Below are 115,343 nucleotides of genomic sequence, written 5' to 3'. Positions count from 1 at the left end.
CGACATCAGCACGTTCACACCACGGCCTTCTTCGCTCACGATATTCTCATAGGGCACAAAACAATCCTCGAACACCAGCTCGCAGGTGTTCGAGCCGCGCATGCCAAGCTTGTCCAGCTTTTGTGCGGTCGAGAAGCCTTTCATGCCTTTCTCAACGATGAAAGCCGTGATGCCGCGCGGGCCTGCGTCCATGTCCGTTTTGGCATAAACCATCAGGACGTCCGCATCCGGGCCGTTGGTGATCCACATCTTGTTACCATTGAGGATGAAGCCGTCGTTACGTTTTTCGGCCTTCAACCGCATGGAGACAACGTCAGAGCCCGCGCCGGGTTCGGACATCGCGAGCGCGCCAACATGCTCACCCGAAATCAGTTTCGGCAGGTATTTCGCCTTCTGTTCAGCGCTCGCATTCTTCACGAACTGGTTCACACAGAGGTTCGAATGCGCGCCGTAGCTGAGGCCCACGCTCGCTGACGCGCGGCTGATTTCCTCCATCGCGATTACATGCGCGAGGTAACCCATATCCGCGCCGCCAAATTCTTCAGGAGCTGTCAGGCCAAGGATGCCCAGCTCGCCCATTTTCTGCCAAAGGTCTGACGGGAATAGGTTTTTCTCATCAATCTCTGCGGCGCGCGGGGCGATTTCGTCGCGGGCAAAACGGGCAACCGTTTCACGCAGCATGTCGATTTCTTCGCTGTGACCAAATTTAAGGTGGGGAAACTCAAACATTCTCGGGGTCCTTCTCTGAGGTCGGATATTTTTATTCTGTATCTGCAATGGTCAGCAGCACGGCGCCGCCGGTTACCTGGTCACCCGCCTTGAGGCCAAGGCCGGTGACCTTGCCGTCCCGTGGGGCGGTGATGGTCTGTTCCATCTTCATGGCTTCCATGATCAGGAGCGGCTGGCCTTTCTCGACCATGTCACCGTCCGCGACCTTCACATCCAAAATCTTGCCGGGCATGGGCGAAAGGATGGTGCCAGGGCCGTCCGCGTCCTCGTCACCGCCGCCATCACGGGCGTGGCGGGCGAGGGTGAGGGTGGCGTCACCTTTGATCAGGGTCACATGCGCGGCGTCGACTTCCGCAAACATACGTTCACGCTTGCCGCCCATGGTGAAGGTGAGAACATCGCCGACAAAGCCGATGATTTCGGCTTCGAAATCATTGCTTTCGACTGTCGCAGAAAGCTTGCTGCCATCTTCACGCAGGTGGACCGTCAGCACGTCACCGTCCGTGCCGTCGAACCAGAGCTGCTCGCTGGCGGGCAGATTGAGGCGGAAGGCATCGAGGATTTTCCATGGGTCATCACCCTGAGCGCGCGCTTGCCGTGCCGCCACAATCGCGAAGGCAGCAAGGGCATAATCCTCGGCAGTGGGCTCCGGCTTCTTCAGCAGTACATCCTTGTGCTCTTCAATGAAGCCGGTATGCACGTCACCGTCGATAAAACCTTGTTCTGACAGGCATTTAAGGAGGAAATCCCGATTGGTGCGAAGGCCGGTGACCGGCGTTTCGCGCACGAGATTGCGAAGCGCATCGATCGCTTGCGTGCGGTCTTCGCCCCAGGCGATCAGCTTGGCGATCATCGGGTCATAGTGAATGGATACCTCGTCACCAGCGCGAACGCCCGCGTCAATGCGGCCTGTGGCACCCGCGTCCGCGAACGGGTCAAAAAGCCCGACCTTGCCGATGGACGGCAGGAAATCGTTATAGGGGTCTTCGGCATAGAGGCGCACTTCAACGGCGTGGCCGTCGGTCAGCACGTCAATCTCGTCCTGTGAGAGAGGCAGCGGTTTGCCTTCGGCAACGCCAATTTGCCATTCCACAAGATCCTGACCCGTGATCAGTTCCGTGACCGGGTGTTCCACCTGCAGGCGCGTGTTCATTTCCATGAAGTAGAAAGGCGCGCCGTCGAGGCCGTTTTCCACGTCCACAATAAACTCAACCGTACCCGCGCCCTGGTAGCCAATGGCTTCAGCCGCCTTGACCGCCGCTTCGCCCATCGCGCGGCGCATCTCTGCGCTCATGCCGGGGGCAGGGGCTTCTTCCACCACTTTCTGGTGGCGGCGCTGCAAGGAGCAGTCCCGCTCATGCAGGTGAACGGCCATGCCGTCAGCGTCACCAAACACCTGAAGCTCAATGTGACGCGGTTTCTGGATGTATTTTTCAATCAGAAGCGTGCCGTTCCCGAAGGAGTTTTCGCCTTCACGCTTGGCGCCTTCAATCGCGGACGGCAGTTCCTTGGCGTTAAACACCTTGCGCATGCCTTTGCCGCCACCACCAGCGACCGCCTTGATCAGCACGGGGAAGCCGATACGCTCAGCCTCGGCTGACAAAGTCTCGAGCGACTGGTCGTCACCGTGGTAGCCGGGCACCACGGGCACACCTGCTTCCTCCATCAGATGCTTCGCAGCACCCTTGAGGGCCATGGCACGCATGGAAGCCGCGGACGGCCCAACAAAGATGATGCCGTTTTCTTCACAAGCCTCTGCAAACTTCGGGTTTTCTGACAGGAAGCCATAACCTGGGTGTACAGCATCTGCGCCTGTCAGCTTGCAGGCGGCGATGATCTTGTCGGCCTTCAAGTAGCTTTCGGAAGCTTGCGCCGGGCCGATGTGGACGGCTTCGTCCGCCATTTCCACATGGAGGGCTTTTGCGTCAGCGTCCGAATAAACGGCGACGGTTTTTATATCAAGACGCTGGCAGGTGGACATTACCCGGCAGGCGATTTCGCCGCGGTTGGCGACCAGCAGTTTTTTGATGCGGATGCTCATGCGTCGACACTCCAGACCGGTTTACGTTTTTCAAGGAAGGCGGAAAGCCCTTCGCGGCCTTCGTCGCTTGCGCGGCGCTCAGCAATGCGGCGGGCGGTGTCGGTGCGCAGCTCGTCCGTAATCTCACGATCTATGACCGCGAAGATGAGGTCCTTGGCTTCCTTCTGCGCCTCTGGCGCTCCGCCAAGGATGTTCTTGAGGAACACATGCGCGCGGCTGAACGCTTCCTGAAGGGTAGGGGCGATTTCATGCACAAGGCCGATACGGCGGGCTTCCGCAGCGTCAAAACGTTCTGCAGTTAGGAAATAGCGCCTGGCCGCGCGGCTGCCGATGGCGGCCACAACATAGGGTGAAATGGTTGCAGGGGTCAGGCCAAGTCGCACTTCAGAGAGCGAAAACTTGGCGTCCTCAACCGCAATCACCACGTCACAGCAGGACACAAGGCCCACGCCGCCACCGAAGGTAGCGCCGTTCACAATGGCGATCGTTGGCTTGGGGCAGCTGTTCAGGGTCGAAAGCATGCCGGAAAGCGTCAGCGCGTCGCGCATGTTCTGCTCTTCCGTGTAGCTCGCGGCTTCCTTCATCCAGTTGAGGTCAGCACCCGCTGAGAAGCTTTTGCCAGCGCCCGTTAGCACAATCGCGCGCACGTCATCATTCGCACCCAGTTTGGTGAAGGCATTATTGAGTTCCCAGATCAGGTCATCATTGAAAGCGTTGTGAACGTCCGCCCGGTTTAACGTCACCGTCGCCACGCCGCGCTCATCAATGCTGGTGAGAAGTGTGTCTACCATCTGATACTCCTTACATCCGGAAGACGCCGAACTTCGTCGGCTCGGCTGGCGCGTTCATGGAGACGGAGAGGGCAAGCCCGAGCACCCGGCGCGTGTCCGCAGGGTCAATCACGCCGTCGTCCCACAGGCGGGCGCTGGCATAATAGGGGTGACCCTGTTCCTCATACATTTCGCGGATCGGCTTTTTGAAGGCGTCTTCTTCGTCCGAAGACCATTCTTCGCCGCGCGCTTCCATGCCGTCGCGTTTCACCGTGGCAAGAACACCGGCCGCCTGTTCGCCGCCCATGACTGAGATACGGGCGTTTGGCCACATCCACAGGAAACGCGGCTGGTAGGCCCGGCCACACATGCCGTAGTTGCCAGCGCCAAAGCTGCCGCCAATCAGGATGGTGAATTTGGGTACATTGGCGCAAGCCACCGCGGTGACCATCTTGGCGCCGTCGCGGGCGATGCCGCCGTTCTCATATTTCTGGCCGACCATGAAGCCGGTGATATTCTGCAGGAACACAAGCGGAATGCCGCGCTGTGCACAAAGCTCGACAAAGTGCGCACCCTTGAGTGCGCTTTCTGAGAACAGCACGCCATTGTTGGCGACAATACCAACTGGGAAGCCGTGAATGTGGGCGAAACCGCAAACCAGCGTTTCACCGTAGAGCTTCTTGAACTCGTCAAATTCGCTACCATCCACGATGCGCGCGATGATTTCGCGCACGTCGTAGGGTTGGCGCGTGTCCTTGGGGATGACGCCATAAATCTCACGCGGGTCATAAAGCGGCGCGACAGTCTCGCGGGTTTTAACCGGGATTTCCTTGCGGCGGTTAAGGTTCGCGACAATTTTTCGGGCGAGACCAAGCGCGTGATAGTCATCTTTCGCGAGGTGATCGACAACGCCAGATGTGCGGGCATGTACATCACCGCCACCAAGGTCTTCGGCGGACACCACTTCGCCGGTGGCGGCTTTAACAAGCGGCGGGCCACCAAGGAAAATGGTGCCTTGTTTCTGGACAATGATGCTTTCGTCGGCCATCGCGGGCACATAAGCGCCGCCTGCAGTACAGCTCCCCATCACCACAGCAATTTGCGGGATACCCATGGCGGACATGTTGGCCTGATTATAGAAGATGCGGCCAAAGTGGTCGCGGTCCGGGAAAACCTCATCCTGGTTCGGCAGGTTCGCGCCGCCGCTATCCACGAGATAGATGCAGGGCAGGCGGTTTTCCCGGGCGATTTCCTGTGCACGCAGGTGCTTCTTCACGGTGACCGGATAATAGGTGCCGCCTTTTACCGTCGCGTCGTTGCACACGATCATGCATTCGGTGCCTTCCACCACGCCAATGCCGGTGATCACGCCGCCTGCTGCAATATCCGCGTCATACATGCCGTAAGCCGCAAGTTGCGACAGCTCAAGGAACGGAGTGCCGGGATCCAGCAGTGTGTTCACACGCTCTCGCGGCAGCAGTTTGCCGCGCGCTGTATGTTTCTCGCGCGCGCGCTCGGGCCCGCCGAGGCTGATGGATGCGATCTTGTCGCGCAGGTCCTTAACCTGAGCGTCCATATGCGCGGCGTTGGCGTCAAATTCCGGTGTGCCGGTGCGGATGCCGGAGGTGATAACAGCCATATACTTGTCTCCTGAAAGCGCACGCTAGATGGCCCGGGGAGCGGGCTAAGTGGTTGCGTTTGACCGGAATATATGGGAAAGCGGTGTATTGGTAAAATTGAACGCAAAAATGAAAACCATAGATGGCGTCTATGATGGATTTATACCTTCTCCGTTACTTTCTGGCCGTGGTTGAAACTGGCAGTTTCACCCGGGCTGCAGACCGTGTTTTTGTAACCCAGCCAACACTTTCAGCCGGGATCAAAAAGCTTGAATCTCAGGTGGGACAGGCACTTTTTGAGCGGTCAAACCGACGGGTTTTCCTGACCGATGCCGGGACACGCTTCCTGCCGCGGGCCAAGGCTATCCTGCACGAATGTAATCTCGCCATGCAGGCGCTTGAGGAAACAGCGACTGCACCTGTTCTCAGGCTCGGCGTGCTTACCACGCTTTCGAACCGGGCCGTGGGGGAGCTTCTTGCGTCCTACAAGCGTTCAGAACCGCGAGTGACGGTGGAGGTCTATGACGGCACGGAGCAGGAACTCACGAACCGGCTTGATGACCGCAGTCTTGATTACGCGCTCTCCATCTTCCGCGGGGAGGGTAAAGAGAAGGCTTTGCCGCTTTTTGAAGAACGCTATGTGTTCATTCTGCCAAGTGGGCACCGGCTTGCGTCCCGTCCTGCCGTTGGTGCCGCGGAGCTTGCCGAAGATTATATGGTTGTGCGCAGCCGCTGTGAGGTACTATCGGAGACCAGTCGGTATTTTACCGACCAGAATGTGCGTCCGCGCCTTGTATACCGCACGCCGAACGACAGCCGAGCCATCGCTATGGTGGCTGCTGGTATTGGTGGGACCGTTGTTCCGGAAAGCCTGGTGGACGAGCGGGTAAAAGCTGTTCCGCTGCGGGGTTTTGACTACAAAAGGCGACTTGCACTGTTTCGGCCCCGGTATCAGTTGGCCGCAAGCACAACTCAACTCGCCGCCGATTTTGAACGGCACGTCGAAAATAGTTGGGGTGTAACCGGTATCACAACGTAACAATGTCGTGGCTGTAAACCATTGTTGGTCGCAGCTTCACAGCGTTGTGATCAAGTTTTCTTAATGAATCTGATTATCCCGTTGAATTATTAGGGAAAACCAAACAAGACGATTTATCGTAACCGGTGATGGCGACCATGTAACACAGAGGTTTAGCGTCGCCGCATCAGTTTAGGTACCGAGGGGTCTTTATGAACGAGGGTGGCATGAAATCTGGCCGTGTAATTTTGTTCGCGATTTTCATCGCACTGGCAGGAGCTGCTGCATGGCTTCTGATGACAGATGGTGCAAGCGATGAGCGCGGCAAATATGGTGGCCGTGCTGTCACTGTTGTATCAACACCCGTGGAAACCCGCGAGTTCTCAGACGTAGTGGAAGCGCTTGGCACCGCCCGGGCACGTGAGAGCGTGACCCTGACCGCACGGGTGTCCGATACCGTCAGTAAAGTGCAGTTCGAAGATGGCCAGGTGGTCAAGCGTGGTGACGTACTGATCAAGCTTGAGGACGATGAAGAGCGTGCGCAACTGAGCGAGGCGGAAGCCAACCTCAAGGAAGCTGAGCGCAGCTTTGAGCGTATCAAAAACCTTGTGAAACAGGGCAATGCGTCGACCGCCGCGCTTGATACCGAGCAGCGACGCCTTGATGAAGCGCGTTATCGCCTTCAGGCCGCTAAGGCCCGCCTCGATGACCAGCGTATTGTGGCGCCATTTGATGGGCTTCTGGGCCTGCGGCAGGTGAGCGAAGGCTCGCTCGTGACCTCGAACCAGCCCATCACAACGATTGACGCCATCGATACGATCAAGCTCGACTTTTCGGTGCCGGAGCGGTTCATCGCAACCCTCAAGCCGGGCCAGGCCGTTGAAGCCAAGGTTTCAGCCTATCCGGATCGTGTATTTAGCGGTAAAATCACCACCATCGACAGCCGTATTGATCCGGTTACTCGTTCGGTGATTGTGCGTGCCGAGGTGCCAAACGAGGACCGCCTGCTTCGTCCCGGTCTGCTGATGACCGTACAGGTGCTCAGCCGTTCGTGGGAGGGGCTTTCTGTGCCGGAACAGGCGATTGTGCCATCCGCGGGGCACCAATATGTCTTTGTCATGCAAGGGGACGAGGCGAAGCGCCGCGAAGTGCAGCTTGGCCTGCGCCGCCCTGGTTATGTGGAAGTGGTGGAAGGACTTGAGCTTGGCGATCGCGTGGTGGTGGAAGGCACCCTGCGTCTTGGTCGTGAAGGCATGAAGGTCCGTGACATGGCGACAGACGTTGCCTCGGGAGCTGCATCATGATCCTGTCTGATGTCTCAGTAAAAAGGCCGATTTTTGCCGTGGTGGTCAGCCTGATGCTGATCGCCTTCGGTCTGATTTCATTCCAGCAGCTTGCCGTGCGCGAACTGCCGGATGTTGACCCGCCAATCGTGGGCGTGCGCACCAACTATCCGGGTGCCAACGCTGCCGTAGTTGAAACCCGCGTGACACAGATCATCGAAAGCGCCATTGCCGGGGTTCCGGGCATCAAGACGATTGAATCGACCAGTAACGACGGCCGGTCGAGCATCAATGTGGAATTCATGCTGGACCGCGATATTGACGCAGCGGCGAACGATGTGCGCGACCGGGTGAGCCGCGTCCTCAATAACCTGCCGGAAGAGGTGGAGCCGCCTGAGATTTCCAAGGCCGATAACGACACCCGTCCTGTGCTTTGGTTCAATCTCACCAGCCCGGTGATGGATATTCTGCAACTGACCGACTATGCCGAACGCAATATCGTTGACCGCCTGTCGGTGGTGGACGGCGTATCCGGCGTACGTATTGGTGGTCAGAAACGGTATGCCATCCGCATCAACCTTGACCGTCAGGCCATGGCCGCCCGCGGCATCACAGTAACAGACGTGGAAAACGTGCTGCGGTCCGAGAACGTCGAGCTACCAGCCGGTAAAATCGAGTCCATCAACCGTGACACGATTGTGCGACTAAACCGTGAATACTCGGACCCCGCGGACTTCAATAACATGGTCATCCGTAAGGGCGCGGACGGTGGTTTTGTGCGCCTTGCCGATATTGCCACGGTCGCCAAAGCATCTGAGCGGGACGAGCGTACGTTCCGGGGTAACGGTATTCCTGTAATCGGCCTCGGTGTGGTGAAACAGTCCAAGGGCAATACACTTGCCGTAGCGCAGGCTGCAAAAGCTGAGGCGGAACGTATCCGTCAGACGCTGCCTGAAAGTATGGAGCTGACCGTCGCTTACGACACCTCGATCTTTATCGAGAAGGCAATTGACGAGGTTTATTTCACCCTGATTGTCGCCATGGGCCTTGTGGTCTTGGTGCTTTACCTGTTCCTCGGCAATCTCAAAACCGTTCTGGTGCCTGCGGTGACAGTGCCTGTGTGCATTATCGCAAGCTTCTGGGTGCTCAGTCTGTTTGACGTATCCATCAACCTGATCACGCTTCTGGGCCTTGTGATGGCTATTGGCCTTGTGGTGGACGATGCCATCGTGGTGCTTGAGAATATTTACCGCCGCGTGGAAGAGGGTGAGCCGGGCCTCCTGGCTGCCTACCGCGGTGCGCGACAAGTGGGTTTTGCGGTTATTGCGACCACGCTCGTGCTCATTGGTGTGTTTGTACCCATCATGTTCCTGACAGGGAACGTGGGACGCCTGTTCGGTGAACTTGCTATCACCATGTCTGCGGCTGTGGCTTTCTCCAGCCTTGTTGCACTGACCCTCAGCCCTATGATGTGTTCCATCCTTGTGCGTCGCCGCAACAAGAAACCGGCGTTCGCAAGCTGGCTTGACCGCGTGTTCAAGCGCATTCAGGACGGCTACACAAACATCCTCAAAATCTGTCTCGCCAACAAAGCCATCGTAACCCTTACGTTCATTACGTGCTTTGCGCTTATTGCGGGCCTTCAGAGCCGTATCCCGAGCGAACTGGCACCGATTGAAGACCGCGGCAACCTGTTCATGCGCGTGAAGGGCCCTGAGGGCGCGAGCCATGAATTCATGGTCGAGCAGGCACTCAAGATCGAAGAACAGGTCCTGCCGCTTCTCGACACTGGTGAACTGCAGCGTTTTCTGTTGCGTGTAGATGGTGGTGGGGCCTGGGGCTTCGTGATCCTGACCCCGTGGGACGAGCGTGAGCGTTCCTCGACAGAGATTCTTGAAGAACTGCGGCCAAAACTCATCAACAATGTGCCGGGTGCACAGGCAATCCCGATCGAGAGTACCGGCCTGACCCGTGGTGGTGGCTCGGAGAGCTTCCAATTCGTGATTGGCGGCTCCACCTACGATGAGCTTGGTCGTTTCAAGCAGATCATTCTTGATGAGTTGGCGGATTACCCCGGCCTGGTGAACGTCGATACCGATTATGAAGAAACGCAACCTCAGTACCGTGTGCGGATCAACCGCGAACGTGCGGCTGATATGGGCGTTTCCATTCGTGAGATTGGCCGTACGCTTGAAACCATGATGGGCGGTCGGCGCGTGACCACCTATGTGGATGACGGCGAAGAGTATGACGTAATCCTGCAGGCACAGGAAACAGATCGCCGTCAGCCGCTCGATATGGAGAATATCTACGTTGCGTCGGGCCGTACAGGCGACCTGATCCCGCTCACCAACCTTGTTGAGGTGGCGGAGGATTCCGGTGCAGGCGACCTGCGCCGCTTCAACCGTGTACGCGCGCTTACGGTGTCTGCCAACGTGGCGCCTGGCTATACCATCGGTGAAGTCACCGAATATATGGAGAACCTCGTACGTGAGGTGATCCCCGATGTGACCTCCATCGACTACAAGGGCGCGACGCGCGAATACAAGGAAGCGGGCAGTGACATCTATTTTGTCTTCGCACTGGCCCTTGTTGTGGTGTTCCTGATCCTCGCGGCACAGTTCGAAAGTTTTGTGCACCCGTTTGTCATCATGCTGACGGTACCGCTTGCGGTGCTAGGTGGCTTGCTGGGGCTCTATCTTGCAGGCAGCACGTTCAACATCTATAGCCAGATCGGCCTTATCATGCTCATCGGCCTCGCGGCGAAGAACGGTATTCTCATCGTGGAATTCGCCAATCAGTTGCGGGACGAGGGCAGGGAAATCCGTGACGCACTTCTTGAAGCTTCCGCGCTTCGCCTGCGTCCAATCATGATGACGGGCCTTTCGACCGCGATGGGCGCAGTTCCGCTGATGATTGCGACGGGGGCCGGTGCTGCGAGCCGTGTAACAATTGGCGTCACCGTGTTTGGTGGTGTGATCGTTGCGACCTTCTTCACGCTCTTTATCGTGCCGGTCTTTTACGACATGTTTGCGAAATATACCAAGTCACCCGGCTATGTGGCTGCCAAGCTGCGTGAGATTGAGGAAAAAGAAGCCAAGGGCATTCCTGCCGAGTAACTTTTTCATCAACTACCAAGCGAAAGCCGGACAAGATTTTGTCCGGCTTTTTTTTATTGTTAATGGCAGTGTGCGGAGGGCAAAAAGTCTCTAAAACCTAAGTTTATATAAAAACGTGAAACACTCTCATGATAAAATATTTTTCCAGAACGTTTTTAATAATGATTATTTAAAATTGTATAATGCTTCTCATGGCTGCTTGTTGAATTGACAAGTAGAATATTCTTGTCAAAAATCCCCGTCCAACTTGAGGAGGGGAAACTCATATGCCTAAAATCAAAAACATTGATCTGGATACGCATGACTCCGGGTCGGAAGATCATATTTTCCGCCCGGGACCAGAGCTTGTTGCACCGGAGGAATTCAACCTTGATGACTATGCAGGGCTGTCATTCCGCAACAAACAGATCTTTGATCTAGATGGCGTGATCGACCAGATCGATTCTGGTAATTCACAGCACGTCAGTGGCAATGGCCGCATTACCTATACGTTCCTGGACAAGAGCCATCTGACAGGGCTCTACAATAACCCGAACTATGGTTTCACGTCTGGTGACGGCCTCGCGCCATTCTCTGACGAGCAGCGCGATGCTGCACGCGACAGCATTGAATTGTGGGACGATCTGATTGATCCAACCTTCGTGGAATCGAATGGGATGGGCGCGGATATCCAGTTCGCGAACTCAGCTGATCCGGCGCAGGCCTATGCCTACTACCCGGAGTATGACTTTACCAACGCACAGGGCTGGAAGTTCTTCGGTGATGTGTTTGTGGCAGACCCGGAGATTAACTGGACCAACGATTGGCTCGGTTTCAATGGTTATGGTGCCACAACGCTTGTGCACGAGATTGGCCACGCAGTAGGCCTGAGCCACCCGGGTGCCTATAATGGTGCGGGTGCAACCACATACACCGACCAGGCCGAATACGCGCAGGACAGTGAGCAATACACGATTATGTCGTATTGGAGCCCGAGTGAAACCGGCGCTTCCATCATCGACTGGAGCACATTCCTTTTCGGCAACGCGCAAACGCCGATGCTGCATGATATCGTCACAATCCAGAGCAAATACGGCGCAGACCTGACAACCCGTGTGGATGACACCACATACGGCTTTAATTCAAACGCTGGTCGCGATGTGTTCGACTTCTCGCAAAACGAGTTCCCGAACGTGTCGATCTATGATGCCGGCGGCAATGACACCATCGACCTGTCGGGCTTTGAAGCAAGTGTGTTCATCGACCTGCATGATGGTGCCTTCAGTTCGGCCGCGCAGGCTGTACCGGATGCGGAGGAAATCAACGCCAACCGCGCAGACCTGACCGAGCTTTCAGGCCAGCTGTTCGCCGACATTGACCAGGCAACCGTTGATGCAGTCTCAGGTTCCCGCATGGCGCTGGCGGAAAGCCAGATTTATGCGGACACCGGCGTGGAAGGCATTTATGCCACCTCGCTCTTCAACATCAGTATCGCTTACGGCACCGTTATTGAAAACGCTGTAGGCGGGTCCGAGCGTGACCTCCTGTGGGGTAACGAAGTCAACAACGTGCTTGATGGCGGCGCTGGCGATGACGTTCTGCGCGGATTTGAAGGCGACGACACGCTGATCGGCGGTGAAGGTAGTGATACATTCACCTTTGCAGGCGGTGACGGCAACGACACTGTGGCGGACTTCGAAGACGGCCTTGACCTTCTCGATCTCAGCGCAACCGGCGCAAGCTTTGGTGATCTTGCCGTTTCTCAGTCGGGCGCGGATACGCTCATTGATTTTGGCACGGGCACCATCTTGCTCGCCGGCCTCAACGCAGGCGATATCGCAGCGGACGACTTTGTCTTCTGATCGTAGTTGCTAAATATATGAAGATCGGCGGGTGCAAATGCACTCGCCGTTTCTTTTTGAGCTAGACCGTTTTGGCGAAATCGACCTTGAAGCCGGCCTCTTCGAGCGCGTCAACAAGGCTTTGTGCGTGGTCACGGTCCTTGGCCTCGATCACCAGTTCCATCTCGGTCTGTTTGAGCGAGAGTGCACCAAATTCGCGTTGGTGGCGCATCTCTATGATATTGGTGCCAACCCGCGCCACAACGTCGGTCACTTTGGCCAGCGCGCCCGGCTGATCCATCATGGTGATACGCAGGCGGGCGAGGCGGCCGTCACGCGCCATGCCGCGCATGATGGCGCTGGCAAGCAGGCGACTGTCGATATTGCCGCCCGAAAGCACGATACCCACCTTATGGCCCTTGAAAAGCTCCGGGTGGTGCATGACGGCGGCAAGGCCGATCCCGCCCGCGCCTTCAACCACAACCTTCTCGATTTCCATGATGGTAACGATCGCGGCTTCGATATGCCGCTCAGGCACCGTTACAATGGCGTCGACGAGCGATTTGACCACATCCCGTGTACGTTCGCCGGGTTTATTGACGGCAATCCCCTCAGCGATGGAGATGTTGTTGCCCCGCAAAGCCTTGCCCTCAAACGTTTCTTTCATCGCGGGGAAAGCTTCGGTCTGAACACCAACAATGCGGATGTTCGGGTTGATGTGCTTGGCAATTGTCGCGATGCCCGAGATCAGCCCGCCGCCGCCGATTGGCACCACAAGGGTATCAAGGTCCGGCACATCCTCCAACATTTCAAGGCCGACAGTGCCTTGGCCCGCCATCACCAGCGGGTCATCGAACGGGTGAATGAAGGTCAGGTTTTCCTTGTCTGCAAGGGCGTAGGCTGCTTTGGTTGCTTCCTCAAAATTCGCACCCGTGAGCACAACACGTGCACCCAGTTCCTCGGTGCGTTTCACCTTGTTGAAGGGCGTGCCTTCCGGCATCACGATTGTGGCGGGGATACCAAGGCGCCCAGCATGATAGCTGATACCTTGTGCGTGGTTACCGGCGGACGCCGCAATCACACCGCGCGTGTTTTTGGGCAGCGACAGCAGCTTATTCAGCGCGCCGCGTTCCTTGTAGGCCGCAGTGAACTGGAAAATCTCGAACTTGAGCCAGCACTCGGCGCCGGTAATTTGCGAGAGCGTTTGTGACTTTTCCATAGGTGTGCGTTTAATCGCGCCCTTGATTGCCTTTTCAGCTTCATAAACATCTGCAGCACTTATCGGCAATAATTGTTCACTCACGGCTCACTCCACGAAATAAAAATACGGTCCGCAGCTTTGCCACAGACCGTAGGTGGTGTCTAGAAAAAGGTGGAATTTTTAGAGAAAACGGCCAATCAGGCGGTCAATCGCCGCTTGGCAGACATCCTCGCGCATCAACGGTACATGGCCAAGTCCGGGAACGGTGACCGGCTCAAGGTCCGGGTGCTCGCGCGCCATACGCTCAAGCGTCTCCGCCGACAGGATGTCTGACAACTCACCCCTCAGTACCACCATCGGCACGCTATGGAGCATGCCAAAGGCTGGCCAAAGGTCTGGTGCGGCCTGGTCGTCAGAATTCTCGAAATTCTGGCTGATGGCGGCGTCATATTGCACGGCCGGTTTGCCGTCCACATCCTCATAGAGGTTATGAGTGTACCAGCGCCAGTCTTCTTCGCTGAAGTTAGGATATACGCCATCATTCGCACGCTTGACGGCAGCATAAGCTTCTTCCCAACTGGCGGGCGGGGTGCCTTTGCCAACATAGCTTTTGATGCGGGCAATGCCTTTGGGATCAACTTCGGGCCCAATATCATTGATGATGGCTGCCTTCAGCGTGCCGGGGTGCATGGCCTGAATAAGGATGGTCATCAGCCCGCCAAGGGAGGTGCCAAGGGCAATAACCTGACTGATCCCCAAGTGTTTCAGGAGAGCCATGACGTCCGACACATAAGTGAGCGGCATATAGCGGCTCGGCTCAGGGTCATAGTCCGACTTGCCGCGGCCACGGTTGGCAATGGCAATAATGCGGCAGCGGTCAGCAAGGTGATCGGCGATGTCTGCAAAGTCTTTAGGGTTCCGGGTCAGGCCGGGCATGCACAGGACCACCGGCGCGTCGGCGCCCGCATTATTATAATCGCGGTAATGCTGCTTCAGCCCGTCAGGGTTGGTGAAGAAACAATCTTCATACTGTGCCATGGAATTTATCCCCCATAAGTTACGCGCAGTTCCCGCTTTAAAATCTTTCCGTTGGCGTTGCGGGGCAGGGCGTCGGTAAACTGTACGCCAGAGATACGCTGCTGTTTGCCGAGGAGGCTGTTGGCCCATCTGGCCAATTCATCTTCACCGATGGTGACCCCTTCCTGCTTGACTACAATGGCGAGCGGCGTTTCACCCCAGCGCTCGCTTTTCACACCAATCACCGCCACATCGTTCACCGCTTCATGCTTGATCAGCACGGCTTCGATGTCCTGCGGGTAGATATTTTGCCCGCCAGATAGGATCATGTCCTTCTTGCGGTCGACAATATAGAGATAGCCCTCATCATCGAGCTGTCCAATATCGCCGGTGCGCAGCCACGCTTTGCCAGTCTCGTCAACCCAGGTGGCTTCTGCCGTTGCGTCAGGGCGGTTCAAGTAGCCGGGCATGACGATGCGCCCGCAACCAACCACCTCACCAGACGTGCCGCGCGGCACTTCCTTGTCGTCATCGCCAATGATCTTGATATCAGTGCCGACCAGTGGTTTGCCGACGGACGCCATGCGGCCTTCTGCGTCTTCGGGGTCCAGCGTGGTGATTACACCTTCGGTGAGGCCAAAAAGCTCAATCACCACTTTAGGGCCGAGGCGGGCGAACAGGTTTGTCTTGAGATCAGCGTGCAGGGGGGAGCCACAGCTCATCACCGCTTCAATGCTCGACAGGTCAAAATCAGCCTGATCCGGCACTTCCATCAGGCGCTGGAACTGAATTGGTACCATTGCGAAATGGCTGATTTTTTCTGCCTCGATCGTGGCGAGCGCTTCACGGGCATCAAACTTTGGTGCGATGACCATGGTTCCGCCCGAGAGGAGCGTACAGAGCATGGCGACCCAACTGATGTTGGAATAAAGGCCAATAGTAAAAAGCGTGCGCGCAGCACCATGGTAGCGGAGCGCGATGGTGAGATCATACGCCCAGTCGCGCCGTCCTGCGTGCACATGAAGGATACCTTTTGGCATGCCCGTAGTGCCGGAGCTATAGATCACATTCAGCGGGTCGTCGCCCTGAATGCCAACACTGGGCAGGTCGTCGCTTGCGTCTTTGGGGAAGGCCGTCAGCTCATTATCTGACACCGCAACGACAGCCGAGTTTGCTTTCAGGTAAGGTCTTAACCGTGCGCTCTGGTCTGTCGTGGAGAAAACCGCGGCAACACCAGCATCTGAGAGCATGGCTTCAAGCGCTTCATCGCTGACCGATAGGTTGATCGGTACCGAGCAAGCGCCTGCTTTCATAATGCCAATAAGCACTTCAACCATGGCAATGCCATTGCTCATCACCACGCCAACCATCTTACCGCGGGAAATACCACGTGCGATCAGCGCATTGGCGATACGGTTGGTGGAGGCCTCAAGCTCCCGCCAGGTGACTGTGCGGCCGTCGCAGATGAGCGCTGGTTTTTTATCTTTCCACTTGCCGTGGAGGGAGAGGATTTCCGGCAACAGCGGAGCACTGGTATCAAATGCAGCCATTTGACGATCCCACAATTGAGTTGAAAGGACTGCCGCGGTTGCGGCGGGGCAGGGGCCGGACTGACCTTATAGTCCGGCCCCAACCTGGGGATTAGAACTTCACACCAACCGTCGCGGTTACGGTGCGCGGCGGGCCAAAGAAGGTGGTGATGTTATTCTCAAGGCCTAGGGTCGGGAAGTTGTAACCCGCAGTCTTGTATTCTTTGTCGGTCAGGTTTTTGCCGTGCAGGCCGATGGTATAATTCCCATCTTCCGACGTCCAGACGATGCTGGCGTTAAACAGGCTGTAGGCATCCTGATCGATTTCAGCGACTGGCGTTTCGAACTGTACGATTGAGCCTTTGTGCGACCAGTTGGCGTTAAAGCTCAAGGTGCTGCCGCTCGAGAGCGGTGCCATATACGTAAGACCCACATAGGACATGAATTCAGGCGTGTTCTGCACCGCGCGTTGGTCCGCAACGTTCACACCGTTCAGCAGCCACTCCTTGATCTCGGCATCAAGAACGTTGAGCGAGGTTTGCAGGGTCAGGTTTTCGCTCAGAAGGAACGTACCCTCAAATTCGATACCTTTGATGGTTGCTTTACCGGCGTTCGTTACCGTGCCGACAAAGCCATCGTTGGTGCCGTCGCCGTCCGTATCGATTGGCAGCGAGCCCGGTATCTGCATGTCTTTATAGTCGCTGTAGAAGAGCGCGATATTGGTGCGTGCGCGACCGTCGAACCAAGTGGATTTCAGGCCAACCTCGTAGCTGTCGAGTGTTTCGGCGTCAAAGCCTTCTTCAACTTCAGGCGAGGTGATGTTGGCACCGCGCGGGTCGAAGCTGCCCGCCTTGAAGCCACGGCTGAAGGAAGCGTAGACAAGGGCGTCGTCGGAGAGTTTGTAATCAAGCGCGATCCGTGGCGAGAAGTCCTTGAAGGTGCGTTCGCTTTCAAAGTCGCTCGAGGCACCAAGGAAGATGCTGTTCTCGAAACCGAAGAACGGCGAACCCTGACCAAGATAGTTTGCGCGGAAGATATCTGCCGAGCGCTTGTCATGGGTATAACGACCACCAAGCGAGAGCGAGAAGGCATCGCTGAACTCGTACGTGAGGTCAGCGAAAAGCGACCACGCTTTGGTGTCAACCGTGCCGCCAGTATAGGCGACAAGTTCGTCACCATAGAACAGGCGGCCAAGTTGGCCTAGTACTACGTCAAAGTCGTTCGCAGCACTGGCGTCAAGGTAATAGAAGCCGAACACGCCCGAGAGCTTGTTGCCGGTGTAAAGAAGCTGAAGCTCTTGGCTGAACTGCTCGTTATCATAGATAACCGGTGCGTCCATATCGTCGACGGCAAGGCTGTCGAAGTCGATCACGGATTCGGTATAATCCTCACGGTAGGCGGTGATGGACTTGAAGGTGAACTGCTCGTTTGCTGTCCATTCGATCGTGCCCTGAAGGCCCTTCGAGGTGACTTCGTTATTGCCGTCAATACCGCTTGTGGAGCCATTTTCGGTGGCGCCGGCATAGGTGTCATACACACTGTCAGTGACCGGCGTGCCGCTGACTGCACCTGCATACGGGCGGTAGCCCGCCACAGCGTTCGAGTCATCATCGGTATAGTCTGCAGCGATGCGGATAAAGAGACTATCGCTCGGCAGGAATTCCATGCTCGCGCGGGCAGCAAAGATCTGTTTGTTGTAGTGTTCTTCGCCGGTGGTGAGGTTTTCACCAAAGCCGTCACGGTTCAGTGAAGCGACGGTTGCACCAAAGCGAACCTTGTCTGAAAGCGGAACGGACGCCTTGCCGATAACATCAATCTGGTTGTAGCTGCCGTAGGACGCTTTGACGCCAAACTCTGGCTCGTCGCCAAGGCGCTTGGTGACATATTTGATCGCGCCACCGACAGCGTTGCGGCCATAGAGCGTGCCTTGTGGGCCGCGCAGGATTTCAACGCGTTCAACATCATAGATGTCCAAAAGCGCGCCTTGCGGGCGGGCCATGTATACGTCGTCAAGATAGAGCGCAACACCTTGCTCAAAACCGGCGAGCGGGTCCTGCTGACCAACGCCGCGGATAAAGGCGGTGAGGGTGGAGCTGGTAGCACGTGAAGGCTCGAGCGTTACGCTCGGTGCCATTTGTGCGAGCTCGGTGATGTCTGCCGCGCCGCGCATGGCGAGGTCAGAGCCGGAGAATGCCGAAACAGCGATGGGAACATCCTGGAGGCTTTCAGTCCGGCGACGCGCCGTAACCTGAATTTCCTCCAGGGCCATGACTGTGTCGCCAGTGTCCTGTGCAATTGAAGGATTAGCAACAGCAAGTGCGCTGGTGCCGACGCAGCCCAACAGGGCAACGCGAAGTGCGTTAGATACTCTCATATTTCCCTCCCCAGGGTTGTGAGTAGATTTATCGACCTTGGTCTCTATTAATTTCAACATCTGTTGAATTGTCAATATAAAAATTCAACGATCATTGAAATTGGTGCCGTTGGGGATTTACGCGACGGGCAAGGTTGGGCTAATACTGTTGCAAAGGAAGAGGGGGGAGCGTGGCTAAAACCACACAGAACCGGCGGGTTAAACGCAAGGACCGTATTCTGGATGCGGCAGAGGCACTGTTCGCGAAACATGGTTTCGACGGGGTGTCGATGCGAATGGTCGCGGACCTCGCAAAGGTTGATCTCGCGCTCGCAAGCTATCATTTTGGCAGTAAACGTGGGCTTTTTGATGCGGTGTTGCTGCGCCGTGCCGAAGTGCTGAACAAAACACGCCTTGAAGCGCTTGAGAAATGTCAGGCTGAAGCAGGCGAGGGTGGGCCGAGCGTTGAAGCGATTATCGACGCCTTCCTAAAGCCGATGCTCGCACACGGTTATCAGGAAGACGAGGGCTGGCTGCACTATTTTGAACTGATTGCCCAGATCAACAACTCGCCCGAATGGGGCGGGCAGCTTATGACCAAATATTTCGATCCGCTGGTGCGCCGCTTTATGGATGCGCTCAAAAAAGCGCTACCGGATGCCGAGCCGGAAAACCTGTATTGGAGCTATCATTTCCTCTCAGGCGCCCTCACGCTAACATTCGCGCACACGGGCAGGATCGACCATCTTTCTGACGGTATTGCAAAATCCGAAGACATGGTGGGCGCCTATGAGCGCATGGTACCTTTCATTGCGGCGGGCTTCACTAAGCTCTGCGTGCCGGGCGAAAAGCGCGAGACGTAATGCCAAACATAAAGAGGCCAACAAAAAGCGGCCTCATCAACAACAGGGTGGACATATGAACAGAAGGACAAAGTTTGCAGCCCTTATGGGAGCTGCCTCAATTTTCGCGGCAGCGGCGCATGCGGACGAATTGACCATTGAACGCCTGCTCGGTAGCCCCAGCTTGAGCGGACCCTCCGTGCAGGGCCTGAAGCTTTCGCCTGACGGAAAGCGTGTGACTTTCCTGCGCGGTAAGGAGAGCAACCAGGCGCAGCTCGACTTGTGGGAATTCAATACGGAGACCGGCGAAGCGTCGCTCCTCGTGGATTCGAACGAGCTTCTTGGCGGCAAAAAAGAAGAGCTCAGCGAGGAAGAGAAAGCCCGGCGCGAGCGTGACCGGTCGATCACAGGTAAATCCGGTATCGTGTCCTACTTCTGGTCTGAGGATAGCAGCTCACTTCTGTTCCCGCTTGGCGGCGATGTGTATGTATTGCCGCTGGGTGGCGACGTAAAGCGCCTGACCGAAACGCCGGAGTTTGAAACCGACATCAAGTTCAGTCCGAAAGGCACCTATGTGTCCTTCGTGCGCGAGCGCGAACTGTATGTGGTGAATGTCGAAAGCGGGACTGAGACGAAACTGACGTCAGGCTCCAGCGAGACGGTTGCGAACGGCATGGCCGAGTTCATCGCGCAGGAAGAGCTTGGACGTTACACCGGCTACTGGTGGTCCCCGGACGAAACCAAGGTTGCGTTTGAGCAATTTGATGAGAGCAATGTTATCGTCAAGGACCGCTACGAAGTGCAGCCTGATGGCGGTGTGGTTACCCTTAAGCAGCGTTACCCGGAAGCGGGCAGCGCGAATGTTATTGTCAAGCTTGGCGTTGCCGATGTTCAGTCTGGCGAGAGCCATTGGCTGCCGATGGGGGACGAGACGGATATTTATCTTGGCCGTGTTGGCTGGACCGCTGACAGCAGCAAGGTTGTCTTCCAGCGCCTCAACCGCGCGCAGACGGAGCTTGATATGATCGCGGCCGAACCTGCCGGCAAAAGCGCGACGCTCCTCAGCGAAAAGTCTGACGTATGGGTGAACCTGCACAACAGCCTCAAATTCCTGCCGAATGGCCAGTTTATTTGGGCGAGTGAGAAAACTGGCTTCCGTCACCTCTATCTGCATGACAAGAGCGGCAAGGTTGTTCGTGCGCTCACCAAAGGTGACTGGGTGGTCAATAGTCTTGAGAAATATGACGCCGCGAGCGGTCTCGTTTACTTCACCGGCTACAAAGACAGCCCGATCGAGCAGCACCTGTATTCTGTGCCGCTCAAGGGCGGTAAGATCACCCGTATCACCCGCGAGGCGGGCTGGCATGATGTTGACGTGGGGGACGGCATTTTTGTCGATAAATTCTCGAGCCCCGAGCAGCCGCCACAAGTGATGATCCGTTCGCTCAAGGACGGCACGACCAAGACCGCGGTGCTTGAAAACAAGCTCGATAACGAACATCCGTTCGCGCCTTATAATGACGGCACGGTCACAACCGAATTTGGCACCATCAAGGCCGAGGACGGCAGTGAGCTCTACTACCGCATTTACCGCCCGGCGACGCTTGAAGCAGGGAAAAAATATCCTGCCATTATGGCACCTTACGGTGGTCCGCACGGACAGCGCGTGAAGCGCGAATGGAAGCTTGACTTCAATAACTTCCTCGCGCGCAACGGCTATGTGGTCATGGTGCTGGATAACCGTGGTATGTGGAACCGTGGCCTGAAGTTCGAAGGTCATATTAAAAATGCCATGGGCACAGTGGAAGTTGCTGACCAGGTGGCTGGCGTGAACTTCCTCAAGGGCCGCGACTATATCGACGGCGATAACGTTGGTATCTGGGGGTGGTCCTATGGTGGCTACATGACGCTCATGTCGCTTTTCAAGGCGCCTGATGTCTTCAAGGCTGGTGTTTCCGTGGCGCCTGTAACCGATTGGCGCCTATATGATACAGGCTATACCGAACGCTATCTTGGTCACCCGGATGCGCCGGGCGATGTTTATAATAAATCGAGCGTTTTCCCATACGTGGACAATTTCAAAGGCAAGCTGTTGCTGATCCACGGCATGGCAGACGACAATGTGTTCTTCGACAATTCGGTCAAGCTGATGGCCGTGATGCAGAACAAGAACCTGCCGTTCGAGCTGATGACATACCCCGGCAAGAAGCATGGTATCAGGGGAGGGGTTCAAGTTCACCTCTACGGTCTAGCATTTGATTTCTTTGAGCGTTCGCTCAAATAAAGACCGCAAAAATTAGTTGTGAGAAGGCCGGGTTTACCCGGCCTTTTTCGTTATCCGAAGCGCAGTTTCGCAACGATAACAGAAGCGACAAGCCCGAGCGTGATGATGTTGGCGACAATGACCGGGATGTCACCAATCGCGAAGCCATATACGATCCACATGAAAACGCCGGTCAGCAGGATTGCGAACATGCTGAGCGAGACATCCTTCGTTGAACGAGTACGCCATGCCCGATTGACCTGCGGGATGAAGGCAATCGTGGTAAGGGTGCCAGCCAATAGCCCCAGCATCGTAATCATGGTCAAAGTAACGCCTCCAGCGAGATATAATCGGGGTTGCCGCAACGGACACTTGTGTCAATTGACACCGAATCTACAGAAAATCAATCAAAATTGAAATGTGTGAAGGCCGCAGAAATTCAACATTGGCAGCGCTGTCATTAAAATCTCACACTCGGATAACTTACTGAAAACCCTAATGCATTCTGCGTAGTAAAATTTTTCTGGACTAATTAGTCCACTAATGCCTTGACACCTATTGGGTGCCGACCTAAATACCCCCTCAACAGCGCGAGAGCGCACGATACGAATGCCGGATTTTGGGTGAATTTTCCCTCCCCCTTTCCCCTCATCCCGGAAGAGGGCAGGCGTATTCAGGCGAAAGCCGGGCAGGTGGCTGGCACCACTTGCCCGGCTTTCTGCATTTTAAGCCAAAGAGCTATTACGCGGCTTTCGGCAGGTCTGAGCCAAACTCTTCGTCGAGCGTGCCATTAATCGCGCCGAGAACGATGTCGATCATGGTGCGGAATTTCTCCACATGGATCATATGGTCCGCGTCGGGCACAGCTATGAAACGGCCCCGTTTGAAACTTGCTGCAACACGTTCGTTGGCGGCAACCGGTACAAAATGGTCATGTTCGCCGGTGAAAACGGTCGCGTCCACATCAGGCATCAGGCTGAGGTCAGTCTGGCCGTCACGCAGGATGCGCAGCGTGTTATGGCGGAACTGTTCCTTGATGCCGGTGGTGGAGTTGAGGAGGGCGTTCCTTAGCTTGTCCGCCGTGATGCGGCAAAGCTTGTTGGTCTCACGCAGTTCCGGATTGGTCATCAGGTTGGTGAAGCCGTTTGCGAACTCGTCCATACGGTTCCATTCCAGCTGGAACAGCAGCAGGTTGAAGTCATACACAAGCTCGTCCGGCAGTTTTTCCATCGCGGACGCCAGGATCAGCTTTTCCACGCCGAGGTATTTCTGTGCGTAGCGCATGGCGATGATGCTGCCATAGGAGCAGCCGAGCAGGTTGATCACATCCACACCAAGCTTTTTGAGGCCGAAGTGGATCGCGCGGCAGATAAAGTCGAACGAGAAGGTGTGCGGCAGAACGCCGGTATCGCCGTTACCGGGCGTATCAATCACGATCACCCAATTGTCCTTGGCGAGCGCGGAGCTAAGTTTTTCAACCTGTTTGATATTCTGGAAGGCACCACCAATGAATACGAGGGGGATGTCGGATTTCCCTTTGGAGTATTCCTGCAGGTGGATTGGGAAGCCCTCGAAAGAGAGAGCGTGGAATTGGTTTTCTTGCGTAAGAGCGTGCAGCAGAGTCATTTGGGCAGCCTCATAGTTAACGGGGTTAATACAAGTTGCCTGATGTGAAATCGCAGAAATTTGCGCCTATCGGGTATTGCCTGTACCCGTATAGTTAATGGACGGGCCAGTACATGAAGTGCTTTTAAGTTGCAAGGTAAGCTAAGGGCGATTGGCCCAAGAGGCGGGATTTTTGCGCAGGCGTGACATTTATGTGACGAATTTGATTAAAATTGTCCTTAAATTCACTTCCCTTCGTCAAAAAAAACGCTAGGGTGCGCGGCAAGATTTCACTGTTTTCGGGCGCATCAGCGTCGGATTTGGACGATTCGGAATGACACTTGCCAACCATATCGACCGGCGACGCACCTTCGCCATCATCTCTCACCCTGACGCTGGCAAGACCACGCTGACGGAAAAATTGCTGCTGTTCGGGGGTGCAATTCAGGCTGCAGGTGAAGTGAAGGCACGCGGTGAACGCCGCCGCGCCCGCTCTGACTGGATGAAGGTGGAGCAGGAGCGCGGTATTTCTGTCGCGTCGTCGGTGATGACGTTTGATTATGAAGGGCGCACCTTCAACCTTCTCGATACACCAGGCCACGAAGACTTCTCCGAGGACACCTACCGCACGCTCTCAGCTGTCGATAGCGCGGTGATGGTGCTTGATAGCGCCAAAGGTATTGAGACCCAGACACGCAAGCTTTTTGAAGTGTGCCGCATGCGCGACATGCCGATCACCACCTTCATCAACAAGCTGGACCGTGAAGCCAAGGACCCGTTTGAGCTTCTGGACGAGGTTGAGCAAACGCTTGCGCTTGATGTGTCGCCAGCCAGTTGGCCCATTGGCATGGGGCGCGACTTCAAAGGCTGTTACGACCTGATCCATGACCAACTGATCCTTTTCGACCGCGGCAAGGGTGACCAGCTTAGCGAGGGCATTGAGTGCCGCGGGCTTGATGACCCGAAGCTTGATGAGCTTCTGCCTGCCCATGCTGTCGAGAAGTTGAGGGCGGATGTCGAGATGGTGCGCGAGCTTTGCCCGGCATTTGACCGCGAGGCGTACCTTGAGGGCACGTTGACGCCGGTGTTCTTCGGCTCCGCCATCAACAATTTCGGTGTGCAAGAGCTGCTACAAGGCCTCTCTGACTTCGCGCCGAAACCGCGGGCGGGCAAATCGCTGGAGCGTTCTGTGGAGCCGACCGAAGAGAAGGTTTCCGCGTTCGTGTTCAAGATCCAGGCGAACATGGACCCTAAGCACCGGGACCGTATTGCGTTTGTGCGCCTTGTCTCTGGCCGGTTCCGCAAGGGTATCAAGATGAAGCATGTACGCAGCGGTAAAACGCTGGCGATCCATAATGCTCAGCTTTTCCTCGCGCAGGACCGTGAGGTGGCTGAAGAAGCCTATGCGGGCGACATCATCGGGATTCCGAACCACGGCAACCTGCGCATCGGTGACACGCTGACGGAAGGCGAGACCATCCATTTCACCGGCGTGCCATCTTTTGCGCCTGAGATCCTTCAAAAGGTGCGGGCGGATGATCCGATGAAAGCCAAACACCTTGGTCGCGCGCTCGAACAGCTCGCGGAAGAGGGGGCCGCACGCGTATTCAAGCCAAACTTGGGTAGTGACTGGGTCGTAGGCGTTGTCGGCCCGCTGCAATTTGACGTGCTGGCGGACCGTATTCGTACCGAATATCAAATTCCGTGTAAGTTCGAGCCGACGACCCTTATGACTGCGGAATGGATTGAGGGCGATGCCCGCGAAGTGAAACAATTCACGGACCAGAACCGTGCCTCGATGGCTGTCGATCACGCAGGCGCGCCCGTCTATCTCGCGCGTAACAACTGGCACCTGGACAAAGCCAAGGAGACTTTTCCAACTCTCCGGTTCCTCAAAACCAAGGAAGAAGTGTTCTGATAATGCTGTAAAAGGGTCGCCACTGGCGGCCCTTCGCGCTAGGCTTTGTCTTCGCATATGAGGAGACAAAGCATGAGCAAACAGGACGGCGTTATCACCGGTGTTGGTGGTATTTTCTTCAAATGCCAAGACAGGGACGCTTTGGCCAACTGGTACAAAGACAAACTTGGCTTCCCATTTGATGGCACCGGCGCGAGCTTCCTGTTTCGCGAAGACGACGACCCGGAAAAGACCGGCTATTTTGTCTGGGGACCCTTCCGCAAGGAAAGTGAATATTTCCGCCCATCAGGCCGGGATTTCATGATCAATTTGCGGGTCCGCGGCCTTGAGGCACTGCTTGAACGCCTGAAAGCTGCCGGCATCGAGCAGGTAGGTGAAATGGAAGAGTATGAGTACGGCAAATTTGCCTGGATACTCGACCCTGAGGGCACCAAGATCGAGCTTTGGGAGCAGGTTGGCGACCCACCAATGACGGGCTCTCAATAAAATTAGCAACCCTAACTAAAGCATTGGGTGCGGCTATTGACCAACACCTGGCGGCGGTGCGGTGCCAAAACTTTGCACGAGCGAACCAGCAACCAGATTCCAGCCATCCACAAGTACAAAGAAGATAAGCTTGAACGGCATGGCAATCATGACCGGCGGCAACATCATCATGCCCATGGACATCAGAATTGACGCAACGACCATGTCGATCACAACAAAAGGTACGTAGAGCAGGAAACCGATCTCAAACGCCCGCCTGATCTCTGAGATCATGAACGCGGGTATGAGCGTGGTCATCGGCACTGTTTCCGGGCTCTGTTCAGCCGGGTCATTTGCCAAGGTCATGAAGAGCTCGAGGTCTTTTTCCCGGACCTGCGACAGCATGAAGTTCCGCATGGGTACAGACGCGCGGTTGTAGGCTTCGACTTCGTCAATCTCTTCATTGATGAGCGGCTGAATGCCCTGGTCCCATGCCGCTGTAAGGGTTGGTGCCATGACATAGCCGGTAAGAAAAAGTGATAGCGAGACAATGACGATGTTTGGCGGCGACTGCTGTGTCCCAAGCGCGCTACGGAGCAGTGAAAAAACGATCACCATGCGCGTGAAGCTTGTCATCATGATGAGAATGCTGGGCGCGAGGCTGAGCACCGTCATCAAGAGGATCATTTGTACCACACGCCCGCTCAGCGAACCCGACTGGCCAAGGTCAAGACTTATGGACTGCGCGAGAGTAGGGCTAGACAGCAAAAGCGAGCACGCGAGCACAAGTGGCGCCGCAAAAATTGCGCTACGCACGATCAGTTTCCGGTGCCGTGCGACTATACCGATGTTAGATGCGCTCATGGTTTGCCCCCCTTATTCGCTTCGACCATAGCGGCGAAATCGGGTTTGTCACTGTCAATCGTGGTGACGCCATTTGGCCCGGTACCAATCAGATAGTCCGTACCGCGCCAGCGCACCACAACAAGGCGGGTGCGGGCGTCGAGGAGCTTGTTTGAGATAATTTCCAGTTCTTTGTCACCGGGCTTGATGCTGACGGTGCCGGGCAGAAGCCCGAAGCGACGCACAAGCCATGCCATAAGCGCGAGTGCGCCGAGCATGATGAATAGAACTGAAAAGACACCCAGATATTCCATGTTTCAGTAATCCGCTTCGGTCATGGGGTTGGCGACCGGCACTTCCACGCTATCGCCCATTGGTGCTGTGCGGCCCGCCTCCATACGGCGGTTTTCCGCATAGACCCTCTCGAGAATGACGGAAACCGCATGCAGGGCCTCAAACGGCACCGGGCAGTCGACACCAAAGGCATCGAGTAGTTCCACCAAATCTTTGTCCTGGCGGACCTTTACGCCTTCTGCGAAGGCGATATCAAGAATTTTCTCGGCTAGAAAACCATGCCCTTTAGCCGTAATTTTCGCGGCGCTGTCCTCGCTTTCACGGCTGATGGCAACAGCTTTAGTGTTCGGTACAGGTTTGGCGTCATGGTCTGTCATCACACTATTGAGCGACAGGCCGCGAAAAAAAGCAAGCGCATTAGCGTAGGGCAGGGCGTTGGAAAATAAGGCATGTTTGCAACTTGTTAACCTAAGCTGTGTCATGTTATAGTCGTAAAAATATTAATTCAGGCAAACTGCCCGGAGTTGACATGGACTTGACGAACATACCGATTATGGCGGCGCTGAAGCAGCGGCTTGGCTGGCTGAACCATAATCAGTCTGTTATTACCGAGAATATCTCGCAGGCTGATACACCCGGTTATCGCGCTAAAGAGCTGGATAAACAGGAGTTTTCGGGCCTCGTGGAAGAACTGTCTGGCGGCAAGACGTCATCGGTTCAGATGCGTTCGGGTAACGCTCGCCATATGGATCTTTCGGGCGGCACGGTGGGCAACTACCGTATCTCAGAGGCGAAGGGCCGTGAGGAATCGCCCAACGGTAACTCTGTAGTGCTCGAAGAGGAAATGATGACACTTGCCAATAACCAGATGGAATATGGCATGGTTATCAACCTCTACAAAAAGAACTTGGGGCTTTTGAAGAAAGCCATCGGAAAGGATAGCGGCCGCTAGAATATAGGCTGCTTCTGCTGGACCAAAGGCAAGGGACAGACAATGGATCTACAAAATGCCATGATGGCGTCGGCAGCTGGGCTACGTGCTCAGTCCGTGCGTATGCGTGTGATTTCCGAGAACATTGCGAACCAGGATTCCATCGCGATGGAGCCGGGCGCTGACCCCTATCGTCGGAAGATCGTGACCTTCCAGACCGAGCTTGACCGTGCAAGCGGTGTAACACTCGTCAAGCCGGGTGCGGTCGCATATGACGAAAAAGAGTTCGGCAAGAAATATGATCCGGGTAACCCTGCGGCTGACGAGGCTGGTTATATCAAAACCTCAAACGTCAATGGTCTCATCGAGATGATGGATATGCGCCAGGCGCAGCGGACCTACCAGTCCAACCTGAACGCGCTTGAGGCCACCCGCCGCATGGCAACCATGACCCTTGACCTGCTGCGCTAGGAATAAGCGATGAATATCAAGCAACTTGATGCAGTAAACGCCTATTCACAGGCTACGAAACAGATGCAGTCCGGCTCCCTCGGGGCCCGCGACGGTATGGATGGCATTCAAAACAACTCTGCATTTGGTGCGCTTGTTGACGATGCGATCGGCAATGTCCAGAAGGCCACTGAAACCGCTGAGATGACCAGCGCAAAGGCTCTGGTGAGCCAGGCGGATATGGTCGATGTGGTGACAGCAGTTTCCAACGCCGAGATGGTGGTGGACACCGTTATCAGCGTGCGTGACAAGGTCATTTCCGCCTACAATGATATCCTGAAGATGCCAATCTAGGCATTAAAGCCTGAAACCACGGGGGTACGATTTGTGACCGGTCCAGACGTGCTTGAGGTCGCGAGGGACGCTTTGACAGTTCTGCTGTTGACATGCGGCCCCATTCTGGCTGTCGGCCTCGTGGTTGGCTTGGCAATCGCCTTCTTCCAGACCCTAACGCAGCTTCAAGAGATGACGTTGACCTTCGTGCCGAAAATCATCGCCATCTTTTCCGTCCTTCTCATTGCGCTGCCCTATATGGGTCGCAACCTTTCCGCCTTCATGCTCAGAATCTCCGAACGTATTATCGCGGGCGGTTAGATCATGCTGGGCGAGGTATTACCTGCCGAGGCGTTTGGCTTTTTGCTTGTCACCGTGCGGCTCGCCGCCCTTGTTATGGTGATGCCGGTCCTCGGCGATACCACCATCCCGCAAAGAATGCGTGTGGCTTTCGCATTTGCGCTGTCGCTGATTGTTTATTCAAGCGTGCGCGATCTTTTGCCGCCAATGCCGCAGAATGTGTTTGCGCTGTTTGCGTTACTGCTTGGGGAGTTGCTGGTGGGGCTGATCATTGGCCTCGCCACACGTATCCTGATGTCAGCGACCCATGTGGCGGGCACCGTCATAGCGTTCCAGACAGGGCTTGGCGCTGCGCAGAGCTTTGACCCGGCCCAAGGTTCACAAAGTGCTATTGTCGCAGCCTTTATGACCTACATCGCCATTACAATGATCGTCGTACTGGACCTGCATCACCTCATGATCATGGGCATGGCCCACAGCTACCAGAAATTCCCCGTAGGTGAGCCGCTTGCCTACGCTGACCTTGCCACGTTGATCACCAATATGGTGAGCGCGTCCTTCCTGCTTGGTTTCCATATGGCCGCGCCGTTCATCGTCTACAGCATTGTCTTTAATACAAGCCTTGGTCTTATCGCGCGTATGGCGCAGGGCTTTCAGGTGTTCTTTATCGGTATGCCGGTGAATATCTTCATGGGCTTTGCGCTGATGATGATCCTGATGGGCGGTATGATGCAACTGTTCACCGACCGGATGCGTGACCTGCTACTGGATTTCATGGGGTAGGGAATGGCTGAGGAAGACGACAGTCAAAAGACCGAGGAGCCGACCCCGAAAAAGCTTGAGGAAGCTCACAAAAAGGGCGAGGTCGCGTCCAGTCAGGAGCTTAAAACCTGGTTCATGCTATTGGCAGGGACCGCAGTTGTCGCTGGTTTTGGACCATTCATCGCCCTTACAATAACCCGGAAGCTACAGGCCTATTTAACAACAGTTCATTTGCTGGACGTTGATCAAGTGGGAGCCATGAGCAATCTTGTGGTACTGCTTCGCGAAGTGTTCATCCTACTTCTCATTCCGTTCTCGGTTTTTGTGGTGACAGCATTGGCGGCAAGCTATGTGCAGCATGGCGCAACATTTTCCTTTGAGAAATTCAAGCCGGACATCACCAAATTGTCGCCGATGAAGGGCGCCAAGAAGATTTTCTCGACGAAGATATTCATCGAGTTCATCAAGCTCACATTGAAGCTCATTGGTGTCACAACAGCAGTGCTCATCGTTGTCCTGCCGGAGCGGGAACTTATTGACACGATCATGCTCCTCTCAACCATCGATATGATGGGCCTGATCTATTCGATGGTTGTGCGTTTGCTTATCGCTACACTTGTGTTCCTCACAATCGTTGCTGCAATTGACTACTCCTTTCAGAAATATCAGTTCATCAAACGCATGCGCATGACCAAGCAGGAAGTGAAAGACGAACGCAAGCAGGCGGACGGTGACCCGCAAGTAAAAGGTAAATTGCGCGCCATCCGGCGTGAACGCGCCATGCAGCGCATGATGGCCAACATCCCGAAAGCAGATGTGGTTGTCACGAACCCGACCCACTATGCCGTCGCGCTCGAGTATAAACACGGCCAGATGGATGTGCCTAAACTGATCGCTAAAGGGGTTGATTCTGTTGCGTTCAAAATCCGTGAACTAGCCGAAGAGAACGGCATTCCAATTATTGAAAACCCGCCACTTGCGCGTGCCCTACATGCCAGCGTCGATATTGATGAAGAAATACCACCTGAGCACTATAAGGCAGTCGCGGGTGTGATCAGTTACATCATGAAGCTGAAACGCGCCGGGTTTTCGTCGCGTAAGCGCTGACAGGGGTTGAATTTTTTGCCCGGCACCGGCTAGTGTTCTAGCCCAGTCGGGAAAGGGGAACCATGGAAAGTCGCCTGCCACTACCGGTTAAGGAAGCGCTCGTCGAGAGCGAGGTCAAGTCGGGGATGAAGCTGCTGAGTGTTGCGCTCGCAGCTCTCGTCGGTACCGCGGGTATATCGCTCCTCGTTTGGGTTTTATGGGGGCTATCGGTTGCGATTGCCATCTCCGGTGCACTCCTGATCGCGACGGCGCTCACGCTCCTCAGGTCGCTCGGGCAGGTCGGGCAGGCCATAAATCGTCAGGAAGTGGTGGACCGCGAACTCGTGAACGCGCTTGTCGCCCTCGAGCGCCGCGCAGTCGTTATCACCGACCTGAGCGGTGAGGTTATTGCCTCGAACGCAGCCTTTGAGCGTCTTGCGCTTGGGCATATTCGTTTCCTTCAGGACCTTTTGCGCGGCAAACGTGAGCAATCTGATCTCAGCACCCTTCTCAATAGTGTGTTGACGGCGGGCAGCGGCGGCAAAGCCTTTGACCTCAAGACTGACGACCGCACCGTCCTGAGCATATCCGGCAAACGCATTCGTCGGCATATTATGTGGAATGTCGCCAGCGATGGCGACCGCCAGCGTCTGGATCATGAACGTTCGATCATCGGCAACTGGGGTGTACCGATTTTCGAGAAACTGGGTTGTGGGGTTGTGCTTGAGGATGCTGAGGGGCGCCCGCATTATATCAATGAGGTGCTGCGCGAGTGGTTGGAACTTGAAGACGGCCAGATGCCAGTCAAAATCCAACTCAAGAATGAAGACAGCCAACTCCTTGTCGCGAACAATCGGCGTATCGATGTTGATGTGATCGACCTTCCGCTTGAAACCCGCGAGGATGACCGCGAAATCGGCCGCTACCGTTTCCTCTGCAAAGCGAACCGCGCGAGCGCGGGCCAGTTTGCCGATGGTGAGCAAATTCTGCTCGACCCCATTTTTGATAACGCACCGGTTGCTGTCGCGATCGTTGATCAGTCGGCGGCTGTCCGCGAATTCAACAGGCCGCTGCGCCTGCATCCCGCCGGACGTAAGGTCGCTGCGGGAACCAGTGTGCTCGACCTCGTGAAAAAAGAAGACCGTGACGAACTGCGGTCGGCAATTGAACTATGCTGTGAGGGACGGCCCGGCTCCACACCAGTAGAAGTCATCTATAATTCGCATCCTGAACGCTCAGGGCAGGTGGTATCTGCGCCGGTGCTGGTCGGCGAACAGATGATGGCGATACTTTATCTCCTCGATACCACGCAGGAAAAAAGCCTTGAACGGCAGTTTGTGCAAGCGCAGAAAATGCAGGCTGTTGGTCAACTCGCGGGCGGTGTCGCGCATGACTTCAATAATTTGCTGACTGCTATCATTGGTTTCTGTGACCTGCTCCTCGTTCGTCATGACGCTGGCGATCAGTCCTTCTCTGACATCATCCAGATCAAGCAGAATGCCAACCGAGCCGCCAATCTGGTGCGTCAGCTGCTTGCGTTCTCGCGCCAACAGACGCTCCGGCCAAAAGTGCTGATGATGACTGATGTGCTGGCGGAGCTCTCTAACCTCATCCGGCGCCTGATCGGTGAGAACATTGAGCTGAAGGTCGTGCATGGCCGCGATCTCCAGCCGATCAAGGTCGACCAGGGGCAGCTTGAGCAGGTGATCATCAATCTCGCCGTGAACGCACGGGACGCGATGCCTGGTGGCGGCAAGTTAGAGATCCGCACCAGCATGGTTGGCCCCGATCACCGCATGATCGAGCAGTATGATGTGATCGTACCGGACGATTATGTGCTGGTTGAGGTTGAGGATACCGGTTGCGGCATCCCGAAAGACAATCTCTCAAAGATTTTTGAACCCTTCTTCACCACCAAGGAGGTGGGGCAGGGTACTGGCCTTGGTCTCGCAACCGTTTACGGCATCGTCAAGCAGACCGGCGGTTTTGTCTTCGTGGATTCGGAAGAGAACGTTGGCACTACCTTCCGTCTGTTCTTCAAGGCGCATAGGGGTAGTGCTGAAGACGCGCAAGAAAGCAAACGCATTGAGGCGCCAGCACGTGACCTGACGGGCAAGGGTACAATCCTCATCGTTGAGGACGAAGCGCCAGTGCGCATGTTTGCCAGCCGTGCGCTCACAAACAAGGGCTACCGCGTGCTCGAAGCGGCATCAGGTGAAGCCGGCCTCGAAATCCTCATGGACGAGGAAGAGAGCGTGGACCTTCTCATTTCGGATGTCATCATGCCGAACATGGACGGCCCGACCCTCGTGAAAGAAGCGCGCAAGAAATTTCCGGACCTTCCGGTGATATTTGTTTCCGGTTATGCTGAAGATATGTTCCGACAGAACTTGGAAGCGGAAGAGTTCCAGTTCCTGCCAAAACCTTTCTCCCTCAAGGACTTGGCCGAACAGGTCAAAGGTATTTTGGGCTAATTTTGTTCTCTCCAAAATTGACATGAGAACAAAAAGTGAAAATTTGTTTGCGCAAAGAGAACAAATAAAGTACAAAACTGGCATTGCAAGGGAAATCAGCCTGTGGAATAAGGGGACCCAATCATGTCAATGCCGGAACTGCAGTTGGTAAAGGGATCATCCATGGATAAGACTAAAGCACTCGAAGCGGCACTCAGCCAAATCGACAGAGCCTTCGGTAAAGGCTCGGTCATGAAGCTGGGGCAACGCGAGAGTGGCATCGAAATCGAAACGATTTCAACAGGTTCACTTAATCTCGACATCGCGCTCGGGATTGGCGGTTTCCCAAAAGGCCGTATCATTGAAATTTACGGGCCTGAAAGCTCCGGTAAAACAACGCTCGCATTGCATGCAGTTGCCGAAAGTCAGAAAAAGGGCGGTATCGCTGCATTCGTGGATGCGGAGCACGCGCTTGACCCCGTCTACGCCCGGAAGCTCGGCGTTGACGTGAATGAGCTTCTGGTCAGCCAACCGGATACGGGTGAACAGGCGCTTGAGATTGCCGATACGTTGGTTCGTTCGGGCGCGGTCGATATTCTCGTGGTCGATTCCGTTGCGGCACTGACGCCGCGCGCAGAACTCGAGGGTGAGATGGGCGATAGCCACGTTGGTCTTCAGGCTCGTCTGATGAGCCAAGCGCTCCGTAAACTCACGGCCTCGATCTCACGTTCGAATACTATCGTAATATTCATCAACCAGATCCGCATGAAGATTGGTGTGATGTACGGTAGCCCTGAAACGACAACGGGCGGTAACGCGCTCAAGTTCTACGCTTCCGTTCGTCTTGATATCCGCCGTGTCGGTGCGATCAAGGACAAGGATGAGATCGTTGGTAACGCGACCCGTGTGAAAGTGGTGAAAAACAAGCTTGCACCGCCATTCAAACAGGTTGAGTTTGACATCATGTATGGTGAGGGTGTCTCAAAAACCGGCGAAATCCTTGATCTTGGTGTCAAGGCCGGTGTGGTTGAGAAATCGGGCTCCTGGTATAGCTATTCCAGCCAGCGCATTGGTCAGGGCCGTGAAAACGCCAAGCGCTTCCTTATCGAGAATGCGGATGTCTCTAACGAGATTGAGCAAGCCATTCGCCAGAATGCGGGTCTTGTTAATGAAGCAATGCTGGTTGCTCCGGGCGACGAGGAAGATGTTTCCGAATAAATTCCTCTTGAGTGAGGAGTGAGAAAGGCGGCTTTTTAGCCGCCTTTTTCGATTTGTGTGACCAACTAAAAAACTGGCCTAATCTCAGACATTGGCTGGACAGCGTTACGCCCTATGGTTACAAGGGCGGAACGTATGATATTCGCCGCCTGGCGGGCGGTTTTTAAATGACAAGTAAGGGCTGATATCTATGGCGGGCGCTAACGACATCCGTAAGACGTTTCTGGACTTTTTTGCCGCGAATGGACACGAGCGTGTGCCGTCCGCGCCGCTGGTACCCATCAACGATCCGACCCTTATGTTCACGAACGCCGGCATGGTACCGTTCAAGAACCTGTTCACGGGCGCCGAGAAGCGCGACTATGTGCGTGCTGTCTCAAGCCAGAAATGTGTTCGCGCAGGCGGCAAGCATAACGACCTTGATAACGTCGGCTATACAGCGCGTCACCACACCTTCTTCGAGATGCTCGGCAATTTTTCTTTCGGCGACTATTTCAAGGAAAACGCCATTGAGTTTGCCTGGAACCTGATTACCAAGGAATACGGCATCAACAAGGATCGCTTGACCGTTACGGTGTTCCATGAGGACGATGAAGCCTTTGCGCTGTGGAAAAAGATCGCGGGCCTGCCGGACGAGCGTATCATTCGTATCGCCACGTCGGACAACTTCTGGTCCATGGGTGACACGGGGCCCTGTGGCCCATGTTCGGAGATTTTCTACGATCACGGCGACCATATCTGGGGCGGCCCTCCGGGTAGCCCGGAAGAAGACGGCGACCGTTTTGTCGAAATCTGGAACCTCGTATTCATGCAGTTCGAGCAGCTTGCTTCCGGCGAGCGTATCAACCTGCCGAAGCCGAGCATCGATACCGGCATGGGGCTTGAGCGTATCGCGGCCGTTATGCAGGGTACTCATGATAACTATGAGATCGACACGTTCCGCCGGCTGATTGAAGCCTCGGTTGAAGTCACCGGCGCCAAGGAAACGGAAAAAACGCGTGCATCGCACCGCGTCATTGCCGACCACCTGCGCGCCTGCAGCTTCCTCATCGCCGATGGCGTGCTGCCTTCAAACGAAGGCCGCGGTTATGTGCTGCGCCGCATCATGCGCCGTGCCATGCGTCACGCTCACCTGCTCGGAGCCAAAGACCTGGTGATGTATCAGCTTGCGCCGACGCTCGTGAGCGAAATGGGGCAGGCATACCCGGAACTTGGTCGCGCGCAGCGCCTCATTGAGGAAACTTTGAAGCTTGAAGAAGCCCGTTTCCGTCAGATGCTCGACAAAGGCCTCAAACTTCTTGAGGACGAATTGCAGGAACTGGGCACTGACAAAGTCCTGCCGGGCGAGGTTGCCTTCAAGCTTTATGATACCTATGGCTTCCCGCTTGACCTGACGCAGGACCACCTGCGCGGTCAGGAACGCACTGTGGACGTGGATGGCTTTAACGCCGCGATGGCGGAACAGAAGGCCAAAGCGCGTGCGGCTTGGGCAGGCTCAGGTGATGCCGCGACCGAACAGGTCTGGTTCGATATTCAGGAAGAGAAGGGCGCAACCGAATTTGTTGGCTACAGCACCGAAGTGGCTGAGGGTCAGGTTGTTGCCCTCGTGAAGGACGGTAAACGCGTTGATAGCGCTGCGGCTGGCGAAGACGTGATGGTGATCACCAATCAGACACCATTTTACGGCGAGAGCGGCGGTCAGATGGGCGACACCGGCACCATGGCTGGAGAAGGTGTGAAGCTCTCCGTATCGGACACGCTCAAAATGGTTGGTGCGCTTCACGTACATCGGGCGAAAGTGGAAGAGGGCACAGTTAAAGTGGGAGATGCCCTCGACCTGTTGGTTGATGGCGTGCGCCGCAACAAGCTGCGTGCAAACCACTCCGCAACCCACGTGCTTCATGAAGTCTTGCGTCGCGAACTTGGTGAACATGTAACACAAAAGGGTTCTCTTGTGGCGCCCGACCGCCTGCGTTTTGATATTTCGCACCCGAAAGCATTGACAGAAGACGAGCTGGCATCTGTCGAGCGTGAAGTGAACCGGATTGTGCGTGAAAACGCCGATGTAGAGACCCGTCTTCTGAGCTATGACGACGCGATCGAGGCTGGCGCCATGGCGCTATTTGGTGAGAAATACGGCGACGAAGTTCGCGTGGTTTCCATGGGTTTCAACGAGACCAAGGACAAGCCGCATTATTCGGTTGAGCTGTGTGGTGGTACCCATGTGCGCCGTCTTGGCGACATCGCACTTTTCACCATCATTGGCGAAAGCGCGGTCTCTGCGGGCGTACGCCGCATCGAGGCACTGACCGGCGCTGCGGCCCATGAGCATCTTGTGCACCAGCAGAAACTTCTGAAGGAAGCAGCTGCGCAGCTTAAAGCCGCGCCGTCTGACGTGCCGGAGCGTATCGCCGCGCTGCAGGCGGATCGCAAGACCCTCGAGAAGGACCTCGCGGAAGCACGCAAGAAGGCTGCTCTTGGCGGCGGTGCAAGTGGCCCGGCGGTGAAGGAAGTTGCTGGCGTGAAGTTCATTGGTCAGGTCCTGGACGGTGTTCAGGCCAAAGACCTACGCGGCATGGCGGATGATGCGAAAAAGTCGCTCGGCAGCGGCGTGGTGGCCTTCATTGCGGCCAATGACGGCAAAGCGGCAATCCTTGTTGGTGTGACCGATGACCTGACCTCGAAAATCAGCGCCGTGGACCTCGTGCGTGTCGGTGCAGAAGCTCTCGGCGGAAAAGGTGGTGGTGGCCGTCCGGACATGGCGCAAGCTGGCGGTCCGGACGCGGACAAAGCATCCGATGCGATAGCAGCAATTGAGGCCGCGATCAGCGCGGGCTGATGAGGGCAGGGGCGGAGACCGGACAATGAGCCAGAACACTCTCCGCCGCCGCACCTATGATTTTCTCGAGCTCGGTAGTTTCGGCAGTCGCTGGGCTGCCGCGTTCGAAGTTTTCATGGTCCTTCTGATCCTCGCAAACGTTGTTGCGGTTGCGCTTGAAACCGTGCCTTCGCTCTGGGCGCATTATGGACCGGCATTTGCTCTTTTCGACAATATTTCCCTGACGATATTTGCAGCAGAATACGCACTGCGGGTTTGGGCAAGCGCGGAGCGTGAGGCTGTCGCGGGCGACAGCGTCATGCCGCGCCGCTTGCGCTATATCCTGTCACCGCTGGCATTACTTGACCTCGTCGTGATTGCCCCGCTGTTCTTGGGTGCATTTGTCACGACTGACTTGCGCGAGCTCAGAATTTTTCGCTTGCTCAGGCTGCTCAAGCTCGTACGTTTTTCGCCAGCGCTATCGTCACTAGGACGGGTCGTTGTGGCTGAGCGCCGCGCGCTGTTTGCGACGTTAGTCGTGATGACAGGGCTTCTCTTCCTGTCGGCGACACTCATGTACCATGTGGAGCGTGCCGTTCAGCCAGACAAGTTCGGAAGCATACCGGATGCGCTCTGGTGGGCATTGGCCACGCTCACAACCGTTGGCTACGGCGATGTGGTGCCTGCGACTGCCGTGGGCAAAATCGTTGCGGGGACTACAATGGTTCTGGGCCTTGGGTTCTACGCGCTCCCCATCGGTATTATTGCCTCCGGTTTTTCGGATGAGGTGCACCGTCGCGAATTTGTTGTGCCCATTGGCTTAATCGAGGATTTTCCAGCTTTCTCTCGTTTGCCCAGGCAGGCCGCCAAGGAACTGAGCGGACGTATGCGTACGCTGGTGCTCACGCCGGGCACAGTGTTGACGCACCGATTTGACCGGGACAATGGCCTCTATCTCGTCATATCAGGCGAGCTCAGCGCATTTTACCATCACCGTGCAGTGCCCATGCGGGCAGGGGACTTTATTGGTGAATGCGGCATGATCAGCGACACCGGTTCACAGCCTGCGACGGTCGCCAAAACCCGCGTACGGGTGATGTGGCTTGAGAGTACGGATATGCACATCCTGCTGTCGCTCTACCCGGAAATGGCTAAGGAAATACAGGATTATACGGTGCGCAGGCTGGCGGATCTGGTCGAGGATGGCTATCTGAGTGCCGATGAGAGACTGGGTATGATAAAGCGCCAGCAAGATTGGATGGTATCAGCCCAACTACCCGTCTAGGAAAGAAAGATACTTCCAAGAAAAAAGCCGCCCGGTGGGGCGGCTTTCTGTGTTTGATAGCGCTTTTAACGCTTAACCAAGCTCGGCTTTCAGGTTCTCGTCGATCTTGTCGAAGAACTGGCCGGTGGTCATCCAGCTTTGGTTCGGGCCGATCAGGAGCGCCAGGTCTTTGGTCATCGAACCGGTTTCAACCGTGTTGATGCAGACCTTCTCAACAGCTTCAGCGAAGGCCGTAACTTCAGGCGTACCATCCATTTTGCCGCGGTACTTGAGGCCACGGGTCCATGCGAAGATCGAAGCGATCGGGTTCGTCGACGTTTCTTTACCTTCCTGGTGCTGGCGGTAGTGTCGGGTCACCGTGCCGTGTGCGGCCTCGGATTCAACCGTTTTTCCATCTGGCGTCATGAGAACGGAGGTCATGAGGCCGAGCGAACCGAAGCCTTGTGCCACGGTGTCGGACTGCACGTCGCCGTCATAGTTCTTACAAGCCCAGACAAAGCCACCAGCCCACTTCATCGCGCAAGCGACCATGTCGTCGATCAGGCGGTGTTCGTAGGTAATGCCAGCGTCTTTGAACTTGTCTTTGAACTCATTCTCGAAGATTTCCATGAACAGGTCCTTGAAGCGGCCATCATAGGCTTTCAGGATGGTGTTCTTGGTGGAGAGGTAAACCGGCCACTGACGGCTCAGGCCGTAGTTCATGCACGCACGGGCGAAATCGCGGATGCTGGCATCCACGTTATACATACCCATGGCAACGCCAGCTTCTTCGAACTCGTACACTTCGCGCTCGATCGCTTCACCGCCATCAGCCGGCTCGAACTTCATGGTGAGCTTGCCGGCACCTGGCACAAGGAAGTCGGTCGCACGGTACTGGTCACCAAACGCGTGACGGCCGATAACAATCGGCTTGGTCCAACCCGGAACCAGACGCGGTACGTTTTTCATGATGATAGGCTCACGGAAAACGGTGCCGCCAAGGATGTTGCGGATCGTGCCGTTCGGGCTGCGCCACATCTTCTTGAGGTCGAATTCTTCTACGCGCTGCTCGTCAGGGGTGATGGTCGCGCATTTCACGCCCACACCATGTTCCTTGATCGCGTTTGCAGCGTCGATGGTGATCTGGTCGTCGGTTTCGTCACGCTTGGTGACCGAGAGATCGTAGTAGAGGAGTTCCACATCAAGATATGGCTGGATCAGGCGTTCCCGGATCCATTGCCAGATGATGCGGGTCATCTCGTCGCCGTCGATTTCCACAATAGGATTTTTTACGGTAATTTTGCTCATTGGTCCCTCAAACTTGTTATTTCTCGTGGGGTATTCTTGCGCCGTGGAGAGTTGGCGCGAAATTTGGCCGCACCCTATCACCACAATTCATATAGTTGAAGAGTGAACAGGGGCAAATTTTACTCTTTTGATCCTTTTTTACATCAACTCGCTGTTAGAAGGCTCGGTTTGAGCTTCCGACTGCTTGAGAAGGTCCATAGCCTCTTCCGCGGTTTCAGCAACCTGGAGGAGGGAGGCGTTGGCTTCGGAGGCAAATCCTTCACGAACGACATTCTCGACAAGTTCCAGAAGCGGCGACCAGTAACCTTTGTGGTTGAGAAGAATAATCGGCTTCTTGTGCAGGCTCAGCTGCGCCCACGTCATGATCTCAAACGTCTCGTCCAAGGTGCCGAGGCCGCCAGGCAGAACTATAAAGGCATCCGAACGGTCGAACATCATTTTCTTGCGTTCGTGCATGTTCCTTGTGACATGCAATTCAGCAAGGCCATCCTGCGTAATTTCAACTGCGTCAAGGTGTTCGGGGATGATGCCAATCACGTCGGCGCCGGCATCGCGCGCAGCACGGGCGACCACGCCCATCAGGCCAATACTGCCAGCACCGTAGACAAGGTTCATGCCTGCATCAGCAATACGTTCGCCTAGGTCATGAGCCAGGTTTTCATACTCTTTGCCTTTGCCCATGCGCGAACCGCAATAGACGCAGACGGACTTTATGGAAGAATTGGGCATGGTGGATACGCTGGACAAGGGTTGCACTTTTATCGTCCTTCACACATATGGGATATTAAGAAAGCTAGACAGGTCAAAGTTTTGACATCTTTTTAGTAAAATCATCTTTCATTATAAAGGCCCGATTGTTAAGGCTTTGTTGTAAGACTGGTATGGTGTGACATGGGCCCACTTGAAAGCAAGAGCGACGACAGACGTAGGATAGCCATTGGCGCCGTTATTGGTGCTATTGGTATCGCAGCTGTTGGCTATCTCGTTTTTGGTGGTGGCTCTGATGACCTCGTTCAGCCGCAAAATCCCGCAGGACAGCAACAGCAAACGGCGCAGGAAACTGTGGTCGAACAAAAAGCTGTGCCCGAATTTGACCTCGTGCGCATTTCCCGCGGCGGTACTGGCGTTATTGCGGGGCGTATGACGCCTGGTGCACGGGTTGAGCTTTATGCCAATGGCGTCAAAATCAACGAAGTTGTCGCGAACGATGATGGCGAGTGGGTTATGATCTTGCAGGAACCGCTTGAGGCTGGTTCCGTTGAACTGAACCTCAAGGCCGTTGATAAGGACCAGAACCTGATCGCAGAGGCGACCAACGTTGTTGTGGTCTCTGTACCTGAACGCGACGACAAAAGGTTTGTCGAGCGTGAGCAGAACGGTGTTGTCGCTGTCCTGACCCCCAAAAGCGGGGAGGGCGCGAGTACTGTCCTCCAGAAGCCGGGCGTTGCTGCTTTCGGTGAAGTGGGTGAGAGCCTGAGTGTAGATACCATTGACTATGGTGATGGTGGCGCCGCGGTATTCACCGGTCGTTCGCTCCCTCGGGTTGATGTGAGACTTTACCTCGATGATGAATTTGTTGGCTCCGTGCGCGCCAATGATAGTGGTCGCTGGAGCATTCCACTGGAAGGTAAAACGCTGACCGCAGGCACGCATATGATCCGCGTAGACCAGACCGTTGGCGATGGAGAGGTGCAACTTCGCATCGAACAGCCGTTTGAGACTGGTGTTGCGATTGACCAGAGCCTCGCTGAAGGTGGTGTGTTGGTGAAGCCCGGCAACACACTGTGGCAGATCGCGCGCCAGCTATATGGTTCTGGCGTACGCTACACGGTGATCTTCAAGGAAAACAGCGAACAGATTCGTGACCCGGACCTCATTTATCCCGGGCAAATGTTCCGTCTGCCTGGCAAAGCCCAGCAAAATAGCAACTAATCACTAGGTATGAGTTAGTCTTCGAGCGGCTTGAGGTGCGCACGCAGTGCGCGCAGGTGCGTTTCGGATTCCAAGAGAATCAGAGTCAAGGCGCCCATCAGGTCAGAACCGGCGAGGTGACGGTCGGTGCGTGTCACGCTATTGAAGCTGACATGGCCGTTTTTCTCAATCCGGTAGGCGCCGTCGATGCCACGGTTGGTGGCATATACCCGCTCGATCGCCATGGTGCGCTGTGCTGCGTCTTCCACAGTGAAATAAAGCTGACCAAGTTTCGCGGATAGTTGGATGGTGCCCGCGCCACCTGCGTCGCGGTCGGCGACAGCATGAAAGCGGATGCCTTCCCACTCGAAATCAATCCTGTCGAACTGGGGATTATCAAGGCTGTCAAGGTGACCTTGGACCTTATCCAGCTTTTCATGCAGTTTCATGGAGCCTGATTTCCTCATAACGGCCGGGCAGGTTTATATTGCCTAAAATCGCTTGTTCTGTTTAAGCAATTGTTAATGCCGACAAAACTGTTTTGGACGAAAGTCTGGCGACAGTGCAAGTGTTATGTTTTATAAAGGTCAAAATGCGGCAACGGGGATACTGTGCTGCTTGACGGATGATGCGCAACTCGCCAGTGTGTGCGCGAATTTTTGAAGCTGAAAGGCCAAGGTATGAAGGCAAGTGATGTAGTGATGACGCCAATCCATAAGGAAGGGCACATCTTTGTGGTGATATTTTTTGCCATTTCATTTGGCCTGTTTTTCCTTTCGGAACCGCTTGGCTGGATTGGCCTGATTCTGACCGCATGGTGTCTCTATTTCTTCCGTGACCCTGAGCGGGTGGTGCCAGAAGAAGCTGGTGTTCTCGTGAGCCCGGCGGATGGTACCGTGTGTGCCGTGACAGAAGCCGCACCGCCTGCAGAGCTTGGCATGGGCGACGAGCCGCGTGTTCGTATTTCGATCTTTCTTTCCGTTTTCAACGTGCACGTGAACCGTACGCCCGCAGCCGGTGAAATCACGGGCCTCGCGCATGTGCCGGGCAAGTTCCTGAACGCAGCGGCGACCGAAGCCAGCGAAGAAAATGAGCGCCAGCTCATTCGCATGACCACAAGCGAAGGTCACGACATCGCCTATGCTCAAGTGGCGGGCCTTGTCGCGCGGCGTATCCTCTGTGATCTGGAGATCGGTCAGAATGTGGGCCGGGGTGAGCGTTTTGGTCTTATTCGCTTCGGCAGCCGTACCGACATCTATCTCGACAAAGGTCTCGAGGCGACCGTACAGGTTGGCCAGACCATGATCGGCGGTGAGACCATCATCGCACGCAAGACCGCATAAGCGCAGGCGAGGGACCCAGTGCAGGAAGACTTGGATATCACCACGGGCGAGAAGCCGGCACGCGCTTTCTCGATCCGTACGATTTTGCCAAACGCTGTTACGCTCTTTGCCTTTATGGCGGGGCTGACATCGATCCGTTTTGCACTGGCCGGAAAGTGGGAGTTGGCAGTTTTTGCCGTGCTGCTCGCGGGTGTTTTTGATGGGCTTGACGGCACCGTAGCTCGCCTTCTGAAGAGCACCAGCCGCTTTGGGGCGGAACTGGATTCCCTCTCTGACGTTGTTGCCTTTGGCGTGGCGCCCGCGGTTGTTCTCTATTTGTGGGGCCTGCAGTCCCTTGACCGCCTTGGTTGGGGTGTCGCCCTTATCTACGCGATTGCGATGGCGCTTCGCCTCGCGCGGTTTAATGCCCGGCTTGATGATGAGGAAGAGCCACGCAAACGCCTTGGCTTCCTCACCGGCGTCCCAGCGCCTATGGGCGCTGCGCTCCTTCTTGTGCCGCTCATGGTCGATTTCGCGCTTGAAGACGTGCTTATAAAGTCCTATCCGGCGCTCATCATTATTTACACAGTCGCTATTGCGCTTCTGATTGTGTCCACCATCCCGACCATCTCGCTCAAGGCAATCCGTATCCGGCGCGAGGCCTTTGTGCCGGTGATGCTTGTCATCGGTGTGGTGATTGCTGGGCTTTTTGTCCGCACATGGCTTGTGCTACTGATCATCGCAGCACTTTATCTCGCCAGCATGCCATGGACCTACATGGCCTATGAGCGTCGCCGGAAGCAGAAGGGCATTTAGGCCTGCCGCCTAGCTGCCCTCGAACGTATCGCCATTCTCTTGTAAGAATTTCCGCGCTGCCTGCTGCATGGCAATGCCGTATTGCAGCACAAAACGCGCGGCCTTGCCGTCTTCATCACCGAGCAAACGTTCAAGCATCTCTATCTGGGCGGAGTGATGGTCGATGCGGTCCTCGATGAGGCTCGTGATCCGGTTTGGTGACACCGCTTCCGCGAACAGGAGGGCCGCGAGAAATTCCGACCGGTTCCGGTCCGGCTTCGGCGCATTCACCAAAGACGCCTCAAGCGCTTTCCTACCTTCGCTTGTCAGGCTGTAGACCTTTTTGTCAGGCCGGTTTTCCTGTGCTTCGGTGCGGCAGAGAACAAGACCTTCATCGGTTAATTTGGTGAGCGCAGGATAGATGGAGCCGTAGCTGGCTTCGGAGAAGAAGCTGAAAGCGCCTTCCGCCACCATCTTCTTGATGTCGTAGCCTGTGGTGTCGCCGAGGCTCAGAATGCCAAGGCACAGGGTGCGGATATCCATATACTGCCTTCACTGCCGTTTTTATATCATTGCGAGATACTAAGAAGTGGGGTTAAGCACAGCAATGTAAAGATGGCTGCCGTAATATTTGCCCCACATCAGTCGCTTGGCACCGATTTTGCTTTGATGCTGGCGAACATGTCTCTTGCGGCCCAATTGGGTTCAAAATTGCCGGGATAGCAAGGGAAAAGCGACGAAAAGGGTGCCGTGATGACCACATCGTACATGCTGAAAAAATCGAATGCTTCAAAAGTGGCAATTCTTGCCTGTGTCTCCACCATGCTTGGTGCATGTCAATCAAGCAACTTGTGGCAAGGCGAAGAAGTGCTGGTTGAAGCACGTCAAACCACGCTGGAGCGCAGTGTTGGTAACGTTTCCGAAAATCACCGGGAGCTGAAAGACCGCTTCAACGCGCTCGAGCGCCTGTATGTCGACCTCGCGCGCAACATGCGGATGCAGAACGAGCAGTTGCAAAGTATCGAGCAAAAGCTCGCCAACTTCCAGAAGGATCCGGAAGTTGATGCGAGCCTGAAGCGTGTACGCACAGAACTGCAAGCTGTGCGCAAGGACATGAAGGACATGGAAAACCGGATTTATTCGGTAGAAGTGACCGACCGTCAGGCAGCCTATACACCAGAGCCGAAGACAGATGCCGCGCCTACGGGCACAAGCCAGTCCGGGGCGGATGCATCCGCCCCGGCGTCCGAGCCAAGCACCAACGCTGCTGCAACACCGACCCCGGTCGACAACCGTGCGCCGGTTGACAACCGTACCTATTTTGGCGCGCACCTCGCGTCCTACCGTTCGAAGGATCAGGTGTCGTCGGGCTGGAACAGTCTTCTCAAGGCGTTTGGCGGGGAGCTTGGCGATCTAAAGCCGGTTATTTATACACAGAGCCAGGAAGGCATTGGCACGTTCCTGCGTCTTATTGTCGGCCCACTCGATAATGAAGAGGCTGCAGAGGAACTGTGTAACCGTATCCGTGAAACGGGTGGGGAGCAGTATTGCCGCGTGTCGGAGTACCAAGGCGAGCCTATTGGCTAAATGTCAGTAATATTGACCTTTTTTGTGCTTAAGGGGCCTTTATGGTCCCTTTTTGCAAATAATTTCAAAAAAATGTCACTAATTAGCCATTGAGGCTGCAAGCCCCCTTGACAGGGCACCACAAATCCTGTCGGATGCTGCAACCTTCGACACACTCAGGCGTGGTTAGTCAACTTGGGGAGGTGCGACTGACCTTGGCGCTTTCGAGCTGCCACTGAGATAAGAAGGCCGGGCATACCTGGGGGTTCGCTCGGATTAGGCGCGGTGCTTCGACCAATTTTCGGTTGTTCGCCGCGCCTTTCGTTTGCGTAGTCCATAGATCATCAAAAAGCGTCAGATGCTGCCCGCAATCTCTTGCGGGTAACGGCCTATTGGTCCGTCAGTCGGTTAGTACAGAATGCCGGGCAGGAAGTGCAACGCGGTCATCGCGCACGCGGCTAGCACGAAAAATCACCACCATACGGCGGAACACGATGCCAAGGCCATCTTGCATTGATGCCATGCCGATGCCGCCGATCACGATGAAAAGCATCAACGATACGATATGTGAGAATTCAAACATTTCCGCCTCCGTTCCTTTTTTGTTCTTATATGTATTTGATTGTGCCTCGTCAAGAACAAAAAAAGAACATTAAGAAAATTCGTGATCTGACACTCGCGCAATTTTGTTGTCTGCTGGGGCCGCACAGTGCTAGACAGGTGGTAAGTGAGCGGCCGAGCGCCGCGATAAAAATGATAAAAAGAGAAAAATGATGTCCGTAAACCATGAGGCCAAAGGCTCGGGTGCGGCGGTTGAAGGCACAAACGAGAACCGTCAGCACAGGAAAGAGGAAGGCGGAGGCCGACCTCGGCGCCGTAACCGGCGACGAAATCGTGGCAAGGGCCAAAAGCCTGAAGCAAAAACCGCGTCAAACGTCGCGGCACAAACCCCTAAGCATAACCGAGATAATAACGCGCCCGCGCGCCCCAAACCGGTGGACGCCCGGCCCACCAGTGACACTCAGGCACCGCGCCGCAGCGAACGGCCCATGGTCAACCGCAGCGTCTACAGCGCGATTGATCTGGGTACCAATAACTGCCGACTGTTGATTGCCCGGCCGACCAAGGGCGGCTTTCGGGTGATTGATGCCTTCTCCCGCATCGTGCGCCTTGGCGAAGGTGTGGCGAACGGCAACCGCCTCTCTGATGCTGCCATGGACCGCACGATTGAGGCACTTAAAGTATGCGCAGACAAAATTGCCCGGCGGAATGTGACCTGCATGCGTCACGTGGCGACGGAAGCGTGCCGCGTGGCGGACAATGCTGATGAATTCATTGCTCGTGTAAAACGGGAAACTGGCCTCAATCTCGATATCATTTCCGCCAAGGAAGAAGCGCGGCTCGCGGTAATGGGCTGCCAGTCGCTTATTGCGCCCGGTAACCGGCACGCGCTTGTGTTCGATATTGGTGGTGGCAGTACGGAGCTTATCTGGGTGCGTGTGCATCCCGGCAACCGGTCCGAGATCAGTGGCTGGATGTCAATCCCGTGGGGTGTCGTGAACCTTTCAGAGAGTTACGGCGTTGTCGGGAAATCGGTACCGCGCGAACAATACGCGCAGATGATTGCCATCGTTGAGAAACACTTGAAGGAGTTTGAGGCGGCACACCGTGTATCGGAAGTGATACGCCGCAAGCAGACACAGTTCCTAGGTACCTCAGGCACGGTTACGACGCTTGCCAGCCTGCACCTTGAACTGCCGCGCTATGCCCGTGAGAAGGTGGATGGCGCCTGGATGAAATCGAAGGATATCCACGCGCTCTCCCGCCGCGTGGCTGAAATGACCCATGTGGAACGCGCTGCGCAGCCCTGTATCGGCCCTGAGCGCGCTGACCTTGTCGTCGCGGGCTGCGCTATTCTCGAAGCGATCCTTGGCATGTGGAACGTGCCGAGCCTCAGGGTCGCAGACCGGGGTATCCGAGAGGGTATTCTTCGGGGTATGATGCAAATGGATGCACCGACCGAGCGAGGCGCGCGTCCGCGCCGCCGTGGCGGGCAGGGCCGCAAGCCCGATGGTGCCAGACAACAGAACAAGGTAAGGGCCAATGGCTAAAGGCTGGAATACACAATCCAACACACGCAGCCGCGCACGCGGCGGCAAGGTGCGCGTCAAAACCGCGCGTGGGCGCAAGACATCGTCAACGCGTTGGCTCCAGCGGCAGCTGAATGACCCATATGTGGCGGAAGCCCGCCGCCTTGGCTATCGCAGCCGCGCGGCCTTCAAGCTGGCAGAACTTGACGACCGCTACGAGCTTATCAAAGGCTCGATGCGTATTGTTGACCTTGGCTGCGCACCCGGTGGCTGGACACAGGTGATCACTGAACGCTGCCCCAAGGGCGCGCAGGTGATCGGCATCGACCTCCAGGAAGTGGAGCCTATTCCGGGCGCCAAAATCTGGGTGATGGACTTCCTTGCTGAAGGGGCAGAAGAAGAGCTGATGGCTGCGATGGACGGCCCCGCCGACCTCGTGCTCTCGGACATGGCCAACTCGGCTACCGGGCACCGGCAGACCGATCAGATTCGTACCATGGCACTATGTGAAGCCGCACTGGACTTTGCAATCAAGGTGCTGGCGGAAGGCGGCACGTTTGCCGCGAAGGTCCTTCAAGGCGGATCGGACAATGACCTGATGGCCCGGATGAACCGCCATTTCCGCAATGTAAAACACGCGAAGCCGCCCTCAAGCAGGCAAGACAGCAAGGAATGGTTTGTGGTGGCACAGGGCTTCCGCCGTCATGCACCGTCTGACGCCGCGCTGGCGGAAGAGGCGGACGAGGCCTCCTCTTAAGCCCGCTTTCCGATTAGTTTGCGCATGCGACAAGTTTAACGTTGATTTTTGCGCCAGCTTGGGGTTATTGAACGGCGAATATCTTAACCAAGGGTTGGCCCGCGGCCTCACAAAAGTGGCTGGGTCATGCGCCTCTCAGAGCGCCCACTGATGAGCAGGAAAGCTAATGGATATTCGCCTCGGTCTTACGTTTGATGACGTTCTCCTCGTTCCCGCAGCTAGTGATGTGATGCCCGCACAGGTCGATGTGCGCACCCGCATCACCAAGTCAATTGAACTCAACATGCCGCTTCTTTCGGCCGCCATGGATACGGTGACCGAAGCTCCAATGGCGATTGCCATGGCGCAAGCTGGCGGTATGGGTGTGCTGCACCGGAACGTGACCGAGGAAGAACAGGCCGAGATGGTCCGCCAGGTCAAGAAATTCGAATCCGGCATGGTGGTGAACCCGGTGACCATGTTCCCGGACCAGACCCTCGCTGATGCGATGGAGCTGATGACCCGTCACCGGATTTCCGGCATTCCTATTGTTGAACGCGGCAACGGCGCTGGCCCCAAAAAGCTTGTGGGTATCGTTACCAACCGTGACGTGCGTTTCGCGACCCAAATGTCCCAGCCGGTATCAGAGCTGATGACCCGCGAAGTGGTGACCGTGCAGGAAGGCGTTTCGTCTGACGAAGCCAAGCGCCTGTTCCACCAGCACCGTATCGAGAAGCTCATTGTAGTCGACAACGAATACCGCTGTGTGGGCCTCATTACCGTCAAGGATATGGAAAAGGCCGTAGCGAACCCGCATGCCGCCAAGGACGCGCAGGGCCGCCTCCGTGTGGCAGCGGCCACCACGGTAGGTGAGAAGGGCTATGAGCGTGCTGGCATGCTGGTGGACGCCGAATGTGACCTCATCGTGCTTGATACCGCACACGGCCACTCCGCTCGCGTGATCGAGCAGGTTGCCAAAATCAAGAAAAGCTGGGGCCATATCCAGCTTGTTGCCGGTAACGTAGCGACAGCCGCCGCCGCTGAGGCGCTGATTGACGCAGGCGCTGACTGTATCAAGGTTGGTATCGGCCCGGGTTCCATCTGTACCACACGTGTGGTTGCAGGTGTTGGTGTACCGCAGCTTACCGCCGTCAATGACGTCGCCAATGTTGCTATCAAACACGGTATTCCAGTGATTGCGGACGGTGGCCTGCGGACCTCTGGCGATGTGGCCAAAGCCATCGCGGCGGGTGCAAGCGCATGTATGGTTGGTTCGCTGCTTGCAGGCACCGAAGAAGCGCCGGGTGAGGTGTTCCTTTATCAAGGTCGTTCCTACAAGGCGTACCGCGGCATGGGGTCCGTAGGCGCGATGGCGCGCGGCTCTGCCGACCGTTATTTCCAGGACGATGTAAAAGATACGCTCAAGCTTGTGCCGGAAGGTGTTGAAGGACAGGTGCCTTATAAAGGCCTCGCCGCAAACGTGCTGCACCAGCTCGTCGGCGGTCTGCGTGCTTCCATGGGCTATACGGGCAACCGCACCATTGAGGAGATGCGCCAGAACGCAAGTTTCGTTCGCATCACCAACTCGGGCCTCAAGGAAAGCCACGTGCATGATGTTACCATCACACGTGAATCGCCAAATTACCCGTCAAAATAAGACGTTAGAGCATGCAGCCTTCCGCGCGACTAGCCGCCGCCATTGAGCTTCTTGAAAGCATAGAAGCGGCGATCACTTCGCGCGGGATGCCGGCTGACCACCTTGTCAGCGATTATTTCCGCGCGCGACGCTATGCGGGCTCGAAGGACAAGCGCGCGATTTCCGATTATGTCTATGCTGTTCTGCGCAGCCGCGAGTGGCTGGTGTGGGGGCTTGTGCAGGCCGGTATGCCGCTGAGCGGACGGTCGCTCCTTCTCGCCCATCTTGCGCGCCAAGAGGTTGAAAGCCTTGAGCTTTTTGATGCGGGGGACAGCTTCGCACCTGATGCGTTAAGCGTGGCTGAACAAGAGGCAATTACGGCCCTGACGGCGCTTGATTGGTGTGTCGCACCAGAAGCTATCCAGCAAAATGTACCGGCTTGGGCCGCTGGCGGGTTACAAGCTCGATTTGGTGAAGAGTTCAGCGAAGGCGCCGCAGCGCTTCTTGAAAACGCGCCCCTTGATGTCCGGTTGAACGCGCTGCGCGCGCGCAGTTCAGGTATAAAGCAGTACTTGAATATAGAGCCTCAAGATATTGAAAAACATCAATATTCAAAATCTGGTTTCCGCATAAAATCTCGTATCAACCTCGGTGCTGAGAAGGCGTACCGCGACGGTATGATCGAGATTCAGGACGAGGCGGCACAGATTGCGGCGGCGCTTGTTGCAGCAAAACCGGGACATCAGGTGATTGATCTCTGTGCTGGTGGCGGGGGTAAAAGCCTTGCAATTGTAGCCGATATGGAAAACCGCGGGCAGATTTACGCATTCGATATATCGGGCAAGCGGCTTGATGATTTTCGTAGCCGCCTTAAACGCGCGGGCGTTCATAATATTCAGGTCAGTCGCATCGCAGCTGAGGGTGAAGGGCGCGCTACCGCATTGAAAGAGTTTGATAAATCGGCAGACCGTGTGCTGGTCGATGTGCCGTGTACCGGCAGCGGCACATGGCGCCGCAGCCCCGACCAGCGCTGGCGTTTTGACGAGGAAAGCCTAGCGGATTTGACCGCGCTTCAGGCCTCGCTGCTGAGTGAAGGTGCCGCCATGGTCAAGCCGGGCGGCAGGCTGATTTATATGACCTGTTCGCTGCTTCCAGCGGAAAATGAGCAAATAATTCAAGAGTTTATGGCGAAATCGCACAGTGTGTGGAAGGTGTGCGACTATAAAGCGGTGTGGCAGGAGGTTCTAGAAAGCCCTGTGCCCGGCACTTTGGCATCTGTCCCTGAATGCTTGCAACTCGCACCCCATGCCCACGGCACCGACGGTTTCTTCACCGCAATTTTTGAGCGCGTGCCACAATAAAACTGTGGGGATTTACCAATTCTTTGGGCTTTGCAGCCTATCCTCACCAAATGGTGACTTGCCGCAAATGGGGCACGCTCTAGCCTAAAAGGCGAGACAGCGGGTAAATTTGCCGCTATCGTCATGGAACGATAACAGTGATGAGGTAAGCATGCGTATTCAGTCTATCCTTGCGGTTTCCGTCCTTGTTGGCAGCCTGGCGAGCCCGGCATTCGCCCAAACGGCGGAGAAATATCGGCTGTTTTCCAATGACTTGGTGGCGAAAGCTGCCGCCGACATGAAGTCGAACGAGCCACGCGCCGCGCAAGCGCTTTATGAACGCGCGCTGGTCGCAAACCCGGCGAATGTGGATGCGCTCATTGGCCTTGGCCGTGCCCATGAGGCGCAAGGCCATGTAGGCAGCGGCCTGAAATATTACCGCAAAGCCCTTGAGATCGAACCGAATGACCGAGATGCCCTTGAGGTGCAGGCGCTGGCGTTTCTCAAGCGTAATCTGGCAGAGAAAGCCGAAGGCAACCGCGATAAACTGGCTCGTATCTGCCAAAGCGGCTGCACTGAGCTCAAGACCGTAGAGACCGCGATTGAGGAATATCGTGCGCGTCAGGCGAGTGCGGAGCTGGCAAAAGAGGGTTGATCTGGCGAACGCTAAGAAGAGCAAACATTAAATCAATGAGTTAAGGGCGCAAGTTGCGCCCTTTTTGCTGCCCTGAGCCTAAAATGAGTGTGCGGAAACTGTGCGGAAACTGTGCGGATTTTTTATCGCGTCACTCGTTTATTTTGCCTTCAAGCTATCGTGATTGTCGATCACGTGTGACCAGTCATAGTCGGCCATCGGCGCGATGATCAGATCCTCGGTTTCGATCTGCGGCAGATCACCATTCATCAGGCAGATGCCGGTCCAAGAGGTGATGCCCCCAAACTCCTCGAAGCTGACGGCAAAACTGACGGCAGGGGCATAATGCCGTTCGCGGTCCGTATCTTCCTCGCGGCCGTTGGCGTTGACAAAACCGGTCAGTGGAAAAGCGCGGTCAGGCATGCTGGCGGAAAAATAGCGTCCGGTGATCATGCCGGTCTTCGCGTCAACACGGTCGAAGCTGACGGTAGCGCCAAGGTTGGTGGTCCATTGCCCGGTCATGTTGCTGCAGTCGCGCGCGGCGGCGGGCAGGGCGATAGTGGTGCTGAGGCAGGCGGCGGCAAATGCCGTACGCATGATGGCTGACACGATAAACTCCCCTCCGGTCATGGTGCCTGCGGGTTAGTTATCCTCAGGCAGTTTGGTTTTTATTGTGAATTCATAATCTGGTACGCCAAAGCCGATATCAAGGTGCCGGGCATCCAGAAGCTCATGATAGGTGACAAGCATACCCTCATCGCCCGGTGGCATGCCATAACCTTCCGTTGCTAGTTCGCTCATGGTGGCGCACTGCACCTGTTCACCAAAGCGGTTCCGAAGCGGCAGGATAAGATATTCAGCCCGAATGCGCTTGCCGTTGGCGGCAACCAGAATATCGGCGGCATAGCCGCCACAAGGATGGGTAATGAGCGCTTCGTGAAAGGCAACAAACGCGTCGGCAGCGGGCATTTCCGCGACGTCATAGACGCTGAGGCCAGTGAGGTTGCGGCCGAACTGGCTGTCAATTGCCGTTCCGCTCATTTTGACAAAAAGTTCCTTCGGCCCGGTCATCTCATAGACCATCAGATTGGCGGTCAGGCCCCGCAGTTCCTTGAGGCCCAGTTGTTGCCGGAACGGAATTTCGCCACCATTTTGCGCACGCAGGTCACACCAGATTTCATAGAATCTGTGCAGTTTCTCCGGCATTTTTGGCCATGAATCGGGAAACTTGGGCATGGGCTCTTCAGCTATGGGTGTTGGTCTCCCACCAAATCTAGCAAGAGCAAGCTCCCATTGTATATAAAAAAGCGGAAGCGTGCTTGAGCCGCAGGTCTATTGATCCTTCCCGTTCAGGCGTGCGGTGTTGAGCAGCGCGTCCTGTGTTTCGAGATGGGAAAAATACTGATCGCGTTTATCTTTGCCGAAACCATTGCTCGCTCGCTGATAGTCAGCTGAGACTTTTTCGCGGCTTTCGCCCATTTTCTCAAGGAGGCGCGAGCGGCGCAGATAGGTGCTCCACCCCTCAGGCTGAACCTTCAGGGCGTGATCATAATCCTTCAGGGCTTCCTCATAGCGGCCAAGGGCATGATAGGCGAGGCCACGGCTGTCGAGCGCATCATACAAGTCCGGCTCAAGCGCGAGGGCGCGGTCACAGTAGACAAGCGCTCGTTCCGATGCACCCAACAGGGTGAGGTACCAGCAGCGCAGGTTATAGGCTGCGGCATCTTCCGGTTCTTTGTTAAACTCGGCATCGAAGGCTGCAATCGCAGCTGCCTGATCGCCGGTACGAGCCTGGGCACGCCACAACAGCATCTTGTTGGCAGTTGTGGGTGAAATAGCCACCGCGCGTTCATAGTCGGCAATCACCAGGCGTTCATCACCCAGATAGCGCTGCACATTACCGCGCATGCGCCAGACAAACTCCTTGTCAGGGGACATCTGGGTCAGTTTGTCATAATCCTTGAGCGCCGCGCGCAGGTCTTCCGCTGCGACATGGGCGTCAGAGAGGTCAATCAGCGCATTGGCGCTACCGAGCTCAATGGCCTTTTCAAGATCGCGTACCGCTTCAGTCGGCATGCCTTTCCTGAGGTATAGGACACCACGGTTTTGTACGTGGCTTGCGGCATTGGGCTCAAGGCGCATGGCTTGCGTATAGTCAGCGATGCCCTTGTCGTATTCATTCTGCATGTAATAGACACCGCCGCGATAGTCATAGGCTGTGGCGATGTCAGGCTGCGCCTTGATCACTTTACTGAGGTCATCAAGTGCTCCCGCATAATCTTTCTGGCCATAGTGCACGATACCGCGCCTCAGCAGCGCATTGGTATTGCCGGGCGCAAGGCTCAGTGCCTTGTCATACTGTGCGATGGCTTCCGTCATCTCCCCCTTGTGCTCATGGAGCGCGCCGAGGAAAAGAGTGGCGTCAAAGTCTTTGGCATTGAGGGCAATGGCCTTTTTCGCATCAGTAATCGCGCCGTCGTAATCTTCCTTGAGCGCCTTCACTTGAGAGCGGGTCACATAGGGCGTGGACCATTTTGGCGCAAGCTGGATGGCGGTTTCCGCGTTCTCAAGCGCTTTATCGGCCTCACCGGTCAACCGGTATAGCTCAGCCCTCAGGCTGTAAGCTTCGGCATTCTTGGGGTCGAGTGTGATGGCTTCAAAAAGGTCGGCGTTTGCCGTTTTCATCAAATTCTGCATGGCATAGGCGCGTGCGCGGGCCACATAAAGGCTGGACCAACGATCATAGTTGATCGCAATGTCGTAGCTGGACTGTGCCTTTTTCGGGTCGCTCATTGCCATGTAGAGGTCGCCGAGCAGGGAATAATATTGCGCGTTCTTGTCGTCCTTGTTGATGGCGACATTACAATCGGCCAGCGCCGCGTCGAGCCGGCCAAGTGCCTTGTTGGAGAAGCAGCGCTGAATATACGCATTGGCGTCCTTCCGGCCCATGCGCATGGCGGCGTCAAAATCGGCGATGGCGTCAAGGTGCTGGTTCATGCTGCTATAAAGCTCACCGCGCTGCTGGTGAAGGCCGGCGGTGTAGCTGGGGTTGGCATTTGCGGCCAAGGCACGGGTGCAGGCGCGAATACGGTCGTCCACCTTCGGTGGCGGGTTCAGTTGCGCAAGGTTTGCGCACAGGATGGTATCTTCCGTATAGCCAGAAAGGTCAGGTTTCGCGTTTTGAGCTGCGGCAGGCAATGCCATAAGCGCCACGGATGAAAAAACGGCGCTCGACACCACAAAACGAATACGAAAAAAGCTCATCGCACATATCTCCCCGAGTGGAACATTCGCAGCATATCGGAGAGATTTGGGAAGGCAAGCGGGCACATGAGGTAGGGGAACCCGGCACCGGAAAATTCCGGTGCCAGTGTGTCTAACTGCACTTAACGGAAGCTACCCGGCCATTCGGCGGCGAGGTAGGTGAAGACCACCCAAGCCGCCACATTCTGGCGAAGCGCGGCCGGGTCAACCTTATCGAGCGTATCATCAGCCGTGTGGTGCAGGTCAAAATAGTCGGTACCGTCCTGCATCAGGTCCATCACCGGCATGCCTTTGGCGCGCAGCTGGCCAACGTCCGGCCCGCCACCCGCCTTGCGGTCAGCGCGCACAATACCAAGCGGGCCCATCAGCGCGGCCATTTTGTCCACCACATGAACGGCATTCTCGCTCACGTTCGAGGCCAAGGCCCACACCGGGCCAGCGCCGAAGTCTGATTCCGCGCCAATCATATGGTTGGCCATGTCGCCTTTTTTCTCATGCGCCTCAGCGTACTGGCGCGCACCAATCAGGCCCAGTTCCTCAGCCGAGAACAGCACCACACGGATAGAGCGGTAGGGGCGTTCTTTCGTCAGGTCCTGAATGAGGTTGGCTGCGGCCATGGTGATGGCAACACCGGCACCATCGTCCACCGCACCCGTGCCAAGGTCCCAGCTATCAAGGTGACTGCCGAGCACCACATATTCATCCGGCTTCACGCGGCCGGTGATCTCACCCACCACGTTATACATCTCGACCGGGTCTTCCATCGTGGTCTGGATATTCAGGTGCACGCTGATGCTGTCACTATAGCCAAGCATGCGCACAAGCTGATCCGCGTCCGGGTTAGAGAGCGCAGCGGCAGCGATTTTGGGTGCATCCTCATCATAGGTCACGCCGCCGGTGTGGGGCAGGCGGTGTGTGTCTGTCCCGATGGAGCGGATGAGGATCGCCTTCGCGCCCTTGCGCGCTGCCTCGGAGGCGCCCGCGCCGCGGGCTTTCACTGCCGGGCCGTAGCCCGCGCCGGTCTTGAAGCGTTCCATACGGTTCGAGATGAAGACGATCTTGTCTTTCACCATGGCCGGGTCTGCAGCTTTGAGGTCATCAAACGTTGCGAAATGCACGATCTCGGCGGTGACACCGCCTTCAGGCGTGCCGACCGATTTGCCGAGAGCTGTGATCACAAGCGGCTGGGCGTAATTACCGACCACTTCGGCGCGCTCGAGGATGCGGGTCCATTTCGGCACCATCACCGGCTCTTTCCACACCTTGTCGAAGCCAAGGCGGGTAAATTCTTCAACGCCCCAGGCCTGGGCTTCCACTTCCTTCGGGCTCGCCGCCAGCCGCGCACCGACCTTGGTGGTCAGCGACGCTAGGAGGTCATAAGCCTCGTCGCTCTCAAGCGCCTTGTCGCGCAGCATCTTGGCGACCTCCACGGTCTCGTCCGAAAGCGGTACAAGGTCGTCGGCCAATGTGGGCGCTGCCACCAGCGCACTGAGCGCGGCTGCCGCAAACAATTGTTTTATTGTCATGAAAATACCCTCGATCTGTCCCTGATTTAGAAAGCAGCGAGAGTGGCGCGGAATGTGTGGCCGGTCAAGCCAGCCACACGATCACGAGGGCGTGAAGAGTATCGGGAATAGATGTCAAGGGCCTTAGCCTTCGATTGAGGCCTTCCACTCCTCGAGCGCCTTGAGCGCGCGGCGAGACATGGCTGGTTTGCGGTCTTTTTTGTAGACCTTGCCTTCAAGCGGCGGGAACAGGCCGAAGTTCACGTTCATCGGCTGGAAGGTTTTGGCGTCGGCGCCACCGGTGATGTGGCTGATGAGCGCACCGAAGGCGGTTGTCTCGGGCGGGGTGCTGGGCGTGAGGCCCTTGCGTTCCATGGCCGCCATGCGGCCCGCCATCAGGCCCATGGCGGCTGATTCCACATAACCCTCAACGCCGGTCACTTGCCCGGCGAAACGCAGGCGTGGGTCCGCCTTCATGCGCATGAGGCCATCAAGCACCTTGGGGCTATTGAGGAACGTGTTCCGGTGCAGGCCACCAAGGCGCGCGAACTGTGCGTCCTCAAGGCCTGGGATTTTCTTGAAGATGCGCTGCTGTTCGCCATACTTCAGCTTGGTCTGGAAGCCGACCATATTATAGAGCGTGCCGAGCTTGTTATCCTGCCGCAGTTGCACCACGGCATAGGGGCGTTCGTCCCAGTGCGGGCAGGTGAGGCCCACGGGTTTCATCGGGCCAAACCGCAGGGTTTCGGGGCCACGCTCTGCCATTACTTCAATCGGCATGCAGCCCTCGAAATAGGGCGTGTCCTTTTCCCACTGTTTGAAGTCGGTCTTCTCACCGGTGTTCAGGTCATGGATGAACTCTTCATACTGCGCTTTTGTCATCGGCAGGTTGATATAGTCGGCGCCGTCGCCCTTGTCATAGCGGCTCTGGAACCATGCGACGTTAAAGTCGATGCTTTCCTTGTAGACGATGGGTGCGATGGCGTCGAAGAAGGCGAGGCTGTCTTCACCGCAGAGCTCCAGCACTGCTTTGCTGAGCGCGGGGGAGGTCAGCGGGCCGGTGGCAATGATCACATTGTCCCACTCGGCGGGCGGCAGGCCTTCAATCTCACCACGCTCGATGGTGATCATCGGGTGGTTATTGAGGATCCCGGTCACTTCCTCCGAGAAACCGTCACGGTCGACGGCGAGTGCGGAACCCGCTGGTACCTTGTGTTTCTCGGCCGCCGTCATGATGATGGAGTTGAGCTGGCGCATTTCTTCGTGCAGCAGGCCAACGGCGTTGTTTTCAGCATCGTCCGAGCGGAAGGAGTTGGAGCATACAAGTTCGGCCAAGCCGTCCGTATGGTGGGCGTCGGTCTTCCGCACGGGGCGCATTTCATGCAGCACCACGGGCACGCCAGCCTCTGCCGCTTGCCACGCAGCTTCGGAGCCCGCAAGCCCGCCGCCGATGATATGGATTTCCTTATACGCCTTCGTCATGATGCTACACCTTCAAGAACTCTGATTTCGCGCGTTTGTTTACTGGACTTTGGGGCAATAGTTAAGCCAAAAAGGCAGGCATGACCACCGCTGCATCACTTGCAGCCAACCGTGGGGGAAAAGCGTGGCCTTGAGAGCACGCGACATTCTGGAAGCCATGAGCGAATGGCCGCACCGCGGTGTGGGGTCGGAAGAGGAGCTTGAAGCGCGGGAAACCCTGATCGCAAAGCTCTCGTCCGAGATGGATGTGGATATCCACGAGGAGGGGTTTTACGCCCCGCGCTCCTACCTGCCGTTTTTCTGGCTGATTGCAGTCACGCAAGCCGCCTGTGTGATGTTGGCGGATTTTGCCCCGCTTGTGATGATGGTGGCCGGGCTGTTTATGCTGATCGCCCATCTGCGCTTCTTTGACTGGCGCATTTCGCGGCTTATCTGGCTGACGGCCAAGTCGACCACCGCAAACCTTGTCGCGCGCAAGGGGGAGGGGCGGCGGCTTTTTATCCTGATGGCGCATCTCGATAGCGCGCCGGCGTCCTTTGCCTACCGGCCATCACAGGTGAAACACTTTGCGCTCAATATCTGGCTCGCGACCGGTATCCTCGCCTTGGGTGTGCTGGTGCCGCTGGCCGAGCTTTCGGGGCTTCGTATTCCGTTTTTCCTTGAGATGCTGTTCGGGGCTGCGATCACCGTGCAGGTAGTGATGGCAAGCATTGACCATTGGCGCTTCGGCTATACGCCCGGCGCGAATGATAACCTCACCGGCGTCGCAGCGGCATGTGAGGTGGCTTCACGCCTGTGGGCCAATATGCCGGATGATGCCGAGGTACGCCTCGTGATCACCACAGCGGAAGAGGCGGGCATGTTAGGCGCGCAGCACTACTGGGAAATGCATGAGGCAGAGCTTCATGCGCGCGAGACCCATGTGCTCAATTTCGATACCGTGGGCTTTGGTAAGCTGGCGTTTGTGACGGAGAGCGGCGGATTTACACCGGTTTATTATGATACACCGCTCGCGCACGCAGCCCATGCGCTCGGACGGCTCAACAAGCGCTTTGAGCATATCGGCCCCGCGCGTCATAAAGTTGGCGATTTTGACAGCGTATGGTTCATACGTGACGGGATATCGAGCCTCACGCTCGCCGCCTACGACGAGAACGGCATGATGCCCCATATCCACACCATGGAAGACAGCATTGAGAAAATTGACCTGAACACCGTGGAAGAAGCCGCCATCTTTGGTGAGGCCATCATTCGTATGGTGCCCAAACGGGTCACAAAATAGGGAAGGGACAGCATATGCGCGCGGAGGATATCCTCTATTTCTGGTTCACCGAGGCTGGCAAAAAAGGCTGGTGGGAGAAGAACAAGGCGTTTGACGACCTGATCCGCCGCCGTTTTGGTGCGACCTACGAGGCCGCAAGGCAGGGCGAGTTATATGACTGGCGTGCGAGGGCCGAGGGCCGTTTGGCCGAGATCATCATCCTCGACCAGTTCCCACGCAACATGTTCAGGGATAGCGCCCGTGCGTTCGAGAGCGACGCGATGGCGCTGGCATTAAGCCAGGAAGCTGTACGCCTGCGCGTTGGCGAAAGCTGGGACGCCGACCACCGGGCCTTCCTCTATATGCCGCATATGCATTCGGAAAGCCTGAAGGTGCACGAAGCTGCGCTTGAGCTGTTTGCGGGGCCCGGACTTGAAGACAATCTGGATTTCGAGAAGCGCCATATGGCGATCATCGAGCGCTTTGGCCGCTACCCGCACCGCAACAAAGCACTCGGCCGCGCGAGCACGGATGAGGAAATCGCGTTCCTCAAAGAGCCGGGCAGCAGCTTCTAGAATATTGCCTAATGCGGCTGGTTGCTGTCCAAGCCTGCTTCCACATAGATGCGGGCGCGGTAGCCAGCCCAGATTTCGGCATAGGTGCCATTTTCGTGCAGGTTTTTGAGCGCGGTATTGAACGCGTCACACACCGACTGGTCATGAAAGCGCGCCACATATTGGCTGGGTGGCATGATGGGGTGGGTTACAAGGTCCATGCGTTCGCCGGTTGCATCGAAATACCGTTTCTGGGCCAGTCGCATGATCCAGTTATCGCCCACGACTACGTCAAAGCGGCCTTTGTAGAGTAGGGAGATATGCGCCCCCTGGTCACCGCTTTCGGTATAGCGTTTGGCGCCGCGCACTGCGTTCCTGAAGTCTTCGCCCAGATAACGGGTCGCGCCCGAGAAGGAGATCACAGCGTAATTCTTGAGATCATCTAGCGAGTTGATCTGAACGCCGCGCCCTTTGACCGACAAGCCCACATTCTGATGTTCAATATACCATTCGGTGGGGCAGCCTGTTGTGGAGGCTGTCACATTCTGGGTCAGGATACCGTCGAGTTGATTGTCCTCAAACGAGGAGATCATGCGGATGCGTGGCAGCTGCACAAATTCCACATCGAAGGGCATGTCACGGAAAATTGCTGTCACGAGGTCAACTTCAATGCCCGAATCAGCGTTCTCATAGACATAGGGTGGGATAAACTCCCGCGTCGCGAGACGCAGCGTTTTGACCGATTCATTTTCGGGCTGTGCACTCGCCGCCGGGGAAAGTACCCCCCCGAGGCATAGTGCAATCATGATGGTCTTTGCGGTGTTCCGCAGCATCAATGGTACCTAACGTGTCGTCTTTTGGGGAACATCGCCCCAACTCAATCCAAGCCGCATGTTCACATGCGGGAGTAAAGAATTTGCTACCGAAAACAAATCCCGTAAACTTTTACCTTAAAAACTCGCCGCCTGCGGGGCAAGTCCACAAGCGGCGATTGTACTATTTTTGTCTGGAATTGAGGGTTGATTATGAGCCGGAGTGATCGAGCCTCATGTCGCCTGGGTAGGTCACGCGGTATTCGTGGTGGATTTCCCACGTCTCGCCGGGCTTGAGTTCCCGCTTCCAGGTGATGACACCGGCTTTGCCGTCCACGTCTTTGCTTGTGGCAGGCGTTGCGCCCTTGAGCGTTTCCACCTTTACATCCTCGTGGGCGGAGACGGGCAGGCGGTCCGTCACTTCAACGGTGGCAGCCTTGTCGCGGTTGTTGGTGACCTTGTAGATCACGCGCTCTTCTTCCACCTTGCGTTTGCCGAAGAAGCCGGTATCGCCGTCGTTGGACGGAATGGTGATGGTTTCAACCGTGATGCCGCTGTCGGCACCAAATGGCAGCTTGACATTCTCGCCCGGCACGAGGTTCGGCCAGGTGCCGCGGCCTGCATAGTAGCCATCACGGCTGAGGCGGGCGGAGATGTTTGACAGCCTTGGAAGCCCCTCCATGGTGACATCGGCGTAAACATAGGCGTTTTCGCTGTCATAGCGCGGCGTGATGCGGGTCACGATCTCAGCCGGCAGCCCCACTTCCTTCACCGGATACTGCTGCGGTGTGCCATTGGCAGGCAGCGACGCTGGCATATTCAGGGTGAAGTTCATGTCATAGGTGGTCGCCGTCTGGCTCATGACAGGCGCATTCGAGCTCTTGCGCTCCCTCGCACCATCGAATTGTGCCGCTGCTGGCGCTGGCATCGCCATTTCCATGCGGGCGCTATAGTCATCCTTGTCACGCGCACGCAGGAAGTCAGGGAACATGATGGGCGCTGCGATATTCCATGCCGGGCGCGAGGTGGAGAGGCTGAGTGCGACATCGTCCCACGCTTCTCCGGAAGATTGGCTGACTTCGGCTTTGAGTGTGATGTCTGCCTGCTTCTTCTCAGGCAAAAGGTTGGCGTCCGTCACCATGCCCCAGCGGGCAGAGCGCACGAGGTAGCTGACGTCAAACTCATACTCACCTGCCTTATCGGCCGTAACATTCACAACAGCCGCATAGGTGGCGTCGGAACGACCGCCGGATGCCATGATTTCCTGCTGCAGGCCTTTGACAACCTCATTCTGCTCCATCTGCTTCTGTTCAAGGATGAACTTTTCCGCCATCAGGTCAGCAGTCTTGTTACCAATGAAATCAAGTGCGGCTTGCCAGTCTTTCGCGGCAGGGCCACTTTCACCAAGGCCGCGCAGGTAGGTGAGGCGCATCTCGATCGCCGCGAGGGAGTTTTCCGTCGTGGAGAGTGCTTTGCGTGCTGTCATGTACCGTGCCTCAAGCGCCTTGAGCGCGGCAGAAGGTTCGGTCGGCATATAATTCGTGGTGGTGCGGATGTTGCTCACTTCAAGGCCGCCCGCGACCGCGGCGATACCGTAACCGGAATCAAGCTGGGACGTCAGGCCAGTGACCGTCACGGTGTGATTGCCCTTCGGTAAGCTCAGCTTGGCTTTGCGGTGCACGACCGCACCACCGGTTTGGTACACCGTCACAGCCTCGATCGGCGCGGCCATTGTAAAGTCATCGGCATATACGCCGCTTGATGCGAGTACGGCCAGAACTGGGAACACGGAAAGTTGCGGTTTCATAGATCACCCCATCTGATGGTCAACTTCATTCAAGCAAGCCTTTGTGTGAACGCTCACACGGCTTGGCATATCACCCTGTTTGCCAAAGCCTGCCTTAATACCAGATGAAGCATGTAATCATGTTATCTTCATGGCAGATAAGAGTTTTGTGCGGCGCGCTCAGGTAAGGGCTTTGCGCACACTCGGCATGATGCGGCGACTGACGGGCACGGTTTCACCGATGGTGAGGTCAAGGCTGCCGGCGCCTGAGGCGTCGCGCTCAAGCGCAACGATATAGGCGGTGTTGACAAGGTAGGAGCGGTGTACACGCAGGAATTTCCCCGGCAGCCGGCTCTCGAGTTCCGAAAGTGTCGCGCTATGGAGGCGGGTCGTGCGGTCCTTGAGGACAAGTTCCACATAGTCACCCGCACCGCGCGCATAGGCGATATCCGCTGTTGGCAGGATTTCCACCTTACCCGCGCTCGATAGCTGCACGTTGCTGGGGTTCTCCCGCTCCTGACTTTCGCTCAGCGCGAGCTCCAACTGGTCTGCCCGCGCTTTCTCTGCCGCGCGCATACGCCGTTCCTTAAAGAGGCTGCGCAGTTCCTGCGCGAACAGGAAAACAAGGAGCGCGGCAACGCAGTAATAGAAATAGATATCGAGGAAGCGCGTGGGCGCGAGGTAAATGAGGCCGGTGAAAAAGAAGAGAACAAGCGTGTAGGGCACGGCTCCGCGCCGCCTGCGGGCAAGGCCATAGCCGGAGATCAATGCGGCGAGCATGGACGGCAGCAAAAGCGCAAGGCTTGTTTTGGTGTCAAAGCCCTCGGCAGGCAGCACTAGGCCCAAGTAGGCGAGGCAGGCAAAAAGCGCGATGGTGAAACGGCGTTTGCGCACAAAGCGCGCTAGCACATGTAGGAACAGGCAAGCGCCGGTGCCGGTCGCGAACCCGAGGATCAACATCAGGCGGATGTCGTGGAAGGGATATTCATAGGCAAACAGGCCGCGTGAAACCTCTGATACCAGCTGGCCGGCGGCGAAAAACGCCGTGAGCGGCACGAGGAAACGTTGGCCACCGCCCATGCGCAGCGCAGAAACACCGAAGTACATTGCGCCCAGCAGCAAAACGCCTAGTGGCAGCAGTGAGGGCAGGTACCCGCGCAGAATATTGTCGGTTGGGCTCTGGTAACGGGCGACGGCAATCAGGTGTACCGGGGCCAAAAGCGGGATGATGCTGTGGTGGCCTGACATCTCGATAATCACATCGTTTTTGCCAGCCTTGAGCGCATTGGGCGGGAGCGCAAAGGCAGTGTCCATCTTGCCGGGCACTTCATGGTCCCGGGTTCTCGCGGGCAGGCCGTTGCTGCCCAGCTTGCTGCCGTTCAGCCACAATGTGCTGGACGCCTTGGCAGAGAGGAAAAAGCCAAGTGGTTGCTGGCTCTCCGCCATTACACGCGGTGCTATCAGGGTCGCCACCACCCAGATATGCCGCTTATAGGGCGAGATGAACTGCCCTTCGGCACGAATGCATGCCGAGCTTTTGAAATCAGGGATAACGCCGGCGCGGGTAGTACTGTCACAGACATAGACTTCCCGTACCTCGACTTGGGCATAAAGGCTGTCCTGCGCCCTCGCGTGGGGCGCGGCGAGCAGCAGCAACAGGAGCAATATGGGCATGGCGTTTTTCATGGTGCATCACTCTATCACCGCTTACTGGAAAGCAATACCGCTTACCGGCCCTGCATGACCGTTCACAGATAAAGCCGTGAAATAATGGCGATTTTCTCCACATTGGACGTAGTTGTTTTGTCTTGGAGGAAAAAATGAAAAAACTGGTCACGACAGCAATCCTGGCAGCCTGTATGGCGATGCCCGCGTTCGCGCAACCTTCCGAGGAGGCCTTTGTCTTTGAAGAAAAGGGCGGCGAGAAAGTTGATGCCTTCCGCGGTCGCATCATGGTACCGGAGAACAGGGCTAACCCGAAAAGTCGGATGATCCCGGTAACTTATGTACGTTTTGCCGCAACAGGTGAGCAAAAGGGACCGCCGATCATCTATCTTGCTGGCGGGCCGGGCGGCTCTGGCATTGGCACCGCCAAATACCGCCGCTTTGATATGTTCATGGCGCTGCGGGCTTATGGCGATGTGATTGCGCTCGACCAGCGCGGTACGGGTGCATCCAATATCCTGCCGGAATGTGTGTCGTCGAAAGTGGTACCACCCACGGAAGCAATCAGTGATGCAGCCTATATCGCTCTGAACCGGGCGGCGTTCGAAGAATGCCTTGCCTTCTGGAAGAGCGAGGGTGTGGATGTGGCAGGCTACAACACCGTCGAGAATGCCCGCGATATCGATGCGCTGCGTCAGGCACTTGGAGCCGAGAAGGTGGTGCTGTGGGGCACGTCCTACGGTAGCCACCTTGCCTTCGCGGCGATGAAGGAGATGGGCGACCATATTGACCGCGTGGTGGTCTCAAGCGCCGAGGGGCTTGACCAGACCATCAAGCTACCCGCGCTGACTGACAGCTATTTTGGTCGCTTGCAGAAGGCCGTGGATAGCCAGCCTGCCGCCAAGGCAGCCTATGGTGACATCAAGGCACTGATCGGCCGCGTGCATGGGAAACTTGAGGCAGAGCCGTTGCTGCTGCATCCACGCATGAAAGACGGGACAGTGAAGGACTATCTGTTCCAGAAGCGCGATATGCAGCTGCTCGCGAGCTATTTCATCTCGGACCCATGGGCGGTGCAGCGGCTGCTGTCGCTCTATCTTGCCATGGATTATGACATGACCGCGCCCTTTGAAGCGCTGATCGCAGACTGGTTTGTGCCGGGTGAGCCGATCAAGATGGATGCCATGTCAACCTTGATGGATGTAGCGTCTGGTATGAGCGACAAACGCCGCGCGCTGGTGAAGGCGCAAGCGCGGGACGCGCTCCTTGGTGACTGGCTCAATTTCACCTACCACTACGATGGCCTCGCGCCAGAGCTGGACCTTGGTGACGCCTTCAGGGTAGGGCCGGTGAGCAATATCCCGACGCTGCTGCTGACCGGCACGCTTGATGGCCGTACCTATGTGGAAGGTCAGGCTGAGGCAACTGCAGGTCTGTCGAACTTGACGCAGGTGACGGTGGTGAACGCGGGACACAACCTGTTCATGTCATCACCTGAGGTGCAGGAAGCGATCAATGCCTTCATGGAGGGCAAACCACAGCCGCGGGACGAGATTGTGCTGGAACTGCAGGACCTGGCGCCAAAGCAATAGCCTGCGGCCAAAGCTAAAAGAGAAAGGGCGCGGTCATGATTGCCGCGCCCTCTAACCTGTTATTCTGCCGCCTGTCGCTTGAGGACCGGCGCAAGATACTGGCCGGTATAGCTTCTCGGCTCCTTGGCCACGTCTTCGGGGGTACCGACAGCCACAATCTCACCACCACCGTCACCGCCCTCGGGGCCGAGGTCGAGGATCCAGTCCGCGGTTTTAATAACCTCTAGGTTATGTTCGATCACAACCACCGTATTCCCTTGATCTACAAGGGCTTGCAGCACTTCCATCAGTTTTCTGACATCCTCGAAATGCAGGCCTGTGGTCGGTTCATCAAGGATATAGAGTGTCTTGCCGGTGGAGCGTTTTGACAGTTCTTTCGCCAGCTTCACGCGCTGGGCCTCACCACCCGAGAGCGTGGTTGCTTGCTGTCCCACGCGGATGTATCCAAGGCCAACCTGGTCCAGCATTTCAAGTTTGTTGCGAATGGCGGGCACGGCTTTGAAAAATTCAACGCCGTCTTCAACCGTCATGTCAAGAACATCGGATATCGATTTGTCTTTAAAGCGAATTTCCAGTGTTTCGCGATTATAGCGTTTGCCTTTGCACTGGTCGCACTGCACATAAACGTCCGGCAGGAAGTGCATCTCGATCTTGATCATGCCGTCGCCCTTGCAGGCCTCGCAGCGGCCACCCTTCACGTTGAAGGAGAAACGGCCAGCCTTGTAGCCGCGTGCCTGTGCTTCCGGCAGGCCTGCAAACCAGTCGCGGATCGGGCCGAAGGCACCGGTGTAGGTCGCGGGGTTTGAGCGCGGCGTGCGGCCAATGGGGCTCTGGTCGATATCGACGATCTTGTCCAGATGCTGCAGGCCTTCCACATCCTCATGTGCACCCGGCGTGACCCGGCTGCCGTTCAGATGCTTGGCCACGGCCTTATAAAGCGTCTCGATGGTGAAGGTGGATTTACCCGAGCCCGAAACCCCTGTGATGCAGGTGAGGGTGCCGAGAGGAATGGAACCCGAAACATTCTTGAGGTTATTCGCACTAGCTCCCTTCACGGTCAGGAACTTGTTCTTGTGGCCGGGCCTGCGCTCCGCCGGGATTGGTACCGCGCGTTTGCCGGTCAGATACTGGCCGGTCAGGCTTTTTTCGCATGCCATGACGGTTTCTGGCGTGCCTTCGGAAACAATCGTGCCGCCGTGTTCGCCCGCGCCTGGGCCCATGTCGATCACATAGTCGGCAGTGCGGATGGCATCTTCGTCATGCTCCACCACCAGCACCGTATTGCCGATATCGCGCAGGTTCTTGAGGGTCTCGAGCAGGCGATCGTTGTCACGCTGGTGCAGGCCGATAGACGGTTCGTCCAGAACATAAAGCACGCCGGTGAGGCCGGAGCCAATCTGGCTTGCCAAGCGAATGCGCTGACTTTCACCGCCAGAAAGTGTTCCAGATGAACGGCTTAGCGTAAGATAGTTAAGTCCTACATTAACAAGAAAGCCAAGCCGTTCCTGAATTTCCTTCAGGACTTTTTCTGCAATCTGCTGCTGCTTTTCCGTCAAATGTTTCGGCAGTTCAGTGAACCAGTCATAGGCACCAAGGACGGAGAGGTCCGTGATCATACCAATGTCATGGTCCGCGATCTTGACTGCAAGTGCTTCAGGCTTCAGGCGTTTGCCGTTACAGGCGGTACAGGTGGTAGACGCTTGGTATTTCGATAGTTCCTCGCGCATCCAGTTGCTGTCAGTCTCGCGCCAGCGGCGTTCGATATTGTTGAGCACGCCCTCAAAGGGTTTGTTCACCTCGAACCGGCGCTTGCCGTCTGCATAGACAATGGTGACCGACTTTTTGCCAGTGCCATAGAGGAAGGCTTTTTGTGCATCCTCGGGGATATCCTTCCATTTGGTGTCGATAGAGACCCCATAATGTTTGGCGACCGCATCGAGCGCCTGGAAATAGAAGGGCGACGGGTTGTTGGCCTTGTTCGCCCACGGTGCGAGCGCGCCGTCACGGATGGTCTTGTTCACATCCGGTACCGCGAGGTCGGGGTCGAAATAGAGCTTGTTGCCAAGGCCGTCGCAGGTGGGGCAGGCGCCAAAGGGGTTGTTGAAGGAGAAGAGGCGCGGCTCGATCTCCTCAATGGTGAAGCCAGACACGGGGCAGGCGAATTTGGCCGACATCAGGTGGCGTTTGCCTTCTTCGCCTTCTTTCACCGCTTCTTCAGCGACCAGAAGGCCGTCAGCGAGTTCCAGCGCGGTCTCCACGCTATCGGCAAGGCGTTGCTCCAGCCCTTCCTTCAAGACAAGGCGGTCCACCACCACGTCGATATCGTGTTTGAACTTCTTGTCGAGCGTGGGCGCTTCCTCAATCAGGTAAAACTCGCCATTGACCTTCACGCGCTGGAAACCGCGTTTCTGCAGCTCGGCCAGTTCCTTTTTATACTCACCCTTCCGGCCGCGCACGATCGGCGCCATGATGTAAAGCCGCACACCGTCGCCAAGCGCCATGATGCGGTCGACCATCTGGCTTACGGTCTGGCTTTCAATCGGCAGGCCGGTCGCGGGCGAATAGGGGATACCCACACGCGCCCACAGAAGGCGCATATAGTCATAAATCTCGGTCACGGTGCCCACGGTCGAGCGCGGGTTCTTGGATGTTGTCTTCTGCTCGATGGAGATCGCGGGGGAAAGGCCCTCGATATGGTCGACGTCCGGCTTTTGCATCAGCTCAAGGAACTGGCGCGCGTAGGCCGACAGGCTCTCCACATAGCGCCGCTGCCCTTCGGCATAGATGGTATCAAACGCCAGCGAGGATTTGCCGGAGCCCGATAGCCCGGTGATCACGACAAGCTTGTCGCGCGGGATGTCCACATTGACGGATTTAAGGTTGTGTTCCCGGGCACCGCGAACGGAAATCTCTGTGAGCATGACTATCTCTCAAAACGCTGGTCGTGAAAAAAATGCACTCGCTTATACGCCATGAAGTGACGGCTGGGTCACTCTGTGTCAAGCCGCTTGACAATAATATGATGGCGCGAACAAAAAAAGAACATAAACGATCATGCTGTCAGAAACTGTCAGGAGACAATGTGCTTTGCGCCGAGGTCGGCATCTGCTGCGCACGAGGCGTGGGAAGATTCGGGTTTGACATTTGTACGCCGTGTGAACAAATTAAGAACAAAATAGCGAGGAGGTATTGAATGAGCACGATTAAAGCCGGTAGCTGCCTGTGTGGGCATGTGCGTTACGAGATTGATATGGCAGGAAGCCGGACCGGCAATTGCCACTGCCGGGACTGCCAGAAAAACGGTGGTGGCCCGTTCATGACCTTCACCACACCGAAACCGGGCAAGTTCAAATGGATTGTGGAGCCTGAGGGCAGGGCACAGGCGAGTGATTTTGCCATGCGCCGCTTCTGCACGCACTGCGGCACCCCCATGACATGGGAACACCTTAGCAAGGATGACATGGCCGTCAGCACCGGCACGCTTGATGACCCGAGCGGGGTCGAGATTATTTATGAAATCTATACCAAGAGCCGGTGGCCGGTGATACCGCCCATGCCGGGTGTGGACCAGTTCCGGGAAAGCAACGGGTGGGAGTAGGACGCTAAGGCGTACCGGCTTCTTCCCACGCGCTGGTGTCGATGCCCATTTGTTTCATGCGTTCGTGCCAGCGGCGGCGCGCCAGTTTCTGCATGTCGGTTTCAGTATCCATCTCATCGGTGATCTCAAGCCCGAACAGGGTCTCGACCACATCCTCAAGCGTGATGAGGCCCTGAGTGGAGCCGTATTCATCCACCACCAGCAGCGCATGGCTGCGGGTGCGTATGAGCGCATCATAGGCGTGGGACGCACTGACGGTATCCGGAATGGCGTGCAAATTACGCCTGAATTCCCGCAGCGTGCGGGAAAACTCGTCCCGGGCCTGTGCCACAATCAGGTCTTGCTTAAGCACATAGCCGGTGACTTCATCGTTCTCGCCATCATAGAGTGGAATGCGGGAGAAAGGGTTGCCGGAATGTTCAGCAAAAAATTCCTCCACGGTTTTCTCCGCCGGCTGCATGAACACCACGGCACGCGGGGACATCACATCGCGTACCTGAAAGCGGTGCAGCCGCATGAGGTTGCGCACGATCTTGAGTTCTTTTTCGTCGAGCAAGCCTTCTTCCGCGCCAATTTGCGCCATGGCGGTCATCTCGTCGCGGCTGAAGGTGAAGGCATGTACATCCTTGGGTGAGATAAGGCGGGTGAGCTTCTCAGATAGCCACACAAGCGGCGAGAGCGCTCGCATGACCCACAGGAGGGCAACAGCGACCGTGGGCGCCAAGGCTTGCCAGAAGGTGGCGCCCAAGGTTTTAGGGATGATTTCCGACAGCACGAGGATGAGCAGCGTCAGCACAGCCGAAATGACGGCGATATACTGACTGCCGAAGACTTCCGCCGCCTGCGCGCCCACACCTGCGGCACCCACCGTGTGGGCAATCGTGTTGAGGATAAGAATGGCGGCGAGCGGCCGGTCCAGATTTTCGCGGAGCTGCCTGAGAGCCCTTGCACCTTTCGCCCGCTTTTTCTCAAGCGTGGTGACATACGCAGGCCGCACGGAGAGGATAACAGCCTCCGCGACCGAACAGAGAAAGGAAACGCAAATAGCGAGGAGGAGGTAGAAGATGAGGAGCAGCATAGGCCTTCGCGTGCTTGTTGTTGACAGGCAGGTGCCCAGTCTACCGGGCTTCGGGCCTTCTGTCACTTAAAGCCGGATTAAAGGTCGCTCAGTCATCAATTCGGGTGTGACTGCGATCAGCGGCGCTCATAAAGGCCGTCAAACCATGGCTGCCAGGCCTGCTTTTCCGCGTCATATTGCTCAAAAAACTGGCGTACGGTTCCGTCTTCATTTGGGGTCCAGGTGCCGCGGAACGGTGCGCTTTGCTTACTGGAATAATACCAAATGGTCCCCTCAAGCACCATGGCGCCGTCCTTTAGGCCACCCTCAATATCAAGCGAATAAGCTCCGGCCGAAAGCCAGACCTGCCGCCATCTCTCCGTGAGGGGGTTATAATAATTGACACTCATGCCAGTGCTGCCGCCTTGGCCTTTCCACTCCTCCAGAAGCGCGCATTGGCCTTCAATGGGTTTGATGGAGTTGTCGCCGGCATATTTGCCGTTGGTGCGAGAGGAGACTTTCCAGTCGCCAATCCAGAAGTCGAAAGCATGGAAGGCGTCATCAGTGATGCACGGTGAGGGCGGTGGTGTTTGCTGTGCGCTGGCGGCTGCAGCCAAAAGAATGGCGCTCATGGTGGCGGAAAGGCATTGTTTAAGCATATCTGATCCCCTGTCGTATCACCCCCGTCAGGAACGCGCGAGAACATCCGCATTTGAGAGAACATAGCAAAGATTATGACGGGGGAGAAAGCTGTTGCGCTCAAATGGACAACAAGCGCGGTAAAGCGCACGAAACCGCCGCTTGCCTTTAACTTTGATGTTTGATAAAATGAGAACAAATATAGAACATTATATCAATTTAGAAACTTGTCGCAATCGCGGCAGCTTTAGGTTTGAAGCGGGCGCAGGCTTGGTCTATGGTCGCGAACTTGAAGGTGCTTCGAGTATGGTTTTGAGCACGATAAGACAGAGAATAAGGGGGCTTTGATGGCCGGTAGCGTAAACAAGGTGATTCTGGTGGGCAATCTGGGGCGTGACCCTGAGGTGCGGACCATGAATGATGGCTCGCCAGTGGTGAACCTTTCGATTGCGACGAGCGAGACTTGGCGTGACCGCCAGTCCGGTGAGCGCAAGGAGCGCACGGAATGGCACCGCGTGGTGATTTTCAACGAGAACCTCGCCAAGGTCGCGCAACAGTACCTGAAAAAAGGCTCCACGGTTTATATCGAGGGGCAGCTTCAGACCCGTAAATGGACCGATCAGCAGGGCGCTGAGAAATACACGACCGAGGTCGTGCTGCAGCGCTTCCGCGGTGAACTCACCATGCTTGGTGGTCGCGGTGACAGCTCGGGCGGTGGTTTTGGTGACAATGACCAGTCCGGCTATGGTGACGACTATGGCGGGAGCCAGGGCGGTGGCTTTGGCGGCGGCCAAGGTGGTCGCGGCGGCAACCAGGGCGGTAACCAAGGTGGTGGTTTCGGCGGTGGTCGTTCAGACCTCGACGACGAAATCCCGTTCTAAGCCATATTGGCCCGCAAGAATCAGAAAACCCGGTACCCTATGTGGTGCCGGGTTTTTTATTGGCGCATGTTGTGAGTTCAGCTGACGCTGCGTGTGATGCAGAAGCCAGAAAAGATGATGTTGGCACCTACGAGACGGCACTGGGTGGGATGTTCACCGTTCCGGGGCGTCAAATACCAGTGCCGGGGCTCCTTTACTTCAGGCAAGCTGACGGCGGACAGTAAGTCGGTGACCAGATGATCGCCCATGACGGTGTTGAGAGCGTCCGGATGCTCCATCAACTGGCGGATTGTTGGCGGATAGCCGGCGGCGGCCAATTCGGCGAAAGGCTCACCGGTCAGTTCGTCGTCTTCCCGTATGTCGCGCACAAAATCCGCGTATGTGCGGTCCATCAGAAACGCAAAATTGTCCACTGAGATTGTCAGCTCGAAGTTTTTGAGCAGATAACCATCACTGACCTGATGAATGCTCATGGTAGGGACACAAAAGGTGCAGCGCTCTATGGGGACACCATCTGCTGTGATCCGGATATCCAGATTGTCGTCGGTCGCGCCCCCATCAACTGTCCACATCACGCGCGCTCCAGCAACCAGTTGAGCGCTTCTGTCTCACTATCAAACACTTGGGCCACCGCATTGTCCGCGCGGTCAACATCGCGGGCATATTCTTCGGCGTATGCGCGGTTGATGTCATGGCCCGGCGGCACAACAAGCGCATAGCGGAAGCGGGGCTTGTCAGCGATGGATGCGCGTAGGATGCGCGCAAGAACAGTTGGGTCCTTGTCCTCAAATTCAAACTCGAGATCCGGCTTGAAAACAGCAAGGCGGCGGAACACGCTATCCCACTTCAGCTCCAGCCAGCTTTTTTGCAGCGCCCGAAAGACATCCTCATAGGTTACGTGTCCCTCCAAGGTGTCGCGAATGCCCCACTCAAGCCTCTCCACTGTAATGGTCATAAGCAGCCTTGATTTGTGAATTACAGCAGCACGATAGGACAACAATATGCCAACAATAGGGGCGTTCTTGCAACGTTCAAGGGAACCTTGCGGGCCTTATGCACACTGCAGGTTGGCAAGAATGGCTTATGGCTGCCATTTTTCTGGCACTTGTATGCGTTACACTTCTTCCCATGTTTGAAATATATGAAGAACAAAACGAAGGAAAACGCATGAGGATTGGTCTTGCTCTCGGGGGTGGTGCAGGTCTTGGCTGGGCGCATATCGGCGTCGTTCGTGTGCTCGAAGAAGCCGGCATTGACCCTGACATCATCACCGGTACCAGCATTGGCTCCATCGTTGGAGCGTGTGTTGCCGCCGATATCCTTGATGAGCTTGAGGAGATCGCGCGCGAAGTCAAAATCCGCGATATGCTGGCGATGAGCGAGTTCGGCTTCAAGCAGGGCAGCCTTATTGGTGCCCGCAAGATCGAGAAGCGCCTGCGTGAACACTTCGGCTATATGAGCATTGAGGAGATGCCCAAGCCTTTTGCGGCTGTCGCCGCAGACCTCGTCAGCGGTGAACGGGTGGTTTTCGATCAGGGTGACGTGACAACGGCGCTTCTGGCATCCTCTGCAGTGCCGGGTGTGCTGCCGCCGGTCGCAACGGGGCGTATGCTGCTGGCAGATGGTGGACTGGTGGACCCCATACCCGTCACGGCGGCGCGGGACCTCGGCGCCGATGTGATTATTGCGGTCGACCTTCAGGGCGATTATGCACAGCGTGCGGTCAAACGCGGGTTTGAGCCTGACAACGACAGGGCAGGGAAGGCACCCATGCGCACCGCGCGGCTCGGTATTGCGCTCCTTCTGCGCTCGCTCAGCCGGGTGCGGCTTGAAGCGGACCTACCCGACCATGTGATTGCCCCCGCGATCGGGCATATTGATGTGATGGATTTCCGTAAGGCGAATGAGCTGATCGCGCTTGGTCGCCAGGCGACTGAGGCTGCTCTCCCCAGTATTCTTGAGGACCTTGAGGCTCGCGGCTATGCGGTAGCGGCGTCTTAATTCACTGATAAATATAGCTATTTCAGAAGGCCGCCTATGGGGCGGCCTTTTTTTGTTGCGGGCACGCTTGACAGTTTTGGATCAGTGTATATATACAGTTTACATACAGTGTATACACAGTGATTGAAGCTTCATGAATTTTGTACTTTCGCAAACCGACCGACGGCCGATGTATGTCCAGATCATGGACCACATTCGGCAGAAGATCGATGTGGGGGACTGGCAGGCGGGTGACCAACTGCCGTCCATCCGGGAATTGGCGGTTGCCGCCAAGATCAGCGTGATCACCGTCAAACGCGCCTATCTCGAACTGGAGCGCGAAGGCGTGATTGAGGTGCAGCACGGCAAGGGTTCCTTCGTGGCAGACGGCGCACAAAACCGCGGCTTAGAGGTCGAGGTTTCACCGATCCGCGCGCTTGAAGGGCACCTTGATCAGGCCGTGTTGAGCGCGCGGCAGCTGGACCTCACGGAAGCTACTTTCCTTTTTGAAGCCAGACGCGCGTGGATGCGCAAAAAAGAAGAGACCGAGGCATGACAGCAGCAATAATGAGAGATGTGAGGAAGGTGTATCCGCACTTTACCTTGGACGGCATCAACCTTGACCTGCCCGCAGGACAGATTATGGGCCTGATCGGCCCGAACGGGGCGGGGAAATCCACAACCATCCGTATCCTGATGGGGCTTGTGCACCAGGACGCAGGTGAGGTGCAGGTGTTTGGCCATGCCATGCCAGCGGGTGAGGTAAAAACCAAGGCCGATATCGGCTATGTATCTGAAGACATGCGACTTTATGGTGGCCAGACGCTCAAATGGCATATGGGTTTTATTGCATCGATTTTCCCGAGTTGGGACCAGAGCTATGCCGATGACCTGTTGCGCCGGTTTGATTTGACCGCCGACCAGAAAATCAAGGGCATGTCCCATGGTCAGCGGGTAAAGGCGTCGCTTCTGCTGGTGCTTGCACGCATGCCGCGCCTCCTGATCCTTGATGAGCCCACGACGGGGCTTGACCCTGTTGCGCGGCAAGAGGTGTTGGCGGCACTGATGGACGTGCTGGCGGACGAGGAGCGCACGATCCTGTTCTCAAGTCATAACACACAGGACGTGGAACAACTTTCGGACAGCATCACCTTTATCGACCGTGGCAAGGTGATTGCATCTGACGATAAGGAAAGCTTCCTCGACAGCTGGCGGCGTATCCGGTTTGAGGTGCCTAATGGTGCGAACCTGCCGACCGTTCCGGGGCAGGAGACGGTACAAACTAGCGGTCATATCTCGGTAGTGACAACAAGCAACTTCAGTGACGCCAGCGCAAAAGCCTATGAGGCATCAGGCGCGCGCATCATGGCTGTTGAACATATGACGCTTGAGGAAATTTTCCTCTCCAATGTGTCGGCAAGCCGCGGGAGGGCGCTGCAATGAACAGCTTCATGATCAAAAAACTCATCGCCAAGGACTGGTATTTCAACCGCTACATCATGCTGGCCTATTTTGTGGGTGGGCTGATTGCCCTTGGCGTCATGTTCTCGGGCGGGACGACTACGTTTACCATCGGCTCAATCCTGTTGGTGACGGCGATCATCTCGCTTGGCTGCCATCTGGTGATGGGGACTGTGGTGCAGGAACGCACAAACCAGACCTTGGCCTTTATCATGAGCCTGCCGGTGTCGGTGCGCGACTATACAGCGGCAAAACTGTTTGCGAATATCACGGTTTTCCTTGTGCCTTGGGTGCTTCTGTCGGCGTTTCTGCTTTCAATTATGAGCACGTCACAGATCGGCTCCGGCGGTGCGGTGCCGATCTTCACGCTTATGCTGTTCTGGATGGTGATCACCTACCTGATCATGCTCGGTACCGCGCTCGTGTCCGAATCTGAGGGCTGGACCATTGTTGCGATGGCAGTGTGCAACACCGCATTCACCCTCGTTTTCATGGGCCTTAATGCCATCGAGGGCATTGGCGGTGAGCTTCTGAAGCAGCCTGAGGTGATCTGGACCGGAGCATCGCTGTCCGTGTTGGCAGTCGAGGTTGCGGCAATCGCGCTGATCCTCAGTCTGACATTCTATTTCCAGAGCCGGAAAACCGACTTCCTGTAGCTAGCTGTGGCGGCAAGAAAAAGCCCGGGAGCAGATGTTGCTCTCGGGCTTTTTTGTTTTAGCGGTTGATTTCGCGGCTGATCACGATGCGCTGGATGTCGGATGTGCCCTCATAAATCTGGCACACGCGCACATCGCGGTAGATTTTCTCAACCGGATATTCCGAGAGGTAGCCATAACCACCCAGTGTCTGGATTGCGGCGGAGCAAATCTCTTCCGCAGTTTCAGACGCATAGAGCTTGGCCATGCAGGCTTCCTTGAGGCAAGGTTCGCCTGCATCTTTCATCGCGGCGGCGTTCAGCACCATCAGCTCAGCGGCCTTGAGTTTGGTTGCCATGTCCGCAAGGCGGAAACCAACAGCCTGGTGTTCAATGATCGATTTGCCAAAGGCTTCACGTTCCTGCGCGTAGGCGAGGGCGTATTCATAAGCCGCGCGGGCCATGCCCACACTTTGCGCGGCGATGCCGATACGGCCAGTCTCGAGGTTCGAGAGCGCAACCTTGTAGCCCGCGCCTTCCGCGCCCAGCAGGCAGTCGGTCGGCACTTCCATGTCGACAAAGGCGATCTGGCAGGTGTCAGACGATTTCTGGCCCAGCTTGTGCTCAAGCCCCGCAACCGTATACCCCTTGGTATCGGTCGGCACGAGGAAGGCGGAGATGCCGCGCTTGCCAGCGGATGGATCGGTCACCGCAAACACAATCGCCGCGCCGCCAATCTTGCCGGAGGTGATGAACTGCTTGGTGCCATTGAGGACCCAACCCGCATTGGTGCGCTCAGCCTTCGTTTTGAGCATGGACGCGTCAGAGCCAGCTTGCGGTTCGGTGAGGCAGAAAGCGCCAATCATCTCACCACGGGCGAGAGGCTTCAGGAACTTCTCTTTCTGCGCATCGGTACCGTTTGCAAGCACGGCGGCGCATACCGGCGCGTTGTTCACGCTCATGAGCGTGGAGAGGCCACCGTCACCTGCCGCGATTTCCATGAGGGCGAGCGCGTAGGAGACATAGTCTGTCTCGGCGCCGTCCCATTCCTCGGGCACAGTCATGCCCATAAGGCCAAGCTGGCCCATTTCGCGCAGGAAATCAGCCGGGATTTCACCGGCTTTTTCCCAATCCGCCGCATTCGGGACGATACGGTCCTGCGCGAAAGAGCGGGCCATGTCCCGCACCATGCGCTGCTCTTCGGTGAGGATCATCGCGCTTGACCTTACGCGAGCTCGATAGCGACGGCAGTGGCTTCACCGCCACCGATGCAGAGGCTGGCGACGCCGCGCTTCAGGCCACGTTTGCGGAGGGCGTTGATAAGCGTCACACAGATACGCGCGCCGGATGCGCCAATCGGGTGACCAAGCGCACAGGCACCACCGTTTACGTTCACTTTGTCGTGGTCGAGGCCAAGCTCGTGAATGGCAGCCATGGCAACAACAGCGAAGGCTTCGTTCACTTCAAAAAGGTCAACGTCACGCACGCTCCAGCCGGCTTTATCAAGCACGTTCTGGATCGCGTTAACCGGCGCCGTGGTGAACCACTCCGGCGCTTGCGCGTGGTCTGCGTGGGCTTTCAGGATGGCAAGTGGCTTCAGGCCGCGTTTTTCAGCTTCAGACTTGCTCATCATCACAACAGCAGCAGCGCCGTCGGAGATGGAGCTGGCGTTCGCTGCCGTCACCGTACCGTCTTTCTTGAACGCCGGGCGCAGGCCCGGGATTTTGTCGAGGCGGGCTTTCGGCGGTTGTTCGTCGGTCTTGATCTCAACGTCACCGGCACGGGTTTTGATCGTCACAGGCACAACTTCACCATCGAAAGAACCATCCTCGATCGCGCGCTGCGCACGCTTGAGGCTCTCGATTGCGTAGGCGTCCTGGGAATCACGGGTGAACTGGTAATGTTCGGCGCAAAGCTCGGCAAACACGCCCATCGGCTCGCCCTTATAGGCGTCCGTCAGGCCATCAAGCGCCATATGGTCAAGCATCGTAGCGTTGCCGTATTTCACGCCGGTGCGGCCCGTGGGCAGAAGATGCGGCGCGAGGGACATGCTTTCCATGCCGCCAGCCACAACAACCTTGCGGGAGCCTGCAACAAGGCTGTCGTGCGCCTGCATCATCGCCTGCATGCCGGAGCCGCACATTTTGTTCACGGTCACTGCACCGGTGCCTTGCGGTACACCCGCCTTGAGGCTTGCCTGACGGGCAGGGGCTTGGCCTTGGCCGGCGGGCAGAACGCAGCCCATCACAGTCTCGTTCACCGCATCGGCTTCAAGGCCGGCGCTTTCGAGCGCGCCGCGGATGGCAATGGCACCAAGCTCGGACGCGGGTACCGTAGACAGGTCACCGAGAAGGCCACCCATGGGCGTGCGGGCCATACCTACGATGACGATTGGATCCTGAGACATTGGGGGCTCTCCTTCTTTTGTGCTGAGCTTATGCGTGCGCCGTCAGCCTGAATTTTGATTGCCGACACTGTGCCAAAAAAAGATTATTTCGCAAGTGCAAAATAAATTGCCGGAATTGACTGTGCACTGCACCCTGTTTATAGGGGTCCGGCAGCTTATATATGAAGCGACAGGAGAGCAGACAATGACGCGGATCGGTTTTTATGCCTTTGCAGGCCTGGTACTTGGGGCGATCATCGGCAACTGGCTGCCATTCATCGCCAGCATTGAAGCGATTGCCGGCGGCATCATTGGTGCCATCCTGGGTGTCGTGGTCGACCAGATTGCAAAACGCAAAAGCAGCTAAAGCGCTTTATTCCGCCGGTTGCGTGACAACCGGCGTTTCTGCAGCCTCATTACCCTGAGACTTTACAGCACTTTGACGTGCGAGCCATTCGGCGCGGATCATATCGCTTGTCTTGCGGCTGCCGTCAGGCGTCCAGCCGGGTGGCGCGAGGAGGAACAGCGCCTTGTGTTTCCATGACTTGGCATGCCACATGTCCTTGAATATGCCGACCCATTCGTGGGTTGCCACCCGCAGCGGGTTGAAGGTGCCAAGGTCGCGCACGAGGCCGTAGCGGCATGGCTCATTCCGGTCCTCTGGAATGTAGGTGCCAAACATCTTGTCCCATATGATGAAGACACCGGCGTAATTGGCATCGAGATATTTGGGATTGTTGGCGTGGTGCACCCGGTGGTGGCTGGGTGTATTCATCACGGCCTCGAACCAGCGCGGCATGCGGTCAATAGCTTCAGTGTGAATCCAGAACTGGTAAATAAGGTTGAGGCCCGCGACAAAAAACACGATGGCAGGCTCAATGCCCATGAGGAAAAGTGGCACCTTGAACAGGAAACCCGGTGTGAACTGCCCGGTCCATGTCTGCCTGAGCGCTGTTGTCAGGTTGTAGTGCTGGCTGGAGTGGTGGATCACATGGGCCGCCCACATCCAGCGCATACGGTGGCCAAACCGGTGGATCCAGTAGTAGGCAAAGTCATCCAGCACGAAGGCAAGTGCGAAAACCCAAAGCCCGGCACCAAGGTCAAACACGCGGAAATTATCCCAGATCCAGTAACTCAACACGAAGAAGAGGCCTGCTGTCAGCGTGCCTGAAACTGTGCTGCCAAGCCCCATGATGAGCGAGGTGAAGGCATCTTTGCCCTCAAACTTCGCGCGGCCGGTTTTCCAGCCGTAGATCATCTCCACCAGCACGAAGAAGACGAACGCCGGGACGGCAAGCTCTGTCGGTTTGGCAAGCTCAAGCGGCATGGGATACGTCCTTCTCGGTCGGGGACTTTATGGCCACGCTATTCACAAGGTCACGCGCGGCGGTCAGTTTGTCTTTGTCAGCGAAGGGCAGGGTGACATTTGGTTGGGTAAAGTCGTCGAGCCGGATAATAAGCTTGCCATCTTTCGCATCGGCGCGCTTGATATCGCTCGCACGCAGGATGCGGCACACCACGCGGTCGCCCAGTTGCACGGTAAGGCCAATGCTCTCCGCCGGGGCATCCAGTTTTGCGAGCGCGGCGTTGCCGCCGTCGGCAATCAGGATTTCCGCGATAACGGCGTCAGCCTCAAAGCGTACAATGTTGTTGCGCACGCGAGTGTCATCGAGCGGATTTTTCACCGGAAACATACGTGCCGCAATGAATGCCGTGACCATAATAGCCGCAAGCGAGCCAAAAACCTGTATGGGGTCCATGATCCTTACCTTCCCTTATGCTCTATACATGCGCGTATTTACTGGACCGTCAAGTCTTGAATGTAAGCAGGCTCTTTGCCGACTTCATATTGTCACGGTTCATGCCTAGCGTTATAGCTTTCAGGTGACATAAGAGGGGATAGTTGGTGCGATTTTATACGATCATTGGTGCGCTTATGCTGGCGCTTTCGGGAGGAACGGTCATGGCTGATAATATGGCACTGAAGGAAGACGGGCCGATTGTGATCGCGCACCGTGGTGGCAGCGGCTACCGGCCCGAGCATACCCTGATGTCCTATAAGGTTGGCCTCGCGCAGGGTGCCGACTATATCGAGCCTGATCTTGTGATGAGCAAAGACGGCCATCTGGTCGCACGTCACGACGTTTATCTTTCCCACACCACAGATATTGCCGACCATCCCGAATTCGCGGACCGCAAGCGCACGCTTGAGGGACATGAGGACTGGTATGTGTTTGACTTCACGCTTGCTGAACTCAAAACACTTAAAGCCATTCAGCCGCGCCCGGGCCGTGGCCAGACCTTCGACGGGCTCGAAAGCATCGTGACCTTCGATGAGATCATCGCCTTCATGAAGGAAGCCAAAGCCAATGGCGAAGACGCCGGGCTTTATGTGGAGATGAAGCGGCCAGAGCTGTTCATTGAGCTGGGTCTCGACCCCACGGATGAACTGCTCGCGAAATTCGATGAGATTATCAGCGCAGGCATTCCCTTCTATTTCCAGTGTTTCAACGCGGACTATATCGCCGGTTTTCAAGGTAAGACAGACGCCGCGCTCATCTGGTTGATCGAAGGTGTCGAGAAGGGTGGCCAGTTTGAACTGGAAGTGCCGCTCGCCATGTATGCGGACAAAGTAGACGGCATCGGCATCAACAAGGCGCTCCTCGTTGACAAAAACATGCAGCCATCAGGCATCGTGGCGGACGCGCACAAGCTTGGGCTTAAGGTTCATATCTGGACGGTTCGCAACGATGAAGTGCCGCATGGTATTCGTTCGGTTGACGAAGAGCTCAAATTCCTGTTTGCTCAGGGCATTGACGGCGTGTTCGCGGATTTTCCCGATACCGCGATTTTAGCGCGCAACAGTTTCCGGCTTATGACAGCCGGGCCAGGTGAAGTGGACTGACACGATGCTGGATTTTATCAAAGGCTTTCTTACCGCTATCGCAGCTGCGGCTGTGATCAGGCTTGGCGGTGAGATGCTATTCAAGTCTGTAGGGCTCTAGACAACAAAAGAGGCGCCTAAGCGCCTCGGTGTCTTTTTGATTTTGGTGAAATTATTCGCCTTCCGGCAGGTCCTTGCCGAAGGGGAAGGGGCGTTCGTCTGTCGCAAAGCTGAAATAGGCTGCCACATCGCCCACGTAGCGTCCGATCGCCAGAATGCCGCGGCGTATAACCTCGTTCGGTTCACCACTAACGAGGAAAATCAGGAACTGGATGACGGTAAGGCCAGCGCCAAACAGCAGTGCAATCCAGCTGGCGAAAATATAGAAGAGCGTGAAGGCCGCGCGTGTGCCAACAGACGCCCAGTCCTTCGAGACAAATTCGGCTTTCAGATTGTCGGCTGAGTAGCGATCGTCATCTGATTGCGTATTCTCGGAATAGGTATCTTCATAGTCGGAATGTTCGGTATATGCGCCGCTCACGCTATCGTCCGCAGCAACCGTATCCTCAAGAATATCACCATGTTGCGGGGCCGATGCGGCAGCAGCGGCCGTTGCTTCCGGTGTATCTTCTGTGGGCGCAACAGGTGCTGCAGGCTTTTTGGGCGTAGCTTTGCGCACCGGTGTTTTTTTCGCTGCGGCTGTTTTTGAGGCTGCGCTGGCGCCGGTTTTCTTTGGCGCAGCTTTTTTGGCCGTCGTCGCAGTCTTCTTGGCAGCAGGCTTTTTCGCCGCCGCCGGCTTTGCCGCGGTTTTCTTTGGTGCAGCCTTACGGGCAGCCGGCTTCTTGGTAGCCGGAGCCGCTTTATCTGTGGTGGCTTTGTTGTCGTCCTCGCTCATCATTCACCCCTGTGCGTTTCATGCAACTATATCGCTTTGGTATAGCAGATGATGTGGGGCATTGCCGGGCAAACTTCAAGCTGCCCGGTAAAAATCTGCAAGGAAGCAGGGAGATATCAGGTGCGCCAGGGCAGGTTGCCTTTGACGATCTCGGTTGCATCCTTGCCGGCCACAGGTTTCGAGAAATAGAAACCCTGACCGTAGCCGAAATCGAGGTCGCGAAGCATGTTGATATGCTCAAGGTCCTCAAGGCCTTCAGCCACCACTTCGTGGCCAAGGTTGCTCGCAAGCATGCCGATCATCTGCAGGATTTTGTAAGGTGCGTTACCGCGCTCGAGCTGGTTGATGAAGCTGCGGTCAATCTTGATCACGTCAATCGGGAACTGGTGCAAGTAGTTCAGTGACGAATAACCGGTACCGAAGTCATCCAGCGCCACCTTCACACCAAGTTTGCGAATGCGATTGAGCGATTCGGAAATACGCATCGGGTTTGCCATGATCGCACTTTCCGTCAGTTCGATACGCAGGAACCGGCCATCAATGCCGCTTTCCTCGAGTGCCTTTTCAACCACAGCTGCCACATTGTCGCGGGCAAACTGGATGCCGGATACGTTCACGTTCACGGGTACCGCATGGTCTGCGCTGTTCTCGTCAACCCAGGCTTTGATCTGATGGCACGCTGCTTTGAGTGCCCAGCGACCAAGGGCGACGATCACACCGGTTTCCTCGGCAAGCGGGATAAACTCGGCCGGTGATACAAAGCCGCGTTCGCGGTGTATCCAACGGGTCAGGCCCTCAAAACCATGCAACTGGGACGTTTTAAGGTCGATGATCGGCTGGTAATAAAGCTCAAGCTCGTTGCGCTCGACGGCGCGCCGTAGCTCGGTTTCAAGGTGGAACTGCGACCGGGCGCGCTGGTGCGAATCCCGGTGATAAATCTCGGTCCGCGATTTACCGGCGCCCTTGGCGCGGTGCATGGCAAAGTCTGCGTCGCGGATCAGGTCTTCGGGGTGCGTCGCGCTTGAGAGCGTTGTGGCCACGCCGATGGAGACAGAGGTGAATACCTCGTTGCCGTCCAGATCATAGGGTTGCTGCATCGCTTCATGCACGCGGCGGGAGATCATCTCCACTTCTTCCACGTCCTTGAAACGCGACACGAGGATTGCGAACTCGTCGCCAGAGAGACGCGCCAGCGTGTCGGAGCTGCGGATACAGCGTCTGAGTGTCGAAGCCATTGAGATCAGGAAGCGGTCACCGGCCGAATGGCCGAAGCTTTCGTTGATCTGTTGGAAACGGTCGATGTTGATAATGAGGACGGCACAGCCGGTCTGGTTGCCTTCGCGCTGACAGTCCGCCACGGCTTCTTCAAGCTTGTTGCGGAACAATACGCGGTTTGGCTGGCCTGTAAGTGCGTCATGGAAGGCATGGTGCAACAGGTTGCGTTCCGCGAGCTTCTCAGCTGTCTGGTCCTCGATGGTGCAAATCACCTGATAGACATTGCCTTCATGGTCCAGGAGCGGCATCAAGTGGGAGGACAGGAAGCGTTCAATGACGCCTGCACGAATGCTCCATTCAAAATTGCTATCGCGCGCGGTACGGAAAACCTCAAGGACCTGGCCTGCAAGCACATGGTTGTCGGCGGAATTCCAGATGGTGTCGAGCGGGCAGGGCAGTACGGTCGATTCGGTGAGGGAAAATACCTCGCGGGCGAATCCATTTACAAACAGGGCTTCGATGACATTGGCGCTGGTGACACTACACACGAGCACACCAACAGGTAGACGCTCAACAACAGCAGAAGTGTTGACAATCCGGGCAGTTCGAGCAGCCCCTTCGGCGGTATCGTCAATCGGCGATACCTTGTGTCTTTGCGTGTCCGCCACTCTCGGCTCCACCCTAAATGATCTAATTCAATATGATGTGACCCCCAGCCACACCGGGAAGTTCACCACTGCAACGTAAAAATTTAGTAAAGGATAATCATTTGAACGAGAAAAAAACAATAGATTCAAAGGCGCTATTTTTTTCTGTCCCGATTTGACACAAAAAAAGGGGGAAGGCAGGACCTTCCCCTAGATGACCACCCACTGGGACGGGTTAGTGGGTGGGTAAATTCTGTAAATCTTTACAGGCGCTTAGCTGCAGCCACTGGTGCCACCACAGGTGTCGCACTTGAGGCACGTGCCGTTGCGTACAAGCGTGAAGTTTCCGCACTCGCCGCAAGCATCACCCTCGTAACCCTTCATGCGCGCCGCCATACGGGCGTCGGCTGTTGCGTCAGTACCGCCGTTTGCCATGGCTGAACCCATGGAAACGGCTGTGGTGCTGCCGTGTGTGCCGGTCGCCATGGCAACAGTCTCCAGCTCCTTGTCGTCACGCTGGGTTTTGCTCTTGAGCACAACAAGGTTGCTGCCGCGTACGTAACCGGAGGACGCAAATTTCTGAACGCGTTCCAGCGCTTCCGTGACTTCGTCATCCAGTTGCGGCAGGCTGTCGCCCGCGTCACCGCGGCCCGTGGTGTCAGGCGCGAAGTCTGCTGGTGTGGCATGCGCAAGGTCATCACGGCCAAGATAGGAGATCGCAAGCTCGCGGAAGATATAATCGAGAAGCGACGTGGCCATCTTGATGGTCTCGTTGCCTTCCACGCGGCCGAAGGGCTCGAACCGGGTGAAGGTGAAGGCGTCGACAAATTCCTCAAGCGGCACGCCGTACTGCAGCCCGATCGAGATCGCGATGGCGAAGTTGTTCATCAGGCTGCGGAAAGCGGCGCCTTCCTTGTGCATATCAATGAAGATTTCGCCGACGCTGCCGTCGTCGTATTCGCCAGTGCGCAGGTAAACCTTGTGCCCACCAACGATTGCCTTCTGCGTATAGCCTTTGCGGCGTTCGGGCAGGCGTTTGCGGCTTGCGGCGGTACGCTCGATCTCGACGATACGCTCAACGATGCGTTCCGCCACCACTTCGGTGCGCTCCGCCATGGTTTTATCTTCGAGGTCGTCCTCAAGGTCCGCGTCATCGAGAAGTGCCGCGTTAAGCGGCTGGCTGAGTTTCGAGCCGTCCCGGTAAAGCGCATTGGCCTTGAGCGCGAGCGACCAGCTGAGCTCATAGGCTTCCATGCAGTCCTCAACCGATGCCGAGTTCGGCATATTGATGGTCTTGGAGATCGCGCCCGAGATAAACGGCTGGGCAGCTGCCATCATGCGGATATGGCTTTCCCATGACAGGAAGCGTTTGCCAATCTTGCCGCATGCGTTCGCGCAGTCGAACACGGCATAGTGTTCATTGGCGAGGTGCGGCGCACCTTCAAGCGTCATCGAGCCGGAGCAGAAGAGGTTGGCTTTGCCGATCTCTTCTTTCGTGAAGCCAATGGCAGCCAGAAGGTCGAAGTTATAGTCGTTGAGGTCATCGGCATTGATGCCCAGTTTGTCGGTGCAGAAGTCTGTGCCGAGGGTCCACTGGTTGAACACAAACTTGATGTCGAAGGCGTTTTTAAGCTGCTCCTCAACAAGATTGAGCTCCCGGCCGGTGAAACCTTTAGCACGCAGGGTGTCATGGTTGATGGCCGGCGCACCTTTGAGCGTGCCGTGACCAACTGCGTAGCGGGAGATATCCTCAATCTGGGCCTTGCTGTAACCCAGCACCTCAAGCGCTTGTGGTACAATGCGGTTGATGATCTTGAAATAGCCGCCACCGGCCAGTTTCTTGAACTTCACCAGTGCAAAGTCAGGCTCAATGCCAGTGGTGTCGCAGTCCATCACAAGGCCGATGGTGCCTGTGGGCGCAATCACGGACGTTTGGGCGTTACGGAAACCATGTTCCTGGCCAATTTCAAGCGCGCGGTCCCAGGCTTCAGCAGCAGCGACTGCAATGGCTTTGTCCGGGCAGCCGCCGATATCAAGCGGCACAGGGTTGGTGTTCAGTTTCTCGTAACCGTCATCCTGGCCGTAAGCGGCGCGGCGATGGTTGCGGATAACGCGCAGCATATGGTCTGCGTTTTTCTGGTAACCAGGGAACGCACCAAGCTCGGACGCCATTTCAGCGGATGTTGCATAGCTTTCGCCGGTCATCAGGGCTGTGATGGCACCGCAGAGCGCACGGCCAGCGTCACTGTCGTAGCCAAGGCCAAGGCTCATCAAAAGGCCGCCAATGTTGGCGTAGCCTAGACCAAGGGTGCGGAATTCATAAGAAAGCTTGGCAATTTCCTTGGACGGGAACTGTGCCATCAGTACGGAAATCTCGAGCACCATGGTCCAGAGGCGGACTGCGTGCTTGAATTCCTTGACCTTGAAGCTCCCGTCCGGCGCGCGGAAGGTCATCAGGTTCAGGGAAGCAAGGTTACATGCCGTATCGTCAAGGAACATATATTCCGAGCACGGGTTCGACGCGCGGATGTCACCGCTCGCGGGGCAGGTGTGCCAGTCGTTGATCGTGGTGTGGAACTGGATGCCAGGGTCCGCGCAGGCCCATGCGGCGTGGCCCACGTCGCGCCACAGGTCGGCGGCGGCGATGCTTTTGGTGACCGAACCGTCTTTGCGGCTCGTGAGGTGCCAGTCACCACCGGTCTTGATCGCGCGCATGAAATCGTCGCTCACGCGGATCGAGTTGTTGGAGTTCTGGCCGGATACGGTCAGGTAAGCGTCGGAATCCCAATCTGTGTTATAGGTCTTGAACTCGATGGAGGTGTAACCCTGTTTCGCGAACTGGATGACACGCTGCACATAGTTCTCAGGGATCATCACCTTGCGGGCGGCGATAATCTCTTTCTTGAGTTCCTTGTTTTCCTTCGGTTCAAACGCCGCGTCACCCATGGTGGCTTTGCCGTCATGGCACGCCTTGATGATGCGGTTCAGGTGAATTTCATTTAACTTTGAGCCTGAGACAAGTGCTGCAACTTTTTGTTCTTCAACAACTTTCCAGTTTATGAACTCTTCAATATCCGGGTGGTCGATATCCACCACAACCATTTTGGCCGCGCGGCGCGTTGTACCGCCAGATTTGATGGCGCCTGCTGCCCGGTCACCGATTTTGAGGAAGCTCATCAGGCCGGAGGACTTGCCGCCACCGGAGAGCGCTTCGCCGTTGCCGCGGATGTTCGAGAAGTTCGAACCCGTGCCGGAACCATATTTGAAGAGGCGCGCTTCACGGGTCCAGAGATCCATGATGCCGCCTTCGTTCACCAGATCATCGGCGACGCTTTGAATGAAGCATGCGTGCGGCTGGGGGTGCTCATAGGCGCTTTTGGATTTGACCAGTTTGCCGGTCTCAAAGTCCACATAGTGGTGGCCTTGAGCCGGGCCGTCGATGCCGTATGCCCAGAAGAGGCCGGTGTTGAACCATTGCGGGCTGTTGGGCGCGGCCATCTGGCTTGCCAGCATGAAACGCATCTCGTCATAGAAGGCGCGGGCGTGCTCCTCTGCTTCAAAGTATCCACCTTTCCAGCCCCAGTAGGTCCAGGTACCGGCAAGACGGTCAAAAACCTGCTTTGCACTGGTTTCAGAGGCGTAGCGTTCGCCCTCAGGCAGCTTCGCAAGCGCTTTGTCATCAGGCTTTTTGCGCCACAGCCAGCTTGGCACGTCGTTTTCTTCAACGGCAACCAGCGCTTGCGGTACACCCGCCTTACGGAAGTATTTCTGGGCAATGATGTCCGTTGCGACTTGGCTCCAGCTCGTCGGCACTTCCACGTTATCCATACGGAAAACAGTGGTGCCGTCCGGATTACGAATCTCGCTGACAGCGGTTCGCCAGTCCATGCCTGCATATGGGCATGAGACATCTTTGGTGAATTGGCGTTCGATACGCATGCGTTTCCCCCGATAATTCGGTATGCGGAAGTCTCGCTTCCGCTTATTTCAGCCATCAGTTAAGGCGGCACGCGCACAATGGAAAAGACCGGTCGCTCGCCGGTTATAAGCCCTTTTTCATCTACCTGTGCCGCTGTCACCCGCCCACAATATCTTGTGGGTCTGCCCTTGTTGGCCACAAGTTTAGGGGCGAAAACAGTCTCGCGACAAGCCTATTTTTCCATATATTGTGATTGACAGTCGCCGGGATACTAGACGAGGGCTTCCGACTCATTGCTCATCCTCATCTCTGGCTTTTTGCCTTAATCTGTCCATAAAGCGTGCTTAAAAATATGGCCTTGGTCATGGACGGATTTTCATGCTGTCGACTCATTGGGCAAGGCGGGTAAGCGCTCAGGCACGGCACTAATTGTCGCGACAGGCCGCTTGCTGCTTTTCCTTGCCGCACAAACGTGCTAAACGAGCCGAAATTGACCGAGTAAGTATGGAAATTCGCTATGGCTGGTTTGATCTCTAAACTCTTTTCCTCGCCCATCTTTACGTGGTGGAACAGTGCTACTTTCGGCACGCTTCTGTTCACGCGCCGCAAGGGTGTGAAGGTCGGTGAAGACGAACAAGGTAACGTCTATTATCAGGAAAAGAACGGTCGCAAGCGCTGGGTGATCTACAAGAACGGCCCGGTTGAAGCATCGCGTGTTCCGGCAGACTGGCACGGCTGGCTGCACTATACGCTCAAAGATGCCCCGACTGAGGCACCGCTTGTGAAAAAAGTGTGGGAAAAAGACCACCAGCCGAACAAAACCGGCTCGGCTGAAGCCTATTTCCCCAAAGGTGCGCTTGGTGCTGTGGCTGAGCGTGCTGCAACGGCATCCGATTATGAGGCCTGGCGCCCATAAGCCCCTGCGGCATAGCGGCATCAGGCGGATAACGATTACGGAAGATATTTATGTCGAGTAATTTGGTTGAAAGTCTGATTGGCGCCTTGGTGCTGATCATAGCGGGCTGGTTTCTCGTTTTTGCTTATGAGCGTACGGACGGCGCTGTCTCAGGGGGCTATACCCTGACAGCGCGGTTCGAGCGCATTGACGGCCTTGGTGTTGGCGCAGATGTGCGCCTTTCCGGCATCAAGGTCGGCGCCATTGTAGGCAGCGAGCTCGACCCCAAGACATATCAGGCTATTGTGCGTTTCTCGGTTGCTGAAAACGTTCAGCTTCCTATGGATACGGCAGCGGCGATTACGTCTGAGGGCCTGCTGGGTGGTACCTACCTGAGCCTGCGCCCTGGCGGTTCGCTTGAAAACCTTGCGCCGGGTGACGAAATCCAGGAAACGCAGGACGCAGTTGACCTCATCGGCCTTATCGGCAAATTCATGTATGGTGACTCGAGTGCTGAAAAAGAAGAATAGACTTATCGGTCTTACGCTTCTTGGCGCTGTGCTTGCGGCACCCGCGGTAGCTGCACAAAGTACGCTCGAGGGTGACGCGAATGCGTCCGACAATACAAACCACAACATCGTGGTCCTGCGCGCGCTTGATAAAATCACTGCGCGCATCACAGAGATTGAGCTGCCGGTAGGCGAAGAAACGCAGTTTGGTACTTTGGCGCTCAGCGCCAAATACTGCCGTACGCGCCCGCCAATCGAACCGCCGGAAACCTTCGCTTACCTTGAGATCGACGACATCAAGCGCCATGGCACGCGGGAGCGTGTGTTTGAGGGCTGGATGGTAGCGTCAAGCCCCGGACTCAATGCACTTGAACACCCGGTCTATGACGTCTGGGTCATCAACTGCAAAATGTCAGAGCCTGACAGCGACGCCGGCAACCGCTGAAAATCCGCTTTATGAACGAGTAGGGCTTCACGCAACCGTGCGTGATAGTCAGCGCGCGGGATTTCCCGCGTGCCGAACTGCTTCAAGTGGCTTGTGATAAACTGTGTATCCAGAAGTTCAAAATGGCCATGGCGTAGCCGCGCCACAAGGTGGACGAGGGCGACCTTGCTCGCGTCTGTGACTGTGTGAAACATGCTTTCGCCAAAGAAGGCACCGCCAAGGGATACCCCGTATAGCCCACCCACCAGCTTATCCTGCTGCCAGCATTCTACCGAATGGGCGAATCCGCGCTCAAAAAGGTCGGTATAAAGCTCTTCGATACGTTCGCTGATCCAGGTGCTCTCGCGGCCACGCGCGGGCTTGGAACAGGCGCGTACAACGTCACGGAACGCGGTGTCCGTGCGTACCTCAAATACGTCCTGTCGGACGGTTTTGGCGAGCGAGCGGGGGATGTGAAAGCCATCAAGCGGAATGATACCGCGGTTTTCCGGGTCGACCCAGAAAAGCTCATCATCCTGACGGCCATCGGCCATAGGGAAAACACCGGCCGAATAGGCCTGAAGGAGAAGGTTGGGGGTTATACTTTCGTGTGGCATAACCCCCAGCCTACATTATTCGCCCTTGCGTTTCTCAAGGAATTTTTCGAGCCAGTGAATATCATAGGCCCCAGCGCGGAATTCTGCGTCGTCCATCAGCGCCTGGTGGAGCGGAATGGTGGTCACGACACCGTCGATGACATATTCCTCCAGGGACCTGCGCAGACGCAGCAGGCAGCCTTCGCGGGTGTAGCCCGACACAATCAGCTTCGCGACCATGCTGTCGTAGTATGGCGGGATCTTGTAGCCAGCATATACAGCACTGTCGCAGCGCACGTTCAGGCCGCCCGGTACGTGATACTGGGTCACGTTACCCGGGCTTGGCATGAAAGTGAACGGATGCTCGGCATTGATACGGCATTCGATGGCGTGGCCAAAGAAACGCACCATGTCCTGCGAGTAAGAGAGCTTCTCGCCGGACGCGACCCTGATCTGCTCCCTCACGATATCGATACCGGTGATCATCTCGGTCACCGGGTGTTCCACCTGAAGACGGGTGTTCATTTCAATGAAATAGAACTCACCGTCCTCATAGAGAAACTCGATCGTGCCAGCACCGCAGTAACCGAAGTCAGCCATCGCTTTTGAGACAATGCCGCCCATACGCGAACGGGTTTCGCTGTCGATCACGGGTGAGGGTGCTTCCTCAAGCACCTTCTGGTGCCGGCGCTGCAGGCTGCAGTCACGCTCACCAAGGTGGATACAGTTGCCGTGGTTGTCGCCAATGATCTGGAATTCGATATGGCGCGGCTTCTGGAGGAATTTCTCGATATAGACCGCGTCGTCACCGAAGGCTGCCTTGGCTTCGGTGCGGCATGTCTGCAGCTTGCGGGAGAGCTCATCCGCGCTCCGCACAATCTGCATGCCACGGCCCCCACCACCAGCGGACGCCTTGATGATCACAGGATAGCCTATTTCCTCGCACACACGCTTGGCTTCATCATCTTCGGTGATACCGCCAGCAGAACCCGGAACAACTGGAATGCCCAGTTTCTTCACGGTTTCCTTGGCGGTGATCTTGTCACCCATCATCCGGATATGTTCGGGCGAGGGGCCAATGAAGGTGATTCCGTGGTCGCCCACGATCTCGGCAAAGCGGGCGTTTTCCGACAGGAAACCGTACCCCGGGTGAATGGCATCAGCCCCTGTGATCTCGGCCGCAGAAATGATGGCCGGGATGTTCAGGTAGCTCTGGCCCGAGGATGGCGGGCCGATGCAAACGCTTTCGTCCGCAAGACGCACATGCATGGCATCGCTGTCGGCGGTCGAATGAACCGCAACCGTCTTGATGCCCATCTCATGACAGGCACGGTGAATGCGGAGCGCGATTTCACCACGGTTTGCGATAAGAACTTTCTTAAACATTCGGGGCTACCTCTATTCGACGATGCAGAGGATTTCACCAAATTCGACCGGCTGCGCGTCGGAGAAGAAGATCTCTTTCACTTTACCGGACTTCGGAGCGGCGATCTGGTTCATGACCTTCATCGCTTCGATGATCAGAAGCGTATCGCCTTCCTTCACCGTGTCTCCCACTTTGATGAACGCGTCAGCGCCCGGGCTTGGTGCAGTATATACCGTGCCTACCATCGGTGCAGTTACTGCGCCCGGGTGGTCTGCAGGGTTCGCTGCTGCCGGTGCCGCAGGTGCAGCAGCAGGTGCCGCAACCGCTGCGGGTGCTGCCACTGGCATGGCAGCCGCAGGGGCGGTGTAATTGACAGCCGCAGGCACTTCACGTGCAACGCGGATACGGAAATCCTCTTCCTCTACCTCGATCTCGGAGAGGGTGGATTTGTCGAGAAGCTCAGCAAGCTCGCGGATAAGTTCTTTATAATCTTTGATCTTAGACATGTAATTAAGGCCCTTAACCCCTCTAACGTTATTTGACGCGCAGCATACTCGCAATCGCGTCAATCGCAAGCACATAACCCGACGCGCCAAATCCGCAAATCACGCCCTTCGCCACATCGGAGATATAGGAATGATGACGGAATTCCTCCCGCGCAAACACATTCGAGAGATGTACTTCAATAACGGGTGTCTTGATGGCGGCGATCGCGTCCCGGATGGCAATGGATGTGTGCGTATAGGCCCCGGCATTGAGAATAATACCGCAGGCGCCGTCGCCACCTTCCTGAATCCAGTCAACAAGCGTGCCCTCATGGTTTGACTGACGAAAATCGGTATCATAGCCCAGCGTCTTGGCATGGTCTTTCGCCATGCTGCCGATCTCGGGCAGGGTGAGTGTGCCGTAAGTTTCAGGCTCCCGGCTGCCGAGCATGTTGAGATTGGGTCCGTTCAGGACCATGATCGTGTTCGGCATGTTTGCACTCATAAAATCGGATCCAATGTTTCGACAGATCGCTTGATGCCCCCTGTATAATGCCATATGCATGGCATGCAAAGCCGCAAGAGCAAGTTTCTTCGCGGAAAATCCAGTTATCTGTGCGCGACCTGCGCGAGAGGGTTTGAGTATCGTGATCAGTATTACCGTGAATGGCGACCAGAAACGGGCTCCGGAAGGGGCAAGCCTTGCCGCGTACCTCGAGGAAATCGGCATCAATCCGGCCAAAGTGGCTGTTGAGCGCAACCGCGAGATTGTGCCGAAATCGACCTATGGTGATGTGACACTTGAGAACGGCGACCAACTGGAAATTGTTCATTTTATTGGCGGAGGGGACACAAACGTGACCGAGACCAAAGACACCTGGAAACTGGCAGGCAAGGAATATTCGTCCCGCTTGATCGTGGGCACAGGCAAATACAAGGATTTCGAGGAAACCGCAAAGGCTGTTGAAGCTTCGGGTGCCGAAATCGTGACCGTTGCCGTGCGCCGGGTGAACGTGTCTGACCCCAACCAGCCCATGCTTGTTGATTATCTCGACCCCAAGAAAATCACCTATCTGCCGAATACGGCAGGTTGCTTTGATGCCGACAGCGCGGTTCGCACCCTGCGCCTCGCACGCGAGGCTGGCGGCTGGGACCTTGTGAAGCTAGAGGTGCTTGGCGACCAGAAAACGCTTTACCCGAATATGCTTGAAACCTTCACAGCAGCCGAGGCGCTGATCAAGGACGGTTTCAAGGTCATGGTTTACTGTTCGGACGACCCGATTGCGGCCAAGCGTCTTGAAGATATGGGCTGTGTGGCGATCATGCCGCTCGGTGCGCCCATCGGCTCGGGCCTTGGTATCCAGAACCCGGTGCAGATCAGACTGATGATCGAGCAGGCCAAAGTGCCGGTGTTGGTGGATGCGGGTGTGGGCACGGCCTCTGACGCGGCTGTTGCCATGGAGCTCGGCTGCGACGGTGTGTTGATGAACACCGCGATTGCGGAGGCAAAAAAGCCGGTGCTGATGGCGCACGCGATGAAGCTTGCTGTTGAAAGCGGCCGGGCCGCCTATCTGGCAGGGCGCATGCCGAAGAAACGCTACGCTGATCCAAGTTCACCGCTATCGGGCCTTATATAGGGCTCGCGCCGTAGACCAAGAAAAAGGCCGCTTAATGCGGCCTTTTTTGTCTAGCTGTTCTTCTCCGCGCGGGCGCGTTCAATTGCTTCCCTCAGGCGGTCATAGCCTTCGGCACCCAGCACGACGTCCTTGCCGATAATGTAGCCTGGCGTGCCTGAGAAGCCGATATCCTGGCCAATCGCCAGCGTGTTGGTGATGCGCTTTTCAATCAGCTTATCGCCCATATCGGCTTTCAGTTGCGCGACATCCAGCCCCACCTTGCCAGCAATCTGATAGATGCTGTCTTCGGTCACTTGTGAACCGGAAGTCATCATAGCTGTATGGAATTCCGCAAAGCGGCCCTGCTTGTGGGCTGCAAGTGCCGCCTTGGCCGAGAGCATGGACAACGGCTTTGCGTCGTTGCCATCAAGGATAGGGAACTGTTTCGGCATCAGGCGAATGTTGCCGTCTTCCTTCACCAGCTTCATCACAGCGGGGAAGTGACGACGGCAAAAGCCACAGCGGTAGTCGAAAAACTCAACGATGGTGACGTCCCCATTGGGGTTGCCAAGCACTGGCGCTTCGCTATCCGTTTCAAGATAGTCACGATAGAGTTCGATCGAGGGTAACATCTGCGCAAGGGTCTGGCGGCGCTGCAGTTCGCGGATCGCCTCCATGATCACCTCGGGGTTCTCAATCAGGTATTCCTTCACAACGCCTTCGATTTTCGCGCGCTCAGTTGCTGTCACGCTATCGTCGGCTGCCATCAGGGCAGGGGCGAAGGCAGCAGCCATACCGGCTGCCAGTAAGAAGTTCTTGAACATATTGGCCTTTTGTCTTTCTACACGTCACTCATGCGACAATGGGTTTGTAAAACTTGTTTCCTCAAACCGGCGGCGGTTCTCATTGCGGCGGCGCTCTTCCTGATACTTGCGCATCTTCTCAGCCGCTTCTTCGGAAACATAAAGGATATCCTGTGCCCGCAGCCATTCCGGCGTGCCTTCATCGAAGGCTTGCATCGCCCGTTGGGCATGCATCACGGCCTGCATGGGCGCACCAGCGGAATAGAAGCGTTCTGCCGTGGCAAGGCTGGCTTCCGCTTCGCGCCCAACCCAGGCGTATGCTTTGGCAAGGTTGAACCAAGCGAAGCTGTTGCCGCGGTCCTGCCGCGTGGCGTCCTCGAGGATAGGGATGGCTTCAGCCATAAGCTTGTCGTCTTCCGTCGAGACCATGGCCTGACCAAGGGCCGTTGCAATTAGCGGCTCTTTGGGGGCGAGCTGCACAGCCTTGCGGAAGACAGGCAGGCTTTCCTGCACGCGGCCATTCTCAAAAAGGATCTGGCCCTTGATTTCATGGAAATAGGCGTTATCGGGCTCCATCTGGATGAGTGCGTCGGTCTCTGCAAGCGCGAGGTCCCACTCAAGCGCCTTGTGGTACGCATAGACGCGTGCATAGCGTGCTGAAGCACTTTTATCAGAGAGCGGATAGTCCCGAAGCGTGCGACGCGGCTCAAACAGATAACCCGCAAGCTTTGCCTTGAGGCGCGTAAACTGCTCGTTCAGGTCCTCATTGGGGCCTTTGCCGGCATAAGGACTTGTCTCGACAGCTTCCTGCAACTGCATGATACGTGTGCGGTTGAGGGGGTGAGACCGTACATAAGGGTCCTGACGAATCTGCGCGAAAATCTCTTGATCACGGAGCTTTTCAAAGAACGCAATCATGCCTTCCCCTGGTACGCCGGCCTCTTCAAGGTAGCGTGCGCCAGCAAGGTCAGCTTCGCTTTCCTGACCGCGGCTATAGGCAAGATATTGTCCTTGCGCCATCGACTGGCCTGCCATGAAGATGCCCATGCCTGCGTCACCACCACCAGCGAGGATAGCCGCAGCGCCAAGCACCATAGAGAGGATAGAGGTTGTGCCTGCAATGCTGGCTGCGTCGGCGCGGCGCACCCTGTGCCCACATGCGATGTGACAGGTTTCGTGTGCCATAACACCAAGGAATTCATTCACATCATCTGCCGCGAGTATCAGTCCTGAGTGAATGAAGATATTCTGGCCTCCGGCCACGAAGGCGTTAATCGAATTATCGTGGATAAGATAAAGGTGCACGGACTTGGGATTCAGTCCTGCCGCAAGAAACAGCGGATCCGACGCTTTATGGAGAAAAGCTTCGGTCTCCGCATCGCGGAGGATCGACTGCGCCCGCGCGGCCGAGAATGGCAGCACAAGGAGCAAAAGCACGCTAAGTACGGCATGTTTGAATGTGACGCGCAAAATATCCCTCCAACTTTCGTCTGAACGCTAGGGCGCGTGGGCTTAATCGTCAATGAACAATGATTGACAAGCCCGTGAAATCATTGCGGCAATCTAAAAACAAAAGGCGGCGAAGCTGTGGCCTCGCCGCCTTTTGGTGTCTATTTCTCAGCTATTAGCCGAAGGTACGTTGCCACCAGCCTTTACGCTTTGGCGAGTCGTCACCCTCTGCGTCTGCTTCAGATACATCGCCGGAACCGGCCGCAACTTTGATCGACTGCACAGGCTTGTCAGCTGGTGCAGGCTTCTCAGCCGCTGGTTTCTTGCGCGCTGCAGGCTTTGCTGCCGCTTCGGCTTTGGCCGGGGCTTCCGCTTTTTCCGTTGCGGGCTTTTCGACCGCAGGCGCTTCAGCAGCAGGTGCCTCAGCTTTTGGCTCTTCCGCCTTTTTGGTGCGGCGACGCGGTGCAGCTTTTTTCGGCTTTTCTTCCACCGCAGTTTCAGCAGCGTCTGCTACTGGTGCGGCGTCAGCTTTTGGCTCAGCCTTTTTGCGCGTGCGGCGCTTCGGCTTTTCCTCAGCTTCGGGTGCCGGGGCTTCAACCTTGGCTTCTGCAGGTTCACTCACCGCTTCAGCGGCAGCCTTGCGGCGCGGTGCACGGCGGCGTGGCTTCGGCGCTTCTTCAGCTTCAGCCTCTGGTTCTGCCACGGCTTCCGCGACCGGCGCTGCGGCTTCAGCAGTTGCCTCAGGCGCTGCGGCTTCGTCATCCGCCTTCTTTACAACGCGGCGACGGCGACGGGCAGGCTTCTTCTCTTCACTTGCCTCGGCTTGAGCGGCAACGGGAGCTTCAGAAGCGTCGGCTTCAGCAGCTTCTTCGCCCGCAGCGGCAGCTTCAGCCTGGCTTTCGCCTTCCGGCTTCTGTGCTTCGTTGCGTTCACGGCGCCGGCGGCCTCCACGGCTGCCGCGGCGGCGGCGCGGGCGGTCCTCGCGCGCTTCACCATCGGTTTCACTGTCAGCTTTCGCCGTTTCTTCTCTGGCTTCGCCAGCTTCCTCATCGCCCTCAGCATCAGCGTGTGCCTGCTGCTGAGGTGCGCCATTCTCGGCCCCATCTTCACCACGACGACGACGACGACGACGGCGACGCTTGCGGCGCGGTTTGTCGTCTTCCGACACAACTTTCTCTTCACGAGCAGCAGTCTCGGCAGGCTCAGGCGCTGCAGGGATCATCGCTGCGATGCTGGCTGCGCTATCCGGCTTGACAGCGGCGCTCTCGGTGCTGCCTTCCGGCTTGCCGCCTGCCACCATCGCTTCGCGGGTGATCTCAACTTCAGCAGGGGCCATACTGACCGACGAGAGGACTTCAATGACAAAGTCATAGGTCGTCTCGAGGTCTGAAAGCATCGCGCGCTTCTTGTTCAGAAGATAAATGGCTACGTCCGGGCTCGCGGTCACGCGAACGATGGAGCTGCGGCCACGAATGCCTTCTTCTTCAAGCTGGCGCAGCACCATGAGCGACGCGCTTTCGACCGAGCGTACAACACCCATGCCGGAACATGCCGAACAGGTTTCCATGCTGGCTTCAAGAAGGTTAGGACGCAGACGTTGGCGCGACATTTCCATGAGGCCGAAAGAAGAGATACGGCCAACCTGGATGCGTGCACGGTCGTTCTTGAGCACATCTTTCATGCGGCGTTCCACCGCACGGTTGTTGTTGCGCTCTTCCATGTCGATGAAATCGATGACCACAAGGCCGGCCATGTCGCGCAGGCGAAGCTGGCGCGCTACTTCTTCAGCGGCTTCCATGTTGGTCTTGAGGGCGGTTTCCTCGATATTGTGTTCGCGGGTCGCACGGCCCGAGTTCACGTCGATCGAGATCAACGCTTCGGTCGGGTTGATGACAATATAACCGCCGGACTTGAGCTGCACCACGGGCTGGTACATGGCTTCAAGGTGGCTTTCCACCTGATACCGGTGGAAGAGCGGAATGCGGTCTTTATAGTGTTGAACTTTCTTGGCGTGGCTCGGCATCAGGAGCTTCATGAAGTCCTTCGCTGCGCGGTAGCCCGCTTCACCTTCGACGAGGATTTCATCCACATCGCGGGTGTAAAGGTCACGGATCGTGCGCTTGATCAGGTTGCCTTCCTCGTAAACGAGGGCAGGGGCAACGCTTTGCAGCGTCAGTTCACGGATGCCGTTCCACAGACGCAGCAGATATTCATAATCGCGTTTGACCTCGGTCTTGGTGCGCTTCATGCCCGCTGTGCGGACGATGAGGCCCATTTCCTCTGGAACCTCGAGGTCGGAAATCATTTTCTTCAGGCGTTTGCGGTCGGCGGCGGAAGAAATCTTACGGCTGATACCACCAGCGTGGGTGGAGTTCGGCATCAGAACGCAGTAACGGCCAGCAAGCGACAGGTAAGTGGTGAGAGCCGCACCTTTGTTGCCGCGCTCTTCTTTGACCACCTGGACCAGCAGCACCTGACGGCGCTTGATCACTTCCTGAATGTTATATTTGCGCTTCAGCACACGCAGGCTGCGGCGACGTTCGGCAGCGGCTTCAATCTCCGCGTCCTTTTCGTCTTCGTCGCTGTCTTTGACTTCGGGCGCTTCTTCGCCGCCGGCATCAGCCTCGGCAGCCGGGGCATCTTCGTCATGCGGTTCGTCGTCCACGAAGGATTCAACGGCTTGCGTTTCAGCAGCGATCAGTTCTTCGCGGTCTTCAACCGGGATTTGGTAATAGTCAGGGTGGATTTCGCTAAAAGCGAGGAAACCGTGACGGTTTCCGCCGTATTCCACGAAGGCCGCCTGCAGGGAAGGCTCCACGCGAGTTACGCGTGCAAGATAGATATTCCCTTTAAGTTGGCGTCGTGTTGCTGATTCGTAATCGAATTCCTCTACGCGGCTTCCCTTGACAACGGTGACTCGCGTCTCTTCAGAGTGACGCGCGTCGATAAGCATTCTTGTCGACATAAACTACTTCTCCGGAAACCCAGCCGCGCGGGCACGCCCTCATAAAGGGGGGCGCTGGCAAGGTCCAATTTGTATGATGTTACTGTAGTAGGTGTGGAGTAGGCAGTCCCCGGGAAGCCACAGGCAACAAAAGGTGGTCGCTGCGCCCGAAAGAGGGGCAGACCTGTCTTTTGTTTTTTCAATGCGCAAAGCCTTTTGGCCATTGCCGGTTCTTGTCCTTGTTTGGCTTTGGGTCCGATGGCGAACAGATGCAAAATGCAAGCCCGCGAGAGCGTCCCTTCAAAGCCAGACCCGCCGCGCGCATGCGGCCGGTCGATAAACTCGCATCGGTAAAATAGTGAACTCCGCCCCCCATTACAATCTAAATTGTGCATTGGCGGCGTGAACTTGCGCAATTTGCCATCATTCTTCCGCAAACTCTTGGCAATTTTGCGCAAACTTCCTCTTTCACTTGAGGGATTAAGGCGTTGTTCATAGTATGGGGCCCAAACTTTTGCCGAAAAGAAGCATTTGTCGGGGAAATTTAGTGCTGCGTTTGCTGAATGTGCTGGTCTTCATAGGTGTGCTGTTTCTTGGCGCAACCGCACCATCTTCTGCCAAGGACATCACCATTGATGGTGTGCGTTTTGGTCAGAACGGTGAGACAACACGCTTTGTGCTCGATGTCTCAACTGAAGCAAAGCCGTCTATTTTCCTGCTTGCGGACCCTTACCGTGTTGTCATCGATCTGCCTGAAGCTAACTGGAAGACAGCGGACACCGTTGATACCTCCGGCATTGTGGAAGGCTACCGCCACGGCCTGTTTTCGCCGGGTGTGTACCGGATCGTGCTTGACCTGAAAGGCCCCGCGACGGTCGCCAACTCATTCACCTTGCCGCCAAATGGCCAGTATAGTCACCGCTTGGTGCTCGATATCGAGCCTACGTCGCGGGACACATTCCTTGCTGGTGTCCAAAGCAGTAAAAGTGAGCGGCCGACCGTTGAAACAGCGTCGGTGCCGGATGTTACGGCACCGCGCAAACGTATTGCAGGCAAGCGTATCGTGGTGATTGATCCGGGGCATGGTGGTCCAGACCCGGGGAACCTCGGCGTGATTGGCGTGCATGAAAAAATCGTGGTGCTGGAGATTGCCCGTGCGATCCGTGACGAGCTCAATAAAACCGGGCGCTATGAAGTTCATATGACCCGTGACCGCGATATCTTCCACCCGGTGCGGGAACGGTTCCGCATTGCACGGCGCCTTCACGCAGACCTTTTCATCAGTGTGCACGCTGATTCCATCAAAAACTCCAACGTCAGCGGTGCCAGCGTTTATAACCTGTCTGAAACTGCATCGGACCGGGAAGCAGCTCGGCTGGCTGCGCGCGAGAACAAGTCGGATGTGATTGCTGGTGTGAACCTCGATACTGCCGATGATGATGTCTCAAGCATCCTCATTGAACTTGCACAGCGCGAGACGATGAATTTCTCGGCGCAATACGCCAATATTCTGGTGCAGGAACTGGGCAGGGACGTGCCGCTTTTGCAGCGCACACACCGGTTTGCGAATCTCGGCGTACTCAAGGCTCCTGACGTGCCGTCCGTGCTTCTCGAAGCGGGCTATCTGACCAACAAGAAAAACGCCAATTTCATCAACAGTAGTGATGGGCGAAAGAAGATTGCGCAGGCCGTTCGCCGCGCCACAGACCGCTATTTCCAGCAGATGGTCGCGCTAGGGCGGTAATCCGCGTTTGAAAGCCGGAATAAACCCTGAGAAAATTTAGCAAAAATCGCGTTGAGAGTTGCACTCTTGATTGCGCAGAGGGCATCATGCTGCCATAAGAGCTTACTTAGCGCCGGGGTGCCTTAAGCGGGCCATATTCTCGGCATACTCTGGACCGTGGTGTCAAACAGGGTTGAGACCAACGAGGCCATGACAAAAGAATCTGAAAATACATCTGAAGCGACGCCTGAGAAAAAGGCGAAGAAATCTCTCTGGTGGCGGCTGTTTAAATATAGCCTGATCCTTGGAGTTGTTGGCGTTATTGCCGCTGGTGGCGCTGTCCTGTGGGCGATCGTCTATTATGGCCGCGACCTGCCGGACTATCGGCAGCTTGCAAATTATGAACCGTCAATCGTCACGCGTATTCACGCGGGCGATGGGAGCCTTTTGACAGAATTTGCACGCCAGCAACGTCTGTTTGTGCCGGTGAATGCCATCCCTGAAGAGCTGATCGAAGCATTCCTGTCTGCCGAAGATAAAAACTTCTATGAGCATGACGGCCTTGATTACCTTGGCATGGTGCGCGGTAACCTCAGGAACGTTGTGAACCTGCTGACGGACCGCCCGCTTCAAGGTGGCTCCACCATTACACAACAGGTTGCGCGTACGTTCCTGCTAACGCTTGACCAGCGCCTTGACCGTAAAATCAAGGAAATGATCCTGACACTCAGGATTGAACGGGCATTCTCCAAAGACCGGATTCTTGAGCTTTATCTGAACGAGATTTATTTCGGCAACCGTTCCTATGGTGTCGCGGCCGCGGCGCTCAACTATTTCAACAAGTCACTCAATGAGCTGACGACGGCGGAAATGGCCTATCTGGCTGCGCTCCCGAAAGCACCAAACAATTACCACCCGGTACGTCATAAGGACCGTGCCATTGCGCGCCGCAACTGGGTGCTATCCCGCATGCGCGACCTTGGGCATATCACCAAGGCAGATTATACCGCAGCCGTGGCAGAAGACCTCGTGATGCATGAACGTGAAGGTCATGCGCGCTTCGAGGCTGAGCATTTCGCGGAAGAGGTACGCCGTCGTATCGGTAGCATGTATGGCACCAACGCGCTTTACGAGGGTGGCCTTAGTGTGCGCACCTCGCTTGAGCCGCGCCTGCAGGCGATTGCGGAGAGGACGCTTCGTGAAGGCCTTGTGGCTTATGACCGCCGGCACGGCTGGCGCGGTCCCATTGGCCGCACAGTAATCGACGGTGAGTGGGCGGAACGCCTGCGCGCCTTCAAAACACCGCTTGGCTTCCCAAGTTGGGAGCTGGCCGCTGTGCACGAAGTGCGCGAGGATGGTGCGATCATTGGCCTCAAGGATGGTGGCTTCGGTTTTATTCCGTTTGAAGAGATCAAATGGGCAAGGGCATGGCGTCAGGGTGAACATCTTGGCCCAAGTGTCAAAGATACCGCACAGGTGCTATCGGTCGGTGACGTTATCGCTGTCGAGGCAGGGGCCGCGGATGCCACAGTAACGCTCGCAAGTTTCTGGGACGCAAAAGGCAAACCGCTTGGTGCGGTGCAAAGCTACAAGCTGCGTCAGGTGCCTGAAATTGATGGTGGCCTCGTGGCGATGGACCCGCATACGGGCCGTGTACTCGCCATGGTTGGCGGCTTCGATTACGCAGCTAGCCAGTATAACCGTGCGGTGCAGGCCGAACGCCAACCTGGCTCAGCCTTCAAGCCGTTTGTCTATGCCGCCGCGCTTGATAATGGTTTTACGCCCGCGAGTCTTGTGCTTGATGCGCCTTTTGTAATCGATCAGGGTGATGGCCTCGGTAAGTGGAAGCCAAAGAATAGCTCGAACAAGTTCTATGGCCCGAGCACGCTTCGTCTGGGCATAGAGAAATCGCGGAACCTGATGACCGTGCGCCTTGCGCAGCACATCGGTGTGCCGACGATCATGAATTACGCCAACAAGTTTGGCCTTGCTGAAAATATGGAGCCCACGCTCGCGTCATCGCTTGGTGCGGGCGAGGTGACCTTGCTGCAATTAACAGCGGCTTACGGCATGCTGGTGAACGGCGGCAAGGAAATCAAACCCTCGCTCATCGACCGTGTACAGGACCGTCGCGGCAAAACAATATTCCGCCATGACGAGCGTACCTGCATGCCGTGTGAGCTGACGTGGGACCAGAACCAGCGGGAACCGGCACTGCCGGATAACCGCGCACAGGTCCTCGACCCGCTGACCGCCTACCAGATGGTTTCCATGCTGCAGGGCGTGGTGCAAAATGGTACCGGCCAGAAAATCAAATGGCTCGGAAAGCCGCTCGCAGGCAAGACCGGGACGACCAACGACAGCCTGGACGCGTGGTTTATCGGCTTCTCGGCCGACCTTGCCGTAGGGGTGTTCACTGGCTTCGACAAACCGCGTTCGCTCGGTGATGGCGAGGAAGGCTCATCGGTTGCAGTGCCGATCTTCCGCGACTTCATGAAAGAAGCGCTGAAAGACGAGCCGGGAGTACCATTCCGGATGCCGTCCGGCATTCGCCTTGTGCGCGTGAACGCCGACACAGGCCAACCCGCCACATTGGGCGACGAACATGTGGTGCTTGAAGCCTTCAAGCCGGGGACCGAACCAAGGGCAGGGCAGTACGCTGTACTTGACGGGTCGCTCGAAGTCGGTAAAACAAAAAGCACTATTCGGAAAGGCACCGGCGGTATCTACTGATCGCCATATGTGCCCTCAAGTGAAGAAGGAAGTAGTTTATGCGCGCGGAAGCTCAGGCAACCGTCGACCAACTCAAGCAGTCAATGGCACTGCTGAGGAGGCATCTTTGACTGGGATCAGGCTTTACTGAGACTGGAAGAACTGAACGCTCTTGCGGAAGACCCCAACCTCTGGAACGACCCGCAGAACGCCCAGAAACTGATGCGCGAACGCACCAAGCTTCATGACGCCATCAGCGCTGTGCGTGAAATCAGCGACGACCTTGAAGCCACGGTTGAGATTATCGAACTTGCCGAGATGGAAGACGATACGGCCATGGTTGATGAGGCCGAGGCGCAGCTCAAAGCCCTTGCCAAGAACGCCAAGGAAGCCGAGCTGAAGGCGCTGCTCTCCGGCGAGGCGGACGGCAATGACACATATGTGGAAATTCACTCCGGGGCCGGCGGTACTGAAAGCCAAGACTGGGCGTCCATGCTGTTCCGCATGTATATGCGCTGGGCCGAGAAACGCGGCTTCAAGGTTGAAACGGTGCAATATATGCCGGGCGAGGAAGCGGGCATCAAGTCCGCGACACTGCAAATCAAGGGCGAGGATGCATACGGCTGGCTCAAGACTGAATCCGGTGTGCACCGCCTTGTACGCATTTCACCCTACGACAGCAACGCGCGGCGTCACACCAGCTTTGCCTCCGTCTGGGTCTATCCGGTGATTGACGATTCGATTGAGATCGAAATCAACGAGGGTGACCTTAAGGTCGATACCTACCGGGCGTCAGGCGCGGGTGGTCAGCACGTGAACACCACCGATAGTGCGGTTCGTATTACGCACCAGCCTTCGGGCATTGTGGTTCAGTGCCAGGCTGAACGCTCCCAGCACAAAAACCGTGCAGCCGCCATGAGCATGCTCAAGGCACGCCTTTATGAGGCCGAGCTTCGCCGCCGCGAAGAGGAAGCCAATGCGGTGAACGCCAGCAAGACGGAGATCGGCTGGGGTCACCAGATCCGTTCCTACGTCATGCAGCCATATCAGATGGTGAAAGACCTGCGTACCGGTGAGGAAAGTGGCCAGCCCGACAAGGTGCTGGACGGTGACCTCAATGCCTTCATGGCAGCCGCGCTTGCGGCACGTGTGTACGGCGAGACAAAACCGGTCGACGATATTGATTGATGGGGCGCGAGCGCCCATATGAGACAAAACCATTTTGGGGGACCAAGAATGAGCAAAGACAAAGACGACAAGGATAAAAAATCGGGCGCGGGTGAGCAGGTCTCCAAGATCCTCTTTGAAGCGCGGACGATTTTTATCGTTGGCGACATCGATCAGGACATTGCGCGTGACACTTGTGCACGCCTGATGGCGCTGGACCATGTGTCGCAGGACCCAATCACCGTGGTGATCTCGTCACCGGGCGGGCACGTTGAATCTGGCGACATGATCCACGACATGATCAAATTCATCCGTTCGCCAGTTAAAGTGCTCGGCACTGGCTGGGTGGCGAGTGCAGGGGCTCTCATTTATGTAGCTGCCAAGAAAGAGAACCGGTTCGCGACGCCGAACACACGTTTCCTCTTGCACCAACCGTCAGGGGGCATCAGCGGAACGGCGGCAAATATCGATATTCAAGCCATGCAGATTGTTAAAATGCGTGCGCGTCTGAACAAGATTTTTGCTGAAGCAACTGGCCAAACGTTGGACCAGATTGAAAAAGACGTTGACCGCGACTTCTGGCTTAACTGCGAAGACGCGGTTGGCTACGGCATCGTTGGCAAGATCGTGAAAAGTCTCGATGAAGTTAAATAAAATTAGCGTGGCTAATTAAAGGAAAGGGCGCTGAAAGCGCCCTTTTTTGTATCCCGATTTTCGTGACGCTTATTCAGCGGCAGGCTTCTTTGCCACAAAAGACGGTGTCTCGTCCGTCGGTGCAACCGCTGCCGCCACCTTTGCTTCCTTCGGGCTCGAGGTATGGGCAAAACGACCTGTCAGTTTTGCACCAGCTTCGACTGAAAGGCTCTCATGGTAAACGTCACCGTCCACCACAGCGCTTTTCTCAAGCCGCACCGAACGGGCGCGGATTTCGCCGTTCACCTTGCCGCGGATCGTCACGTTGTCTGCAGAGATGGAGCCTTTAACCGCGCCACTTTCTCCCATGACAAGACCACCACAGGTGAGGTCGCCATGAATGGCGCCATCGAGTTGAAGTTCACCAACTGTCCGCACGTTACCCTCAATCTCCACATCCGATCCAATGATGGACGGTGTTGGATTCGCGTTCTGACGCGGGGCGGGGTTACTCGTGGGTGCTGGTTTCTTCATGTCTTCCTTGGATTTCGAGAACATCGTTTGCTGCTTTCAGATAGGGCATCGGGTCACGTACAGAACCGTCGAACCAGACCTCATAATGCAGGTGTGTACCTGTCACACGCCCAGTCTTGCCCATATCGCCAACACGCTGCCCGAGTGTTACTTCATCGTTTTTCTTGACCCGCACCTTGCGCATATGGCCGTAGCGGGTCCGGAAACCGTTGCCATGGTCGATTTCAACCATGTTTCCGTAAGGGCCATACCAACCTGCGTGAACGACCTTGCCGGGCGCTGTGGCATAGATGGCCGTACCAGGCCATCCAGCAAGATCAAGCCCGGGGTGGTTGGCCCAGGTTTTTTTGAGAGGATCGACACGGCGACCAAAACGGCTTGAGAGATAATAATTCTCTGCCGGCTTCCCCACCGGGAAACTATTGAGAGCATTTGTGACCATCTCAAGGCGGATGTGCGAGGAAATCAGATCACCAAACACGGCACCGTCTTCGTCAGCAAACACACCTTCAAATGTCGCATCGGGAACGTAAGGGCCACCTTGCGCCACACCGCTTTCGTCAAGTTTCGCAAGCAGGTCTTCGGTACCAAGTTTGGTCGGGCCGAGGATGGTCTCAATAGACGCAAGCTTCGTCTCTGCTTCGGCTTTGAGCTTCGCGGCAAACTCGCGCTGGCGGCGCTCCATCTCCTGCAACCGGTTCAGAAGACTAATACGGCGGTCAATATTGCTATGGACCGCCGCTTGAGCTTCACCCGCGCCGAAAAGACGCTCGACAAAGGTCGCCTTGCCCGCGTCTGGGTCGATGTTGTGGGATGTTTTCTTGACGCTGTCAGAACCAGCCGCAGCTTCTTCCGATGCTTCTACCGGCTGTGCAGCCTCATCAGGCGCGTCAGCTGGTTCGGAATTCAGGAATTCTTCAAGGAACTTCTGGCGCATCTCTAGCTGCTGCGCGCGGCGCTCTACCTCAAGCTCAAGCGCAGAGAAGTCTTTCGACAGCTCCTGATACTGCGCGCTCATGGTTGAAATGGTGCGGTTCTTGTGGGCGATTGTCTCGTCTTGGGTAAGGTAGGCATAGGAGGTGACAGCACCCCAAATTGCAGCAATTGCAAGCGCGGATGCCATGCCCATTTGGGTATAGCTGCCGATCGTGAGGAAGCGAACGCGCCCTTCACTACGCAAGAACAATTGTCGCTCCGGAAAATACTTTCCGCGGAACGCGTGGAATTTATCCAGCCATGTCAACCCGTTAGACAACTGCTGCCCCAACCTTATGGTTCTGCACACCCTATAACGCGGGCCATTCCTTGGGCCCAACTTATGTATATTTTTATGTTTATTTCGTTAATTTCGCACAACATTCCACTCAACAGTGGTGTTGGTCAAGTGTCTTAGTTGCCTTCAAGCATCTCTGCAAGTGGTTCATAGAAAGAAACCGGCATTCCAGCCTTGCTGCGCGCGGGTTTGTTGAACGGTTTTCTTAGCTGTCCGTTGAAATATTCCCGCACCAGTTCCTGAAACCAGACCTCAGCGTCGCGAGACTGCTTTTTTGCGAGATATTTGAACCACCGCGTGCCTGCGGCGACATGTGCAACTTCTTCTTCGTAGATTGTCTGCAGCACCTCGGCCGAGGCCGAATCCCCGGCGCCGCGGAACTGGTCAACCATCCTTGGCGTCACATCAAGGCCGCGTGCCTCCAGCACCATGGGCACAATCGCCAGCCTTGCCGCTAGATCGGCGCTTGTATCCTGCGCGGATTGCCACAGGCCATCATGGGCGGGAAGATCACCATAGAAACTGTCGACCGCCTTCAAGCGGCTCCCGAGCATCGTAAAATGCCGCGCCTCATCATCACCCACCTGTATCCAGTCGTCGGTGAAACTGCGCGGCATCTGTGCGCCGAAGCGCGCAACGATATCGAACGCAAGGTCTATGGCATTCAGCTCAATATGAGCAACGGCGTGGAGGAGGGCACGGCGGTTTGCGTCTGTCCCGCCCTTGCGCCGTTTCGGCATCGCGCCCGGCAGCAGAAGGACCGGTTGGTCCGGCCGCGCGGGGCGTATGGGGGGCTGTGTGGTGAAGGCGAAGGCAAGCGTGCCTGCGCGCCAAGCTGCGGCAACCTCTCGCGCGAGCTCCGCTTTGGACCGCGCACGCGCGGTCCTTAGCACCGCAACCGCCGCGTCGCCGATATCCTCCCAGCCCCCACTCACTATTTAGAGCGCCTTCACAGCAGCTAGAACCGCTTCAGCGTGGCCTTTTACCTTCACCTTGTTCCAGATCTCACGAATGGTGCCTTCACCATCAATGAGGAATGTGGCGCGTTCGATACCCATGTAAGTGCGGCCATACATGCTCTTCTCAACCCATAAGCCATAGTCCTCGATGGTTTTGCCTTCCTCGTCGGAAGCCAGCTTCACCTTGAGCTCATGTTTGGCGATGAATTTGTCGTGTTTTTTGGCGGTATCCTTGGACATGCCGATGACGACCGCTCCAGCTTCCTCAAATTCACCAGCGAGGGCAGTGAAGTCTTTGGCTTCGGTGGTGCAACCCGGTGTGTCGTCCTTCGGGTAGAAGTACAGAACCACCTTTTTGCCGCGGTAGTCCGAAAGTGTGATCGTCTCACCTGCGTCGCCAGGAAGTGAAAAGTCCGGGGCGCTAGCGCCAACACTGATAGCCATAAAATTCTCCGTCTATTCCTTGTCCGCCAACATTTGAGTGGCGGGAGTTTCGATCAGCTTGCGGTACAGGCTATAGATGCCTGCCTGCAGCTCTTCAAGTCTTGCCTTGAGGCTTTCAAAATCGGCGCTGCCCGTATTGCGGCAAAGCACACCGCGCACGCCTTCTGAAATCTCCTCGTCCTGTATACGGGATGAGCCGTGACACAGACGCAGCACAGACTGCACAATCTGCTCAAAATCGTGCGCTTCATGCATCAAGGTCGCCTGATCAGGCTGAAGCGCGCCAATACTAGCGAGGCGGTCGATACTTACCTCGAGTTCCGGGCTGAAGATATCAGGGCGCTCATGGCCCTCTCGCAGCATCAGATATTGGCAGATGAATTCCATGTCGATCAGTCCGCCGCGTACGTTCTTGATTGCCCAGCGATTTTCTGTTCCGAACTCTTTATCGAGCTTGAGGCGCATATCGTGCACATGAAGCAGCAGTTCATTCTTGTCACGCTCGGCGGTTAGGACGCCGGTGATGGTCTCGCCAAGCGCATCTGCCACCGCATCGGGTGCGATGAGGATGCGCGCGCGGGTGAGGGCCATATGTTCCCACGTCCAGGCGGCTTTGGTGTAATAGTCCGCGAACGTTTTGAGGGTCACAACAAGTGGGCCTTGCTGGCCAGAGGGCCGCAGGCGTGTGTCGACTTCAAACAAGCGCCCCTCAGGCGTCAGCGCCGTAATCGCCGTGATAATGTGTTGACCTAGGCGGGAGAAATACTGGCTCGGGCTCAGTGGTTTTTCACCGTCCGAGACCGCCTCCATATCCGGCACATGATAGAGGAACACGATATCAAGGTCAGAGGTGCTGGTAAGTTCACGCCCGCCGTATTTGCCCATGGCGATCACCGCAATCCCGCCACCGTCGAACCGGCCGTGCCGAATGGCAAACTCATCCTCAGCCGCTTTTGCGAGTGCCTTGAGCGTTACGTCAGCAAGGCATGTCATTGCCTCGCCGCTTTCATCCACGCTGGAAATCGCTTCGAGGATCTGAACACCAAGGCGGAAACGGCCCTCCGCCACGAAACGGCGCACAATATCGAGGATATCCTGATAGTCGCGGGCACTAGAAATCAGCTCATCGAGATAACCCGCCAGCACCTGCTCGCCTTCCATCGGCGCGAAAAAGTCAGGCTCAAGTACGGCGTCCCAAAGCGCCGGCTTTTTGGCGAGTGTATCCGCGAGCGCCGGGGCAAGGCCCATGACACGCGCGAGAAGCCCAAACAGCGACGGTGTTGCCTGCAAGAGCGAGAAAAGCTGCACCCCCGCCGGAAGCTGCGCGATGAATTTATCAAAGCGGGTGAGGGCCGCCGCTGGCTGATGAGTATCCGAGAAGGCCTTCAAAAGGCCGGGCAATATCTGCTCAAGCAGCCCCTTGGCCCGCTCGGTCCTGAGTGCGCGGTAGCGGCCGCGACGCCAGCCCTCAATGATCGCGCAGCAGCCCTCGATATCGTCGAAGCCCAGTTCGCCCAGCTTTTGCGGCATGTCTGCTTCACTGAAGCCTGCGGGTGTTGGAGACGCTTTCTCCTCGGGGAGCAGGGCATCATAATGCCTACTCACCGGCTCGGTATGTTCGCGTAGCGCGGCTTCAAGTGCGGCGCGGTCCGCATAGCCCATGAAGGTTGCGATGCGCGTGATGGCGTCCTCATTCTCGGGGATTGCGTGGGTTTGCGCGTCGTCGACCATTTGAATGCGGTGCTCAAGCGTGCGGAGGAACCGATAACTCCTCAGTAGGTCCTTGTGCGCCTGAGGACTGATAAGCCCCTCCATCACCAATGCGTCGAGCGCCGCCAAGGTTCCGCGCACCCTGAGGCTTGGATGACGCCCGGCATAGAGAAGCTGGTTTACCTGCGCATAAAACTCAATCTCCCGGATGCCACCTTGGCCAAGCTTGACGTCATAGCCTTCAAAGGCGGTACTGGTCTGGCCATAGTGGCGGTTGATCTGATTCTTAATGGCGGCGATATCGCGGAGGGCGACAAAATCCATATTCTTGCGCCATACCCAGCGCGCCATGGTGTCAAGGTAATCCTTACCGGCAGCCCGGTCACCCGCAATAACGCGCGCCTTGATCATGGCCGAGCGTTCCCAGTTCACGGCCATTGAGTGGTAGTAGCTTTCTGCCGCATCCGTTGAGATCGCCACGGGTGTGGCACCGGGGTCAGGCCGCAGGCGCAGGTCGGTGCGGAAAACATATCCGTGCATGGTGCGTTTTTCCATGATCTGCACCAGTTCCTGCGTGAGGCGAATGAAACACTGGTTTGGCATCTTGTCGCCGGTGTAACGGACCTTCGCAGGGTCATAGAGGGCGATAAGGTCGATGTCGGACGAATAATTCAGCTCATGCGCACCCAGTTTGCCCATGCCGAGAATGAAATAGCCGCATTTACGGCCGAGCTTGAGGGTGACAGGCTCTTCCTCGTCCGATGGCCAGTCCAGATCACCCTTGAGCATGCGGCTGTGCAAAAGGTGCGCGAGGGCAAGTTCGGTCGCAATATCGGCAAAGTGGCTGAGGGCCCCGGTGACCTCCTCGAGATTCCACGTGCCAGATACGTCTGCAGCTGCCGCAATGAGTGAGAGGTTGGCCTTCTGTTCGCGCAGGAAGGCCATCAGGTCAGGCGTTGTTTCGCGTGCAGGTCTTGGCTCATTAAAGCTTTGAACCATCAAGGAAAAAAGATCATCTGGCCTTCGTGTCAGGGCCGCAATAGCATCGGCGGGCCGACGTTTGGCGATGGCGGCCAGAAAAGGGCTGTTACCAAACAGGGCATCCGCAAGCGCGCGATTGAGTTCCGGCGCGTCATCGCTTTTTTTTGAACGCTCGTGAGATTCGCACAGGATTGCCCAAATTTCGTCGGCTTTTTCAGTATCATGAGGGAGCGGATATTGAAGTTTTTCGACCATAAGAAAATCGGCAAGCCCTAAATTTACGTTGCGAGATACCGGGAGTGTTCATACCTTGCCGTATCAAATCAAGTGTCTTTAAGTAGTGCAGGCAAGGCCATTGAAGCGTACTGTCGGAATAGTCATGAGGTCGGGCATCTGGATCGCGACCGCTGCGGTCCTTCTGGCTTCATTTCTTTTTGTGCGCCTGATGGTGGCGCCGCTTGATCTTGGCTTTGCCCGAAACCTTGTAACCGATCAAGCGAACGCGCTCTTGCCCGGCTGGCGTGTCAGCTTTGAGGAAGCCCAGGTTGGCTGGGATTGGCGGCGTGTAAGACCTTGGGTTTCCCTCAGTGATATCCGCTTTGTCGACCGGCGTGACCGCCTGACTGCTTTCGTGCCAGAAGCCCGTGTCAGCCTCACCGTCACACGTTTTTTCACGAATGTCGCCATCTCCGAGGTCGAGATTGACCGCGCGCGCGTGCATGTAACCAATCTTGGTGGTTTCAGTGACGCATCGGATGACGGTGGTGTTGGGAGCCTTTTTAATACAAGTGGTACGCCAACGCCTGAAGTGCTACGGCCCGTTGCAGAGGCTTTCAGCCGATTTGGGGCGCGGCTCTTGCGCACGGCACCTGCGCTCAGGAATGTTACCTTCTCAGGCCTTTCAGCCCGTATTGAACGGGGCGAGGGGATTGACCACGCACAAATCTCATTACCGCGGCTTAGCCTCAATCGGCTCGACAATGTTATAAGTCTTGATGCGCTTCTTGATGCGCGCCTTGGCGACGTACCGACACAAGTACGGCTGCAGGGCAGGGCGGAACCGCTTATTGGCGACCTTGCACTATCCCTCGGGTTTTCGGAGGTCCGGCCTTCGGTCCTTGCCAAGCTTGCCTCACTTCCTGAAGCCGTCAGCTATTTTAATGTACCGCTTGCCCTTGATCTCGACCTTGACCTCTCTGCCGATGTGGGGCTTGAGCGTGCGAACTTCTCCGCGACACTTGGCGAAGGCACGATTAGTGACCCAGTCAGTTTCCCGTTCGACAGCAAGGTTAAATACGGCCAGGTGAATGGGCGTTATGAGGCAGGCGAAGACACGCTGGTGCTGGAAGAATTTGAAGTCGCGACCGAAAAACCTGTCGTCCGCGGTGAGGGTCTTATCTATTGGGTGCGGGACAGTGACGAGCCTGCCGTTCAACTGACTGCACGTGTCGATAGCGCTGAAATTGGTGAAGTCCTCAAATACTGGCCGATCAAGGTAAATCCAGACGGCACGCCGCGCGGTGCACGCGCATGGATTGATGACCATATCACGAGGGGTACCATCTCAAACGCAAGCTTCGAGGTCGACTGGACACCAGAGCACGGTGGCGGATTTGAAGACGGCAGTGCCTATAGGCTGACCTTTAGCTATTCAGACCTCGATACCTATTACCTGCTGTCGATGCCGCCCATCGTCGGGGCATCGGGGCGCGGCAGCCTTGTGCGCGATGTCTTTGAACTGAGCATTGATGACGGCCATATTGGCGCCATGCCTGTTGCGGGCTCTTCGGCGCGCATGACCAATATTGACGTGCGTGACGGTGCCATAGGCAACTTTGATGTGCGCCTGAGCGGCAGCGTTGACGAGATCATGGAGCTTATCACCCATGAGCCCCTGCGCGTGCCGCAGAAGCTTGGCTTTGATGTCGCGCGTGTCGGTGGGGACGCGCATGTGCGCACGGTGCTGACCGTGCCGCTCGTGAAAGATGTCGCGGCAGACGAGGTGCACTATGACGTGACAGCCAATATCGTAAACACAAGCGTGAACGACCTGTTGGGCGGCGAGGGGCTGCGCCGCGGTGATGTGACCCTGCGCGTGGACCCTGACAGTGTGTCGGCGGAAGGTACCGGCGCACTGAACAATGTGCCACTTAATCTCTACTGGCGCGAGGACCTCAAGGCGGGCCGCGAGGACGCGAACGCCGACACCACTGAGATCGTGATGTCTGGCATGATGGACGAGAAGGACATGGCCGCCATGGGTGTGGACGTGTCTGACTATCTGCACGGCAAAACGTTGGCTGAAGCCAGCTTCATTGGCCGCAACTTCGCCTTCAAGCGCGGGTACTTCACGGCTGACGCCTCGATGGCCGAGCTGAAGGAAACCCGCCTGGCTTGGGCGAAACCTGTTGCAGTGCCCGCGACCGTTACTGGCACGATTTTCTTTGAAGACGCACAAACACGCATCAGCCCGCTTGTGGTTGTGGGCGAGGATATCAATGTCCGTGCGGACCTAAGTTTCAAGGGCGAGACACTTTATGGCCAGTTTGACGTCGGCAGCCTTGGTGGCAATCAATTCCGCGCTGTTGCTGACCAGAAAGCTGACGGCAGCCTTGCGCTCAAGATCGAGGGGGAACGTTTCAACCTTGGCCCTATTCTGGAGGCGGAGCAGGAAGGCGAGGCTGTTGGCGTGGCCGAAGGTCTGGACAGGCTGAGCCTTGATGTTGATGTTGGAACCCTGGTGATCCTGAACGGAGAAGAGCTTGATAATCTCAAGCTCAACGGCAGCTTCGTGGGCGGGGCGCCTGAGCGCATGACGGTTAGTGCACTGGTGCACGGCACCACGAAGGAAGTGTCGTTACAGATCAACCCAGCTGCGGATGGTGGGCCGCTGCGTGACCTTAGTATCAGCACACCAGACGGTGGTCATTTCCTGCGCGCACTTGGTCTGTTCTCACACCTTCGGGACGGCGAAACTACCTTGGAGGGCAAAACCTCGGGCTGGGGCAAGGACCTGCACATCGAAGGCCGCATGAAGATCAAAAACGCCTTCATGGTCTCAAAAAGCAAGCTCGGCCCTGCGGTGACAGAAGGGGTGATTGAAGGACTGAACAACTACCTGAAGGATGATGCGGTGCAGTTGGACACGGTCGATATGCCGTTCGACTATTCAGAAGGTTTGCTGGATATCACATCGATGAAAGCCAATGGGCCCTCCCTTGGCATGACCATGGAAGGCCAGATTTCCGCACGGTCCGAAAAGATCAACATGAACGGGGTGTTTGTCCCTGCCTATGGCATCAACGCGCTGCTCGGTAAAATTCCGCTTCTCGGCAGCATCCTCACGGGCGGTGAAGGCAAGGGCGTATTTGGCGTCACCTACCGGGTTAAGGGCCCAACGGCGAATCCTGAATTCTCAGTCAATCCGCTCTCCGGCATTGCGCCGGGTTTCTTGCGGCTGCTGTTTGAAGGCCGCAAGGGCAACCTTGATGATGTTGTGCTGCCGGAGGAAGAAAAACCTGCGGATGCGCCAACAACCCCTGACGGTGAGACGGGTGAGGGCGAGACGCCAGAAACAGAAAACCCCGAGCCCACAGAGCCCGAGGTTCCCAAGTTCTGATTTCGGCTTGAGGCGTTAGCCTGCTTTCACCAGCGCATGCCGTTTCTTACCTGCGGACAGTTTGATCTGGCCGTCCAGCAGCATGGCAGCTGTGACTGTCATCTCTTCGCCGTCTACCTTTTCGTCGTTCAGCTTGGCACCGCCCTGTTTGATCAGGCGGCGCACTTCACCTTTTGAAGCACCTAGGCCCGCATCAACAAACAGGTCAACAATGTTGATGCCAGCCTCAAGGGTGGCGGATGCAATCGTCACCGTTGGAAGGTCAGCGCCAGCGCCGCCTTTCTCGAAAGTTTCCTTGGCCGTCGCTTCTGCAGCCTTCGCGGCGTCCAGGCCACGCACAAGGGCAGTCACTTCGTTCGCGAGGATGATTTTCGCTTCGTTGATCTCTGCACCCTCAAGCTTCTCGAGGCGGCGGACTTCATCCATGGGCAGTTCGGTGAACAAGCGCAGGAACTTGCCAACATCGGCGTCCTGCGTGTTGCGCCAGAACTGCCAGAAGTCATAGGCGGGCAGGTGGTCTTCATTGAGCCAAATGGCGCCCGAGGCGGTCTTGCCCATTTTCTTGCCGTCAGCAGTGGTGATCAGCGGCGTCGTGACACCAAACAGCTGCTGGCTGTTCACACGGCGTGCAAGCTCGATCCCATTGACGATATTGCCCCACTGGTCCGAGCCGCCAAGCTGCAGCACGCAGCCATAGCGTTT

98 protein-coding genes (2 of these 98 only partly in view) are annotated in these 115,343 nt (G+C 56.4%); 47 read left to right on the top strand and 51 right to left on the bottom strand.

The window, feature by feature from the left end; translation table 11 throughout:
* The 4 genes in view from B150_RS0107125 to B150_RS0107110 are tightly spaced (at most 31 nt apart) and all read right to left on the bottom strand, a layout consistent with a single transcriptional unit that may run on beyond the window.
* On the bottom strand, positions 1-729 hold the 5' portion of the coding sequence (locus B150_RS0107125) for an isovaleryl-CoA dehydrogenase (RefSeq protein WP_020399212.1). 438 nt of this gene lie to the left of the window's left edge; only the first 729 of its 1,167 coding nucleotides appear in the window; the start codon lies at positions 727-729; its stop codon lies off the left edge, out of view.
* A gap of 31 nt (positions 730-760) precedes the next feature.
* Positions 761-2,770, bottom strand: a complete 2,010-nt coding sequence (locus tag B150_RS0107120; RefSeq protein WP_020399211.1) for an acetyl/propionyl/methylcrotonyl-CoA carboxylase subunit alpha — start codon at positions 2,768-2,770, stop codon at positions 761-763.
* Complete coding sequence (locus tag B150_RS0107115; protein WP_020399210.1) at positions 2,767-3,561, bottom strand: enoyl-CoA hydratase/isomerase family protein; 795 nt, start codon at positions 3,559-3,561, stop codon at positions 2,767-2,769. Before B150_RS0107115 ends, B150_RS0107120 begins: the two co-directional genes overlap by 4 nt.
* 10 nt (positions 3,562-3,571) lie before the next feature.
* A complete protein-coding gene (locus B150_RS0107110; protein ID WP_020399209.1) occupies positions 3,572-5,179 on the bottom strand; it encodes a carboxyl transferase domain-containing protein in 1,608 nt (535 codons plus the stop codon).
* Between the two features lie 131 nt (positions 5,180-5,310).
* On the opposite strand from B150_RS0107110, the gene B150_RS20070 reads away from it, so the two are divergent.
* The 4 genes from B150_RS20070 to B150_RS22220 all read left to right on the top strand — a co-directional run bounded on the left by B150_RS20070 (position 5,311) and on the right by B150_RS22220 (position 12,420).
* The gene (locus B150_RS20070) at positions 5,311-6,198 is read left to right on the top strand and encodes a LysR family transcriptional regulator (protein WP_025896493.1); all 888 of its coding nucleotides are present in this window, start codon (positions 5,311-5,313) and stop codon (positions 6,196-6,198) included.
* Between the two features lie 191 nt (positions 6,199-6,389).
* Positions 6,390-7,481, top strand: coding sequence for an efflux RND transporter periplasmic adaptor subunit (locus B150_RS0107100; protein WP_020399207.1), 1,092 nt, complete (start codon positions 6,390-6,392; stop codon positions 7,479-7,481).
* On the top strand, positions 7,478-10,579 hold the full coding sequence (locus B150_RS0107095) for an efflux RND transporter permease subunit (protein WP_020399206.1): 3,102 nt from the start codon (positions 7,478-7,480) through the stop codon (positions 10,577-10,579). Before B150_RS0107100 ends, B150_RS0107095 begins: the two co-directional genes overlap by 4 nt.
* A gap of 266 nt (positions 10,580-10,845) precedes the next feature.
* On the top strand, positions 10,846-12,420 hold the full coding sequence (locus B150_RS22220) for a M10 family metallopeptidase C-terminal domain-containing protein (RefSeq protein WP_020399205.1): 1,575 nt from the start codon (positions 10,846-10,848) through the stop codon (positions 12,418-12,420).
* A 61-nt stretch (positions 12,421-12,481) separates the two neighbouring features.
* Here B150_RS22220 and B150_RS0107085 read toward each other — a convergent pair whose 3' ends face one another.
* The 4 genes from B150_RS0107085 to B150_RS0107070 all read right to left on the bottom strand — a co-directional run bounded on the left by B150_RS0107085 (position 12,482) and on the right by B150_RS0107070 (position 18,520).
* Positions 12,482-13,702 carry a threonine ammonia-lyase gene (locus tag B150_RS0107085; RefSeq protein WP_025896491.1) on the bottom strand — a complete coding sequence of 407 codons (1,221 nt, stop codon included), beginning with the start codon at positions 13,700-13,702 and terminating at the stop codon, positions 12,482-12,484.
* A gap of 78 nt (positions 13,703-13,780) precedes the next feature.
* Positions 13,781-14,638: an alpha/beta fold hydrolase gene (locus B150_RS0107080; RefSeq protein WP_020399203.1), complete on the bottom strand. Its 858-nt coding sequence runs from the start codon at positions 14,636-14,638 to the stop codon at positions 13,781-13,783.
* 5 nt (positions 14,639-14,643) lie between these two features.
* Entirely contained in the window at positions 14,644-16,167 is a 1,524-nt protein-coding gene (locus tag B150_RS0107075) for a class I adenylate-forming enzyme family protein (RefSeq protein ID WP_020399202.1), read from the bottom strand.
* 91 nt (positions 16,168-16,258) lie between these two features.
* On the bottom strand, positions 16,259-18,520 hold the full coding sequence (locus B150_RS0107070; protein ID WP_035921295.1) for a TonB-dependent receptor: 2,262 nt from the start codon (positions 18,518-18,520) through the stop codon (positions 16,259-16,261).
* Between the two features lie 170 nt (positions 18,521-18,690).
* Between B150_RS0107070 and B150_RS0107065 the strand changes: the two genes are divergently transcribed.
* Both B150_RS0107065 and B150_RS0107060 read left to right on the top strand, forming a co-directional pair.
* Positions 18,691-19,362 carry a TetR/AcrR family transcriptional regulator gene (locus tag B150_RS0107065; protein WP_020399200.1) on the top strand — a complete coding sequence of 224 codons (672 nt, stop codon included), beginning with the start codon at positions 18,691-18,693 and terminating at the stop codon, positions 19,360-19,362.
* Positions 19,363-19,417: 55 nt separating this feature from the next.
* Positions 19,418-21,625 carry a S9 family peptidase gene (locus B150_RS0107060; RefSeq protein WP_025896490.1) on the top strand — a complete coding sequence of 736 codons (2,208 nt, stop codon included), beginning with the start codon at positions 19,418-19,420 and terminating at the stop codon, positions 21,623-21,625.
* A 50-nt stretch (positions 21,626-21,675) separates the two neighbouring features.
* On the opposite strand, the gene B150_RS0107055 is transcribed toward B150_RS0107060, so the two are convergent.
* A complete protein-coding gene (locus tag B150_RS0107055) occupies positions 21,676-21,924 on the bottom strand; it encodes a SemiSWEET transporter (RefSeq protein WP_020399198.1) in 249 nt (82 codons plus the stop codon).
* Positions 21,925-22,345: 421 nt separating this feature from the next.
* Positions 22,346-23,230, bottom strand: a complete 885-nt coding sequence (locus B150_RS0107050) for an alpha/beta fold hydrolase (protein WP_020399197.1) — start codon at positions 23,228-23,230, stop codon at positions 22,346-22,348.
* A 313-nt stretch (positions 23,231-23,543) separates the two neighbouring features.
* On the opposite strand from B150_RS0107050, the gene B150_RS0107045 reads away from it, so the two are divergent.
* Together B150_RS0107045 and B150_RS0107040 are read left to right on the top strand one after the other, a co-directional pair.
* Positions 23,544-25,127 carry a peptide chain release factor 3 gene (locus B150_RS0107045; RefSeq protein WP_020399196.1) on the top strand — a complete coding sequence of 528 codons (1,584 nt, stop codon included), beginning with the start codon at positions 23,544-23,546 and terminating at the stop codon, positions 25,125-25,127.
* Between the two features lie 72 nt (positions 25,128-25,199).
* A complete protein-coding gene (locus B150_RS0107040; protein ID WP_020399195.1) occupies positions 25,200-25,613 on the top strand; it encodes a VOC family protein in 414 nt (137 codons plus the stop codon).
* Positions 25,614-25,646: 33 nt separating this feature from the next.
* Here B150_RS0107040 and fliP read toward each other — a convergent pair whose 3' ends face one another.
* From fliP to B150_RS20055, 3 genes are read right to left on the bottom strand one after another with little or no spacing between them, the layout of a single operon-like run.
* A complete protein-coding gene (gene fliP / locus B150_RS0107035) occupies positions 25,647-26,456 on the bottom strand; it encodes a flagellar type III secretion system pore protein FliP (RefSeq protein ID WP_020399194.1) in 810 nt (269 codons plus the stop codon).
* A complete protein-coding gene (locus B150_RS0107030; RefSeq protein ID WP_020399193.1) occupies positions 26,453-26,749 on the bottom strand; it encodes a FliO/MopB family protein in 297 nt (98 codons plus the stop codon). The genes fliP and B150_RS0107030 overlap by 4 nt, the downstream gene beginning before the upstream one ends.
* 3 nt (positions 26,750-26,752) lie before the next feature.
* A complete protein-coding gene (locus B150_RS20055) occupies positions 26,753-27,106 on the bottom strand; it encodes an EscU/YscU/HrcU family type III secretion system export apparatus switch protein (protein ID WP_155859968.1) in 354 nt (117 codons plus the stop codon).
* A gap of 152 nt (positions 27,107-27,258) precedes the next feature.
* Between B150_RS20055 and flgB the strand changes: the two genes are divergently transcribed.
* The 10 genes from flgB to B150_RS20040 all read left to right on the top strand — a co-directional run bounded on the left by flgB (position 27,259) and on the right by B150_RS20040 (position 38,365).
* The gene (flgB, locus tag B150_RS0107020) at positions 27,259-27,681 is read left to right on the top strand and encodes a flagellar basal body rod protein FlgB (RefSeq protein ID WP_020399191.1); all 423 of its coding nucleotides are present in this window, start codon (positions 27,259-27,261) and stop codon (positions 27,679-27,681) included.
* A gap of 42 nt (positions 27,682-27,723) precedes the next feature.
* Positions 27,724-28,131 carry a flagellar basal body rod protein FlgC gene (gene flgC / locus B150_RS0107015; protein ID WP_020399190.1) on the top strand — a complete coding sequence of 136 codons (408 nt, stop codon included), beginning with the start codon at positions 27,724-27,726 and terminating at the stop codon, positions 28,129-28,131.
* Between the two features lie 9 nt (positions 28,132-28,140).
* Positions 28,141-28,464 (top strand): flagellar hook-basal body complex protein FliE, encoded by a 324-nt coding sequence (fliE, locus tag B150_RS0107010; protein WP_020399189.1) that lies wholly within the window; start codon positions 28,141-28,143, stop codon positions 28,462-28,464.
* Between the two features lie 33 nt (positions 28,465-28,497).
* Positions 28,498-28,764: a flagellar biosynthesis protein FliQ gene (gene fliQ / locus B150_RS0107005; RefSeq protein ID WP_020399188.1), complete on the top strand. Its 267-nt coding sequence runs from the start codon at positions 28,498-28,500 to the stop codon at positions 28,762-28,764.
* Between the two features lie 3 nt (positions 28,765-28,767).
* On the top strand, positions 28,768-29,526 hold the full coding sequence (gene fliR / locus B150_RS20050; protein WP_020399187.1) for a flagellar biosynthetic protein FliR: 759 nt from the start codon (positions 28,768-28,770) through the stop codon (positions 29,524-29,526).
* 3 nt (positions 29,527-29,529) lie between these two features.
* Positions 29,530-30,612, top strand: a complete 1,083-nt coding sequence (flhB, locus tag B150_RS0106995) for a flagellar biosynthesis protein FlhB (RefSeq protein ID WP_020399186.1) — start codon at positions 29,530-29,532, stop codon at positions 30,610-30,612.
* A 62-nt stretch (positions 30,613-30,674) separates the two neighbouring features.
* A complete protein-coding gene (locus B150_RS20045; protein WP_020399185.1) occupies positions 30,675-33,065 on the top strand; it encodes a response regulator in 2,391 nt (796 codons plus the stop codon).
* 123 nt (positions 33,066-33,188) lie between these two features.
* On the top strand, positions 33,189-34,262 hold the full coding sequence (recA, locus tag B150_RS0106985) for a recombinase RecA (protein ID WP_025896482.1): 1,074 nt from the start codon (positions 33,189-33,191) through the stop codon (positions 34,260-34,262).
* A gap of 190 nt (positions 34,263-34,452) precedes the next feature.
* On the top strand, positions 34,453-37,101 hold the full coding sequence (gene alaS / locus B150_RS0106980; protein ID WP_020399183.1) for an alanine--tRNA ligase: 2,649 nt from the start codon (positions 34,453-34,455) through the stop codon (positions 37,099-37,101).
* Between the two features lie 25 nt (positions 37,102-37,126).
* Positions 37,127-38,365 (top strand): ion transporter, encoded by a 1,239-nt coding sequence (locus B150_RS20040; RefSeq protein ID WP_020399182.1) that lies wholly within the window; start codon positions 37,127-37,129, stop codon positions 38,363-38,365.
* Between the two features lie 72 nt (positions 38,366-38,437).
* On the opposite strand, the gene B150_RS0106970 is transcribed toward B150_RS20040, so the two are convergent.
* Positions 38,438-39,652, bottom strand: coding sequence for an NADP-dependent isocitrate dehydrogenase (locus B150_RS0106970; RefSeq protein ID WP_020399181.1), 1,215 nt, complete (start codon positions 39,650-39,652; stop codon positions 38,438-38,440).
* Positions 39,653-39,790: 138 nt separating this feature from the next.
* Positions 39,791-40,381 (bottom strand): TIGR00730 family Rossman fold protein, encoded by a 591-nt coding sequence (locus tag B150_RS0106965; RefSeq protein ID WP_040565250.1) that lies wholly within the window; start codon positions 40,379-40,381, stop codon positions 39,791-39,793.
* Positions 40,382-40,543: 162 nt separating this feature from the next.
* On the opposite strand from B150_RS0106965, the gene B150_RS0106960 reads away from it, so the two are divergent.
* Positions 40,544-41,584 (top strand): LysM peptidoglycan-binding domain-containing protein, encoded by a 1,041-nt coding sequence (locus tag B150_RS0106960; RefSeq protein WP_020399179.1) that lies wholly within the window; start codon positions 40,544-40,546, stop codon positions 41,582-41,584.
* Between the two features lie 14 nt (positions 41,585-41,598).
* Here B150_RS0106960 and B150_RS0106955 read toward each other — a convergent pair whose 3' ends face one another.
* The gene (locus B150_RS0106955) at positions 41,599-42,012 is read right to left on the bottom strand and encodes a hypothetical protein (RefSeq protein ID WP_020399178.1); all 414 of its coding nucleotides are present in this window, start codon (positions 42,010-42,012) and stop codon (positions 41,599-41,601) included.
* 231 nt (positions 42,013-42,243) lie between these two features.
* Between B150_RS0106955 and B150_RS0106950 the strand changes: the two genes are divergently transcribed.
* Both B150_RS0106950 and pssA read left to right on the top strand, forming a co-directional pair.
* Positions 42,244-42,906, top strand: coding sequence for a phosphatidylserine decarboxylase (locus B150_RS0106950; protein WP_026168249.1), 663 nt, complete (start codon positions 42,244-42,246; stop codon positions 42,904-42,906).
* Positions 42,907-42,924: 18 nt separating this feature from the next.
* A complete protein-coding gene (gene pssA / locus B150_RS0106945; RefSeq protein WP_020399176.1) occupies positions 42,925-43,701 on the top strand; it encodes a CDP-diacylglycerol--serine O-phosphatidyltransferase in 777 nt (258 codons plus the stop codon).
* A 9-nt stretch (positions 43,702-43,710) separates the two neighbouring features.
* Here the strand turns inward: pssA and B150_RS0106940 are convergent, their stop codons facing one another.
* Complete coding sequence (locus B150_RS0106940; RefSeq protein WP_020399175.1) at positions 43,711-44,223, bottom strand: PadR family transcriptional regulator; 513 nt, start codon at positions 44,221-44,223, stop codon at positions 43,711-43,713.
* A gap of 210 nt (positions 44,224-44,433) precedes the next feature.
* Between B150_RS0106940 and B150_RS0106930 the strand changes: the two genes are divergently transcribed.
* On the top strand, positions 44,434-45,267 hold the full coding sequence (locus B150_RS0106930) for an SPOR domain-containing protein (protein ID WP_155859967.1): 834 nt from the start codon (positions 44,434-44,436) through the stop codon (positions 45,265-45,267).
* A 379-nt stretch (positions 45,268-45,646) separates the two neighbouring features.
* Here B150_RS0106930 and B150_RS0106925 read toward each other — a convergent pair whose 3' ends face one another.
* The gene (locus B150_RS0106925) at positions 45,647-45,829 is read right to left on the bottom strand and encodes a hypothetical protein (RefSeq protein ID WP_020399173.1); all 183 of its coding nucleotides are present in this window, start codon (positions 45,827-45,829) and stop codon (positions 45,647-45,649) included.
* Between the two features lie 187 nt (positions 45,830-46,016).
* Here B150_RS0106925 and B150_RS20035 point away from each other — a divergent pair, with 187 nt between their 5' ends.
* From B150_RS20035 to B150_RS22215, 5 genes are all read left to right on the top strand, one after another.
* Complete coding sequence (locus tag B150_RS20035) at positions 46,017-47,357, top strand: Ppx/GppA phosphatase family protein (RefSeq protein WP_081611357.1); 1,341 nt, start codon at positions 46,017-46,019, stop codon at positions 47,355-47,357.
* Positions 47,350-48,093 (top strand): RlmE family RNA methyltransferase, encoded by a 744-nt coding sequence (locus tag B150_RS0106915; RefSeq protein WP_020399171.1) that lies wholly within the window; start codon positions 47,350-47,352, stop codon positions 48,091-48,093. The genes B150_RS20035 and B150_RS0106915 overlap by 8 nt, the downstream gene beginning before the upstream one ends.
* Positions 48,094-48,259: 166 nt before the next feature.
* On the top strand, positions 48,260-49,729 hold the full coding sequence (gene guaB / locus B150_RS0106910) for an IMP dehydrogenase (protein WP_020399170.1): 1,470 nt from the start codon (positions 48,260-48,262) through the stop codon (positions 49,727-49,729).
* A gap of 11 nt (positions 49,730-49,740) precedes the next feature.
* Entirely contained in the window at positions 49,741-51,069 is a 1,329-nt protein-coding gene (locus B150_RS0106905; protein ID WP_020399169.1) for an RsmB/NOP family class I SAM-dependent RNA methyltransferase, read from the top strand.
* 151 nt (positions 51,070-51,220) lie between these two features.
* Positions 51,221-51,703 (top strand): tetratricopeptide repeat protein, encoded by a 483-nt coding sequence (locus B150_RS22215; RefSeq protein WP_020399168.1) that lies wholly within the window; start codon positions 51,221-51,223, stop codon positions 51,701-51,703.
* A 138-nt stretch (positions 51,704-51,841) separates the two neighbouring features.
* Here the strand turns inward: B150_RS22215 and B150_RS0106895 are convergent, their stop codons facing one another.
* The 5 genes from B150_RS0106895 to trmFO all read right to left on the bottom strand — a co-directional run bounded on the left by B150_RS0106895 (position 51,842) and on the right by trmFO (position 57,933).
* Positions 51,842-52,291 carry an avidin/streptavidin family protein gene (locus B150_RS0106895; protein WP_020399167.1) on the bottom strand — a complete coding sequence of 150 codons (450 nt, stop codon included), beginning with the start codon at positions 52,289-52,291 and terminating at the stop codon, positions 51,842-51,844.
* A gap of 33 nt (positions 52,292-52,324) precedes the next feature.
* On the bottom strand, positions 52,325-52,918 hold the full coding sequence (locus tag B150_RS0106890) for a PAS domain-containing protein (RefSeq protein ID WP_026168248.1): 594 nt from the start codon (positions 52,916-52,918) through the stop codon (positions 52,325-52,327).
* A gap of 96 nt (positions 52,919-53,014) precedes the next feature.
* Positions 53,015-54,946 carry a tetratricopeptide repeat protein gene (locus B150_RS0106885; RefSeq protein ID WP_020399165.1) on the bottom strand — a complete coding sequence of 644 codons (1,932 nt, stop codon included), beginning with the start codon at positions 54,944-54,946 and terminating at the stop codon, positions 53,015-53,017.
* A gap of 122 nt (positions 54,947-55,068) precedes the next feature.
* The gene (locus B150_RS0106880; protein WP_211205929.1) at positions 55,069-56,472 is read right to left on the bottom strand and encodes a M20/M25/M40 family metallo-hydrolase; all 1,404 of its coding nucleotides are present in this window, start codon (positions 56,470-56,472) and stop codon (positions 55,069-55,071) included.
* Positions 56,473-56,595: 123 nt separating this feature from the next.
* On the bottom strand, positions 56,596-57,933 hold the full coding sequence (trmFO, locus tag B150_RS0106875; RefSeq protein ID WP_020399163.1) for a methylenetetrahydrofolate--tRNA-(uracil(54)-C(5))-methyltransferase (FADH(2)-oxidizing) TrmFO: 1,338 nt from the start codon (positions 57,931-57,933) through the stop codon (positions 56,596-56,598).
* 124 nt (positions 57,934-58,057) lie between these two features.
* On the opposite strand from trmFO, the gene B150_RS0106870 reads away from it, so the two are divergent.
* Positions 58,058-59,215: a M28 family metallopeptidase gene (locus B150_RS0106870; protein WP_155859966.1), complete on the top strand. Its 1,158-nt coding sequence runs from the start codon at positions 58,058-58,060 to the stop codon at positions 59,213-59,215.
* A gap of 14 nt (positions 59,216-59,229) precedes the next feature.
* Positions 59,230-59,769 (top strand): DUF924 family protein, encoded by a 540-nt coding sequence (locus tag B150_RS0106865; RefSeq protein ID WP_020399161.1) that lies wholly within the window; start codon positions 59,230-59,232, stop codon positions 59,767-59,769.
* An 8-nt stretch (positions 59,770-59,777) separates the two neighbouring features.
* Here the strand turns inward: B150_RS0106865 and B150_RS0106860 are convergent, their stop codons facing one another.
* From B150_RS0106860 to B150_RS0106850, 3 genes are all read right to left on the bottom strand, one after another.
* On the bottom strand, positions 59,778-60,581 hold the full coding sequence (locus B150_RS0106860) for a substrate-binding periplasmic protein (protein WP_020399160.1): 804 nt from the start codon (positions 60,579-60,581) through the stop codon (positions 59,778-59,780).
* Between the two features lie 190 nt (positions 60,582-60,771).
* Positions 60,772-62,367, bottom strand: a complete 1,596-nt coding sequence (locus B150_RS0106855; protein ID WP_020399159.1) for a DUF4139 domain-containing protein — start codon at positions 62,365-62,367, stop codon at positions 60,772-60,774.
* A 159-nt stretch (positions 62,368-62,526) separates the two neighbouring features.
* Positions 62,527-64,020, bottom strand: coding sequence for a LytTR family DNA-binding domain-containing protein (locus B150_RS0106850; protein WP_162139669.1), 1,494 nt, complete (start codon positions 64,018-64,020; stop codon positions 62,527-62,529).
* Positions 64,021-64,166: 146 nt separating this feature from the next.
* Here B150_RS0106850 and B150_RS0106845 point away from each other — a divergent pair, with 146 nt between their 5' ends.
* Positions 64,167-65,603 carry an alpha/beta hydrolase gene (locus tag B150_RS0106845; RefSeq protein ID WP_020399157.1) on the top strand — a complete coding sequence of 479 codons (1,437 nt, stop codon included), beginning with the start codon at positions 64,167-64,169 and terminating at the stop codon, positions 65,601-65,603.
* A gap of 59 nt (positions 65,604-65,662) precedes the next feature.
* Here B150_RS0106845 and uvrA read toward each other — a convergent pair whose 3' ends face one another.
* Positions 65,663-68,524: an excinuclease ABC subunit UvrA gene (gene uvrA, locus B150_RS0106840; RefSeq protein WP_020399156.1), complete on the bottom strand. Its 2,862-nt coding sequence runs from the start codon at positions 68,522-68,524 to the stop codon at positions 65,663-65,665.
* Between the two features lie 272 nt (positions 68,525-68,796).
* On the opposite strand from uvrA, the gene B150_RS0106835 reads away from it, so the two are divergent.
* A complete protein-coding gene (locus tag B150_RS0106835; RefSeq protein ID WP_020399155.1) occupies positions 68,797-69,201 on the top strand; it encodes a GFA family protein in 405 nt (134 codons plus the stop codon).
* Positions 69,202-69,205: 4 nt separating this feature from the next.
* Here B150_RS0106835 and B150_RS0106830 read toward each other — a convergent pair whose 3' ends face one another.
* Positions 69,206-70,279 (bottom strand): CNNM domain-containing protein, encoded by a 1,074-nt coding sequence (locus B150_RS0106830; RefSeq protein ID WP_020399154.1) that lies wholly within the window; start codon positions 70,277-70,279, stop codon positions 69,206-69,208.
* Positions 70,280-70,395: 116 nt separating this feature from the next.
* Positions 70,396-70,917: a hypothetical protein gene (locus tag B150_RS0106825; protein WP_020399153.1), complete on the bottom strand. Its 522-nt coding sequence runs from the start codon at positions 70,915-70,917 to the stop codon at positions 70,396-70,398.
* A 327-nt stretch (positions 70,918-71,244) separates the two neighbouring features.
* Here B150_RS0106825 and ssb point away from each other — a divergent pair, with 327 nt between their 5' ends.
* Positions 71,245-71,778: a single-stranded DNA-binding protein gene (gene ssb / locus B150_RS0106815; protein ID WP_020399151.1), complete on the top strand. Its 534-nt coding sequence runs from the start codon at positions 71,245-71,247 to the stop codon at positions 71,776-71,778.
* A 77-nt stretch (positions 71,779-71,855) separates the two neighbouring features.
* Here ssb and B150_RS0106810 read toward each other — a convergent pair whose 3' ends face one another.
* Positions 71,856-72,350, bottom strand: coding sequence for a hypothetical protein (locus tag B150_RS0106810; protein WP_020399150.1), 495 nt, complete (start codon positions 72,348-72,350; stop codon positions 71,856-71,858).
* Positions 72,350-72,733, bottom strand: coding sequence for a hypothetical protein (locus tag B150_RS0106805; protein ID WP_020399149.1), 384 nt, complete (start codon positions 72,731-72,733; stop codon positions 72,350-72,352). Before B150_RS0106805 ends, B150_RS0106810 begins: the two co-directional genes overlap by 1 nt.
* Before the next feature lie 212 nt (positions 72,734-72,945).
* Between B150_RS0106805 and B150_RS20025 the strand changes: the two genes are divergently transcribed.
* From B150_RS20025 to B150_RS0106785, 4 genes are all read left to right on the top strand, one after another.
* Positions 72,946-73,779 carry a patatin-like phospholipase family protein gene (locus B150_RS20025; RefSeq protein ID WP_162139668.1) on the top strand — a complete coding sequence of 278 codons (834 nt, stop codon included), beginning with the start codon at positions 72,946-72,948 and terminating at the stop codon, positions 73,777-73,779.
* Positions 73,780-73,912: 133 nt separating this feature from the next.
* Positions 73,913-74,314 (top strand): GntR family transcriptional regulator, encoded by a 402-nt coding sequence (locus B150_RS0106795; protein ID WP_020399147.1) that lies wholly within the window; start codon positions 73,913-73,915, stop codon positions 74,312-74,314.
* The gene (locus tag B150_RS0106790; protein WP_025896460.1) at positions 74,311-75,201 is read left to right on the top strand and encodes an ABC transporter ATP-binding protein; all 891 of its coding nucleotides are present in this window, start codon (positions 74,311-74,313) and stop codon (positions 75,199-75,201) included. The genes B150_RS0106795 and B150_RS0106790 overlap by 4 nt, the downstream gene beginning before the upstream one ends.
* Complete coding sequence (locus tag B150_RS0106785) at positions 75,198-75,875, top strand: ABC transporter permease (RefSeq protein ID WP_020399145.1); 678 nt, start codon at positions 75,198-75,200, stop codon at positions 75,873-75,875. Before B150_RS0106790 ends, B150_RS0106785 begins: the two co-directional genes overlap by 4 nt.
* A gap of 58 nt (positions 75,876-75,933) precedes the next feature.
* Here the strand turns inward: B150_RS0106785 and B150_RS0106780 are convergent, their stop codons facing one another.
* A complete protein-coding gene (locus tag B150_RS0106780) occupies positions 75,934-77,067 on the bottom strand; it encodes an acyl-CoA dehydrogenase family protein (protein ID WP_020399144.1) in 1,134 nt (377 codons plus the stop codon).
* A gap of 11 nt (positions 77,068-77,078) precedes the next feature.
* The gene (locus tag B150_RS0106775; protein WP_020399143.1) at positions 77,079-78,260 is read right to left on the bottom strand and encodes an acetyl-CoA C-acyltransferase; all 1,182 of its coding nucleotides are present in this window, start codon (positions 78,258-78,260) and stop codon (positions 77,079-77,081) included.
* A gap of 184 nt (positions 78,261-78,444) precedes the next feature.
* Here B150_RS0106775 and B150_RS23235 point away from each other — a divergent pair, with 184 nt between their 5' ends.
* A complete protein-coding gene (locus B150_RS23235; RefSeq protein ID WP_020399142.1) occupies positions 78,445-78,606 on the top strand; it encodes a hypothetical protein in 162 nt (53 codons plus the stop codon).
* Positions 78,607-78,612: 6 nt separating this feature from the next.
* On the opposite strand, the gene B150_RS0106765 is transcribed toward B150_RS23235, so the two are convergent.
* Both B150_RS0106765 and B150_RS0106760 read right to left on the bottom strand, forming a co-directional pair.
* A complete protein-coding gene (locus tag B150_RS0106765) occupies positions 78,613-79,566 on the bottom strand; it encodes a sterol desaturase family protein (RefSeq protein ID WP_020399141.1) in 954 nt (317 codons plus the stop codon).
* Positions 79,556-79,999 (bottom strand): hypothetical protein, encoded by a 444-nt coding sequence (locus tag B150_RS0106760; RefSeq protein WP_020399140.1) that lies wholly within the window; start codon positions 79,997-79,999, stop codon positions 79,556-79,558. Before B150_RS0106760 ends, B150_RS0106765 begins: the two co-directional genes overlap by 11 nt.
* 203 nt (positions 80,000-80,202) lie before the next feature.
* Between B150_RS0106760 and B150_RS20020 the strand changes: the two genes are divergently transcribed.
* Positions 80,203-81,144, top strand: a complete 942-nt coding sequence (locus B150_RS20020) for a glycerophosphodiester phosphodiesterase family protein (RefSeq protein WP_020399139.1) — start codon at positions 80,203-80,205, stop codon at positions 81,142-81,144.
* Positions 81,145-81,295: 151 nt separating this feature from the next.
* On the opposite strand, the gene B150_RS23230 is transcribed toward B150_RS20020, so the two are convergent.
* The 3 genes from B150_RS23230 to B150_RS0106735 all read right to left on the bottom strand — a co-directional run bounded on the left by B150_RS23230 (position 81,296) and on the right by B150_RS0106735 (position 87,819).
* On the bottom strand, positions 81,296-82,021 hold the full coding sequence (locus B150_RS23230; RefSeq protein WP_155859965.1) for a DUF4389 domain-containing protein: 726 nt from the start codon (positions 82,019-82,021) through the stop codon (positions 81,296-81,298).
* A 113-nt stretch (positions 82,022-82,134) separates the two neighbouring features.
* Complete coding sequence (locus tag B150_RS20010; protein WP_020399136.1) at positions 82,135-83,901, bottom strand: putative bifunctional diguanylate cyclase/phosphodiesterase; 1,767 nt, start codon at positions 83,899-83,901, stop codon at positions 82,135-82,137.
* 252 nt (positions 83,902-84,153) lie between these two features.
* Positions 84,154-87,819, bottom strand: a complete 3,666-nt coding sequence (locus B150_RS0106735; protein ID WP_020399135.1) for a vitamin B12-dependent ribonucleotide reductase — start codon at positions 87,817-87,819, stop codon at positions 84,154-84,156.
* 497 nt (positions 87,820-88,316) lie between these two features.
* Between B150_RS0106735 and B150_RS0106730 the strand changes: the two genes are divergently transcribed.
* From B150_RS0106730 to B150_RS0106720, 3 genes are read left to right on the top strand one after another with little or no spacing between them, the layout of a single operon-like run.
* The gene (locus tag B150_RS0106730) at positions 88,317-88,715 is read left to right on the top strand and encodes an NADH:ubiquinone oxidoreductase subunit NDUFA12 (protein WP_020399134.1); all 399 of its coding nucleotides are present in this window, start codon (positions 88,317-88,319) and stop codon (positions 88,713-88,715) included.
* A 50-nt stretch (positions 88,716-88,765) separates the two neighbouring features.
* On the top strand, positions 88,766-89,224 hold the full coding sequence (gene mlaD / locus B150_RS0106725; RefSeq protein ID WP_020399133.1) for an outer membrane lipid asymmetry maintenance protein MlaD: 459 nt from the start codon (positions 88,766-88,768) through the stop codon (positions 89,222-89,224).
* Positions 89,205-89,648: a DUF2155 domain-containing protein gene (locus B150_RS0106720; protein WP_020399132.1), complete on the top strand. Its 444-nt coding sequence runs from the start codon at positions 89,205-89,207 to the stop codon at positions 89,646-89,648. The genes mlaD and B150_RS0106720 overlap by 20 nt, the downstream gene beginning before the upstream one ends.
* Here the strand turns inward: B150_RS0106720 and aat are convergent.
* Genes aat through aroQ form a run of 4 tightly spaced genes read right to left on the bottom strand, consistent with a single transcriptional unit; the run spans position 89,585 to position 92,567 of the window.
* Positions 89,585-90,244, bottom strand: a complete 660-nt coding sequence (gene aat / locus B150_RS0106715; protein WP_020399131.1) for a leucyl/phenylalanyl-tRNA--protein transferase — start codon at positions 90,242-90,244, stop codon at positions 89,585-89,587. The genes B150_RS0106720 and aat overlap by 64 nt on opposite strands.
* A gap of 15 nt (positions 90,245-90,259) precedes the next feature.
* Positions 90,260-91,609 (bottom strand): acetyl-CoA carboxylase biotin carboxylase subunit, encoded by a 1,350-nt coding sequence (gene accC / locus B150_RS0106710; protein WP_020399130.1) that lies wholly within the window; start codon positions 91,607-91,609, stop codon positions 90,260-90,262.
* A 12-nt stretch (positions 91,610-91,621) separates the two neighbouring features.
* Positions 91,622-92,095 carry an acetyl-CoA carboxylase biotin carboxyl carrier protein gene (accB, locus tag B150_RS0106705; RefSeq protein WP_020399129.1) on the bottom strand — a complete coding sequence of 158 codons (474 nt, stop codon included), beginning with the start codon at positions 92,093-92,095 and terminating at the stop codon, positions 91,622-91,624.
* A 28-nt stretch (positions 92,096-92,123) separates the two neighbouring features.
* A complete protein-coding gene (gene aroQ, locus B150_RS0106700; protein WP_020399128.1) occupies positions 92,124-92,567 on the bottom strand; it encodes a type II 3-dehydroquinate dehydratase in 444 nt (147 codons plus the stop codon).
* Positions 92,568-92,721: 154 nt separating this feature from the next.
* Between aroQ and thiS the strand changes: the two genes are divergently transcribed.
* A complete protein-coding gene (thiS, locus tag B150_RS20005; protein ID WP_020399127.1) occupies positions 92,722-93,711 on the top strand; it encodes a sulfur carrier protein ThiS in 990 nt (329 codons plus the stop codon).
* A gap of 50 nt (positions 93,712-93,761) precedes the next feature.
* Here the strand turns inward: thiS and B150_RS0106690 are convergent, their stop codons facing one another.
* The 3 genes from B150_RS0106690 to B150_RS0106680 all read right to left on the bottom strand — a co-directional run bounded on the left by B150_RS0106690 (position 93,762) and on the right by B150_RS0106680 (position 98,907).
* Positions 93,762-94,514, bottom strand: a complete 753-nt coding sequence (locus B150_RS0106690; RefSeq protein ID WP_020399126.1) for a DsbA family protein — start codon at positions 94,512-94,514, stop codon at positions 93,762-93,764.
* A 24-nt stretch (positions 94,515-94,538) separates the two neighbouring features.
* Positions 94,539-95,963, bottom strand: coding sequence for a M48 family metalloprotease (locus tag B150_RS20000; RefSeq protein WP_020399125.1), 1,425 nt, complete (start codon positions 95,961-95,963; stop codon positions 94,539-94,541).
* 154 nt (positions 95,964-96,117) lie between these two features.
* Positions 96,118-98,907, bottom strand: a complete 2,790-nt coding sequence (locus tag B150_RS0106680) for an Rne/Rng family ribonuclease (RefSeq protein WP_026168243.1) — start codon at positions 98,905-98,907, stop codon at positions 96,118-96,120.
* A gap of 526 nt (positions 98,908-99,433) precedes the next feature.
* Here B150_RS0106680 and B150_RS0106675 point away from each other — a divergent pair.
* The 4 genes from B150_RS0106675 to B150_RS0106660 all read left to right on the top strand — a co-directional run bounded on the left by B150_RS0106675 (position 99,434) and on the right by B150_RS0106660 (position 105,142).
* Positions 99,434-100,630, top strand: a complete 1,197-nt coding sequence (locus B150_RS0106675; protein WP_020399123.1) for an N-acetylmuramoyl-L-alanine amidase — start codon at positions 99,434-99,436, stop codon at positions 100,628-100,630.
* 189 nt (positions 100,631-100,819) lie between these two features.
* Positions 100,820-103,342 (top strand): penicillin-binding protein 1A, encoded by a 2,523-nt coding sequence (locus tag B150_RS0106670; RefSeq protein ID WP_020399122.1) that lies wholly within the window; start codon positions 100,820-100,822, stop codon positions 103,340-103,342.
* 38 nt (positions 103,343-103,380) lie between these two features.
* Positions 103,381-104,509 (top strand): peptide chain release factor 2 gene (gene prfB / locus B150_RS0106665; RefSeq protein ID WP_155859964.1). Its coding sequence is split into 2 segments (ribosomal slippage): positions 103,381-103,449 and positions 103,451-104,509, totalling 1,128 coding nucleotides; the frame shifts between segments, so codons are not numbered across the junction.
* A gap of 48 nt (positions 104,510-104,557) precedes the next feature.
* The gene (locus tag B150_RS0106660) at positions 104,558-105,142 is read left to right on the top strand and encodes an ATP-dependent Clp protease proteolytic subunit (protein WP_020399120.1); all 585 of its coding nucleotides are present in this window, start codon (positions 104,558-104,560) and stop codon (positions 105,140-105,142) included.
* A gap of 69 nt (positions 105,143-105,211) precedes the next feature.
* Here the strand turns inward: B150_RS0106660 and B150_RS22210 are convergent, their stop codons facing one another.
* The 5 genes from B150_RS22210 to B150_RS19985 form a co-directional block, all read right to left on the bottom strand.
* Entirely contained in the window at positions 105,212-105,655 is a 444-nt protein-coding gene (locus B150_RS22210; RefSeq protein ID WP_020399119.1) for a bactofilin family protein, read from the bottom strand.
* Positions 105,630-106,940 (bottom strand): M23 family metallopeptidase, encoded by a 1,311-nt coding sequence (locus B150_RS22205; protein ID WP_272945016.1) that lies wholly within the window; start codon positions 106,938-106,940, stop codon positions 105,630-105,632. The genes B150_RS22210 and B150_RS22205 overlap by 26 nt, the downstream gene beginning before the upstream one ends.
* 104 nt (positions 106,941-107,044) lie before the next feature.
* The gene (locus B150_RS0106645) at positions 107,045-107,863 is read right to left on the bottom strand and encodes a ferritin-like domain-containing protein (protein WP_020399117.1); all 819 of its coding nucleotides are present in this window, start codon (positions 107,861-107,863) and stop codon (positions 107,045-107,047) included.
* A gap of 3 nt (positions 107,864-107,866) precedes the next feature.
* Entirely contained in the window at positions 107,867-108,331 is a 465-nt protein-coding gene (gene bcp / locus B150_RS0106640) for a thioredoxin-dependent thiol peroxidase (protein ID WP_020399116.1), read from the bottom strand.
* Between the two features lie 12 nt (positions 108,332-108,343).
* The gene (locus B150_RS19985) at positions 108,344-111,277 is read right to left on the bottom strand and encodes a bifunctional [glutamine synthetase] adenylyltransferase/[glutamine synthetase]-adenylyl-L-tyrosine phosphorylase (RefSeq protein WP_020399115.1); all 2,934 of its coding nucleotides are present in this window, start codon (positions 111,275-111,277) and stop codon (positions 108,344-108,346) included.
* 124 nt (positions 111,278-111,401) lie between these two features.
* Between B150_RS19985 and B150_RS0106630 the strand changes: the two genes are divergently transcribed.
* Positions 111,402-114,641: a YhdP family protein gene (locus B150_RS0106630; protein ID WP_020399114.1), complete on the top strand. Its 3,240-nt coding sequence runs from the start codon at positions 111,402-111,404 to the stop codon at positions 114,639-114,641.
* 15 nt (positions 114,642-114,656) lie between these two features.
* Here the strand turns inward: B150_RS0106630 and tyrS are convergent, their stop codons facing one another.
* On the bottom strand, positions 114,657-115,343 hold the 3' portion of the coding sequence (tyrS, locus tag B150_RS0106625) for a tyrosine--tRNA ligase (protein ID WP_020399113.1). 564 nt of this gene lie beyond the right edge of the window; 687 of the gene's 1,251 nt are visible here — the last part of the coding sequence; its start codon lies beyond the right edge, outside the window — the gene reads right to left on this strand; the stop codon is at positions 114,657-114,659.

The organism is Kordiimonas gwangyangensis DSM 19435 = JCM 12864, assembly GCF_000375545.1.
Lineage (GTDB): Bacteria > Pseudomonadota > Alphaproteobacteria > Sphingomonadales > Kordiimonadaceae > Kordiimonas > Kordiimonas gwangyangensis.
The sequence above is the reverse complement of the archived record's forward strand: the minus strand, read 5'-3'. Positions and strand labels throughout refer to the sequence as shown.

Excerpts from the sequence above, each read along its gene's own strand:
- B150_RS0107120 (WP_020399211.1), bottom strand. The coding sequence starts at position 2,770 with ATGAGCATCCGCATCAAAAAACTGCTGGTCGCCAACCGCGGCGAAATC.
- B150_RS0107115 (WP_020399210.1), bottom strand. The coding sequence starts at position 3,561 with ATGGTAGACACACTTCTCACCAGCATTGATGAGCGCGGCGTGGCGACG.
- B150_RS0107110 (WP_020399209.1), bottom strand. The coding sequence starts at position 5,179 with ATGGCTGTTATCACCTCCGGCATCCGCACCGGCACACCGGAATTTGAC.
- B150_RS20070 (WP_025896493.1), top strand. The coding sequence starts at position 5,311 with ATGATGGATTTATACCTTCTCCGTTACTTTCTGGCCGTGGTTGAAACT.
- B150_RS0107100 (WP_020399207.1), top strand. The coding sequence starts at position 6,390 with ATGAACGAGGGTGGCATGAAATCTGGCCGTGTAATTTTGTTCGCGATT.
- B150_RS0107095 (WP_020399206.1), top strand. The coding sequence starts at position 7,478 with ATGATCCTGTCTGATGTCTCAGTAAAAAGGCCGATTTTTGCCGTGGTG.
- B150_RS22220 (WP_020399205.1), top strand. The coding sequence starts at position 10,846 with ATGCCTAAAATCAAAAACATTGATCTGGATACGCATGACTCCGGGTCG.
- B150_RS0107080 (WP_020399203.1), bottom strand. The coding sequence starts at position 14,638 with ATGGCACAGTATGAAGATTGTTTCTTCACCAACCCTGACGGGCTGAAG.
- B150_RS0107075 (WP_020399202.1), bottom strand. The coding sequence starts at position 16,167 with ATGGCTGCATTTGATACCAGTGCTCCGCTGTTGCCGGAAATCCTCTCC.
- B150_RS0107070 (WP_035921295.1), bottom strand. The coding sequence starts at position 18,520 with ATGAGAGTATCTAACGCACTTCGCGTTGCCCTGTTGGGCTGCGTCGGC.
- B150_RS0107060 (WP_025896490.1), top strand. The coding sequence starts at position 19,418 with ATGAACAGAAGGACAAAGTTTGCAGCCCTTATGGGAGCTGCCTCAATT.
- B150_RS0107055 (WP_020399198.1), bottom strand. The coding sequence starts at position 21,924 with ATGATTACGATGCTGGGGCTATTGGCTGGCACCCTTACCACGATTGCC.
- B150_RS0107050 (WP_020399197.1), bottom strand. The coding sequence starts at position 23,230 with ATGACTCTGCTGCACGCTCTTACGCAAGAAAACCAATTCCACGCTCTC.
- B150_RS0107045 (WP_020399196.1), top strand. The coding sequence starts at position 23,544 with ATGACACTTGCCAACCATATCGACCGGCGACGCACCTTCGCCATCATC.
- B150_RS0107040 (WP_020399195.1), top strand. The coding sequence starts at position 25,200 with ATGAGCAAACAGGACGGCGTTATCACCGGTGTTGGTGGTATTTTCTTC.
- fliP (WP_020399194.1), bottom strand. The coding sequence starts at position 26,456 with ATGAGCGCATCTAACATCGGTATAGTCGCACGGCACCGGAAACTGATC.
- B150_RS0107030 (WP_020399193.1), bottom strand. The coding sequence starts at position 26,749 with ATGGAATATCTGGGTGTCTTTTCAGTTCTATTCATCATGCTCGGCGCA.
- B150_RS20055 (WP_155859968.1), bottom strand. The coding sequence starts at position 27,106 with ATGACAGACCATGACGCCAAACCTGTACCGAACACTAAAGCTGTTGCC.
- flgB (WP_020399191.1), top strand. The coding sequence starts at position 27,259 with ATGGACTTGACGAACATACCGATTATGGCGGCGCTGAAGCAGCGGCTT.
- flgC (WP_020399190.1), top strand. The coding sequence starts at position 27,724 with ATGGATCTACAAAATGCCATGATGGCGTCGGCAGCTGGGCTACGTGCT.
- fliE (WP_020399189.1), top strand. The coding sequence starts at position 28,141 with ATGAATATCAAGCAACTTGATGCAGTAAACGCCTATTCACAGGCTACG.
- fliR (WP_020399187.1), top strand. The coding sequence starts at position 28,768 with ATGCTGGGCGAGGTATTACCTGCCGAGGCGTTTGGCTTTTTGCTTGTC.
- flhB (WP_020399186.1), top strand. The coding sequence starts at position 29,530 with ATGGCTGAGGAAGACGACAGTCAAAAGACCGAGGAGCCGACCCCGAAA.
- B150_RS20045 (WP_020399185.1), top strand. The coding sequence starts at position 30,675 with ATGGAAAGTCGCCTGCCACTACCGGTTAAGGAAGCGCTCGTCGAGAGC.
- recA (WP_025896482.1), top strand. The coding sequence starts at position 33,189 with ATGTCAATGCCGGAACTGCAGTTGGTAAAGGGATCATCCATGGATAAG.
- alaS (WP_020399183.1), top strand. The coding sequence starts at position 34,453 with ATGGCGGGCGCTAACGACATCCGTAAGACGTTTCTGGACTTTTTTGCC.
- B150_RS20040 (WP_020399182.1), top strand. The coding sequence starts at position 37,127 with ATGAGCCAGAACACTCTCCGCCGCCGCACCTATGATTTTCTCGAGCTC.
- B150_RS0106970 (WP_020399181.1), bottom strand. The coding sequence starts at position 39,652 with ATGAGCAAAATTACCGTAAAAAATCCTATTGTGGAAATCGACGGCGAC.
- B150_RS0106965 (WP_040565250.1), bottom strand. The coding sequence starts at position 40,381 with ATGCCCAATTCTTCCATAAAGTCCGTCTGCGTCTATTGCGGTTCGCGC.
- B150_RS0106960 (WP_020399179.1), top strand. The coding sequence starts at position 40,544 with ATGGGCCCACTTGAAAGCAAGAGCGACGACAGACGTAGGATAGCCATT.
- B150_RS0106955 (WP_020399178.1), bottom strand. The coding sequence starts at position 42,012 with ATGAAACTGCATGAAAAGCTGGATAAGGTCCAAGGTCACCTTGACAGC.
- B150_RS0106950 (WP_026168249.1), top strand. The coding sequence starts at position 42,244 with ATGAAGGCAAGTGATGTAGTGATGACGCCAATCCATAAGGAAGGGCAC.
- B150_RS0106940 (WP_020399175.1), bottom strand. The coding sequence starts at position 44,223 with ATGGATATCCGCACCCTGTGCCTTGGCATTCTGAGCCTCGGCGACACC.
- B150_RS0106930 (WP_155859967.1), top strand. The coding sequence starts at position 44,434 with ATGACCACATCGTACATGCTGAAAAAATCGAATGCTTCAAAAGTGGCA.
- B150_RS0106925 (WP_020399173.1), bottom strand. The coding sequence starts at position 45,829 with ATGTTTGAATTCTCACATATCGTATCGTTGATGCTTTTCATCGTGATC.
- B150_RS20035 (WP_081611357.1), top strand. The coding sequence starts at position 46,017 with ATGATGTCCGTAAACCATGAGGCCAAAGGCTCGGGTGCGGCGGTTGAA.
- B150_RS0106915 (WP_020399171.1), top strand. The coding sequence starts at position 47,350 with ATGGCTAAAGGCTGGAATACACAATCCAACACACGCAGCCGCGCACGC.
- guaB (WP_020399170.1), top strand. The coding sequence starts at position 48,260 with ATGGATATTCGCCTCGGTCTTACGTTTGATGACGTTCTCCTCGTTCCC.
- B150_RS0106905 (WP_020399169.1), top strand. The coding sequence starts at position 49,741 with ATGCAGCCTTCCGCGCGACTAGCCGCCGCCATTGAGCTTCTTGAAAGC.
- B150_RS22215 (WP_020399168.1), top strand. The coding sequence starts at position 51,221 with ATGCGTATTCAGTCTATCCTTGCGGTTTCCGTCCTTGTTGGCAGCCTG.
- B150_RS0106890 (WP_026168248.1), bottom strand. The coding sequence starts at position 52,918 with ATGCCCAAGTTTCCCGATTCATGGCCAAAAATGCCGGAGAAACTGCAC.
- B150_RS0106885 (WP_020399165.1), bottom strand. The coding sequence starts at position 54,946 with ATGAGCTTTTTTCGTATTCGTTTTGTGGTGTCGAGCGCCGTTTTTTCA.
- B150_RS0106880 (WP_211205929.1), bottom strand. The coding sequence starts at position 56,472 with ATGACAATAAAACAATTGTTTGCGGCAGCCGCGCTCAGTGCGCTGGTG.
- trmFO (WP_020399163.1), bottom strand. The coding sequence starts at position 57,933 with ATGACGAAGGCGTATAAGGAAATCCATATCATCGGCGGCGGGCTTGCG.
- B150_RS0106865 (WP_020399161.1), top strand. The coding sequence starts at position 59,230 with ATGCGCGCGGAGGATATCCTCTATTTCTGGTTCACCGAGGCTGGCAAA.
- B150_RS0106860 (WP_020399160.1), bottom strand. The coding sequence starts at position 60,581 with ATGCTGCGGAACACCGCAAAGACCATCATGATTGCACTATGCCTCGGG.
- B150_RS0106855 (WP_020399159.1), bottom strand. The coding sequence starts at position 62,367 with ATGAAACCGCAACTTTCCGTGTTCCCAGTTCTGGCCGTACTCGCATCA.
- B150_RS0106850 (WP_162139669.1), bottom strand. The coding sequence starts at position 64,020 with ATGCCCATATTGCTCCTGTTGCTGCTGCTCGCCGCGCCCCACGCGAGG.
- B150_RS0106845 (WP_020399157.1), top strand. The coding sequence starts at position 64,167 with ATGAAAAAACTGGTCACGACAGCAATCCTGGCAGCCTGTATGGCGATG.
- uvrA (WP_020399156.1), bottom strand. The coding sequence starts at position 68,524 with ATGCTCACAGAGATTTCCGTTCGCGGTGCCCGGGAACACAACCTTAAA.
- B150_RS0106835 (WP_020399155.1), top strand. The coding sequence starts at position 68,797 with ATGAGCACGATTAAAGCCGGTAGCTGCCTGTGTGGGCATGTGCGTTAC.
- B150_RS0106830 (WP_020399154.1), bottom strand. The coding sequence starts at position 70,279 with ATGCTGCTCCTCATCTTCTACCTCCTCCTCGCTATTTGCGTTTCCTTT.
- B150_RS0106825 (WP_020399153.1), bottom strand. The coding sequence starts at position 70,917 with ATGCTTAAACAATGCCTTTCCGCCACCATGAGCGCCATTCTTTTGGCT.
- ssb (WP_020399151.1), top strand. The coding sequence starts at position 71,245 with ATGGCCGGTAGCGTAAACAAGGTGATTCTGGTGGGCAATCTGGGGCGT.
- B150_RS0106810 (WP_020399150.1), bottom strand. The coding sequence starts at position 72,350 with ATGTGGACAGTTGATGGGGGCGCGACCGACGACAATCTGGATATCCGG.
- B150_RS0106805 (WP_020399149.1), bottom strand. The coding sequence starts at position 72,733 with ATGACCATTACAGTGGAGAGGCTTGAGTGGGGCATTCGCGACACCTTG.
- B150_RS20025 (WP_162139668.1), top strand. The coding sequence starts at position 72,946 with ATGAGGATTGGTCTTGCTCTCGGGGGTGGTGCAGGTCTTGGCTGGGCG.
- B150_RS0106795 (WP_020399147.1), top strand. The coding sequence starts at position 73,913 with ATGAATTTTGTACTTTCGCAAACCGACCGACGGCCGATGTATGTCCAG.
- B150_RS0106790 (WP_025896460.1), top strand. The coding sequence starts at position 74,311 with ATGACAGCAGCAATAATGAGAGATGTGAGGAAGGTGTATCCGCACTTT.
- B150_RS0106785 (WP_020399145.1), top strand. The coding sequence starts at position 75,198 with ATGAACAGCTTCATGATCAAAAAACTCATCGCCAAGGACTGGTATTTC.
- B150_RS0106780 (WP_020399144.1), bottom strand. The coding sequence starts at position 77,067 with ATGATCCTCACCGAAGAGCAGCGCATGGTGCGGGACATGGCCCGCTCT.
- B150_RS0106775 (WP_020399143.1), bottom strand. The coding sequence starts at position 78,260 with ATGTCTCAGGATCCAATCGTCATCGTAGGTATGGCCCGCACGCCCATG.
- B150_RS23235 (WP_020399142.1), top strand. The coding sequence starts at position 78,445 with ATGACGCGGATCGGTTTTTATGCCTTTGCAGGCCTGGTACTTGGGGCG.
- B150_RS0106765 (WP_020399141.1), bottom strand. The coding sequence starts at position 79,566 with ATGCCGCTTGAGCTTGCCAAACCGACAGAGCTTGCCGTCCCGGCGTTC.
- B150_RS0106760 (WP_020399140.1), bottom strand. The coding sequence starts at position 79,999 with ATGGACCCCATACAGGTTTTTGGCTCGCTTGCGGCTATTATGGTCACG.
- B150_RS20020 (WP_020399139.1), top strand. The coding sequence starts at position 80,203 with ATGGCTGATAATATGGCACTGAAGGAAGACGGGCCGATTGTGATCGCG.
- B150_RS23230 (WP_155859965.1), bottom strand. The coding sequence starts at position 82,021 with ATGATGAGCGAGGACGACAACAAAGCCACCACAGATAAAGCGGCTCCG.
- B150_RS0106735 (WP_020399135.1), bottom strand. The coding sequence starts at position 87,819 with ATGCGTATCGAACGCCAATTCACCAAAGATGTCTCATGCCCATATGCA.
- B150_RS0106730 (WP_020399134.1), top strand. The coding sequence starts at position 88,317 with ATGGCTGGTTTGATCTCTAAACTCTTTTCCTCGCCCATCTTTACGTGG.
- mlaD (WP_020399133.1), top strand. The coding sequence starts at position 88,766 with ATGTCGAGTAATTTGGTTGAAAGTCTGATTGGCGCCTTGGTGCTGATC.
- aat (WP_020399131.1), bottom strand. The coding sequence starts at position 90,244 with ATGCCACACGAAAGTATAACCCCCAACCTTCTCCTTCAGGCCTATTCG.
- accC (WP_020399130.1), bottom strand. The coding sequence starts at position 91,609 with ATGTTTAAGAAAGTTCTTATCGCAAACCGTGGTGAAATCGCGCTCCGC.
- accB (WP_020399129.1), bottom strand. The coding sequence starts at position 92,095 with ATGTCTAAGATCAAAGATTATAAAGAACTTATCCGCGAGCTTGCTGAG.
- aroQ (WP_020399128.1), bottom strand. The coding sequence starts at position 92,567 with ATGCCGAACACGATCATGGTCCTGAACGGACCCAATCTCAACATGCTC.
- B150_RS0106690 (WP_020399126.1), bottom strand. The coding sequence starts at position 94,514 with ATGTTCAAGAACTTCTTACTGGCAGCCGGTATGGCTGCTGCCTTCGCC.
- B150_RS0106680 (WP_026168243.1), bottom strand. The coding sequence starts at position 98,907 with ATGTCGACAAGAATGCTTATCGACGCGCGTCACTCTGAAGAGACGCGA.
- B150_RS0106670 (WP_020399122.1), top strand. The coding sequence starts at position 100,820 with ATGACAAAAGAATCTGAAAATACATCTGAAGCGACGCCTGAGAAAAAG.
- B150_RS0106660 (WP_020399120.1), top strand. The coding sequence starts at position 104,558 with ATGAGCAAAGACAAAGACGACAAGGATAAAAAATCGGGCGCGGGTGAG.
- B150_RS22210 (WP_020399119.1), bottom strand. The coding sequence starts at position 105,655 with ATGAAGAAACCAGCACCCACGAGTAACCCCGCCCCGCGTCAGAACGCG.
- bcp (WP_020399116.1), bottom strand. The coding sequence starts at position 108,331 with ATGGCTATCAGTGTTGGCGCTAGCGCCCCGGACTTTTCACTTCCTGGC.
- B150_RS19985 (WP_020399115.1), bottom strand. The coding sequence starts at position 111,277 with ATGGTCGAAAAACTTCAATATCCGCTCCCTCATGATACTGAAAAAGCC.
- B150_RS0106630 (WP_020399114.1), top strand. The coding sequence starts at position 111,402 with ATGAGGTCGGGCATCTGGATCGCGACCGCTGCGGTCCTTCTGGCTTCA.